The sequence below is a fragment of the Mesorhizobium sp. M0292 genome (genome assembly GCF_040321695.1).
In the GTDB taxonomy this organism is placed as follows: Bacteria; Pseudomonadota; Alphaproteobacteria; order Rhizobiales; family Rhizobiaceae; genus Mesorhizobium.
The window spans coordinates 1-111,588 of sequence record NZ_JAMYSB010000011.1 but is presented as its reverse complement, the minus strand read 5'-3'; the positions used below and the strand labels follow the sequence as shown (position 1 = coordinate 111,588).

112 protein-coding genes, 2 tRNA genes and 3 pseudogenes (1 of these 117 only partly in view) are annotated in these 111,588 nt (G+C 62.9%); 72 read left to right on the top strand and 45 right to left on the bottom strand.

Annotation, left to right across the window (positions count from 1 at the left end; translation table 11 throughout):
- Positions 1-431, bottom strand: partial view of an ATP-grasp domain-containing protein gene (locus tag NKI96_RS18640; protein ID WP_031205215.1) — the beginning only. Its footprint begins 727 nt before the window's first position; 431 of the gene's 1,158 nt are visible here — the first part of the coding sequence; its start codon is at positions 429-431; its stop codon lies beyond the left edge, outside the window.
- Between the two features lie 182 nt (positions 432-613).
- Between NKI96_RS18640 and NKI96_RS18635 the strand changes: the two genes are divergently transcribed.
- From NKI96_RS18635 to NKI96_RS18610, 6 genes are all read left to right on the top strand, one after another.
- A complete protein-coding gene (locus NKI96_RS18635; RefSeq protein ID WP_023673461.1) occupies positions 614-1,228 on the top strand; it encodes a hypothetical protein in 615 nt (204 codons plus the stop codon).
- 7 nt (positions 1,229-1,235) lie between these two features.
- A complete protein-coding gene (locus NKI96_RS18630) occupies positions 1,236-2,084 on the top strand; it encodes a 23S rRNA (adenine(2030)-N(6))-methyltransferase RlmJ (protein WP_352805552.1) in 849 nt (282 codons plus the stop codon).
- Between the two features lie 192 nt (positions 2,085-2,276).
- The gene (locus NKI96_RS18625) at positions 2,277-2,453 is read left to right on the top strand and encodes a hypothetical protein (protein WP_023727337.1); all 177 of its coding nucleotides are present in this window, start codon (positions 2,277-2,279) and stop codon (positions 2,451-2,453) included.
- Complete coding sequence (locus NKI96_RS18620) at positions 2,405-2,716, top strand: MarR family winged helix-turn-helix transcriptional regulator (RefSeq protein ID WP_352805629.1); 312 nt, start codon at positions 2,405-2,407, stop codon at positions 2,714-2,716. The genes NKI96_RS18625 and NKI96_RS18620 overlap by 49 nt, the downstream gene beginning before the upstream one ends.
- A gap of 109 nt (positions 2,717-2,825) precedes the next feature.
- Positions 2,826-3,248, top strand: a complete 423-nt coding sequence (locus tag NKI96_RS18615) for a VOC family protein (protein ID WP_023727335.1) — start codon at positions 2,826-2,828, stop codon at positions 3,246-3,248.
- Positions 3,249-3,450: 202 nt separating this feature from the next.
- The gene (locus tag NKI96_RS18610; RefSeq protein WP_023673457.1) at positions 3,451-3,897 is read left to right on the top strand and encodes a hypothetical protein; all 447 of its coding nucleotides are present in this window, start codon (positions 3,451-3,453) and stop codon (positions 3,895-3,897) included.
- 96 nt (positions 3,898-3,993) lie between these two features.
- Here the strand turns inward: NKI96_RS18610 and NKI96_RS18605 are convergent, their stop codons facing one another.
- Complete coding sequence (locus tag NKI96_RS18605; protein WP_031202871.1) at positions 3,994-4,617, bottom strand: TetR/AcrR family transcriptional regulator; 624 nt, start codon at positions 4,615-4,617, stop codon at positions 3,994-3,996.
- Positions 4,618-4,679: 62 nt separating this feature from the next.
- Here NKI96_RS18605 and NKI96_RS18600 point away from each other — a divergent pair, with 62 nt between their 5' ends.
- From NKI96_RS18600 to NKI96_RS18590, 3 genes are all read left to right on the top strand, one after another.
- Positions 4,680-5,207, top strand: coding sequence for a DinB family protein (locus NKI96_RS18600; RefSeq protein WP_023711920.1), 528 nt, complete (start codon positions 4,680-4,682; stop codon positions 5,205-5,207).
- A 581-nt stretch (positions 5,208-5,788) separates the two neighbouring features.
- Positions 5,789-6,178 carry a hypothetical protein gene (locus NKI96_RS18595; RefSeq protein WP_023711919.1) on the top strand — a complete coding sequence of 130 codons (390 nt, stop codon included), beginning with the start codon at positions 5,789-5,791 and terminating at the stop codon, positions 6,176-6,178.
- Between the two features lie 340 nt (positions 6,179-6,518).
- Positions 6,519-7,115: a glutathione S-transferase family protein gene (locus tag NKI96_RS18590; RefSeq protein WP_023689091.1), complete on the top strand. Its 597-nt coding sequence runs from the start codon at positions 6,519-6,521 to the stop codon at positions 7,113-7,115.
- Positions 7,116-7,178: 63 nt separating this feature from the next.
- On the opposite strand, the gene NKI96_RS18585 is transcribed toward NKI96_RS18590, so the two are convergent.
- A complete protein-coding gene (locus NKI96_RS18585) occupies positions 7,179-7,829 on the bottom strand; it encodes an outer membrane protein (protein WP_023673452.1) in 651 nt (216 codons plus the stop codon).
- 411 nt (positions 7,830-8,240) lie between these two features.
- Here NKI96_RS18585 and NKI96_RS18580 point away from each other — a divergent pair, with 411 nt between their 5' ends.
- From NKI96_RS18580 to NKI96_RS18555, 6 genes are all read left to right on the top strand, one after another.
- On the top strand, positions 8,241-9,005 hold the full coding sequence (locus NKI96_RS18580; RefSeq protein ID WP_023819165.1) for an SDR family oxidoreductase: 765 nt from the start codon (positions 8,241-8,243) through the stop codon (positions 9,003-9,005).
- A complete protein-coding gene (gene uvrC / locus NKI96_RS18575; protein WP_023819164.1) occupies positions 9,002-11,077 on the top strand; it encodes an excinuclease ABC subunit UvrC in 2,076 nt (691 codons plus the stop codon). Before NKI96_RS18580 ends, uvrC begins: the two co-directional genes overlap by 4 nt.
- 170 nt (positions 11,078-11,247) lie before the next feature.
- On the top strand, positions 11,248-11,844 hold the full coding sequence (gene pgsA / locus NKI96_RS18570; RefSeq protein WP_023673449.1) for a CDP-diacylglycerol--glycerol-3-phosphate 3-phosphatidyltransferase: 597 nt from the start codon (positions 11,248-11,250) through the stop codon (positions 11,842-11,844).
- A 1-nt stretch (position 11,845) separates the two neighbouring features.
- A complete protein-coding gene (moaD, locus tag NKI96_RS18565; protein WP_023673448.1) occupies positions 11,846-12,103 on the top strand; it encodes a molybdopterin converting factor subunit 1 in 258 nt (85 codons plus the stop codon).
- A 4-nt stretch (positions 12,104-12,107) separates the two neighbouring features.
- A complete protein-coding gene (locus tag NKI96_RS18560) occupies positions 12,108-12,581 on the top strand; it encodes a molybdenum cofactor biosynthesis protein MoaE (protein ID WP_023673447.1) in 474 nt (157 codons plus the stop codon).
- Between the two features lie 69 nt (positions 12,582-12,650).
- The gene (locus NKI96_RS18555) at positions 12,651-13,418 is read left to right on the top strand and encodes a YbaY family lipoprotein (RefSeq protein ID WP_023814922.1); all 768 of its coding nucleotides are present in this window, start codon (positions 12,651-12,653) and stop codon (positions 13,416-13,418) included.
- A 3-nt stretch (positions 13,419-13,421) separates the two neighbouring features.
- On the opposite strand, the gene NKI96_RS18550 is transcribed toward NKI96_RS18555, so the two are convergent.
- On the bottom strand, positions 13,422-13,898 hold the full coding sequence (locus NKI96_RS18550; RefSeq protein ID WP_023711914.1) for a cupin domain-containing protein: 477 nt from the start codon (positions 13,896-13,898) through the stop codon (positions 13,422-13,424).
- 64 nt (positions 13,899-13,962) lie between these two features.
- Here NKI96_RS18550 and NKI96_RS18545 point away from each other — a divergent pair, with 64 nt between their 5' ends.
- Entirely contained in the window at positions 13,963-14,418 is a 456-nt protein-coding gene (locus NKI96_RS18545; RefSeq protein ID WP_023711913.1) for a MarR family winged helix-turn-helix transcriptional regulator, read from the top strand.
- 76 nt (positions 14,419-14,494) lie between these two features.
- On the opposite strand, the gene ndk is transcribed toward NKI96_RS18545, so the two are convergent.
- Positions 14,495-14,917, bottom strand: coding sequence for a nucleoside-diphosphate kinase (gene ndk, locus NKI96_RS18540; protein WP_023673443.1), 423 nt, complete (start codon positions 14,915-14,917; stop codon positions 14,495-14,497).
- Between the two features lie 238 nt (positions 14,918-15,155).
- Here ndk and NKI96_RS18535 point away from each other — a divergent pair, with 238 nt between their 5' ends.
- Positions 15,156-15,380 (top strand): hypothetical protein, encoded by a 225-nt coding sequence (locus tag NKI96_RS18535; RefSeq protein ID WP_023821307.1) that lies wholly within the window; start codon positions 15,156-15,158, stop codon positions 15,378-15,380.
- A gap of 9 nt (positions 15,381-15,389) precedes the next feature.
- Here the strand turns inward: NKI96_RS18535 and bluB are convergent, their stop codons facing one another.
- The gene (gene bluB / locus NKI96_RS18530) at positions 15,390-16,025 is read right to left on the bottom strand and encodes a 5,6-dimethylbenzimidazole synthase (RefSeq protein ID WP_023693940.1); all 636 of its coding nucleotides are present in this window, start codon (positions 16,023-16,025) and stop codon (positions 15,390-15,392) included.
- A 276-nt stretch (positions 16,026-16,301) separates the two neighbouring features.
- On the opposite strand from bluB, the gene NKI96_RS18525 reads away from it, so the two are divergent.
- The 3 genes from NKI96_RS18525 (at position 16,302) to NKI96_RS18515 (ending at position 19,100) form a co-directional block, all read left to right on the top strand.
- On the top strand, positions 16,302-16,814 hold the full coding sequence (locus tag NKI96_RS18525; protein ID WP_023693939.1) for a DinB family protein: 513 nt from the start codon (positions 16,302-16,304) through the stop codon (positions 16,812-16,814).
- A 447-nt stretch (positions 16,815-17,261) separates the two neighbouring features.
- On the top strand, positions 17,262-17,921 hold the full coding sequence (locus tag NKI96_RS18520) for a hypothetical protein (RefSeq protein WP_023684735.1): 660 nt from the start codon (positions 17,262-17,264) through the stop codon (positions 17,919-17,921).
- A 393-nt stretch (positions 17,922-18,314) separates the two neighbouring features.
- Complete coding sequence (locus tag NKI96_RS18515) at positions 18,315-19,100, top strand: GGDEF domain-containing protein (RefSeq protein ID WP_023693938.1); 786 nt, start codon at positions 18,315-18,317, stop codon at positions 19,098-19,100.
- 1,196 nt (positions 19,101-20,296) lie between these two features.
- Here the strand turns inward: NKI96_RS18515 and NKI96_RS18510 are convergent.
- The 3 genes from NKI96_RS18510 to NKI96_RS18500 all read right to left on the bottom strand — a co-directional run bounded on the left by NKI96_RS18510 (position 20,297) and on the right by NKI96_RS18500 (position 23,057).
- The gene (locus tag NKI96_RS18510) at positions 20,297-20,599 is read right to left on the bottom strand and encodes a DUF982 domain-containing protein (protein WP_023670262.1); all 303 of its coding nucleotides are present in this window, start codon (positions 20,597-20,599) and stop codon (positions 20,297-20,299) included.
- A gap of 158 nt (positions 20,600-20,757) precedes the next feature.
- Positions 20,758-22,839, bottom strand: coding sequence for an ATP-dependent helicase (locus NKI96_RS18505; RefSeq protein WP_352805545.1), 2,082 nt, complete (start codon positions 22,837-22,839; stop codon positions 20,758-20,760).
- A gap of 50 nt (positions 22,840-22,889) precedes the next feature.
- On the bottom strand, positions 22,890-23,057 hold the full coding sequence (locus NKI96_RS18500; protein WP_023684745.1) for a hypothetical protein: 168 nt from the start codon (positions 23,055-23,057) through the stop codon (positions 22,890-22,892).
- Positions 23,058-23,193: 136 nt separating this feature from the next.
- Between NKI96_RS18500 and NKI96_RS18495 the strand changes: the two genes are divergently transcribed.
- A complete protein-coding gene (locus NKI96_RS18495) occupies positions 23,194-23,346 on the top strand; it encodes a hypothetical protein (RefSeq protein ID WP_023684746.1) in 153 nt (50 codons plus the stop codon).
- 240 nt (positions 23,347-23,586) lie between these two features.
- Here the strand turns inward: NKI96_RS18495 and NKI96_RS18490 are convergent, their stop codons facing one another.
- Positions 23,587-24,555, bottom strand: a complete 969-nt coding sequence (locus tag NKI96_RS18490) for a LysR substrate-binding domain-containing protein (protein ID WP_352805543.1) — start codon at positions 24,553-24,555, stop codon at positions 23,587-23,589.
- 111 nt (positions 24,556-24,666) lie between these two features.
- On the opposite strand from NKI96_RS18490, the gene NKI96_RS18485 reads away from it, so the two are divergent.
- From NKI96_RS18485 to NKI96_RS18460, 6 genes are all read left to right on the top strand, one after another.
- The gene (locus NKI96_RS18485) at positions 24,667-25,500 is read left to right on the top strand and encodes a hypothetical protein (protein WP_023715093.1); all 834 of its coding nucleotides are present in this window, start codon (positions 24,667-24,669) and stop codon (positions 25,498-25,500) included.
- 25 nt (positions 25,501-25,525) lie between these two features.
- Positions 25,526-26,482 carry a DMT family transporter gene (locus tag NKI96_RS18480; protein ID WP_352805541.1) on the top strand — a complete coding sequence of 319 codons (957 nt, stop codon included), beginning with the start codon at positions 25,526-25,528 and terminating at the stop codon, positions 26,480-26,482.
- A complete protein-coding gene (locus tag NKI96_RS18475) occupies positions 26,475-26,708 on the top strand; it encodes a hypothetical protein (RefSeq protein WP_023711903.1) in 234 nt (77 codons plus the stop codon). Before NKI96_RS18480 ends, NKI96_RS18475 begins: the two co-directional genes overlap by 8 nt.
- Positions 26,709-26,874: 166 nt before the next feature.
- A complete protein-coding gene (locus tag NKI96_RS18470; RefSeq protein ID WP_023670270.1) occupies positions 26,875-27,321 on the top strand; it encodes a Ros/MucR family transcriptional regulator in 447 nt (148 codons plus the stop codon).
- 135 nt (positions 27,322-27,456) lie between these two features.
- On the top strand, positions 27,457-29,334 hold the full coding sequence (locus NKI96_RS18465) for an ABC-F family ATP-binding cassette domain-containing protein (protein WP_352805538.1): 1,878 nt from the start codon (positions 27,457-27,459) through the stop codon (positions 29,332-29,334).
- A 156-nt stretch (positions 29,335-29,490) separates the two neighbouring features.
- A complete protein-coding gene (locus NKI96_RS18460) occupies positions 29,491-31,599 on the top strand; it encodes a molybdopterin-containing oxidoreductase family protein (RefSeq protein WP_352805537.1) in 2,109 nt (702 codons plus the stop codon).
- Between the two features lie 58 nt (positions 31,600-31,657).
- Here NKI96_RS18460 and NKI96_RS18455 read toward each other — a convergent pair whose 3' ends face one another.
- On the bottom strand, positions 31,658-32,134 hold the full coding sequence (locus NKI96_RS18455; protein WP_023670273.1) for an Lrp/AsnC family transcriptional regulator: 477 nt from the start codon (positions 32,132-32,134) through the stop codon (positions 31,658-31,660).
- Positions 32,135-32,237: 103 nt separating this feature from the next.
- Here NKI96_RS18455 and NKI96_RS18450 point away from each other — a divergent pair, with 103 nt between their 5' ends.
- From NKI96_RS18450 to NKI96_RS18425, 6 genes are all read left to right on the top strand, one after another.
- On the top strand, positions 32,238-33,440 hold the full coding sequence (locus tag NKI96_RS18450) for a diaminopropionate ammonia-lyase (RefSeq protein WP_023693931.1): 1,203 nt from the start codon (positions 32,238-32,240) through the stop codon (positions 33,438-33,440).
- Between the two features lie 2 nt (positions 33,441-33,442).
- A complete protein-coding gene (locus NKI96_RS18445) occupies positions 33,443-34,669 on the top strand; it encodes a Zn-dependent hydrolase (RefSeq protein WP_031208677.1) in 1,227 nt (408 codons plus the stop codon).
- 12 nt (positions 34,670-34,681) lie between these two features.
- Entirely contained in the window at positions 34,682-35,854 is a 1,173-nt protein-coding gene (locus NKI96_RS18440) for an amidohydrolase (protein WP_023693929.1), read from the top strand.
- A gap of 96 nt (positions 35,855-35,950) precedes the next feature.
- Positions 35,951-36,754, top strand: a complete 804-nt coding sequence (speB, locus tag NKI96_RS18435) for an agmatinase (protein WP_023693928.1) — start codon at positions 35,951-35,953, stop codon at positions 36,752-36,754.
- Between the two features lie 63 nt (positions 36,755-36,817).
- Positions 36,818-37,591: a 4-hydroxy-tetrahydrodipicolinate reductase gene (gene dapB / locus NKI96_RS18430; RefSeq protein WP_023693927.1), complete on the top strand. Its 774-nt coding sequence runs from the start codon at positions 36,818-36,820 to the stop codon at positions 37,589-37,591.
- Positions 37,592-37,826: 235 nt separating this feature from the next.
- Entirely contained in the window at positions 37,827-38,060 is a 234-nt protein-coding gene (locus NKI96_RS18425) for a DUF680 domain-containing protein (RefSeq protein ID WP_023693926.1), read from the top strand.
- 192 nt (positions 38,061-38,252) lie between these two features.
- On the opposite strand, the gene NKI96_RS18420 is transcribed toward NKI96_RS18425, so the two are convergent.
- Genes NKI96_RS18420 through purM form a run of 3 tightly spaced genes read right to left on the bottom strand, consistent with a single transcriptional unit; the run spans position 38,253 to position 40,568 of the window.
- Positions 38,253-38,777: a SixA phosphatase family protein gene (locus tag NKI96_RS18420; RefSeq protein WP_023693925.1), complete on the bottom strand. Its 525-nt coding sequence runs from the start codon at positions 38,775-38,777 to the stop codon at positions 38,253-38,255.
- Positions 38,778-38,784: 7 nt separating this feature from the next.
- A complete protein-coding gene (gene purN, locus NKI96_RS18415) occupies positions 38,785-39,492 on the bottom strand; it encodes a phosphoribosylglycinamide formyltransferase (RefSeq protein ID WP_023693924.1) in 708 nt (235 codons plus the stop codon).
- The gene (gene purM / locus NKI96_RS18410) at positions 39,489-40,568 is read right to left on the bottom strand and encodes a phosphoribosylformylglycinamidine cyclo-ligase (protein WP_023693923.1); all 1,080 of its coding nucleotides are present in this window, start codon (positions 40,566-40,568) and stop codon (positions 39,489-39,491) included. The genes purN and purM overlap by 4 nt, the downstream gene beginning before the upstream one ends.
- Positions 40,569-40,755: 187 nt before the next feature.
- Between purM and NKI96_RS18405 the strand changes: the two are divergent.
- From NKI96_RS18405 to NKI96_RS18385, 5 genes and pseudogenes are all read left to right on the top strand, one after another.
- Positions 40,756-41,312, top strand: a pseudogene (locus tag NKI96_RS18405) (CDP-alcohol phosphatidyltransferase family protein).
- Positions 41,284-42,477 (top strand): AI-2E family transporter, encoded by a 1,194-nt coding sequence (locus NKI96_RS18400; RefSeq protein WP_023695549.1) that lies wholly within the window; start codon positions 41,284-41,286, stop codon positions 42,475-42,477. The pseudogene NKI96_RS18405 and the gene NKI96_RS18400 overlap by 29 nt, the downstream one beginning before the upstream one ends.
- Before the next feature lie 14 nt (positions 42,478-42,491).
- Positions 42,492-43,184: a DnaA regulatory inactivator HdaA gene (gene hdaA / locus NKI96_RS18395; protein ID WP_502900275.1), complete on the top strand. Its 693-nt coding sequence runs from the start codon at positions 42,492-42,494 to the stop codon at positions 43,182-43,184.
- A 123-nt stretch (positions 43,185-43,307) separates the two neighbouring features.
- On the top strand, positions 43,308-43,562 hold the full coding sequence (locus tag NKI96_RS18390) for a FitA-like ribbon-helix-helix domain-containing protein (RefSeq protein ID WP_023670289.1): 255 nt from the start codon (positions 43,308-43,310) through the stop codon (positions 43,560-43,562).
- Positions 43,559-43,975, top strand: coding sequence for a type II toxin-antitoxin system VapC family toxin (locus NKI96_RS18385; protein WP_023684763.1), 417 nt, complete (start codon positions 43,559-43,561; stop codon positions 43,973-43,975). The genes NKI96_RS18390 and NKI96_RS18385 overlap by 4 nt, the downstream gene beginning before the upstream one ends.
- Before the next feature lie 307 nt (positions 43,976-44,282).
- Here the strand turns inward: NKI96_RS18385 and NKI96_RS18380 are convergent, their stop codons facing one another.
- The 4 genes from NKI96_RS18380 to NKI96_RS18365 all read right to left on the bottom strand — a co-directional run bounded on the left by NKI96_RS18380 (position 44,283) and on the right by NKI96_RS18365 (position 46,727).
- On the bottom strand, positions 44,283-44,543 hold the full coding sequence (locus tag NKI96_RS18380) for a hypothetical protein (RefSeq protein ID WP_023684764.1): 261 nt from the start codon (positions 44,541-44,543) through the stop codon (positions 44,283-44,285).
- A 382-nt stretch (positions 44,544-44,925) separates the two neighbouring features.
- Positions 44,926-45,237 (bottom strand): hypothetical protein, encoded by a 312-nt coding sequence (locus NKI96_RS18375; protein ID WP_023684765.1) that lies wholly within the window; start codon positions 45,235-45,237, stop codon positions 44,926-44,928.
- A 177-nt stretch (positions 45,238-45,414) separates the two neighbouring features.
- Positions 45,415-45,491, bottom strand: a tRNA-Pro gene (locus NKI96_RS18370).
- A 51-nt stretch (positions 45,492-45,542) separates the two neighbouring features.
- On the bottom strand, positions 45,543-46,727 hold the full coding sequence (locus NKI96_RS18365) for a flavin-containing monooxygenase (protein ID WP_352805525.1): 1,185 nt from the start codon (positions 46,725-46,727) through the stop codon (positions 45,543-45,545).
- Between the two features lie 173 nt (positions 46,728-46,900).
- On the opposite strand from NKI96_RS18365, the gene NKI96_RS18360 reads away from it, so the two are divergent.
- From NKI96_RS18360 to NKI96_RS18350, 3 genes and pseudogenes are all read left to right on the top strand, one after another.
- The gene (locus tag NKI96_RS18360) at positions 46,901-47,206 is read left to right on the top strand and encodes an ETC complex I subunit (RefSeq protein WP_023670294.1); all 306 of its coding nucleotides are present in this window, start codon (positions 46,901-46,903) and stop codon (positions 47,204-47,206) included.
- 60 nt (positions 47,207-47,266) lie between these two features.
- A tRNA-Arg gene (locus tag NKI96_RS18355) sits at positions 47,267-47,343 on the top strand.
- 50 nt (positions 47,344-47,393) lie between these two features.
- A pseudogene (locus tag NKI96_RS18350) lies at positions 47,394-47,715 on the top strand (HigA family addiction module antitoxin).
- Between the two features lie 160 nt (positions 47,716-47,875).
- Here the strand turns inward: NKI96_RS18350 and NKI96_RS18345 are convergent.
- The gene (locus NKI96_RS18345) at positions 47,876-48,256 is read right to left on the bottom strand and encodes a hypothetical protein (protein WP_023684767.1); all 381 of its coding nucleotides are present in this window, start codon (positions 48,254-48,256) and stop codon (positions 47,876-47,878) included.
- 166 nt (positions 48,257-48,422) lie between these two features.
- On the opposite strand from NKI96_RS18345, the gene NKI96_RS18340 reads away from it, so the two are divergent.
- Both NKI96_RS18340 and NKI96_RS18335 read left to right on the top strand, forming a co-directional pair.
- Positions 48,423-48,758 carry an antibiotic biosynthesis monooxygenase family protein gene (locus NKI96_RS18340; RefSeq protein ID WP_352805523.1) on the top strand — a complete coding sequence of 112 codons (336 nt, stop codon included), beginning with the start codon at positions 48,423-48,425 and terminating at the stop codon, positions 48,756-48,758.
- Positions 48,758-49,648 (top strand): alpha/beta fold hydrolase, encoded by an 891-nt coding sequence (locus tag NKI96_RS18335; protein WP_502900274.1) that lies wholly within the window; start codon positions 48,758-48,760, stop codon positions 49,646-49,648. Before NKI96_RS18340 ends, NKI96_RS18335 begins: the two co-directional genes overlap by 1 nt.
- Positions 49,649-49,693: 45 nt before the next feature.
- On the opposite strand, the gene NKI96_RS18330 is transcribed toward NKI96_RS18335, so the two are convergent.
- From NKI96_RS18330 to NKI96_RS18305, 6 genes are all read right to left on the bottom strand, one after another.
- Positions 49,694-50,278, bottom strand: coding sequence for a LysE family translocator (locus NKI96_RS18330; RefSeq protein ID WP_352793236.1), 585 nt, complete (start codon positions 50,276-50,278; stop codon positions 49,694-49,696).
- 137 nt (positions 50,279-50,415) lie between these two features.
- Positions 50,416-51,222 (bottom strand): ABC transporter permease, encoded by an 807-nt coding sequence (locus NKI96_RS18325; RefSeq protein ID WP_023742344.1) that lies wholly within the window; start codon positions 51,220-51,222, stop codon positions 50,416-50,418.
- Positions 51,222-52,055, bottom strand: a complete 834-nt coding sequence (locus tag NKI96_RS18320; RefSeq protein WP_352805517.1) for an ABC transporter permease — start codon at positions 52,053-52,055, stop codon at positions 51,222-51,224. Before NKI96_RS18320 ends, NKI96_RS18325 begins: the two co-directional genes overlap by 1 nt.
- A gap of 21 nt (positions 52,056-52,076) precedes the next feature.
- Positions 52,077-53,192: an ABC transporter substrate-binding protein gene (locus tag NKI96_RS18315; protein ID WP_352805514.1), complete on the bottom strand. Its 1,116-nt coding sequence runs from the start codon at positions 53,190-53,192 to the stop codon at positions 52,077-52,079.
- Between the two features lie 83 nt (positions 53,193-53,275).
- Positions 53,276-54,367, bottom strand: coding sequence for an ABC transporter ATP-binding protein (locus NKI96_RS18310; protein WP_352805511.1), 1,092 nt, complete (start codon positions 54,365-54,367; stop codon positions 53,276-53,278).
- A 103-nt stretch (positions 54,368-54,470) separates the two neighbouring features.
- Positions 54,471-55,367, bottom strand: coding sequence for a LysR substrate-binding domain-containing protein (locus NKI96_RS18305; protein WP_023684774.1), 897 nt, complete (start codon positions 55,365-55,367; stop codon positions 54,471-54,473).
- An 83-nt stretch (positions 55,368-55,450) separates the two neighbouring features.
- On the opposite strand from NKI96_RS18305, the gene NKI96_RS18300 reads away from it, so the two are divergent.
- Both NKI96_RS18300 and NKI96_RS18295 read left to right on the top strand, forming a co-directional pair.
- Positions 55,451-57,052: a zinc-binding metallopeptidase family protein gene (locus tag NKI96_RS18300; protein WP_352805509.1), complete on the top strand. Its 1,602-nt coding sequence runs from the start codon at positions 55,451-55,453 to the stop codon at positions 57,050-57,052.
- 14 nt (positions 57,053-57,066) lie between these two features.
- Positions 57,067-57,999, top strand: a complete 933-nt coding sequence (locus tag NKI96_RS18295; RefSeq protein ID WP_352805507.1) for a dimethylarginine dimethylaminohydrolase family protein — start codon at positions 57,067-57,069, stop codon at positions 57,997-57,999.
- 723 nt (positions 58,000-58,722) lie between these two features.
- Here the strand turns inward: NKI96_RS18295 and NKI96_RS18290 are convergent.
- Both NKI96_RS18290 and NKI96_RS18285 read right to left on the bottom strand, forming a co-directional pair.
- Entirely contained in the window at positions 58,723-59,145 is a 423-nt protein-coding gene (locus NKI96_RS18290; RefSeq protein WP_023670308.1) for a hypothetical protein, read from the bottom strand.
- A gap of 129 nt (positions 59,146-59,274) precedes the next feature.
- Positions 59,275-59,826: a cytochrome c gene (locus NKI96_RS18285; RefSeq protein ID WP_352805503.1), complete on the bottom strand. Its 552-nt coding sequence runs from the start codon at positions 59,824-59,826 to the stop codon at positions 59,275-59,277.
- Positions 59,827-60,307: 481 nt separating this feature from the next.
- On the opposite strand from NKI96_RS18285, the gene NKI96_RS18280 reads away from it, so the two are divergent.
- The 9 genes from NKI96_RS18280 (at position 60,308) to NKI96_RS18240 (ending at position 70,726) form a co-directional block, all read left to right on the top strand.
- Positions 60,308-61,870 (top strand): DUF2778 domain-containing protein, encoded by a 1,563-nt coding sequence (locus NKI96_RS18280; RefSeq protein WP_081731616.1) that lies wholly within the window; start codon positions 60,308-60,310, stop codon positions 61,868-61,870.
- A gap of 146 nt (positions 61,871-62,016) precedes the next feature.
- Positions 62,017-62,802: a ThuA domain-containing protein gene (locus NKI96_RS18275; protein WP_023701869.1), complete on the top strand. Its 786-nt coding sequence runs from the start codon at positions 62,017-62,019 to the stop codon at positions 62,800-62,802.
- A 103-nt stretch (positions 62,803-62,905) separates the two neighbouring features.
- Entirely contained in the window at positions 62,906-63,964 is a 1,059-nt protein-coding gene (locus NKI96_RS18270; protein WP_023701868.1) for a Gfo/Idh/MocA family protein, read from the top strand.
- 21 nt (positions 63,965-63,985) lie between these two features.
- A complete protein-coding gene (locus NKI96_RS18265; RefSeq protein ID WP_023670313.1) occupies positions 63,986-64,387 on the top strand; it encodes a GFA family protein in 402 nt (133 codons plus the stop codon).
- 196 nt (positions 64,388-64,583) lie between these two features.
- Complete coding sequence (locus NKI96_RS18260) at positions 64,584-65,249, top strand: hypothetical protein (protein WP_023670314.1); 666 nt, start codon at positions 64,584-64,586, stop codon at positions 65,247-65,249.
- A gap of 7 nt (positions 65,250-65,256) precedes the next feature.
- Positions 65,257-67,935, top strand: coding sequence for an OmpA family protein (locus NKI96_RS18255; protein WP_352805501.1), 2,679 nt, complete (start codon positions 65,257-65,259; stop codon positions 67,933-67,935).
- A gap of 11 nt (positions 67,936-67,946) precedes the next feature.
- Positions 67,947-68,441 carry a Rab family GTPase gene (locus NKI96_RS18250; protein WP_023670316.1) on the top strand — a complete coding sequence of 165 codons (495 nt, stop codon included), beginning with the start codon at positions 67,947-67,949 and terminating at the stop codon, positions 68,439-68,441.
- Positions 68,442-68,444: 3 nt separating this feature from the next.
- Positions 68,445-69,515 carry an adenylate/guanylate cyclase domain-containing protein gene (locus NKI96_RS18245; RefSeq protein ID WP_023821290.1) on the top strand — a complete coding sequence of 357 codons (1,071 nt, stop codon included), beginning with the start codon at positions 68,445-68,447 and terminating at the stop codon, positions 69,513-69,515.
- 143 nt (positions 69,516-69,658) lie between these two features.
- Entirely contained in the window at positions 69,659-70,726 is a 1,068-nt protein-coding gene (locus NKI96_RS18240; protein ID WP_352805498.1) for a cyclic nucleotide-gated potassium channel, read from the top strand.
- Positions 70,727-70,934: 208 nt separating this feature from the next.
- Here NKI96_RS18240 and NKI96_RS18235 read toward each other — a convergent pair whose 3' ends face one another.
- The 9 genes from NKI96_RS18235 to NKI96_RS18195 form a co-directional block, all read right to left on the bottom strand.
- Positions 70,935-71,663 carry an amino acid ABC transporter ATP-binding protein gene (locus NKI96_RS18235; RefSeq protein WP_023670319.1) on the bottom strand — a complete coding sequence of 243 codons (729 nt, stop codon included), beginning with the start codon at positions 71,661-71,663 and terminating at the stop codon, positions 70,935-70,937.
- A 70-nt stretch (positions 71,664-71,733) separates the two neighbouring features.
- Positions 71,734-72,408: an amino acid ABC transporter permease gene (locus NKI96_RS18230; protein ID WP_023684787.1), complete on the bottom strand. Its 675-nt coding sequence runs from the start codon at positions 72,406-72,408 to the stop codon at positions 71,734-71,736.
- Positions 72,405-73,082 carry an amino acid ABC transporter permease gene (locus NKI96_RS18225; protein WP_023693902.1) on the bottom strand — a complete coding sequence of 226 codons (678 nt, stop codon included), beginning with the start codon at positions 73,080-73,082 and terminating at the stop codon, positions 72,405-72,407. The genes NKI96_RS18230 and NKI96_RS18225 overlap by 4 nt, the downstream gene beginning before the upstream one ends.
- A gap of 135 nt (positions 73,083-73,217) precedes the next feature.
- Positions 73,218-74,006, bottom strand: coding sequence for an ABC transporter substrate-binding protein (locus NKI96_RS18220; protein ID WP_023684789.1), 789 nt, complete (start codon positions 74,004-74,006; stop codon positions 73,218-73,220).
- Positions 74,007-74,114: 108 nt separating this feature from the next.
- On the bottom strand, positions 74,115-75,278 hold the full coding sequence (locus NKI96_RS18215; protein WP_023711876.1) for a saccharopine dehydrogenase family protein: 1,164 nt from the start codon (positions 75,276-75,278) through the stop codon (positions 74,115-74,117).
- A complete protein-coding gene (locus NKI96_RS18210) occupies positions 75,275-75,784 on the bottom strand; it encodes an Lrp/AsnC family transcriptional regulator (protein ID WP_023670324.1) in 510 nt (169 codons plus the stop codon). The genes NKI96_RS18215 and NKI96_RS18210 overlap by 4 nt, the downstream gene beginning before the upstream one ends.
- Before the next feature lie 318 nt (positions 75,785-76,102).
- A complete protein-coding gene (locus NKI96_RS18205; protein WP_352805495.1) occupies positions 76,103-77,146 on the bottom strand; it encodes an acyltransferase family protein in 1,044 nt (347 codons plus the stop codon).
- A 172-nt stretch (positions 77,147-77,318) separates the two neighbouring features.
- Complete coding sequence (locus NKI96_RS18200; protein WP_352805493.1) at positions 77,319-78,044, bottom strand: 3-keto-5-aminohexanoate cleavage protein; 726 nt, start codon at positions 78,042-78,044, stop codon at positions 77,319-77,321.
- 352 nt (positions 78,045-78,396) lie between these two features.
- On the bottom strand, positions 78,397-78,870 hold the full coding sequence (locus NKI96_RS18195; RefSeq protein ID WP_352805490.1) for a MarR family winged helix-turn-helix transcriptional regulator: 474 nt from the start codon (positions 78,868-78,870) through the stop codon (positions 78,397-78,399).
- A 154-nt stretch (positions 78,871-79,024) separates the two neighbouring features.
- Here NKI96_RS18195 and NKI96_RS18190 point away from each other — a divergent pair, with 154 nt between their 5' ends.
- On the top strand, positions 79,025-79,840 hold the full coding sequence (locus NKI96_RS18190) for a p-hydroxycinnamoyl CoA hydratase/lyase (RefSeq protein ID WP_023701859.1): 816 nt from the start codon (positions 79,025-79,027) through the stop codon (positions 79,838-79,840).
- 33 nt (positions 79,841-79,873) lie between these two features.
- On the top strand, positions 79,874-81,361 hold the full coding sequence (locus NKI96_RS18185) for an AMP-binding protein (RefSeq protein ID WP_352805487.1): 1,488 nt from the start codon (positions 79,874-79,876) through the stop codon (positions 81,359-81,361).
- Between the two features lie 22 nt (positions 81,362-81,383).
- Here the strand turns inward: NKI96_RS18185 and NKI96_RS18180 are convergent.
- From NKI96_RS18180 to NKI96_RS18165, 3 genes and pseudogenes are all read right to left on the bottom strand, one after another.
- A pseudogene (locus NKI96_RS18180) lies at positions 81,384-82,689 on the bottom strand (c-type cytochrome).
- Between the two features lie 10 nt (positions 82,690-82,699).
- The gene (locus tag NKI96_RS18170; protein WP_352805478.1) at positions 82,700-85,003 is read right to left on the bottom strand and encodes a xanthine dehydrogenase family protein molybdopterin-binding subunit; all 2,304 of its coding nucleotides are present in this window, start codon (positions 85,001-85,003) and stop codon (positions 82,700-82,702) included.
- Between the two features lie 15 nt (positions 85,004-85,018).
- Positions 85,019-85,471 carry a (2Fe-2S)-binding protein gene (locus tag NKI96_RS18165; protein ID WP_352805475.1) on the bottom strand — a complete coding sequence of 151 codons (453 nt, stop codon included), beginning with the start codon at positions 85,469-85,471 and terminating at the stop codon, positions 85,019-85,021.
- Positions 85,472-85,645: 174 nt separating this feature from the next.
- Between NKI96_RS18165 and NKI96_RS18160 the strand changes: the two genes are divergently transcribed.
- The 3 genes from NKI96_RS18160 to NKI96_RS18150 all read left to right on the top strand — a co-directional run bounded on the left by NKI96_RS18160 (position 85,646) and on the right by NKI96_RS18150 (position 87,499).
- On the top strand, positions 85,646-86,068 hold the full coding sequence (locus NKI96_RS18160) for an OsmC family protein (RefSeq protein WP_023670326.1): 423 nt from the start codon (positions 85,646-85,648) through the stop codon (positions 86,066-86,068).
- A 44-nt stretch (positions 86,069-86,112) separates the two neighbouring features.
- On the top strand, positions 86,113-86,637 hold the full coding sequence (locus tag NKI96_RS18155; protein WP_352805472.1) for a carboxymuconolactone decarboxylase family protein: 525 nt from the start codon (positions 86,113-86,115) through the stop codon (positions 86,635-86,637).
- Positions 86,638-86,755: 118 nt separating this feature from the next.
- Positions 86,756-87,499: a 2OG-Fe(II) oxygenase gene (locus tag NKI96_RS18150; protein ID WP_352805470.1), complete on the top strand. Its 744-nt coding sequence runs from the start codon at positions 86,756-86,758 to the stop codon at positions 87,497-87,499.
- Positions 87,500-87,551: 52 nt separating this feature from the next.
- Here the strand turns inward: NKI96_RS18150 and NKI96_RS18145 are convergent, their stop codons facing one another.
- A complete protein-coding gene (locus NKI96_RS18145; RefSeq protein WP_245272119.1) occupies positions 87,552-87,872 on the bottom strand; it encodes an EthD family reductase in 321 nt (106 codons plus the stop codon).
- A gap of 224 nt (positions 87,873-88,096) precedes the next feature.
- On the opposite strand from NKI96_RS18145, the gene NKI96_RS18140 reads away from it, so the two are divergent.
- On the top strand, positions 88,097-89,719 hold the full coding sequence (locus tag NKI96_RS18140) for an ABC-F family ATP-binding cassette domain-containing protein (protein ID WP_352805467.1): 1,623 nt from the start codon (positions 88,097-88,099) through the stop codon (positions 89,717-89,719).
- Positions 89,720-89,765: 46 nt separating this feature from the next.
- On the opposite strand, the gene NKI96_RS18135 is transcribed toward NKI96_RS18140, so the two are convergent.
- The 3 genes from NKI96_RS18135 to NKI96_RS18125 all read right to left on the bottom strand — a co-directional run bounded on the left by NKI96_RS18135 (position 89,766) and on the right by NKI96_RS18125 (position 95,434).
- Positions 89,766-92,387 carry a bifunctional diguanylate cyclase/phosphodiesterase gene (locus tag NKI96_RS18135; RefSeq protein WP_352805465.1) on the bottom strand — a complete coding sequence of 874 codons (2,622 nt, stop codon included), beginning with the start codon at positions 92,385-92,387 and terminating at the stop codon, positions 89,766-89,768.
- 262 nt (positions 92,388-92,649) lie between these two features.
- Entirely contained in the window at positions 92,650-93,543 is an 894-nt protein-coding gene (locus NKI96_RS18130; RefSeq protein WP_023693888.1) for a hypothetical protein, read from the bottom strand.
- 244 nt (positions 93,544-93,787) lie between these two features.
- Entirely contained in the window at positions 93,788-95,434 is a 1,647-nt protein-coding gene (locus tag NKI96_RS18125; RefSeq protein ID WP_352805462.1) for an acyl-CoA synthetase, read from the bottom strand.
- Between the two features lie 201 nt (positions 95,435-95,635).
- Between NKI96_RS18125 and NKI96_RS18120 the strand changes: the two genes are divergently transcribed.
- The 6 genes from NKI96_RS18120 to NKI96_RS18095 all read left to right on the top strand — a co-directional run bounded on the left by NKI96_RS18120 (position 95,636) and on the right by NKI96_RS18095 (position 104,058).
- The gene (locus tag NKI96_RS18120; RefSeq protein ID WP_352805459.1) at positions 95,636-96,757 is read left to right on the top strand and encodes a KamA family radical SAM protein; all 1,122 of its coding nucleotides are present in this window, start codon (positions 95,636-95,638) and stop codon (positions 96,755-96,757) included.
- A 147-nt stretch (positions 96,758-96,904) separates the two neighbouring features.
- Positions 96,905-100,711: a methionine synthase gene (gene metH, locus NKI96_RS18115; RefSeq protein WP_352805457.1), complete on the top strand. Its 3,807-nt coding sequence runs from the start codon at positions 96,905-96,907 to the stop codon at positions 100,709-100,711.
- A gap of 188 nt (positions 100,712-100,899) precedes the next feature.
- Positions 100,900-101,490 carry a BA14K family protein gene (locus NKI96_RS18110; RefSeq protein ID WP_023695523.1) on the top strand — a complete coding sequence of 197 codons (591 nt, stop codon included), beginning with the start codon at positions 100,900-100,902 and terminating at the stop codon, positions 101,488-101,490.
- An 87-nt stretch (positions 101,491-101,577) separates the two neighbouring features.
- Positions 101,578-101,895 (top strand): DUF2934 domain-containing protein, encoded by a 318-nt coding sequence (locus NKI96_RS18105; RefSeq protein ID WP_023695522.1) that lies wholly within the window; start codon positions 101,578-101,580, stop codon positions 101,893-101,895.
- Between the two features lie 265 nt (positions 101,896-102,160).
- Positions 102,161-103,168 (top strand): hypothetical protein, encoded by a 1,008-nt coding sequence (locus tag NKI96_RS18100; RefSeq protein WP_023695521.1) that lies wholly within the window; start codon positions 102,161-102,163, stop codon positions 103,166-103,168.
- Positions 103,117-104,058, top strand: coding sequence for a class I SAM-dependent methyltransferase (locus NKI96_RS18095; protein ID WP_196814857.1), 942 nt, complete (start codon positions 103,117-103,119; stop codon positions 104,056-104,058). Before NKI96_RS18100 ends, NKI96_RS18095 begins: the two co-directional genes overlap by 52 nt.
- A gap of 8 nt (positions 104,059-104,066) precedes the next feature.
- On the opposite strand, the gene NKI96_RS18090 is transcribed toward NKI96_RS18095, so the two are convergent.
- Together NKI96_RS18090 and NKI96_RS18085 are read right to left on the bottom strand one after the other, a co-directional pair.
- On the bottom strand, positions 104,067-106,025 hold the full coding sequence (locus NKI96_RS18090; protein WP_352805454.1) for a tripartite tricarboxylate transporter permease: 1,959 nt from the start codon (positions 106,023-106,025) through the stop codon (positions 104,067-104,069).
- A complete protein-coding gene (locus tag NKI96_RS18085; protein ID WP_023754659.1) occupies positions 106,025-107,077 on the bottom strand; it encodes a Bug family tripartite tricarboxylate transporter substrate binding protein in 1,053 nt (350 codons plus the stop codon). Before NKI96_RS18085 ends, NKI96_RS18090 begins: the two co-directional genes overlap by 1 nt.
- A gap of 210 nt (positions 107,078-107,287) precedes the next feature.
- Here NKI96_RS18085 and minC point away from each other — a divergent pair, with 210 nt between their 5' ends.
- The 6 genes from minC (at position 107,288) to NKI96_RS18055 (ending at position 111,292) form a co-directional block, all read left to right on the top strand.
- Positions 107,288-108,118 (top strand): septum site-determining protein MinC, encoded by an 831-nt coding sequence (minC, locus tag NKI96_RS18080; protein ID WP_023693879.1) that lies wholly within the window; start codon positions 107,288-107,290, stop codon positions 108,116-108,118.
- 49 nt (positions 108,119-108,167) lie between these two features.
- The gene (minD, locus tag NKI96_RS18075) at positions 108,168-108,983 is read left to right on the top strand and encodes a septum site-determining protein MinD (protein ID WP_023670342.1); all 816 of its coding nucleotides are present in this window, start codon (positions 108,168-108,170) and stop codon (positions 108,981-108,983) included.
- A complete protein-coding gene (minE, locus tag NKI96_RS18070) occupies positions 108,980-109,252 on the top strand; it encodes a cell division topological specificity factor MinE (protein WP_023684809.1) in 273 nt (90 codons plus the stop codon). Before minD ends, minE begins: the two co-directional genes overlap by 4 nt.
- Before the next feature lie 337 nt (positions 109,253-109,589).
- On the top strand, positions 109,590-110,012 hold the full coding sequence (locus NKI96_RS18065; RefSeq protein ID WP_352805451.1) for an ArsR/SmtB family transcription factor: 423 nt from the start codon (positions 109,590-109,592) through the stop codon (positions 110,010-110,012).
- The gene (locus tag NKI96_RS18060; protein WP_023711862.1) at positions 110,009-110,545 is read left to right on the top strand and encodes an SRPBCC family protein; all 537 of its coding nucleotides are present in this window, start codon (positions 110,009-110,011) and stop codon (positions 110,543-110,545) included. The genes NKI96_RS18065 and NKI96_RS18060 overlap by 4 nt, the downstream gene beginning before the upstream one ends.
- Before the next feature lie 165 nt (positions 110,546-110,710).
- A complete protein-coding gene (locus NKI96_RS18055; RefSeq protein WP_352805447.1) occupies positions 110,711-111,292 on the top strand; it encodes a dihydrofolate reductase family protein in 582 nt (193 codons plus the stop codon).
- Positions 111,293-111,588 lie beyond the last annotated feature (296 nt).

Sequence of the window (111,588 nt, the reverse complement as noted above, 5' to 3'; positions counted from 1 at the left end):
CCGTCGAGATCGGCCTCGCTTTGCAGCAGTATCGTTTCCGGCACGTCGAGCCCAAGGCTCTGCGCCAGCCGGATGAAGGCATGCTTGTCGTGAACGCTGGCGAGCATCGCCATCTCGGGTGCGAAGAGGCGGGCCGGCATGGCGCGGTGCTGCCAGAGACGACCGAGATAAAAGACTTCCTCGCAGGTCGGGATAACGAGTTCGATGCCTTCCGCGCGGACAAGCGCTTCGACCGCCTTGGCATAGGCGTCGGCGGCAAAGCGCGGCGGCAGCAGGCGATGGTAGGCGGCGCAGGCCGTGCTCGCTGCGGCGATCGGCCGGGCCGGGCTGTCGGCCAGGATCACCCGGCGACCGGCGCCATGCAGCAGCCGCGCCAGGTGCAGCGCCACCGGCGCGCGGGCACCGGTGATCAGCACGGTGCTATTGGGCATGAGCCACCGGCATCGGTTGGAAAAGACGAGTCGATGCTTCTGCGGAAGGCTTCATTCGCCATAAGTGCCACATGGCTTGCGTGCCGCCAACGGACTCCACAAAGGTGGCTCCGCTGCGTCAGCCATCGCTTTTTGGCCTTCGGGGCGTTATTGGCAATCTGTTGAACACCCGGATCTCCTCAATGCGCTTTCTGTTTGTCCTGATACTGCTTGCCGGCGCCGCCATTGGCTTCGTGTATCCCTGGGCCATGAGCAATTTCTCCGGCCACGAGATCGGCGCCTGGCGCGTCTACGACCAGGGACGGTTTAGGCCTGTGACGGTGACGCTGAAAGCTGGCGACGCGCCGGTCAGAGTGCTGGTCGACCTGACGGCGAGGGCCGAGCGCATTGTCTCGCAGCAGCGCACTGTGCTGACGCTGACTGCCGCCACAGCCGGCCGCACGGTGCTTGCCTCGACGCTGCAATTCAACCACGCCGACAATCCGCGCCAGGTCAGCCCGCAACTGCCCGACAAGATCTTTCGCGACGAGGCCGGCGTGATCGAAACCGTCAGTCCCGGCGCCTATCTCTTCACCGCCGGCCCGGGCGACGCCGACGATATCCCGATACGCGCAGTGGATCTGATACTGCGCTCCGGCGCCGGTGAGATCGATCAACGCGCACGGCCGGTTGGCTATGGGCTGATGGCCGTCGGCCTGATCGGCTTCCTGCTTACTCTGGCTTTCGGCGGTCGCCGGCCGGAGAACCCGAACTCGAAGCCGCCACCGCCGCGTTGGGGCAGAGGCTCCTCGACATGAGCGCGGCATGAACTACCGTCACGCCTATCACGCCGGCAATTTCGCCGACGTCGTCAAGCATGTCGTGCTCAGCCTTCTGCTCGACTATCTGAAGCAGAAGGACAGGGCGTTCCGTGTCCTCGACACTCATGCCGGCATTGGCCGCTACGATTTTTCGTCGGCGGAAGCGCAAAAGACCGGCGAATGGCAAGGCGGCATCGGCCGCCTCATCGACGCCCCGATCGAAAAATCGGCGGCTGCGCTGCTTGCCCCCTATCTTGAAGCGGTGCGTTCGCTCAATCCCGATGGCGGGGTGAAGAAATATCCGGGCTCGCCATTGATCGCCAGGCACCTCATGCGAAAGCAGGACCGGTTGTCGGCGATCGAACTGCACGGCGCAGATGCCGCCAGGCTGAAGACGCTGTTTGCCGGCGATTTCCAGACAAGGGTGATCGAACTCGACGGCTGGCTGGCGCTTGGCGCGCATCTGCCGCCAAAGGAAAAGCGCGGCCTGGTGCTGATCGATCCGCCGTTCGAGGAAGCCGGCGAATTCGACCGCCTCGTCGACGGCATGCAGAAAGCGCACAGGCGCTGGCCGGGTGGCATCTACGCGCTGTGGTATCCGATCAAGGATCGCAAAGCGATCATCGCCTTCCGCAAGGCGCTCAAGCAATCCGGCGTCCCAAAATTGCTCGACATCGAGTTCGAGATCCGGCCGGCATCGCGTGAACCAAGCCTCGACGGCAGCGGCATGGTGGTGGTCAACCCGCCCTTCACGCTGGAGCGCGAACTGCGCATCGTGCTGCCGGTCCTGCACAGATTGCTGGCGGTCGAAAAGCCGGCGCACTGGTCGCTGGAATGGCTGGCCGGGGAGTAGCGACGCTTCGCAGCGGGCGACGCCCGCGGCAAAGACACAAAGTCGCTAGAGGTTTTGACGGTGGCGCCATCCGCGAATGCTCAGCTGTGTTCAACGAACCGAAACCATGGAGATGCACATCTAATCGGCTCGGCGTTGACGCTAATCCCAGAATCAGAGAGATAGATATCTAATTATTAGATTTCGAATCGAATGCCAAGATCGACAGAAGAGGAACTGGTCAACGCGATAGGCTTCGCGATGTCGCGCTGGCAGGATGCCGTCGAAACGTTCGATGGGACCGTCGCCGAAATCTATGTGCTGAGCGCTGCCGAGCGCCGCTGTGTCTCGGCGCGATCAGTCACGGCCCGCGGCCGGCAAACGTCGTAGCGAGGGAGACAAATCTCACGCCGGCGGCGGTTACGACGTTGATTGACCGGCTGGAAAAGCGCGGCTTCGTCAGCCGCCAGCCGGATCCCGATGACAGGCGCAAGGTCATGGCAGCGGCGGGCAAGAAGACCGAGGAACTCGTCCGGCGCTGCTACCATCCGATCTTCGAGGCAGGCGCCGCATTGCTGGAGAAATACACGGTGGCCGAGATGCAGTTTTTGCTCGGCTTCATCGAAGAGGTCGAAGCGATGCAGAAGGCGTAGACCGAGAGGCTGCGCGGCAAAGCAAAACCGGTGCGTTGAGAGAAGGCATCGGAGGATGGTCCGGCGCAACGCCGGTCCGGTTTCAACTGTGTACTGTCAAGGAGACCCTATGCCCCGTATGATCTTCGTCAACTTGCCCGTCGCCGACCTCGCTGCGTCGATGGCCTTCTACAAAGCTCTCGGTTTCGACAACAACCCGCACTTCACCGACGACACCGCAGCCTGCATGGTGCTGAGCGAAACGATCAACGTCATGCTGCTCACCCATGCCAAATGGCGTCAGTTCACCGATCGCCCCATCCCACCGGCCACCTCGAGCGAGGTCATGCTGGCCGTGTCCTGCGACAGCCGCGCGGCGGTCGATGCGATGAATGAGGCGGCGGCTAAAAATGGCGGCGCCGCCGACATCAACGCCCAGCAGGATTATGGCTTCATGTACAATCGTCGCCTGGCCGATCCTGACGGCCACGTCTGGGAAGCGATGTGGATGGACCCGGCCGCCATACCGCAGGGCGACGCCAAGCAAGGCTGAACCGGGTTTCGGCGGCCCGCCGGCCATGGGCAGGCCGCTTTTCCTAATGGGCAAGGCGAGCTTTTTCAAAGGTCAGGACGTGGTTTCGCAGCTTCGCACCGAAGAAACCGGTTGCGGAGCGGGAAACCATCGGCAGCGCGACCGCTTGACCGCGCGCCGCCGAATCCGCAAAGTGGGCGCAGTCGACCTTTGAGAGGCTGCCATGACTCGCTTTGCCAAATCCGCTCTTGCTGCTCTGATTTCGCTTTGCACGCCGCTGGCCGCACCCCTCGGCCAGCCAGCACAGGCCGCCGACCTTTCCGTCTATTCCGACGAGGACAGCGGCGTTTGCGGCGAGGCCTGGGTGCTAAGCAAGATCTCCAGCCGCTTCTCCTACCAGGTGCATCACGTGCCGCATCTGCCGGATGTTTCGATCACAGATTTCCAGCGCATCCACCAGCATCGCTATCTCCCGGCCAGCGAAGAATGGCCGATCGGCCGCCGCTATTGCGGCGCCACCGTCAGCCTTTCCGATGGCCGCGCCCGCACCATCTGGTACTTGATCGAGGAAGGCCAGGGTTTTGCCTCGATCGGCGACAATGTCGAATTCTGCGTCTCGGGCTTCGACCGCTGGATGGTCTACAACGGCCGCTGCCGCGTCCTGCGCTAAGGTCGGATAAGAACCGCCGTTGAACCTGCCATCTCCCGCAAGGGGGAGATCTGATGTCGCTCCGGTTTCGCCAATCTCCGAACTGCTGCCGCTGCCTCACACCGCCTTCCCACCAGACACGTAAGCGCAGATCAGCTCGACCAACTGCTTCTGCAGCTCCGGCGCGTCGAGCATGTCTCGCCGCGCGGCATTGTGGATGACGCCCTCGACCGCCGAGGACAGCACACGGGCCACGGCCTCATTGTCCTTTCTGCGCCTGCGATATTGCGCCACCGCCGTCGTGTAGTGATCGAGATAGCGCGATTGGAACGAGGCATGGGCGGCGCGTGAGCCGCGATCGCCCGGCGCCTCGTCGAGCAGCACCTGATGCAGCGTCGGATGGATGCTATGCGCATCGATCATGCCGCGCACCAGCTCCTGCGCGAATCGCTTGAGCGGCTTGTCGCCTTCTGCTGATTCGGCGATCACCGACAGCACCTGATCGAAATGTCGCCGGCGAATTGCTTCGACCAGCGACAGCTTGTCGGGAAAATATTGATAGAGCGAGCCGATGCTGACGCCGGCCGCATCGGCCACCTTGTTGGTGGTGAAGCCGGCCCAGCCGAGCGCGCTTAGAACATGAGCACCGGCTTCGATGATCGCCTCGACCGTCGCTCTCGAACGCGCCTGGCGCGGCTGCTTGCGCATGCGTGAGCGCGGCTTTGCAATGCGAGTAGACATGTCTGCTCCAGCAGCCAAGAATATAGATAACATACTCACATTTTTTGCAAAGGATATAGACCATGGACGCGCTGGATTTGCTCCGCAACCTCTTCGTTTATCAAGCCTGGGCGAATGGTGAATTGCTGGAGAAGCTTGCGGGCCTCGACCAGCAGGAGCATATCGATCAGCGCCACACGGCGACCCGTCTCATCAACCACAACCTTGTCGTATCGAAGATATTCGCCGCGCATCTTTCCGGCACGCGTCATGGCTATGCGTCCGACAACACCGAGGACACACCGGCACTCGATGAATTGAGCGCTGATGTCGCTGCGATGGATCGTTGGTATCTCGACTATATCGAAGCCGTCTCGCCAAAGCTCATGTCAGAGTCTGTGCCTTTCACCTTCACCGACGGCGACAGGGCGATGATGTCACGCCAGGAAATGCTGACACATGTCGTCACGCATGGCGGCTATCACCGCGGCGAGATCGGGCGGATCCTGATGCAGATCGGAATTGCGCCGCCGTGGGATACGTTTGCCGTCCACCTCCACCACGCCGAGCCTTCGCGCCGGCTGCAGGTGCGCGAGCGGGTTGGCGCTTAGGGGCCTGCACCCCTTGGCTTCCAAGGGATCGCGGCTTCCTGGGAGGAGGATTCCCCGATCTTCGTTTCCCATTTCCGTTAGGCATCTCTTGCGCCGAAGCTGGCGATCCCCCTTCTCGTCTGGGAGACGTCCGACACACAACAGGCTGTCCTTCAAGTGCTGTCTTTCCTGGCTTTCATCCAACCACTTTCGATATACGAGTAAAAAGCTCGCGTCTAGTTTAGTGCTGTTCCTGCAACCGTTGGGATGAAGCAAGATCAGCCTCTGCTGTGCGATGATTGTTGCCATCTGATAGGCCGCCGATGACCGCGTGAGATCGACGGCGTTGCAAGAGAATGTGAGCTTGACGAGAAGATCGTGTGAGTCGCGATATCAGAGATTTCTCTCGCAATAGTTCGCTGCGAAGCGGGAAGATTCTTTGCCGATTTCTGTGCCGATCATTGCGATCATGCTCTCAGCGTAACCGAAACTTAATCTGCGAAATTCTATGTAATGCTTCGCTGGCTAGATACGCACGAGTCAGATATGCATTAGCTCGCCGGGTCACTCACGGCCATCGGCACAAACGCAAGGGGCATCGCATGGCAAAGATCACGACGAAGGCGCCGGCGGCGAAAGCGCCGGCAAAGAAAGCGGCACCGAAAGCTGCCGCGAAACCTGCAGCAGTAAAGAAGGCAGCACCGAAGGCAGCGGCAAAGCCGGCTGCCAAGGCAGCGGCAAAGCCGGCAGCTAAGGCAGTAGCAAAACCCGCCGCCAAGGCAGCAGCGAAACCCGCCGCCAAGAAGCCGGCCGCCAAGGCTGTGGCGAAGCCTGCTGCGAAGGCAGCAGCCAAGCCCGCCGCCAAGAAGCCGGCAGCCAAGGCAGCGGCAAAACCCGCCGCCAAGGCTCCGATGAAGGCCGCCGCCGCCAAGTCGACGGCAGCTGTGAAGAAGGCTGCACCGGCCAAGAAGCCAGCCGCCAAGAAGAAGTAACAGCGGACCATCTCAAAGCTCCCGGGAACTTTGCCGACTGGCAGATTCCCGGGAGCTTTTTTGTTGTGATTTAGGTCTCGTTTTGATCCACGTCGTTCTCTCGCAATCGACGCCAATTCTATGCGACATGCATTGGCGACTTCATTGTCGGCGGATTGGCCGCCTGGTTTTGCCCTTCTGGCAGTTGCCCCTCAGGGAAGATCGGCCAACACTAAGGCGGTCGCATCCGATGGGGTTCAGGCGACGCGCTCTAGACCTTTGTTTTACGCGCGTCGTTCTCAAGACCGGAACCGCATTTTTGAGCGACATGCACTGGCCGTCCGAAAACAGGAAACCGATCATGCCGAAGCTGCTCTACGCGTCCTCATCCCCCTACAGTTCCAAGGTGCGCATGGCAGCACTCCATGCCGGCATTGCCGTCGAGCTGGTGCCGGTCAAGACCGAGGACAAGCCTGCTGAACTGATGTCAGCCAATCCTCTCGGCAAGATTCCGGTGCTGGTGCTCGACGACGGCCGCTCGATCCATGACAGCCGCGCGATCACTCAGCATCTCAACCGCGCTTCGAAGAGCCTGTTGTTGCCGCGCAATGCCGACAAGCGCCTCGAGGCCGAAGTGCTGGAGGCGCTGGCCGACGGCATATGCGACTGCGCGCTGTCGATGGTCTATGAGCGGCGCACGCGTCCGGAGGAGATGGTCTATCAACCCTGGCTCGATCGCCAGTGGACCAAGATCACCGCCGCACTCGATTTCCTCAACGCCAATCCGCCGAAGCTGCCGAAGAAGATCACGCTTGGCCAGCTGGCGTTGCGTGCCTGCCTCGGCTACCTCTCTCTGCGCTTCGCCGGCAAATGGGAAAAGGGCCGCGGCCGCCTGACCCGCTGGGCAGCGCGTTTCGATGAGAAGTTTCCGGGGCTGAAGGTGGCTGTGCCGGCCTGACGGGCGAAACAAAAAAAGCCGGGCGCGAGGCCCGGCTTTCTTGTGTCGTGGCTTGAACGACAGTTAGAACTTCATACCGACGCCGAAGGTGACGCGGTTGTCGCTCTCTTTGACCTTGGTGCCGACACTGTCGAAGCTCTTGGAACCGAAGTCGGTGTAGCGGTACTCGACACGGCCGAACACATTGTCGGTGATCTTGATGTCGGTGCCGACGCCGGCCGTCCAACCGAGCATGGTGTTGCTGTCGCTGTCGCCGGGGACCGAGACCTTCTGGTTCTTCAGGGCGCCGCCGCCGGTGCCGTAGAGCAGGATTTCCGGGGTCACGGCGTAACCCAGACGGGCGCGCAGCGAGCCTTCGAAGCCGCCCTTGGAATTGACGCCGCCGCTGTCACCCTTGACGCCGTTGTAGCCGAGATCGGCTTCAGCACCGTACACGAAGTTTTCCTGCTGCCACTGGTAGCCGCCGAAAACGCCGCCGACAAAGCCCTTGGTCTTGATGTCGGGGCCGCCGTCCTGGACTTTGGCATGACCGCTGAAGCCGTAGCCGGCGCTGAGACCGGCATACGGGCCGGCCCAGGAAGCGACGGGGAGCTCGGCGATCGGGGCTGGCGCCGGGGGCTCTTCCGAGACGACATCGGCAGCAAAAGCGGTACCGCTGAGGGCGAAGAGCCCGAGCGCAACCGCGAGCGGCGCGAATTTGAGATTGGTTTGCATTGTTGTTTACTCCTTAAGCCACAAGACACGTAGGCTTGTTTGTCCTGAGCGCCATCAACCCGTCCGGGGGGTGAAACGGATCTGGCACTCAACGGTTCCGAATGTCGTGTCAAAATGCGGCGGCAGCGAACCTGAAAATGGGTCATTCCCCGGCACGAATGAGGCCGAAGCTTGACGTTGCATCTTCGCAACAGCGAAATGTCAGTACGCAGGCGATGCTGCACTGCACTCGGCTTGGTGCAACGGGTTCAGCGTCCTATATTGCGGTCCTGCCGACCCGAATCCGGGGCGGTGCCGGCGGCGAAAAAGCCGTTTCGCCACATTCCTGCCCCAGGTGGAAACGGCATTTAACCCCTGGACGCGTCACAATGTGCCGCCAGCCGAATTGAGGCGCAGATTGAGGATTGACAGATGATCGAAGCCGCCGGAACGGCGCTGGTGACGGGCGGGGGGAAGCGGATCGGCAAGGCGATCGTCGAGGATCTGGCCGCGCACGGTTTTGCCGTCGCCATCCACGCCAACCGCTCGACCGCCGAGGCCGACGCGCTGGCTGCGAACATCAGGGACGGAGGCGGCCGCGCCGGCGCGGTAGCCGCCGATCTGACCGACATGGATGCGGTTGGCGATCTCGTCGGCCGCGCCGCGGCAGCGCTCGGCCCGGTCACGCTTCTTGTCAACAATGCGTCGCTGTTCGTCGACGATAGCGTCGAGGACTTCGACTGGGCGGCATGGGACCTTCACTTCGCCATCCATGTGAAGACGCCGGCGCTGTTGGCGCAAAACTTCGCCCGCGCCTTGCCGCCAGGGCAGGAGGGGCTGATCGTCAACATCATCGACCAGCGCGTCTGGCGGCCGACGCCGCGCTATTTCTCTTATGCGCTGTCGAAGTCGGCCTTGTGGACGCAGACCGAAATGCTGGCACAGGCGCTCGGTCCGCGCATCCGCGTCAACGCCATCGGTCCCGGTCCGACTCTGAAGAATACGCGCCAGGACGATGATGATTTCCAGAAGCAGGTCGATGGCCTGATTCTGAAGCGCGGCCCGCAATTGGCCGAATTCGGCGCCACCATTCGCTATCTCTGGGATGCGCGCTCGGTGACCGGCCAGATGATCGCGCTCGACGGCGGCCAGCATCTTGCATGGCAGACGCCGGATGTGACAGGCATGGTGGAATGAGTCCCGCAGACCAGAAACACAAGACGCGCGCCGGCGCCGCTGACGATATGCCGCCCGACATCGACCTTGAGGATGAGGCGGTCGAGGAGATCGTCGAGCCCGAGGCCACCGGGCCCGATGTCGCCTTCACCGCGATAGACTGGGCGCCGCATGCCGGCGACGCCGACGGCATGGTCGGCGCCGAGGTCATCCAGACACTGGTCAAGCGGCTGCCCAATGCGCCCGGCGTCTACCGCATGATGAACGCCGCCGGCGACGTGCTTTATGTCGGCAAGGCGCGCAGCCTGAAGAAGCGGGTGACCAACTACGCGCAAGGCCGGTTCCACACCGCCCGCATCGGCCGCATGGTGCGCGAGACATCGACGATGGAGTTCGTCGTCACCCGCACCGAAATCGAAGCGCTGCTGCTCGAGGCCAATCTCATCAAGCGCTTGCGGCCGCGTTTCAATGTGCTGATGCGGGACGACAAGTCGTTCCCTTACATCCTGTTGACCGGCGATCACATCTCGCCCGGCATCTACAAGCATCGCGGTGCGCGCTCGCGCAAGGGCGACTATTTCGGACCTTTTGCGTCGGCCGGCGCGGTCGGGCGCACCATCAATTCGCTGCAGCGCGCCTTCCTGCTCAGGAGCTGCACCAACTCCTTTTACGAAAACCGCACCCGGCCGTGCCTGCTCTACCAGATCAAGCGCTGTGCCGGTCCCTGCACCGGCGAAATTTCGCATAGCGACTATGCCGAGCTGGTCAGCGAGGCGAAGGATTTTCTGTCGGGCCGCAGCCAGAAGGTGAAGACCGAAATCTCTGCCGCCATGCAGCAGGCCTCGCAGGAGCTTGATTTCGAGCGCGCCGCCATTTATCGCGACCGGCTGGCAGCGCTATCGCATGTGCAGAGCCATCAGGGCATCAACCCGGCCACGGTCGATGAGGCCGATGTCTTTGCCATCCATCAGGAGGGCGGCCAGGTCTGTATCCAGGTGTTTTTCTTCCGCACCGGCCAGAACTGGGGCAACCGCGCCTATTTCCCCAAGGCCGATCCGGCACTGGAGGGGGCGGAAGTGCTGGGCTCGTTCCTGGCGCAGTTCTATGACGACAAGCCGACGCCACGGAACATTCTTCTGTCGCGAGGCGTCCAGGATCAGGAACTGCTGGCCGAAGCGCTGTCCACCCGCGCCGGCCGTAAAGTGTCGATCTCGGTGCCGCAGCGCGGCGAGAAGAAGGATTTGACCGACAACGCGCTGCAGAATGCCCGCGAGGCGCTCGGCCGCCGGCTGGCCGAAACCTCCACGCAAGGCCGGTTGCTCGCCGGCTTTGCCGAGACCTTCGGCCTGCCCAAGCCGCCGGTGCGCATCGAGGTCTACGACAATTCGCACATTATGGGCACCAATGCCGTTGGCGCCATGGTCGTCGCCGGGCCGGAAGGGTTTGTGAAGAACCAGTACCGCAAATTCAACATCCGCTCGACCGAGATCACGCCCGGTGACGATTTCGGCATGATGCGCGAGGTGATGGAACGGCGCTTTTCGCGGCTGCTGAAGGAACATGGCGATGTCGTTCCCGACGACGCGGCAGCCGGTGGAGCAGGCGACGACATCGAGGAAGACATCTCCGGCAGCTTCCCGGCCTGGCCCGACGTCATCCTGATCGATGGCGGCCAGGGCCAGATGAGCGCGGTGCGCAAGATCCTCGCCGACCTCGGCATCGAGGATCGCGTGGCGGCCATCGGCATCGCCAAGGGCCAGGACCGCGATGCCGGCCGCGAGCGTTTCTTCGTCAGAGGCAGGGACTCGTTTTCGCTGCCCGTCCGCGATCCCGTGCTCTATTTCGTCCAGCGGCTGCGCGACGAGGTGCATCGCTTCGCCATCGGTTCGCACCGCGCGCGGCGCAAGAAGGAATTGGTCAAGAGCCCGCTCGACGAGATCGCCGGCATCGGTCCCGGTCGCAAGCGCGCGCTGCTGCTGGCCTTCGGCACTGCCAAGGCGGTCAGCCGCGCGGCAGTCGAGGATCTGGTCAAGGTCGACGGTATTTCAGAGCAGGTCGCCAAGCTCGTCTACAATCATTTCCATGAGAGCTGAGCGCCGGTGACGCCGCTGTCCCGATCAAATGGCAGCAGCCGTTCTTTTCTCGCAGGCCACTCGAATCCCGGCAATCGCGCGCTATTTTCGTCTGGCCAATCGAATCTCGCCTGTTGACCCCCTACATCCGGTTCTGATTTGAGTACGCAGGCAGAAAGAGTCCCTGAGATATGGCCAAGCGCGCGTTCAACCTGCCCAACATGCTTACCTATGCCCGCATCGTCGCGGTGCCGCTGGTGGTGCTGTGCTTTTTTCTCGAGGGGCATCTGAAATCGAGCGACTTCGCCCGCTGGTCGGCGTTGATCATCTTCCTGCTGGCTTCGATCACCGACTATCTCGACGGCTATCTGGCGCGCGCCTGGCAGCAGACGTCCAACATCGGCAAGATGCTGGACCCGATCGCCGATAAACTGCTGGTCGCCACCTGCCTGCTGCTGCTCGCCGCCGATACCGACCGCCATGCCGGCATCGCAGGCTGGTCGCTGTGGGCGGCAATCATCATCCTGTGCCGCGAAATCCTGGTTTCGGGGCTGCGCGAATATTTGGCGGCATTGAAAGTCTCGGTGCCGGTGACGCAGCTCGCCAAATGGAAGACCGCCATCCAGATGGTCGCCATCGCCTTCCTGCTGGCTGGGCCTGCCGGCGACAAGATCTTCCCGCTGACCACGCAGACCGGACTGGTGCTGCTGTGGATCGCAGCCCTCGTCACGCTCTACACCGGCTACGACTATTTCCGCGCCGGCCTCAAGCACATCATGGACGAGTGAGATGATCACCCGGCTCATTTATTTCGCCTGGGTGCGCGAACGGATCGGCAAGCCGGAAGAGGATGTCGAACTGCCCGCCGGTATCGAGACGGTGGCCGACCTCCTGCGCTGGCTGAAATCGCGTGGCGAGGAATATGAGCACGCGCTGCAATATCCTGATGTGATCCGCGTCGCCATCAACCAGGAACATGTCGAGCATCGCGAGAAGATAGCCGGCGCGCGCGAGATCGCGCTGTTTCCGCCGATGACCGGGGGCTGACACCATGTCCGGCGCGCCGACGGTGCGCATCCAGCGCGACGATTTCGACGTTGCCGCCGAGATCGCGAAACTGACCGGGGGTCGCGCCGACATCGGCGCCGTGGTGTCCTTCTCAGGACTTTGCCGCGACGAGCAGGGCCAGCTGTCGGCGCTGGAACTCGAGCACTATCCAGGCATGGCCGAGGCCGAAATCAGCCGGATCGCCGGCGAGGCGCTTCAGCGCTGGCCGTTGCAAGGCCTGACCGTCATCCATCGCCACGGCAAGATCGCACCGGGCGAAAACATCGTGCTGGTGGTGGCGGCGTCCTCGCACCGGCAGGCGGCGTTCGAAGCGGCCAATTTCCTGATGGATTTCCTGAAATCGCGTGCACCCTTCTGGAAGAAGGAGCACCGCGTGGACGGCACCGATGGCGGCTGGGTCGAGGCCAAGGACGCCGACGACCAGGCTGCGGCGCGCTGGAAGGCGCGGCCCGAATAAATCTCGGCGCAGCCATGTATTGACCGCATTCCCTTGGCCAAATCGCATCGGCAAAAAGGGAGCAAGGGCATGCTGGACAGGATCGCCGAATTCTTCGTCTTCGGTTTTGTGCCGCTGGTTATCGGCGTTCTGGCCGTTCCCGAGCCTTCCGTCGCCGCCGAGAAAACCCTGAAGGGCGAGGTGATGTATCGCGAGCGCATCGCGCTGCCGCCCAACGCCGTGCTGTCGGTTCAACTTGCCGATGTATCGCTGGCCGATGCGCCGGCCGCCATTGTCGGCGAGCGCAAGGTAGCGCCGGCCGGCCAGGTGCCGATCAAGTTCGAGATCAGCTTCGATCCAACGGTGATCCGGCCCAACATGACCTATGCGCTGCAGGCGCGCATCACCGCCGACGACAAGCTGCTGTTCGTCACGGACTCGCGCTATCAGGTCGATCCGCTCAGCGAGGCGCCGCAGGCCATTGTGCTGAAAATGGTGGCGCCGAGCGACAAGCCGACCTCGGCCTCGCTGTTCGGCCAGAGCTGGCTAGTCGAATATATCGACGGTATCGGCGTGATTTCGGAGCCGCAGGCGACGTTCCGGGTCAGCGAAGCCGGCAAGGCGGGCGGCAGCGGCCCGTGCAACGCCTATTTCGCCACCGCCAAGGTCGATGGCGAGACCATCGTCATCAGCGACATCGGCTCGACCTACAAGGCCTGCGCGCCGGAGATCATGGCCGAGGAAAAGGCGCTGTTCGAGGCGCTCGCCAAGGCGGCGTCATACCGTGTCGATGGCGGCAAGCTGATCATCGCCGACAAGGACGGCCACGACATCTTGCGCTTCAACGCAGCGAGCTAAGAATCAAGACTGCGGCGGCGGGGGCGCCGGCGTCAGGCCGAACCGGCGCATCAGGTCCATCAGCCTGGTGCGGTCTGGCGGGCCGCCAGTGCTGAAGATGGCGAAGGCCTCGCGAAAATATTCCGGGCCGATCGCCGCCGGCGTCACCACGCACAGCACCTTGGCGGTCGCGGCGGTGTCGTTGTCGAAGCGGTGAACCGCGCCGCGCGGAATGCACAGCGCCTGGCCCGGCCCGATATCGTGCCGGTGTCCGTCGACGGTCAGCATCAGCACGCCTTCGATCCCGTACATCGTCTCTTCATAGTGATCGTGGCTGTGCGCCGGGGCGGGCAGGCGCTGCGAGCCGGCGACCGTCAGTTCGAAGGCGGCGATGCTGCCGTTCGACTGGTCGCCGGTAAGCAGGAAGCGCACGGCAAGGCCGCCATGGCTGATTGTCTCGTCGGCCGGATTGACGCTGATCTGGCTAGCTCTGTCTAGCATTTCACCCTCCTATGTGGTAAATCCGATTTACCGAAATGAGTAAACTCGATTTACCCGAGTGTCAATGCCATTATCCAGGGAAGAACCGCCAAAGAAGCCACCGCTGATCGGTGCACTGCTGCGCGTTCCGGCCATGGCCATTCACCGCAAGCTGATCAGGGATCTCAGGGCGTCGGGTTTCGAGGACCTCAGCCCGCCGCATATGGCGGTGATCCAATATCCCGGCCCGGATGGCCTTCGGCCGAGCGCGCTCGCCGAGCGCGCCGCGATGAGCAAGCAGGCCATGAATCAACTGCTGAAGACGCTGGAAGCGATGGGTTATATCACTCGCTCGGCGGCACCCGATGAGAGCGGCGGGACCGTCGTCCACTTCACCGACCGCGGGCGCGCCGCATACCAGAAGATGGCCGACATCCTGCTCGACGTGGAACGGGAATGGGCCGAGGAACTGGGCGAGAAGCGTTTCACGGAGCTGAAAACGCTGCTCGGCGACCTCTGGGACACGCCGCTCATCCGTTGAAAGCGGCAGCCGGGACCTGACCAAAGAAAAAGGCCGGCGAAGTGCCGGCCTCTTGCATACATTGGTTCGCGTCGGCTCAGCCGACGATCTCGGTGTCGGAGAACCAGTACTTGATCTCCTGCGCGGCGGTTTCCGGCGCGTCGGAGCCGTGCACGGAATTCTCGCCGATCGACAGCGCGTGCACCTTGCGGATGGTGCCTTCGGCGGCGTTGGCGGGGTTGGTCGCGCCCATAACTTCGCGGTTCCTGGCAATGGCGTTTTCGCCTTCCAGAACTTGCACGATGGTCGGCGCCGACGACATGAATTCCACCAGTTCGCCGAAGAACGGACGATCCTTGTGGACGGCGTAAAAGCCTTCGGCCTCGCGGCGGCTCATCCACACGCGACGTGAGGCGACGACGCGCAGGCCGGCCTCTTCCAGCATCCTGGTGATGGCGCCGGTAAGATTGCGCCGGGTCGCGTCCGGCTTGATCATGGAAAAGGTGCGTTCGAGCGCCATGGGGTCGTCCTTGTCTTGAGATGGAAAGTCTTGAGATCGGAATGTGGAGTGGCGGGCTCTATACAAGCCGCCCGGCCCATTGCCAAGGGGACGCGCCCCGGCAGCGTTATTCGACCGCGACCGCCCGCATGGCTGTTCGCAACGCTCTGGTCAAAGGCAAGGCTTTGCGGGAAAATGGCGATTGCGCAGGCACGCACGGCTTCGAAGGGAAATCAGCGGAACGGAAAGACATCGGACCATGTTTGACGGGACGCGCTGGCCCTACCTCCACCTCAGACCGGGCGACATAAAAGGGAGCCTTTGGATTATCGGCATCTTGGCTGCCGTGGGCCTTGTTCTGCTGCTCTTTTCGGGTCACCGCACAGATACGAATATCGGTTTCGGGCCTGAATGGCAGTGCACTCCGATGCCGAAGGGCGACCCGATCTGCGTCAAGCTCATCGCCAAGGAAGAGACGAAGTGATGGGCAGCTTTACCGCCTGATCACTACCGGCGGCCGCCGGCGCTCCCAGCCCTCGCGTTCCAGCGTCGGCAGATCATGCTCCTCGCTGGCATAGCCGAGGCAGAAATAGCCGATCAGCGTCCACTCAGGCGGGGTGTCCAGGATTGCGGCCATCTCGGCCGCGTCGAGGATCGACACCCAGCCCATGCCGATGCCTTCCGCCCGCGCCGCCAGCCACAGCGTGTGCACCGCCATGACGGCCGAATAGTCGATGGTTGCCGGCATCGTCATGCGGCCGAGCCCATGGCCCTGTTGCGTCGTGCGGTCGGCGAAAACCGCGAACTGGCAGGGCGCTTCATTGAGACCGGCGAGCTTCAGCCGGGCATAGAGAGCGGCGCGCTCGCCTGAAAAGCATTCAAGAGCTTCGGCATTGCACCGCTCGAAACAGTCTCTCACCGCGCCCCGCCGCTCGGCGCTCTCGACCACCACGAAGCGCCACGGCTGGCTGAGACCGACGGACGGCGCGATGCTGGCAAGCTCCAGCAGCCGCTCCAGCGTACCCTCGGGCAAAGCCGTCCGCTCGAAGCGCCGCACATCCCGGCGCCAGCGCAGCAGCGTGACCAGCCCGGCGCGAAAATCATCGGTGAAATCGGGGGGTGGTGGCATGGCGATCAGGAGACTTGTGTGGGGAATAGGCAGTAGGCAGTAGGCAGTAGGCAGTAGGCAGTAGGCAGTAGGCAGTAGGCAGTACAGCCCTCAGACCCTATTGCCTACTGCCTATTCCCTAAGCTGCGGCCGCCGCCTCCTTCCAGCAAGGCGGGCTGAACGGACGGGTCGCGTCGTGTCCGGCGAGTTCATAGAACAGAATGGTCATTGGCGGCTGCGTCCTCGCGGTCTAATTAGGCGCCTGCGGCTGAAGCGGAACTCGTCGGCGGGAAAAAGATGAAACAGCATTTCATGATGTTCGCGGCCTACAATCAATGGGCCAATGGCCGCATCTACGATGCCGTCGCCGCACTTGACGAAGAAGAGTTCAACCGCGATGTCGGCGCATTTTTCGGCTCGATGATGGGCACGCTCAACCATCTGCTGGCCACCGACCGCATCTGGATGAAACGCTTCACCGGCGAGGGCGACGCGCCGGCAAAGCTCGACGCCATCCTGCACCGCGCATTGCCTGGCCTAAAGCTGGCGCGTGAGGCCGAGGACAGGCGGATCGTCGACTGGGTCGACGGTTTGACCGAAAAGGCTTTGTCCGGCCGCTTCTCCTACATGACCGTTTCCGACATGCGCACCGTCTCGCAGCGGCTGGCGCCGGCGCTGGGACACGTCTTCAACCACCAGACCCATCACCGCGGCCAGGCGCATACCATCCTGACCATTCTCGGCCGGCCTTCGGTGCAGCTCGACCTGGCGTTTTTCCAACGCACCGACGAAGGCCGCGCCTACGCCTGATCTCCTGACCGCGCTTCCCGTTTAAACGCACGGGAGCGTTAACCGGTGCATTTGCGCGGCCGTCGATGCCCGGCACCAGCTCTGGATCCAAGCCGGGTTTTGAGGACCCTGTCGGCACAACGCTGCCCGGTGACTGGGCCAGATGGCTGGGCTGTCAGTGGCCCGCCTTTTGTGGGCCTTCGGCTCCAGGCCGCCGCAGCCACAACCCGCTCCAACTCCGGTGGAATTTCTGTCGAGAGAATTAAACAGAGTTTAAATATTGAAGCAAAAACATATTTTTTTTTAGCAGACCAGTGCACGCCTTGAGAACTACAATCCTTATTCTTGGAAAAAATAAAGAAACTATAAGGAAGACTCGTGCGTAGCTGTGAGTGCATGAGCATATGTCTGCTTTGGTTTGCTGGCATGTTGCAATGCACAAAGCAGAACGGCAACAAGGAGAGTGTCATGGTTAATATCACTCAAAAAATCGCTAGAACACTGGCGGCGGGTGCAATTATCGTCATTTTTGCCGCTCCCGCGAATGCAGGCGGCGGAATTGGCGTCGGTGTCGGCGCATCTATCGGCGGTGCTGGCGGCATCAATGCCGGTGTTGGCGCTTCGATCGGCGGCAGCGGCGGGGTCAAGGCCGGTGCCGGCGCCTCGGTTGGCGGCAGCGGCGGTATCAAGGCGGGTGCTGGCGCAACGGTCGGCGGCAATAGCGGCGTTACTGCGGGCCTCGGCGCCTCAGTCGGCGGTAGCAGCGGCATCAAGGCCGGCGCTGGCGCGACGGTCGGCGGAGCCGGTGGCATCAAGGCCGGTGTTGGGGCCACGGTCGGCGGCAGCGGAGGTATCAATGCCGGTGTCGGCGTCAACGTCGGCAGCGGCATCAACGTCGGTGTCGGCGTCGGCATTGGCGGAACGCCGGGCACGCCCGGTACGCCCGGTACCCCCGGCACTCCAGGAACTCCTGGAACACCAGGCACCCCTGGGACACCCGGTGTCGTCGCCAGCATGTCGAACAGCCAGCTGACACGTATGAAGAAGCGCTGCGTCGATGTGCTCGCCAGCGAGGGCACCTACGACAGCGATCTGCGGCAGCTATGCCTTATGATCTCGCGTCGCTGAGACAGGTTTCGCCGGGAGTGTCGAGCCAGCCGTGAGGCTTTACGGCACTCTCCTACCGCATGGCCCAGACTTCCCGAGGGACATGCGCTGACGAGAAGCCTCCGGCCAGTCGGAAAGCCCGCCGCGCAAGTGGCGGGCTTTTTGTCGCCACTCACAAGGCAACCGATCGCGCCTTTCGATTGCCGGAGCGTTTTATCGTTTAACGGAAACGATGAAACGCGCTATCCCTTTGTCTTGGTAATTCTCAGGGAAAGCGCCCACGCGCTTCTCCCGGGAAAGCTGCTCACACTTTCCTGGAATTGTTCTGGTTAACCACATTCGAATTGCAGGTAAGATTTTAGGGTTTCATTTGTGTTCCCGCTGCAAAATGGCGAACACAGTGGGAGAAATGGCATGCGGGTCGATCTGTCGCCCACCAGCTGGGGCAGGGTCATAGCAGTCACGGTTGTCGGCACGGCGATCTGTATCGCGGCGGCCTTCCTTGTCGATTCCTACAATTTTCCGTCGCTGTCGCCCGAAGCATTGCGCTGGGCGCAGCTCACCGACCTGCTACTGCCGCTTGTGCTGGGTGGATCGTTCTTCTCTTTCCTGATGTACAAGATGCGCCAGCTGGCGATCGCCCAGAAGAATCTGAGCATTGTCGCGGCAACTGACAGCCTGACCGCGGTGTTCAACCGCGGCGCGTTTTCGATGCTGGTCGAGGCCTATCTCGAACAGGCGCGCAGCCAGGCCGTCGTCGATGCCGGCGCCCTGCTGATCGTCGACGCCGATCATTTCAAGACCATCAACGATCGATTGGGCCACGATTGCGGCGATCAGGCGCTCAAGCTGATTGCGCAGACGATCAAGGCCCAGCTGCGCGGCGCCGACATCGTCGGTCGCATCGGCGGCGAGGAGTTCGCCATCTTCCTGCCTGGCGCCGATCCGTCGCAGTCCTGGCTGGTTGCCGAGGGGATCCGGCGGCGCATCCGCGAGGTCGAGTTTGCCCCGGATGGACGGCCCTGTCCGCTCTCGGTGAGCATCGGTGGCGTCGCCTTCAGCGGACCCACCACCTATGCCGACATGTTCCTGACGGCCGACCGGCACCTCTACAAGGCCAAGTCCAACGGCCGCGACCAGGTCAGTTTCGAAACGACCGGGCCGCGCGCCCTGCTGGCCGGTGATCCGACGTTGCATTGAAATGCGGGCGCCAGGCGAGGCTCCGGTCGGGCACAGGCGCTTTTCAAACGGATCGCGGCAATGCGACCTGGAACACGCAGCGGCGCCGTCAGCTTCCATGGTGTCGACTGCAGCAGGCCTCGTTCCTTAACGCAAGTGTCTCGGTCTGCTGGTTGGCGCTGCGATCCGTTGGCCTGCCGCATCGATATGATGCCTTCAGATGTACCTAGTCCTCGCTTGGTGCGTCTGCCGCTGCTTGCGGGTTGGCCGTCCATTTCTGCTTCGAGGTGTGGATCAACGCGATGGTGAAACGGTGGCTGCAGCGTCGCTCGCTATCGCGCGTGGTACCCGCCTCGGCGGCTTGTACCGTTATCCAATGCTCATAGATCGGATGAGTCAGTGGATCCAGAAGTCGGCCTAAACTTGTTGGACCGGCAATTACTTAGAGAAGAAATAATCCGTAGAGTGGCGTCGGATTTTCCATTGTTCCATCCATTCATCAAGATGACGATATATTCAACTTCCTGATTGACCATAATGGATTTCTGTCTGACGTCTCAAGGGGCAGTTATATTTCAGAGATGGGGCAAGCATCTGCAATAAAACTCAAAGGAATTTTAACACGGCATCTAGGCCGGGGCCTTTTTACTCCTCGAGTTCGCCTCAGGGTATGGATGCGTGACGTGGCACCATGTGGATGAAGACATCGATCTCGTCAGTTCCGATCATCCACAAGCGATTTCTTTCCTGGCGAACGAATTCAAGGTTAAAGCCATTCAGTCGCGATCGATACCGGAGGAGGCAGTTTTTGGCCGGCTCTATGATGCAGTCTTTGCGCTTTCATTCTTTTCCACATGCCGATAACAACTGGTCGCGATGGCTGGTTCGTCTGTTCAGCTTTGTGCGGCCTGTTGGCATTCCGATTTCACAACTCACGGCTCGCGAACCCTGCCTTTTCTTCAAATGGAGACGCCACCGAGTGAATTTGGCCTCGGTTTGCATTGAACAGTGAACAGGCCGACATCGCGGTTGAGGAATACGGCATGATGGCCATGGATCTTGGTTTCGTGATCAAACTATCTCAAGACGCTTCCAATGCCGAGTTACTCCAAGATGAAGTGGACGCTTGGTGGGATCACCAAGACGTGTTTGTCGTTCGACGTCTGCCGGCAAGTCCGAGTGATCTTTTTTGCTGGGCAGGCCTGATCCCGGCCGTCTCAGACGGCGTAGCCGCCATAACCGTGTGCGACCGGCTTGACCGAGACGGCCGGCTGGACCGCGGGCCAGAGGATGCCTGCCGTGACCGCAAAGGTGATCAGGGCATCGCGTGCGGCCTCGGTCGAGATTTCGCCGGCGCGTGCCGCCTCGCAGGCCCTAACCGCCGCGCCATAGCTCAGGCGCCGGCGTGACGGCGGAAATTCGGTCAGGAAATCATGCATCTCGAACAGCGAGGCGAGCATGCGTTTGTGGCCGGCGCCAACGCTAACGGCAACCGGGGTGAAGAACATCGCGTCGTGCATTCTGGCCTCTCTGGATGGGCGGAAGGGCGGCGGTCGCCGCTCTCCGATCGCGGGTTGGACGCCAGAAAACGCGGCTGGCGGCCCGAGGTTCCCTGAGAGATGGCATGACAGGACGATTTGCTCTTGAGGTCGCTCCCTGCCGGCATTCGCGGTTGCGGCTATTTCCACATGCCGCGCATGCGGGCGCCGAGGTCGACGCGAACTTCAGGTCTGTGGCGCGGATCGTCCTTTGCGTGAACGCTCGCCCAAGAGGTCTGCTCGAAGGCGCCGAGGATCGAGGCCGGGATGAAACGGGTTCGCGAGGCATAGACGTGACGGTCGCCGCGCGCTGCCTGGCCGTGGGTGAAGAAGCGCTGCGGCGTCACCAGATGCAGGCCGTCCTTGGCCCGCGTCATCGCGACGTAAAGCAGCCGGCGCTCCTCCTCGATGTCTTCCTTGGTGCCGACGCCGAGATCGGCCGGGATGCAGCCATCGACGGTGTTGAGCACGAAGACGTTCTTCCATTCCTGGCCCTTGGCCGAATGGATGGTCGACAGGATCAGATAGTCCTCGTCGCGGTGCGGCGGCCCGGCCTGGTCGCTGGTCGCATCCGGTGGATCCAGCGTCAGCTCGGTCAGGAAGCGCTCGCGCGAAGCATAGCCGGAACCGATCTGCTCGAGCTGCATGAGGTCGGCCCGCCGCGTCGTTGCATCATCGTGCATGCGCTCGAGATGCGGCTCGTACCACAGCCTGACCTGTTCGAGATCGGCCGGCCATTCCCCCGACCGGGCGCGCAGGCCGGAATAAAGCGCAACGAAGGCTGGCCAGTCCTCAGCCGCGCGTTGCGGCGGCCGGTAGCGGGCCAGCCCCATTTCCTCATCGAGCGATGTCGCCATGGTCTCGACGATGGTGCTCGCCGCCGAAGGGCCGATGCCGGGCAGGAGCTGCAGCACGCGGAAGCCGGCGACGCGGTCGCGCGGGTTCTCGGCAAAACGCAGCACCGAAAGCACGTCCTTGACATGGGCGGCGTCGAGGAATTTGAGCCCGCCGAACTTGACGAAGGGGATGTTGCGGCGCGTCAGTTCGATCTCCAGCGGGCCGCTGTGGTGCGAGGCGCGAAACAGCACCGCCTGCGATTTCAGCACCGTGCCGGCCTCGCGCTCGGCCAGGATGGCCTGGCAGACATAGTTCGCCTGCTCGGCCTCGTCGCGCACGCTGACCAGTTTCGGCCTTTGCGAGGATTTGCGCTCCGACCAGAGGTTCTTGGTGAAGCGCTCCGACGCCTCCGAGATGACCGCGTTGGCTGCCGCCAAAATAGTCACGGTCGAGCGGTAGTTGCGCTCCAGCATGATGACATCGGCGGCTCGCGCGAATTGTTGCGGGAAATCGAGGATGTTGCGCACTTCCGCGGCGCGAAACGAATAGATCGACTGCGCGTCGTCGCCCACCACCGTCAGTCCGGCGCCGTCCGGCTTCAGCGCCGAAAGGATCGAGGCCTGCAGCCGGTTGGTGTCCTGGTATTCGTCGACCAGCACATGGTCGAAGCGCGAGCCCAGATGCGCGGCGATCTCCGGCTCGGCGGCCATTTGCGCCCAGTAGAGCAGGAGGTCGTCGTAATCGAGCACGTTCTGCGCCTGCTTGGCCTCGACATATCGGGCGAACAGCGCCGTCAGCTGTTCGGCCCAGCCGGCACACCAGGGAAAGGCCGAACCCAGCACCTCGCCGAGCGGCGCCTGAGCGTTGACGGCGCGCGAATAGATCGCCAGGCAGGTGCCCTTGGTCGGAAACCGGCTTTCGGTCTTCGAGAATCCAAGCTCATGCCGGGCAAGATTCATCAGGTCGGCGGAATCCTCGCGGTCATGGATGGTAAAGGCGGGGTCAAGGCCGATCGTCAGCGCATAGTCGCGCAGCAGCCTGGCGCCGATGCCGTGAAACGTACCGGCCCAGGCCAGCGCGTCGGCGATGACGGACGCGTCTCGGCCCAGGACCTCGCCGGCGATGCGTTCGACCCGCCTGGCCATTTCGGTGGCGGCGCGGCGCGAGAATGTCATAAGCAGAATGCGTCTGGGATCAGCGCCCTTGACGATCAGATGCGCAACCCGGTGGGCGAGCGTGTTGGTCTTGCCGGAGCCGGCGCCGGCGATCACCAGCAGCGGCCCGGCGATCTGGCCGTCGCCATGTTCGACAGCGAGCCGCTGCTCGGCGTTGAGCTTCGCCAGATAGGCGGGCCGCAAGGACGAATCATTGATGGCGATGGTCATCGCCTATCAAGCATCGTTTCCGCTTTGTTCGCAACGGGCGGAAGTCGCCCTTACCGCCGTGGCGCGACACCCGTTGCCGCCGACTGGCGCCGCAAGGCGGCGCGTTCGTCGCCAGGCACCGGCAACGGATCGAAATTGTCAGGCACGTCCTTGATGATCTCCTTGGCGATGCGATAGGTCGCGTAAGCGAAAAGGCCGGTTATGAGCAGACGGATCATGGCGCGATCTCCTTTAGGCAACCAACCTCAGAGCCGCCGTTTGGTTCCAGCCGACGCGGTGTCGTTTGCGAGCGTGCAACCAAAGCTGAATCCTCTCGTTGCCTTCACGAGGGGAGGGCAAACGAAGGAGGTTGCCATGAAGAAGCTCCCTGTTCTGTTGGCCGTCGGCTTGGCGCTCGCCGCCTGCGACAACAATATCCAGCCGACCAAAGCACCCTTGCTCGACCATGCCCCGCAGTCGGATTCGGCGCCAAAGCCGGCGGCCGGCGGCGATCAGCCCGCGCAATGATCGTTTTAGCGGGACGACAAGGCTGAAGGTAGCCTTCGGGAGAAGAAGGCCGGCGCCGCTTGGGAGGTGAGCTGATAGCGCCGGCCAGGCGGATATCAGGTCCGCCGCAACAACCGAAGATAGCTGAGTCTCTCGCCTGCGTCATGAGGTGGGCCGCATCGACCTGCTTCATGACGGCGCTTCTGCACAAAACAACTTCGATGTCAGATGGCGTGCGGAACGAAACTCGACGGGAGGACCTCAGGCAATGGCCTTGCGCAGCACCGGGCCGCCGGCAATCCCGGCGTCCAGCTGGCACTGCGTCAGCGCCGCCTCGGCCATGATCCACTGCTTGAACAGTCCCACCTTGCGCGTGTAGGGCGCGGTGACCGGGCAGACGAAATACCAGCCGGCGGTGTTGGGGTGATGCACGGCAAACGGCGCCACCAGCCGCTCTGCGCGGATCTCGCTCGCCAAATAGGCGCGGTTGGCGACTGCAAAGCCCATGCCGGCATTGGCCGCCTCATAGGACATCATGCAGGAATCGAAATAGATGCTCTTGGTCTCGCCGAGCACGGAACTCGCGCCGGCAAAACCCAGCCACGACTGCCAGTTCTGCGTGCAGGTGTCGGAATGCAGCAGCGTGAAATGCCTGAGGTCGTCGGGCGTCACCTTTGACGGCGGCCTATCGCCGAGAACCTCGTGGAACAGCTTCCTGCTGCACACCGGCGTCAAATCCTCCTTGAACAGCAGGTCCGCCTTGAGGTCGGGAAAGCTGCCGTCGCCATAGCGGATCTCGAGGTCGAACTCGGAGGTGGCGAACTCATTGGTGGCGTAGGAGGTCGAGACCCGCATTTCGATTTCGGGATATTGCCGCTGGAACAGCGGCAGGCGGGCAAACAGCCAGCGCGCCGCGAACGTCGGCAGCACCGAAATCTTCAGCACATGCGCCTGCGACTGTCCGGTCGCCTCCATGCTGGCCGCCACGATGCGCTCCAGCGCCTCGCGAACGCGCGAGACATAGGTCTCGCCCTCGGGCGTCAGCGACACCGCATTGCCGCCGCGCTGGAAGATCTTGAAGCGCAGCTGTTCCTCGAGGCTTTTGACGCGCTGGCTGACGGCGGAAGCAGTAATAAACTGCTCTTCGCCGGCGCGCGTGAAGTTACGGTGCCGGGCGGCACTTTCGACAATCTTCAGCGAATTGAGGTTGACCTGACTGAGCAGACGCACGCGTTTCGACCTTAAGCTGGGCTTACACTAGCACCAGCATTCCTAATTTTACAGGGGTGGGGAAATTAATCGACAGTTTACCAAGTGATGCCCCCATCCTGGAGAAGTAGAATGAACGCCCATACCATACCTGAACTGCGCTACGCGATGAGCCGAGAAGCCATTATCGGTCATGAGACGGCCTGGAAAGTGTCGGGTTTCGGCGTTGCGCAGTATCTGCATGGCTACGACCCGGCGCTGCTGGCGGCGATCGAAGAGGCGGCGTTGAAGCTCAAGGCCAGCCACGCCGTGCACAAGCATCTCGATCTGACCTTCATCACCGGCGCCGATCGTTTCATCCCGGAGATCAAGGAACTGCTGCATGACAAGCTGCGCCTGGAACGTCTGTCCGACATGATGGGCACCAAGCTTGAGCCCTATCCGCTGTCGATCGTCGGCTCGACCGTCACTTTCATGAATCCCAAGGACGGCGCCGTCGATTGGCATTGCGACGGTGTCCCGGTCACCGAACTCATTCCGCTGTCGATCAGCAATCCGCTGGTCGGCGGCCATCTCGAAATCTACTGCGACGATTCCGAGACCGGCCGCGCCATCCTTGAATCCGGCCGCGAGATTCCGCGCAACCAGGTCATGCGCATCGACCACAAGATGAACTACGCCACGCTCGGCCAGTTTCTCGGTGTGCTGCACCGCACCGCGCCGATCCAGCTCGGCTCGCGCGTCACGCTGGTCCTCAACCAGCGCTCTGTGGCCAAGCCCTACGTCGACGACAATCGCATGTTCTATCTCGCAGCCGACAATGATCACGATCGCGAATGGGTCAACGAGCTCGCCGAAGACGTCTGGACGAACCAGCTGCCGGCCTATCGCCGCTTCGAGGAAGAACGTCCGGTTGCGGCGGCGGCCGATGCGCCGGTCCCGGACGGGTCAAGGGAATCCTGGTAGCCAGAGCATAGAAGTGGACGCCGGTTTGGCCGTCGGTAACATCATGGTCGGCGATAAGGACAAGGCACCGTCGCGCCGATTCCGGGATGGATCCGGCTCGCCGTCGGCCCTGGTCTTCGCCGCCGGCGCGGTCGCCCTGTGGTCGACCAACGCGCTGGTCGGCAAATCCCTGCTGGCCAGCCATCCGGTGTCGCTCGTGCAGTTGCTGCAGTTTTGTGGAGCGGCTCTGGTGTTCGCCGTCATCCATCTGGCGAGCCGGAAGGGGGACACGCAAGACGCAGCCTTTGCCAAGGGTGCTGACGGCACCCTGGCGCCGGTCGCGGTCGGCTTTATTGGCCTGGTCGGCACCATGGTGCTGCAATACATCGCCTTTGCGTCCATGCCGGTGATCGAGGCCAATCTCGTCGCCTACACCTGGCCGCTGATGGTCGCGGCGGCGGTCATCGTGCTGGGCAAGCGGCAACGCCCCGTGCTTCTGGGTTTGACTGCCGTGCTCGGCTTTGTCGGCGTGGCGCTGGTGATCTCGGGTGGCCGCGGCCAGCCTTTTCTCCAGGGCAGCATCGTCGGCTATCTCGCTGCCTTCGGCTCGGCGCTGTGCATGGCCTTCTATTCGATTGCGGTCGCCCGCCTGGTCACACCGTCGGAGCGTTTGCTTTTGCCTTCGGCATTGGTCGGCGTCGGCCTGACCTTGCTGTGGTGTATTCACGACGGCGCAGCCTGGCCATCCAGTGAGCACCTCCTGCTTGGCCTCTATCTCGGTGCCGGTCCGATGGGGCTGGGATATTATTTCTGGTCGCGCGCCTTGAAGCTTGAAGGCGGCGGCAAGGTTGCGGTCATCGCCTATCTGACCCCGATCGCATCGACGCTGCTGCTGACACTTTCGGGCGAAAGGCTGACGCTGACCGCGATAGCCGGTGCGGTCCTCGTCATCGGCAGCTGTATTGCGGTGGGCATAGAACGCTCGGAGGCTGAACATGCTTGACGACGATGAACGCCTCGCCAGACAGGAAGCATTCTGGCTGATCAAGGAGTTCGGCGCCGAGGCGCCGCTCTATGCCGCCATGAAGGCCGAAAAGGCGATAGAGCAAAAAGATTTCGGCCGGTGCGCCCGCTGGAAGCGCATTCTGGAGATACTGGCCGACTCCAAACCTGCCGGGTCCGTGCAGTTGAAATCTGCTGGCGCGAAGTCGGCCGTTTCCAAGTATTAGATTTTCTAATTTGCAACGTTGCAACCTGTTGTGGAAACATCCTCCTGTTCCGATTCTTGATCGTTTATTGAGACTTAGCGACCCGTTGGGGGGTGCAGCTAGGTCGATACATCAAGAGAAGTCTTAAAAAAAGCCGGCAACTTCATGACCGGCGGGAGAAACAGAATTGCACACCATCGACAGCAAGACCGCTATTGAACTGACTGCTGACATCGTCTCGGCCTATGTCGGCAACAATCCTCTCCCTGCGTCCGGCCTGCCGGATCTGATCGCCAGCGTCAGCGCATCGGTGCGCAAGCTGGGCAGCATTGCCGCCGTGGAAAGCCCCGCGCTGAACCCCGCTGTCAATCCGAAGCGGTCGGTGTTTCCCGACCACATCGTCTGTCTGGAAGATGGCAAGAAATTCAAGTCGCTGAAACGCCACCTGATGACCGACCATGGTCTCAGCCCGGAGGAATATCGTGGCAAATGGGGCTTGCCGTCGGACTATCCGATGGTGGCGCCGAACTACTCCGCGACCCGTTCGGCACTGGCCAAGTCCTCGGGCCTCGGCCGCAAGCCGGCCGTTCCGGCCGCCGCGGCCAAGGTGACGAAGCGCAAACCCAAAGCCTGAACCAGGCAGCCTCTGAAAAGTCAGTCTGCTGTTTGCAATGGACGGCGCGCTTAAGGCGCGCCGTTTTCATGCCTTATGCCCCCGCCGGCGCCCAGGCCCTTGCGAAGCGCCGCCCTCCCGTGCAAAAGCCCCGGCATGCTTATCATCAACGATCTTTCGCTCCGCATGGCCGGACGCTTGCTTCTCGATCATGCCTCGCTGACCTTGCCAGCCGGCACAAAGGCCGGCCTCGTCGGCCGCAACGGCACCGGCAAGACGACGCTGTTCAAGGCCGTCACCGGCGACTTTCCCTCCGAGACCGGCTCGATAAGCCTGCCCAAGAACACCCGCATCGGCCAGGTGGCGCAGGAAGCGCCCGGCACCGAGGAGCCGCTGATCGAAATCGTGCTCAAGGCCGATCTCGAGCGCACCGCATTGCTCGAGGAGGAAAAGACCGCCACCGACGCGCACCGCATTGCCGACATCCATATGCGGCTGGCGGATATCGATGCGCATTCGGCGGAATCTCGCGCGGCCACCATCCTCGCTGGCCTTGGCTTCGACGACGCCGCGCAGCGCCGCCCGGCCTCGTCCTTCTCCGGCGGCTGGCGCATGCGTGTGGCGCTCGCCGCGGTGCTGTTTGCCGAGCCCGACCTTCTGCTGCTCGACGAGCCGACCAACTATCTCGATCTCGAAGGCACGCTTTGGTTGGAAAACTACGTGTCGAAATATCCGCACACGGTGCTTCTGATCTCGCACGATCGCGACCTGCTCAACCGCGCCGTCAATTCCATCGTTCATCTCGACCAGAAGAAGCTGACCTTCTGGCGCGGCGGCTACGACCAGTTCGAGCGCCAGTACACCGAGCAGAAGGAGTTGCAGGAGAAGGGCCGTGTCAAGCAGGAAGCCGCGCGCAAACACATGGAGTCCTTCGTCGAACGCTTCCGCGCCAAGGCTTCGAAGGCGAGACAGGCGCAGTCGCGCATCAAGGCGCTGGAGAAGATGAAGCCGATCGCGGCGATCGTGAACGACACGGTGCGGCCGTTCTCTTTCCCCGAACCGGTGAAAACGGTGGCGTCGCCGATCATTGCCTTGAACAACGTCAATGTAGGCTACACCGAGGGCCAGCCGATCCTGAAGAAGATGACGCTGCGCATCGATGCCGACGACCGCATCGCGCTGCTCGGCGCCAACGGCAACGGCAAGTCGACCTTCGCCAAGCTCCTGTCCGGCCGGCTGAAGCAGGAAACCGGCACCATGACGGTGGCGCCGGGCCTGAAGGTGGCGATCTTTGCACAGCATCAGCTCGACGATCTCAGGCCGGAGGAAAACGCCTACGAGCATGTCCGCCGGCTGATGCCGGAAGCGCCGGAATCCAAGGTGCGCGGCCGCGTCGCCCAGTTCGGCCTCACCACCGAGAAGATGAACACCGCCGCCAAGGATCTGTCGGGCGGCGAGAAGGCGCGCCTGCTCATGGGCCTGTCGGCCTTCGAAGGCCCGAACCTCTTCATCCTCGACGAACCCACCAACCATCTCGACATCGACAGCCGCGAGTCCTTGATCCATGCGCTGAACGAGTTTCCCGGCGCCGTCATCCTGATCTCGCATGACCGCCATCTGCTGGAAGCGACCGCCGACCGGCTGTGGCTGGTCAAGGATGGTGCGGTCAACCCGTATGACGGCGACCTTGAGGACTACAAGACGCTCGTCACCGGCGTGTCCGGCGATCGACGCGGCAAGCGCGAGGCCGAGAAGGCATCCAAGGCCGATCGCCGCCGCGATGCCGCGGCGCGCCGCGCCGCCTTCGAGCCGCTGGCCAAGGAAATCCGCGCCACCGAGGCGCTGATGGACCGCATCCGCAAGCGCATCGACCTGATCGAGGATGAACTCGCCAATCCGGCGGTATACGAAAAGGATCCGTCGACGGCGACCCGGCTCGCCAAGGAGCGCTCGCAACTGGCCCAGCAGCTTGCCGGCCACGAGGAGAAGTGGCTGACCATGTCGGCCGAGTATGAGGAAGGCACGGCGGAGTGATTACCCTCCCCCGTTGTGGGGAGGGTCGATCCGCGAAGCGGAGCGGGGTGGAGTCCGCGCCGCACCCCATCCCGTCGCTGCGCGCCGACCCTCCCCTCAAGGGGAGGGTAAGATCTGGCCCTACACGCCGCCCGCGAAACCCGCTAAAAACGCCGCATGAACCAGCACGCCAAGCTCAGAATCGGCCACTCCGCCTGTCCGCATGATTGCCCTTCGACCTGCGCGCTCGAGGTCGAGCTGCTCGATGGCAACCGCATCGGCCGTGTCCATGGCGCCAAGTCCAATACGTATACGGCTGGCGTCGTCTGCGCCAAGGTCGCGCGCTATGCCGACCGTGTCCACCATCCCGACCGGCTGCTGAAGCCGCTGGTGCGTGCCGGCGCCAAGGGTGACGGCGTCTGGAAGGTATCCAGCTGGGAAGTGGCACTCGACCTCGTCGCCGAGAAATTTATCGCGGCCGAGGAAAAATACGGCTCCGAGACCGTCTGGCCTTATTACTATGCCGGCACGATGGGGCTGGTGCAGCGCGACGGCATCGACCGGCTGCGCCATGCAAAAAAATACTCCGGCTTCTTCGGCTCGATCTGCACCAATCTGGCCTGGACCGGCTGGATGATGGGAGCGGGCGCCTTGCGCGGTCCCGATCCGCGCGAGATGGCGAAGTCCGACTGCGTGGTGATCTGGGGCACCAATGCCGTGGTCACGCAGGTCAATGTCATGACCCACGCCATCAAGGCGCGGAAGGAGCGTGGCGCCAGGATCATCGTTATCGACGTCTACGAGAACGCGACGATGAAGCAGGCCGATATGGGCCTTGTGCTGAAGCCCGGCACCGATGGCGCGCTGGCCTGCGCGGTCATGCATGTGCTGTTCAGGGAAGGCATGGCCGACCGCGCCTATCTCGAAAAATACACCGACGATCCGAAGGGGCTGGAAGCGCATCTGGAGACGCGCACGCCGGGATGGGCTTCCGCCATCACCGGTCTTGCGGTCACCGAGATCGAGGCTTTCGCACGCCTCGTCGGCACGACGAGGAAAACCTATTTCCGCCTCGGCTATGGCTTTGCCCGCCAGCGCAACGGCGCGGTCAACATGCACGCGGCATCCTGCATCGCCGCCGTCACCGGCGCCTGGCAATATGAGGGTGGCGGTGCCTTCCATTCCAATTCCGGCATCTTCAAGCTCAACCAGGATGTGCTGGAAGGCGCCGCGATGCGCGATCCCAATATTCGCCATCTCGACCAGTCGCGCATCGGCCCGGTGCTGACCGGTGCAGCGGACTCGCTCTATGGCGGCCCGCCGGTGACGGCGATGCTGATCCAGAACACCAACCCGGTGAATGTCGCGCCCGAGCAGCGGCTGGTGAAGCAGGGTTTCCTGCGTGACGACTTGTTCACCTGCGTGCACGAGCAGTTCATGACCGACACGGCAAAGCTCGCCGATGTCGTTTTGCCGGCAACGATGTTTCTCGAGCATGACGACGTCTACAAGGGCGGTGGCAACCAGCACATCACGCTCGGTCCCAAGCTGATCGAACCGCCGGAAGGGCCGCGCACCAACCATTTCGTCATCGAGCAATTGGCGCAGCGTCTCGGCGTCGCCGACCGGCCGGGCTTTGGCCTGACCGAGCAGCAGCATATCGACATCATCCTCGGCAAGCGCGGGCTGGGCTCCTTCGCCAGCCTCAAGGAAGACAAATGGGTCGACCTGCAGCCGGGTTTCGAGGCGGCGCATTTCATCGATGGTTTCGGCCATGCCGACAAGAAATTTCACTTCCGCGCCAACTGGAGCGGGCAGGCGGCGCCCAACCGGCCGCCGAAAAGCATGGGCCTGTTCGGGCCGGTGGCGGAGCTCCCGGAATTCCCCGACCATGTCGACCTGATCGAGGTCGCGGATGCGGAGCATCCGTTCCGGCTGACGACATCACCGGCGCGCAACTTCCTCAATTCGACATTCGCCGAGACACCGGTGTCGAAGGCCAAGGAAGGCCGGCCGGAATTGTTGTTGCATCCGGACGACGCTGCCGCGCTTGGCTTGGACGACGGCGACCGTATCGAGGTCGGCAACCGGCGCGGCGAGGTGGTGCTGCACGCAAAGCTGTTCGATGGCATCAAGCGCGGCGTGGTGATCGCCGAGGGCATCTGGCCAAACAGCGCGCATGAGCGTGGCGAAGGCATCAATGTGCTCACCGGCGCCGACGCACCAGCGCCCTATGGCGGTGCGGCCTTCCACGACAACAAGGTCTGGCTGCGGCCGGCGGGCTAAAGCAATTCCAGGAAAAGTGTGAGCGGTTTTCCGTCCGGAATTGCGGAAAAGAGACTGGCTATCCCGGCAGAGGCACCGTCAGCCCCACCTTGACACGGTCCATGGCAACGAAGGTGCGGAATTTTCGGACATTCTTGCTGTCGAAGAACAGTCTGCGCGTCAGGGCCTCATAGGCCCCCATGTCGGCCGCGGTGATGACTAGGATGAAGTCGGCCTCGCCGGTGACGTAGTAGCATTGCTGCACTTCGGGCTCTGCCGAGAATTGCCGCTTGGCCGCGTCGATCAGGTCCGAGCGTTCGCTCTCCAGTTCGACCTCGACGAAAATGGTGATGGGCTGGCCGACCACAACGGGGTTGATGACAGCGACGTTGCCGGCAATGACGCCGGACTGCGCCATGCGCTTGATGCGCCGCTGCACCGCCGGCGCCGACAGGTTGACGGCTTCGCCGATCAGCCGCTGCGGCGTCGTGTTGTCCCGCTGCAGGATGGCAAGGATGGCGAGGTCGAAACTGTCGAGCGAAGGCGATCGAGGCAAAGCGCTATCCTGGCGAAACAAACTTGCATTTCGAAGCGCCAATAACAGCGCTATTTGCGCCTCGGCTGCAATATGATTTCGTCACACCCAAAGGAGGCCACCCGTGTTCCTGCTCAACAGCAATGCCTTGCACCGCCGGCCGCTCGATCCGGTCGATGCCGAAACGCTGGGGAATGCCGGTGCCGATACGGTCGAGCGCTTTCTTGCCCATCGCGACAATCACCTGGCAACTCCGTTGCATGCATTGCCGACGCTGGCCGGCGAACTCGGCCTCGGCGCCGTCCACATCAAGGATGAAGGCTTTCGCCTCGGTCTCGGCAGTTTCAAGGCGCTCGGCGGCGCCTATGCCGTTTTTCGACTGGTGCTGGAGGAGGCGAGCCGATCGCTTGGTCGGCCCGTTGACGTGGCCGATCTCAACCGGTTCGACGTCCGGGCGGTCGCTGCCGGCATGACGGTTGCCTGCGCCACCGACGGCAATCACGGCCGCTCGGTCGCGCAAGGTGCACAGTTGGTTGGCGCGAAAGCGGCAATCTTCGTTCACGCCGGCGTCAGCGAGGCGCGCATTGCAGCAATAGCCCGCTATGGCGCCGAGATGATCCGCGTCGACGGCAATTATGACGACTCGGTCAGCCAGGCCGCCGAGGTTTCAGCTGAGCAAGGCTGGACCGTGGTGTCCGACACCTCCTGGCCGGGCTATGAGCGCATCCCGGGCCTGGTCATGCAGGGCTATACGGCGATCGTGCGCGAAGCCTTGCGCCAGTTGCCGCAGCCGCCGACCCATGTCTTCGTGCAGGCCGGTGTCGGCGGCATTGCCGCCGCCCTGGCCGGCCATCTCGCCATCGTGCTCGGTGACGCCAGGCCGACCTTCATCGTCGTCGAGCCAGCCCGCGCCGCCTGCGTTGTCGCAGCCGCCCGGGCGGGCCACGTGGTCAAGGTCGCACACGATCAGCCGACGGTGATGGCGATGCTCGAATGCTACGAGGCCTCGCAAGTTGCCTGGCGCGTTCTGGCGCGGGTTGCCGATGCCTTCATGACGGTGGATGAGGAGGAGGCGGTCGCGGTGATGCGGCGGCTGGCACGGCCGGCTGGCAATGATCCAGTGATCGTCGCCGGCGAAAGCGGCGGCGTCGGTCTGGCCGGGCTGATCCGGGCGGTGGCCGACCACAAGGCCGCTCTCGGGTTCGACGACAAATCCCGCGTGCTTGTAATCAACACCGAAGGCGCCACAGACCCGCACCGCTATACCGAGCTGGTCGGGCAGAGCCCCGCCGATGTGCTGGCCGGCAAGCTGAAGGCCGAGGCATAGCCATGATCGGGATCGATGCACAGCGTCTGCTTGGCCGCATCCGGGAACTCGCCGCCGTTGGCCGCGACAGTGAGGATAGGCTGATCCGGCTCGCCGCCTCCGACACAGACAAACAGGGCCGTGACCTCTTTGTCGGCTGGCTCAGGCAGGCCAGGCTGGGAGTCGCCATCGACCGGGTCGGTAATATCTTCGGCATCTGGCAAAGCCCCGACAATGCCGGGCAGGCGCCGCTGCTCATCGGTTCGCATATCGACACCGTTATCGATGCCGGCATCTATGATGGCTGCTACGGCGTGCTGGCCGGGCTGGAGGTGATCGAGACGCTGCAGGCTTCGGGCTTTTCGCCGTCGCGCCCGGTCGCGGTCGCCGCTTTCACCAATGAGGAAGGCGTGCGCTACACGCCTGACATGATGGGCTCGCTATGCCATGCCGGTGGCGTCAGCGCCGAGGCCGTGCTGGCCGCCATCGGCACGGATGGCAGCGTGCTCGGCCAGGAGCTCGCCCGCATCGGCTATGCCGGCGACCGCGAACCCGGCTTCCTCAAGCCGCATGCCTATCTCGAACTTCATATCGAGCAGGGGCCGGTGCTGGAGCGTGAAGGCGTGCCGATCGGCGCGGTCGAGAATCTGCAAGGCATTTCCTGGCAGCGCATCACCATCGACGGCGCCGCCAACCATGCCGGCACCACGCCGATGTCGATGCGCAGCGACGCCGGCCACGCCGCCGCCCGCATCATCACCTTCCTGCACGATCGGGCCAGGGCTTCGAATGGGCCAACCGTGGCCACGGTCGGCACGATGCGCTTCGAACCCAACGCCATCAACGTCATTCCCGCGCGCGCCGTCTTCACCATCGACCTGCGCGATCCCGACGAACAGCGCTTGCAGGCGCATGAGGCGGCCCTTGCTGCCTATCTCGAGGAGCTTGAGGTTTTGGAGAACGTATCGATCTCGGTCGAGCGGCTCGCCCGCTTCGAACCGGTGCTATTCGACATCGGCATCGTCGAACTGATCGAGGCGGCCGCGAAGAACCGCGGTCTCGGCGTCAGGCGCATGACATCGGGCGCCGGCCATGACGCGCAGATGATGGCCCGCCTCGCGCCGGCGGCAATGATCTTCGTGCCGAGCGCCGGTGGCATCAGCCACAATCCGCGCGAACACACTGAAGATGCCGAGCTTGTCGCCGGCGCCAACATCCTGCTTGATGTCGCCAGTGAGCTTGCAAAATAGGTCGGGGAGAAAATGGCTGAGCTCGATCGTGATGTGCTGAAGCAGGAAATGACCGGCTGGCGGCGCGATTTGCACGCGCACCCCGAGTTCGGCTTTGAGGAAAAGCGCACCGCTGCCTTTGTCGCCGCGAAGCTGCGCGAATTCGGGCTGGACGATGTTGCAGAGGGGGTCGGCGGCACCGGCGTCGTTGGCACATTGAAGCGCGGCAGCGGCAACCGGGCGATTGCGCTCAGGGCCGACATGGATGCGCTGCGCATCACCGAGCAGTCCGCGACCGCCCATCGCTCGCAGAACCCCGGCATCATGCATGCCTGCGGCCATGACGGCCACACCACCATGCTGCTCGGCGCGGCAAAGCTGCTGGCCGCCGAGGGCGGTTTCGACGGCACCGTGCGCTTCATCTTCCAGCCCGCCGAGGAATGGGGCAGGGGCGCGCTGGCGATGCTGGACGACGGGCTGCTGCAGCGCTTTCCCTTCGACGAGATTTTTGGCCTGCACAACATGCCTGGCCTGCCCGTCGGGCATTTCGAGACCCGTGCCGGCCCGTTCATGTCGGCGGAGGACAATTTCGAGATCGTGCTCAAGGGCATCGGCGGCCATGCGGCGCGGCCACATTCCGGGAACGAGACCTTGGTCGCCGCCTGCGCGCTGGTCACCAATCTGCAGACCATCGTCTCGCGCCGGCTGAGTCCCGCCGACATTTCGGTGGTTTCGGTGACCGAGCTGATCACCGACGGCACCCGCAACGCATTGCCCGGCCTCGCCTGCATCCTCGGTGACGCCCGCAGTTTTCGTCCCGAGGTCAGCGCCGAGATCGAGCGCCAGATGCGGGTCATCGCGGCAGGCACCGCCGCTGCCTACAATGTCACCGCCGACGTGACCTATAGCAGGGAATTCGTGCCGCTGCAGAACGATGCCGACCTGGTGGACGCGGCCTTTGTCGCCGCAAGGCGCGTGCTGGCCTATGGCGCCGCCAGCATCGCGGCGGAGCCGATGACCGCCTCGGAGGATTTCGCCCGCTTCCTCGATCACGTACCGGGCTGCTTCGTCTTTCTCGGCAATGGCGAGACCTCGCCGCCGCTGCACAATTCCAGCTACGACTTCAACGATGACGGGCTGTTGCACGGCACGGATTTCCATATCGCGATCGTCAGGCAAAGACTGGGCGGCGCGATCGGGAAATGACGCCTGATCGCCTTCGCAACTGGCCCAAGCGGCACTGCTATCGCCAGCCAGCTGCCGGGTTTAGGGAGATTGCCTGTTGCCGGAGATCGCACGCCGATGACCAGGGTTTCGCTTCTGGGAATACCGCATGACGAGAACTCGTCCTATCTCAAGGGCGCGGCCGCAGCGCCGGCCCTGATCCGGCGGGAACTCAAAAGCGACGCGCACAGCTCGTGGAGCGAAACCGGCTTCGATGTGGCGGACAGTTTCGTCGACCACGGCGACATCGACTTTTCAGGCGCCGGCGGTCCATGGGAGCGGATCGAGGCCGAGGTCGGCCGCGCGCTGGATGCCGGCCACCCGTTGATCAGCCTCGGTGGCGATCATGCCATCGCCTGGCCGGTGCTGCGTGCCGTGCGCCGCCGCCATGCCAGGCTAACGATCGTCCAGATCGACGCCCATCCCGACATCTACGATGCCTATCAGGGCAACAGGCGGTCCCACACCTCGTCCTTCGCGCGCATCCTGGAGGAGGGGCTGGCCGACCGGCTGATCCAGATCGGCTCGCGCACCCTCAATGATGAGCTTCGTGACCAGCTCAAGCGCTTCGGCGTCGAAATGATCGAGGCGCGGCATTTCAGCGAGGATCTGCAGCTCGATCTCAAGACGCCGGTCTATCTCTCGGTCGATCTCGACGGCCTCGACCCGGCTTGTGCGCCCGGCGTGTCGCACCGCGAGCCCGGTGGTCTTACAACCCGGCAAGTGATCAACCTGATCCAGCGGATCGACCAGCCCATCGTCGGCGCCGATGTCGTCGAATACAATGCAAGCCAGGACGTCTCCAATCTCACCGCGCTGGTTGCCGCCAAGCTGGTCAAGGAGATCGCCGGCATGATGCTCAAGACGCATGGCGCCGGCTGAATCAATCTGGCAGGGCGGCATGGTAGATCATTGTTGCGACTCGCATTTCCAGTGAAAGCCGCCATGCAGCATCCATTGAAAATAGCCATAGCCGGTGCGCTCGGCCGCATGGGCAGGGAGATGGCGCTGGCCGTCGAGACCGATCCCAGGCTGGCGCTCGTCGCCCGCTTTCACAGGCCGGGCAGCGCCGGCGAGGGGCTGGTCGAGCGCGACGAAGCACTGGCGCTTGCGGACGTCGTCATCGATTTCACCACGCCTGCGGCCTCCATCGAATTGGCGAAGACTTGCGCGGCCCGCGGCGGCCCGGCGCTGGTCATCGGCTCGACCGGCTTCGGACCTGCCGATCTCGCCGCCATCGCTGCTGCTTCGAAGTCCGTCGCCATCGTTCGCTCAGGCAGCTACTCGCTGGGGCTCAACATGCTGGCTGGGCTGGTCGAACAGGCGGCGCGAGCACTTGGTCCCGCCACCGACATCGAGATCCTGGAAGCGCATCACCGCATGAAGGTCGACGCACCGTCGGGCACGGCGCTGATGCTGGGCGAGGCGGCCGCTCGCGGACATGGCGTCAGGCTGGACGATGTGGCGAAACGCATCCGCGACGGCGTTACAGGTCCACGCCCTGCCGGCGAGATCGGCTTTGCCGTGCTGCGCGGCGGCAGCATCGTCGGCGAGCACAGCGTGAGCTTCCTCGGTGAGGGCGAAACGCTTACGCTCTCGCATTCAGCCGGCGACCGCTCGATGTTCGCGCGCGGCGCCATTGCGGCAGCACGCTGGGTCTCTGGCCGGCCGCCCGGCGAATACGACATGCGCGACGTACTGGGGTTCACGGCCTTTTGAGATGCAATGGTAACGCAACGAGGGCGTTGCGAGGTCGGAACCGCCTAGAGAATAGAATATAGCACAACTACGCCATTTCGCGCCTTCCCAAACCGAACCGAACGGTTCGGTTCGCACATTTTTGTGATTGGCAATGGCAGCAACGCACACCCATTTCGGGGTGGTCCGAGCGACGCGAATTCCTCCCAAGGCACGCCACTTGACGGACAGAACTGAAAAATCTGGATTACCTGAAATGACCAAGATCGCACTTACCGCTGCTGCCATCCTCCTTGCCACCGGCACCGCTTTCGCAGGCAGCGACCACTACGGCTCCGACGGCGTCAACCAGCCTGCTGTGACAGCGCCCGCCGGCAACATCGATCACCGTTATACCGCCTCGATCCGCAAGCCGGCCAGCCTCGGCGATTTCACGATCAAGGGCGACTCGAACCAGCCGGAATCCGGCCAGGGCATATGGGGTCGTTGATTTTCTGAGAAATCGACGACCACAAAGAGCGGTGGGCCTGGCCCACCGCTCTTGGTTTTATGCAATCGACTCGGGCCGCAAAGATCTTGAATCAATCCGCCAGCAGCGGGTCCTATCTCCTTGTTTGACCGTGGTCTTTTCAAAACTCGGTTTGCGGCTGTCACCTGCGGCTAGCCCGTTAGGCAGCTTGGTCTAGCTTATATCCTTCGGCTTGATGCAATGCGTCAACCGGGCCGCGCCGAAGCCGAGATCCGCCCAATCGCCGTCGATGACAAAGCGGGCAAGGGCGCCGGTCGGGAGTTTCTCTTCAAGTTTCCTTAGAGCAGCCACACCCGATCGCGGACCGGCGAGCCGGCGGGCAAAGTCCTCCAGGCCGGGATTATGGCCGAGCACCAGGAGACAGCTAGCCGATGCGACTGCCTGCTGCACCTCGGCCAGAATGTCGCCAGCCGTGGCTTCGAAAAGCGCCTCGGCGAACTCCACCGTTACGCTCGCCGAAAGTTCCGCCGAGACCAGCCGCCATGTCTCGCGCGTGCGCAGCGCCGGCGACACCAGCGCCAGGTCAGGCAGCCAACTGCGCCGGGCCAGTTCGCGCCCCATCAGCGGCGCCGTCTTCAGCCCGCGCGGCCCGAGCGGCCGGTCGAAATCAGCAAGCGCCGGGTCGTCCCAGCTCGACTTGGCGTGGCGCAGCAGGAGCAATTGTCTCGGTGTCGCCAATGTCGGCCTACGGCGTGATCCGCGCCAGATGTTCGAGATCGCGTTCTTCGCGCAGCGGGTCGGGCGCCATCACCACGGAAGTTCCGTTTTCGGCATCGTCGGCGAAATGTGCCAGCACGGTGCGACCGCTTTCCATGTGCGCCTTGCCGTCAGCGACCAGCCCGAGCGCCAGCGCATAAAGCCGGTGCTCGGCCTTCAGCACTCTGGCGGCCAGCGTGTCTTCGTTGTCGCCGACCATCACCGGCACCGCTGCCTGCGCGATGATCGGGCCGTCATCCATCTCTGATGTGACGAAATGCACCGTGCAGCCATGAATGCGAATGCCGGCGCGCAGGGCGCGCGCATGCGTATCGAGCCCTTTGAAGGCCGGCAGCAGGGCAGGGTGGATGTTGAGCATGCGCCCTTGCCACTTCTCGACCAGGCCGCGGGAGAGAATGCGCAGATAGCCGGCCAGCGCCACGATCTCGGCGTTGAACGCAATCAGCGCGGCGTCGATCGCCGCATCATGGGCTTCCTTGCTGGCATGGTCGGCGCGCACGATGACCTTGGTCGGGATACCGCGCGCGGCCGCGATGCCGAGGCCGGCGGCGTTGGCCCGGTCGGAAATGACGCCAACGATCTCGGCGGGATAGGCCGGGTCGCTCGCCGCCGCGATCAGCGCCGTCATGTTCGAGCCGCGTCCCGAGATCAGAACAACCGTGCGTTTCCTGCTCATAGGCCGATCGAGCCCCGATAGATGACGCCGGCGTCGCGGCGCGGAACGATGCGGCCGATCGGCGTCACAGTCTCGCCGGCCTCCTGCAGCACGGCTGCGACCTGTGCCGCCTGGCCGGAGGCGACGACGAGGATCATGCCGATGCCGCAGTTGAAGGTGCGCATCATCTCCTCCGGCGCCACGCCGCCAGTCTTCGCCAGCCAGGAAAACACCGGCGGCACATCGATGGCATTGAGATCGAGTTCTGCGGAAAAGTCCTTGGGCAGGACGCGCGGAATGTTTTCGGGAAAGCCGCCGCCGGTGATATGGGCCAGTGCCTTGATGCCATGCGTGTTGCGGATGGCCTTGAGGACCGACTTCACATAGATGCGGGTCGGCTCGAGCAGCGCCTCGGCCAGCGTCGCTTCGTCGTTGAACGGCGCCGGATCGCTCCAGGCAAGCCCGCTGACGGCAACGATACGGCGCACCAGTGAAAAGCCATTCGAATGCAGGCCCGAGGAAGCCAGCCCAAGCAGCACGTCGCCTTCGACAATATCGTCGGTCGGCAGCAACTGGCCGCGTTCGGCCGCACCGACGGCGAAGCCGGCAAGGTCGTAATCCTTGTCGTTATACATGCCGGGCATTTCGGCGGTCTCGCCGCCGATCAGCGCGCAGCCGGCCTGTCGGCAGCCGATTGCTATGCCGCCGACGATTGCCGTCCCCTGGTCGGGGTCGAGCTTGCCGGTGGCGAAATAGTCGAGGAAGAACAGTGGCTCGGCGCCCTGCACGACGATGTCGTTGACGCACATGGCGACGAGGTCGATGCCGATCGTGTCGTGCTTGCCGGCATCGATGGCGATCTTCAGCTTGGTGCCGACGCCGTCATTGGCGGCAACCAGCACCGGATCCGTGAAACCCGCCGCCTTGAGGTCGAACAGGCCGCCAAAACCGCCGATCTCGCCATCGGCGCCCGGCCGGCGCGTCGCGCGCACCAGCGGCTTGATCTTCTCGACCATGAGGTTGCCGGCATCGATGTCGACGCCCGCCTCGGCATAGGTGAGCCCGTTCTTGCGCTTGGCCCGGTCGCCCTTGCTCATCGTCGGCGCATCCCTGTTTCCCTCGGCGGCTCTTCGCATGAATGGTTTCGGGGGGCAAGGATGACGACAGGATACCGGGCTTTTGCCCAAGATAAATACGTGGACAGTCGCCCCTTCACCGCTGGTCCTTGCAGCCACAATCCATCTCCATCATCTATCTGCAGAACAAGCATGGCGGGACATGCCTTTGACCATTCCCAACCTCATCACCATCCTGCGCTTCGTGCTGGTTCCGGCCGTCGTACTGGCGATGCTGAATATGCGCTGGGACTGGGCCTTTGCCGGCTTTCTCGTCGCCGGCATTTCCGGCGGCGTTGACGGCTTCATCGCCCGCCGTTTCAACCAGCATTCGAAACTCGGCGCCTATCTCGATCCAATGGCCGACAAGGTGCTTCTGGTCTCGGTGTTCGTGGTCATGGGCTTCATCGGGCAATTGCCGCTGTGGCTGGTGGTGACCATGGTGTCACGCGATGCGCTGATCATCTGCGCCGTGCTTTTGTCCACGGTCATAGCGCATCCGGTCGAGATGAAGCCGCTCTATGTGTCGAAGGCCAACACCGCCGCCCAGATCGTGCTGGCGCCGTGGTGCTGGGCGAACTTGCCCTTGGCCTCCACCTCGACCCGCTCAGGCCTGCGCTCATATTGCTGTCCGGGGTCTTGACCGTGGCTTCGGCCGCGGCCTATCTCGTGGCTTGGCTGAGGCATATGAGCGGCTATGGCGAAGGCTCCACCCAGGGTAGTTGACAAGAATGCCGCGACTGCCGCGTTAGCAGACGCGGCTGCGTCCCTGGCGTTTCGCCGCCAGATTTTCTTCTGGCTGGGCACGGCAATCTTCCTGGCGCTGTTCCTCTACATTTTTTCCAGCATCCTGTTGCCGTTCGTTGCCGGCATGGTGCTGGCCTATTTTCTCGACCCGGTCGCCGACCGGCTGCAACGCCTCGGCCTCTCCCGGCTGATGGCGACGGTGGTCATCCTGATTGCCTTCATCGTCCTTTTGGTGCTGGCCTTCGTCATCCTGGTTCCGGTACTGGCCACGCAGATGGCCGATTTCGCCAGCAAGCTGCCGGAATATCTGACCCGGCTGCAGTCGCTGATCACCAGCTTCGATCCGAAATGGCTGGAGCAGAAATTCGGCGTCAATGCCAATGGCCTGCGCGACGGGCTGAATTCGCTGCTCACTTCCGGTTTCGGCCTGCTGAGCACCGTCTTCACCTCGATCTGGAGTTCCGGCGTTGCTCTGGTGTCGGTGGTCAGCCTGTTCGTGGTCACTCCGGTTGTCGCTTTCTACATGCTGCTCGACTGGGATCGCATGGTGGCGGTCGTCGACAGCTGGGTGCCGCGTGATTATGTCGGGACGGTCAGGGCGATCTCCAGGGACATCAACACCGCGACCGCCGGCTTCGTGCGCGGCCAGGGCACGCTGTGCCTGGTGCTCGGCGGCATGTATGCCACCGGCCTGACGCTGACCGGGCTGAATTTCGCCATCCTCATCGGCCTCTTCGCCGGGCTGATCTCGTTCATCCCTTATGTCGGCTCGCTGACCGGACTGGTCCTGGCCGTCGGCGTCGCCTTCGTCCAGTTCTGGCCGGACTGGACCATGATCGTTGCTGTCGCCGTGGTGTTCTTCATCGGCCAGTTCATCGAAGGCAACATCCTGCAGCCCAGATTGGTCGGAAAAAGCGTCGGCCTGCACCCGGTCTGGCTGATGTTTGCGCTGTTCGCTTTCGGCGCCCTGTTCGGCTTCGTCGGCCTTTTGATCGCCGTTCCTGCTTCGGCGGCAGTTGCCGTGCTGGTGCGCTTTGCCATTGCCCGCTATCTCGAATCGCCGCTCTACAAGGGACACTCCACCGAGCCAGTCCCGCCGCTGCCTGCCGATCGCGGCGGGGGCCACCGGTCGCCGCGCGGCTGAACGTGACGGATCATATGACCGAACCGCCGCGCCAGCTGCCGCTCGACCTTGGCCACGGCACCGGCTACTCGCGCGACGAACTGGTGGTGTCGGCCACCAACCGCGAGGCGGCAGCCCTTGTCGACCGCTGGCCGGACTGGCCGTCGCCGGTAATCGTGCTCGCCGGCCCGGCCGGTTCCGGCAAGACACATCTGGGTTCGATCTGGCAGGCGCGGGCCAATGCTGTGGCGGTCGATACCCAGCGCATCGGCAATGCCATCACCGGGCTTGGCGGCAGGCCGGCGCTGATCGACGATGTCGACAAGACAGCCATCGACGAGGCGGGCCTGTTCCATCTCATCAATGAAGTGCGCGGCGCCGGGGCCACCTTGCTGTTGACGGCGCGGCGCTTCCCCGCCGCCTGGAGGGTGACGTTGCCCGATCTCGCCTCGCGGCTGAAGGCGGCGGCAACGGTCGAGATCCATGAGCCGGACGATTTGCTTCTGGCTGGTGTCATCACCAAACTCTTCGCCGACCGCCAGGTCGAGGTCGAGCCGCATGTCGTGCAATATCTGGTGCGCCGCATCGAGCGCTCACTGGCCACCGCCATGCGCGTGGTCGAACGCCTCGACCGCACCGCGCTCGAGCGCAAGACGCCGATCACCAGGGCGCTCGCCGCCGAAACCGTCAGCGCAATGGACGAAGGGCAGGGCGAGTTCGAGGTTTAGATCCTGCTGCAATTCCCTGGACGGCGATTGTCGATCCCGCCCGTGCGACGTTTTCAAAACATGCATGGTGACATCACCTGAAACAATATGATACTTTCAATCAATGACATCGGAGCGATATCAATGCCTGCAGTGACCGTCCGAAATCTTCCGGAAGCGACCCACCGAGCTCTGCGTGTACGGGCGGCCTTGCACGGTCGCAGCACCGAGGCCGAGATACGCGACATTCTGGAAAACGCGGTGCGGCCGGACGGCCGTGTGAAACTCGGCTCCGTTCTGGCAGACATTGCCCGACGCGCCGGGCTGACCAATGAAGACGTGGAGGTCCTGGAGCAGGCTCGCGACAAGGCGCCGGCCGAACCGCTGGGGTTCGAATGATCCTCCTCGATACCAATGTCGTTTCGGAGGCCATGAAGCCCGAACCGCATCAAGCTGTGTTGGCCTGGCTTGATGACCAGGCCGAGGAAACGCTTTACCTCTCCAGTGTGACGCTCGCCGAAGTGCTGTTCGGCATCGAGGCCATGCCGGCGGGTCGTCGCAAGGCTGCGCTCGCTGAAACCTTCGCCGGTGTGTGCGCCGTGTTTGAGCGCCGCATCCTGCCTTTCGATACCGAGGCGGCCCGGCACTATGCCCGACTTGCAGTGAAGGCGAGGGCAGCCGGCAAGGGGTTTCCTGTGCCCGACGGCTACATCGCGGCAATCGCCTCCGCAAACGGCTTTCATGTCGCCTCGCGTGACACGGCGCCATTCCATGCGGCCGGCGTGCCTGTCATCGATCCTTGGCAGCCGTAATCAGGTACGGCAGCCCGACCAGAGCGCGAGCTGCGAACATGCGTTTCCGCAGGATTTCCTCTACAGCGACGACAGCGTGTTCGAATGAATACACTCGATCTCTCCGTGCCCACCGCCACATGAGGGCCGCTGTCCCATTTCGGGAAACATTATCTGGCATCCGTCTTGCACCTGGGAACTTGCCGGCTGACCCCGGTCCTGGTCGCGTTCCTGATCGGGTTGTAGGCTCGCCGGGAGTGATGATTGGGGTTCTCGCCCGGCGAGCTTACCTTCGTAGAGCAGTCACCGGAGTGTCCGGGAGGGTGCCCTATAGCCACAACGCCGCCAGATACCGGACCAGCAGATAGACCACCGTATGCGCTGCGACGTAGCACGCGGCGACGACGACAAAGAACAGCACGCTGGCGGGCCACGAGCGGGGACGGCCTTGCCTCTTGCTCGGCCGGTTGTTCCAGATCCACAGGGCTGCACAGATAATGGCCCAGACGACGACGAACGGAACCGTGATGCCGATGTAAGCGAAGTAGGCAGGGCCAATCAGCGAAAGCCATGCCTCGAGACCAAGCATCCAGAATCTCCCCTTTGCCCGGAGTTTAATGCATGTCGCTCAAAAGTGGTCCCGGTTTGAGAGAACGACATGCATCAAAACAAAAATCAAAGCGCGTCGCCTGAATCCGTTTCAGCGCGACGCGCTTTTAGACCGGCGATAGAGGTGGAAGCGGGAGGATTATCCTGCGTCGGATTTTCAGCCAAACCCGCAGAAGGGATGCTGTCGATGATACCGGCGCCTAATGCATGTCGCAAAAAAAGTGGCCCCGGTTTTTGAGAGAACGAAATGCATCAAACAAGCACCTTAAGCGCGTCGCGTGAGTCCGTTCAAAGCGACGCGCTTTAGGTCAGATTGGTGCTCCGGCCGCCAACTCGGCCGTAGCAGGTCTAAAGCGATCGGATCAGCCGCAGACCCTGACCTCTTCGACGACCCTGTGGTGATGGCGCCAGTGCCTGACCAGTTCGATATGGCAGCGGTGATGGCGGTGGTGGCGCCTCCATTGGCCATCCTGGTTGTCGCTGTAGTCGTCGCCATAGTCGTCGCTATAGTCTTTGTGGCGCTGGTGATGGCGAAGAACCTGTATATCGCCATCGTCGGACGAATATTGATCGTCGTCATCGGACTGGATAGTCAGACTGGCGGCTTGCGCCGGTGCGATCAAAGCCGCCGTTCCGGCGAACGCGATCATCGAGGCGATGAGAAGGGTTTTCATTGTTTGCTCCTTGGGTTGAACATACACAACTCTCGGAGCGAACTGGTGTTCCAATGTAGGGTCCGATCGGCGAGCGGCTGCTGCTTGGGCAATGCGTGCCGCCATGCGCTACCGGCGAGGCAGCCAATGGCGACCTTGGGAGTGACCTTGGGCAAGGACTGGCTTTGTGGGAAAAAATGGTCGGAGTGGAGAGATTCGAACTCCCGACCCTCTGGTCCCAAACCAGATGCGCTACCAGGCTGCGCTACACTCCGAGGCCCTGCGGCGTATACGGTTCCGGACCCTGTCGCGCAACCCCTAAAACATCAAACGGGGCTTGGCGGTCTGCGCTCCCGAGCAATCCTGGCTGCGATCGCCTTGGCCTGGATGCGAGCATTGGCGAAGCAGCCACGGATGCTTGGCCGCATGCCGGTGAACCACAGGCCCGGCAGTTTCGGGTCGCTGTCGGCGCCGTTGAACAGCGGCACGCCCTTTTCGTCGAGCACGCCGAGCTTGCCCAACATGGCCTCGAGCCCGGCGCGGTAGCCGGTCGCGGCGATGACGATATCCGGCTGGATCATCGCGCCATCGTCGAAAACGACCGTGTCGCGGGTAAATTCCCGCACGGTTGGCAAGACGATGATCCTGCCGTCCTTGATGGCATCGACGGCGCCGTCATCGGTGGCGATGGCGGTATAATCCGACGCCAGCCGGCTTGCGCCGCCCGAAGGCGTCGGCGGCAGGCCGTAGGCCGTGAGGTCGCCGAAGGCCCATCGCTGCGTCGCCGCCATCACCGCATCGGCGAGCTTGAACGGCAGCCGCGCCAGGATCGGCGAAAACCGGTGGACGGCGATCTGGCTGAGGCGCTTGGGCAGCAGTGCCGGACCGTTGCGCGCCGACAGCCAGATCTGTCCCGTGCCGGCTGCCGCCAGGTGATTGAGCACGTCGAAGCCGGAATTGCCGGCGCCGACGACCAGCACTTTCTTGCCCGCATAGGCCTTGGCGTCGCCGAATGCGGCCGAATGGATGATGCGTCCGGCAAAGGCCTTCATGCCTTTCCAGGCCGGGATGAAGGGCTGCCGGTCGCGCCCGGTGGCGATGACGACATGGCGCGCCAGCCGCGGCCCGGCACTGGTCCGCACAAGCCAGTGGTCGCCCTCGAAGCCTATCTCCTCGACCGCAATGCCGAACTCGACCGGCAGCCGGTGCATGGCGTGGAATTCGTTCAAATGGCCGATGATGGTGTTTCGGTGCGGAAAGGCAGGGGTGCCGGCAGGAAAGGAAACGCCCGGCAGCGCCGAAAGGTCGCGATGCGTGTTGAGATGCAGTCGCTCGTGCCGCCCGTGCCATGGCTCGGCCAGCCGGGCTTCCTTTTCCAACACCATCACAGGCACGCCGGTCTTGAGCAGCGCATGGGCTGCGGTCAAGCCGGCTGCCCCGGCGCCGATCACGATCGCGCCGTCGAAAATCGCTTGGCTGTCGGCCTCGGCGTGCAAAATCCCTGCGTCCATGCCTCTTTGTGTCGCCATCATGACCATGACTTTTGATGCTACGCCAGTGTATCGGGCCGATGCCGCTGCCGAAGCGGCCTGGTTGCAGGCCGCTTCGGCCTTGCCGTCGGCAGTGTTGCACAGTATTGACTGAAATAAGGCGGCGCTACCGCCAACGCAGCTACGAGGTGCCCATGTCCGCGCGAATTTTCAGCCCAGCCAAAACCGCGATGCAGTCCGGCAAGGCCAAGACCGGCCATTGGGTGCTGGAATTCGATCCCGCCCAACGCAAGAAGATCGACCCGCTGATGGGCTACACCACATCGGGCGACATGCTGAGCCAGATCAGGCTGACCTTCGACACCAGGGAAGAGGCGGTGGCCTATGCCGAAAAGCAGGGCCTGGCCTTCCGTGTCGAGGAGCCGAAAGAGACCAAGCGCCGGCAGATTTCCTATGCGGAAAATTTCCGCTATGACCGCAGGATACCCTGGACGCATTGACCGGCGGTCAGCGCCTGGCACATAGACACCAGCCGGCCAAGATATCAAATGCCGGCCAGCGGTCCCGTAGCTCAGCTGGATAGAGCACCGGCCTTCTAAGCCGATGGTCACAGGTTCGAATCCTGTCGGGATCGCCAATTTTGCCGGGTCCATTCCGGACACATAGGTTACGGTTTGTACCTGGCATATGGGTAGCACTCTGAAGGTGTACGAACGAAACAGAACGACCGAGCGCTGCCCTTCCCATCCTGGCGCGTTGCTCGACGACATCGTTCCCGCCACCGGCAAGACCAAGGTGGAAATCGCCAATCTGCTCGGAATCTCGCGCCCAGCAGCTCTACGATATCATCCGTGAGAAGAAGCCGGTGTCGCCTGCCGTGGCCGCCCGCCTTGGCAAGATGTTCGGCGATGGTGCCGCGATCTGGCTCAGGATGCAGGCCGCGTATGATGCCTGGCATGCGGAGCGCGAAGTTGACGTTAGCGCCATCCCGACCCTGCATGCTGCCTGAAGGTAGAGCGCGTTCGCTGACGGCAGCGGTCCCGTAGCTCCGCCGGATAGAGCACCGGCCTTCTAAGCCGATGGTCACAGCTTCGAATCCTGCCAATAATTTCAATACCTTAGGTGAGGCGTCGCGGCGCCGGAGACTGAAGGTCGTCCTTGTTAGCCATCTACCGGTAAAGTTTCGGGTATTTGGCCCTCTCGCTTTGGCAACTTGCCGATCTCTGGGCCGCCATTGCGAAAGCCCTCTCATAGGTATGGATGGCCATGTTGAACTTTCGGGGGTCTGGGGTCAGGTGTTTGTCCCGCCCATCATACAAAAGGACCGGGACGGCGAAAATTGCTTTTCCGTCTTCCGTTGGCCTCAACGCCGGACATCTTTGCCTTACGCCAACGAGGTCACCGGCCATTCTGGCGGCCGAATTTAACCTTGCATCGGACATCCGAGCCAGGAAGTTGATGTTTTGCTGTTCCCCTTGTCCGGCCGAGGCAGCCGACAATGCGAAGAAAATTCCTGCGGTGAATACAGCGAAAGCTAGACGTAGTTTCATTGTGCCCTCCCAAGTTGAGCACAAGAGAGCACGTTTGGACTTGACAGGATAGCCGCGTGTCCAGTGCAAGTTACTGTACGGAACCTTTGCCATACGTCGACTATCAGCCAGTTGTGCGGCCAGTCAGGATAGTCGGAACGCGGCGCGCCTTCGGGTGTTATAGGAGATGGTACCGAAAACCCTGACCATTGCGCGCATCTGGCGCGGCAGGACCTCGCCCGGCAGGGCCGACGCCTATGAGCGCTACAATTACGAGGCTGGTATCAAGCCGCTGATCGAGAAAGCGCTTGGCGTGCAGACTTTTCGCGAGGACACGCCGACGCATTCGGAATTCATCACCATCTCCTATTGGGAGAGCGTCGAGGCGATGGCCGCCTTTACCGGCGGCGATCCGCAAAGCATCCACCATCTCGACCGCGACAAGGAGTTCCTGATCGAATTGCCGAAGGGTGTCCAGGTGCTGCGAATCCGTTCCAGCCACGGACTGGTTGGCGGCAGCTGATGTTTGCGGGCTTTGACGCCAGGACCGTTCAAATGGAGGAGATATCGATCTTCGTCAGGGCCGGTGGCTCAGGGCCGCCGCTGCTGCTCCTGCATGGCTTTCCCGAAACGCATGTGATGTGGCGCGACATAGCGCTGGCCCTGGCCTCGCACTTCAGCGTGGTTGCCGCCGATCTCAGGGGTTACGGCCAAAGCGGCTGTCCAGTGTCCACTGCCGATCATGCCTCCTATTCCAAACGGGCGATGGCGCGCGACATGGTGCAGGTTATGGACGTTCTCGGTTTCGACCGTTTCATGGTTGCCGGCCACGACCGTGGCGGTCGCGTCGCCTACCGGCTGGCGCTCGACCATCCCGAAACCGTGTCGAAAGTCGCCGTTCTCGACATCGTCCCCACGGCCTCCGCCTGGGATCGGGCCGATGCCAGGTTGGCGCTGGCCTTCTGGCCGTGGAGCCTGCTCGCCCAGCCGGAACCGCTGCCTGAGCGCCTGTTGTCCGCAGCACCCGACGCAGTTGTCGACAATGCGATCGCCGGCTGGGGCTCGGCTCCAGATGCTTTTCCCGCTGAGGTCAGGGCCGCCTATATCGAGGCGCTGCGTGATCCCGCCCATGTCCACGCCATCTGCGAGGAATATCGCGCCGCCGCAGGCATCGACCGCGAGCACGACGCGCAGGACCAGGCTGATGGCTGTCGCATCAGATGCCCGCTGCTTGCGCTCTGGAGCGGCGAGGGCGGGTTGGAGAACTGGTATGCGGAGGAGGGCGGCCCGTTGGCGATCTGGCGGCAATGGGCTGATAACGTCGGAGGCGGCTCGGTCAAGGGTGGGCATTTCTTCCCGGAAGAGCACCCCGAAGACACGGCTGCAAGGCTGTCGAGATTCTTCGCAAGCTGACGGCGGACCGATTGCTAAATCCGGCCCTGTGTAGTCCTGTGTGGACTATCTCAGATGCCCGAGGGACTGCAGGATCAAAGTGCTCGAAAGACCAAGCAGGGCGATACCGTAAAACCGGTCGATCCACACGGCGTTTGGCCCAGCCAGAAGCCTTGCAGCCCGCGCGCCAAGGGCTGCGTAAAACGTCAGCACAAACACATCGGCAAGCGCGGCGATAATGGCCAGGATGCCATACTGGATCGCGATCGGCTCATCCACGCGGACAAAATGCGGCAGGATCGCGGGGAAAAGCAGCCAGGCCGCCGGATTTGTGACCGCCACCAAGAAGCAGCGCCCAATGAGTGCCTTGGCTGAATGGCGTGTTTCGGGAAGGTTAGGGTTGAACGAAGGTCGGGATGCGGTGCGCAGGGTACCGATGGCGACGAAAAGCAGATAGCCCGCGCCGAACATCCTGAGAGCCGAGAGATAGAATTCCGAAGCCAGCAGAAGAGCGCCGAAGCCCAGCGCGACGATGCTGATAAGAACGAAATCAGACAGTACGACGCCGGCCATGCCGAGAAACGCGCGTCGAAAACCGTAGCGGGAGCCGTTGGTGATGGCGAGCACGACGTCCGGTCCCGGAACGGCCATTCCGAGAACCGACACAAAGGCAAATGTCACCAGCGGCAGGTTTCCCATGACGCCGCGTAATGTACCCGGCGCTCACCGTCCGTAACGCCCTTCACACAGCGGCTTGGCTATCGCCGATTGTTGTTGGCCACCTTGGCTCAGTGCCCGCCGCGCATCTTCACCACCACAGTCCGCACCGCCAGCACCAGCACGGTGATGATGATCAGGATCACCGAGAGCGCGGCGATCGCCGGGTCGATGTTGTCGCGCAGGCCCATCCACATCAGCCGCGGCAGCGTGATGGCGTTGACCGAGGTGATGAACAGGGTGACGCCTATCTCTTCCCAGGACAGCACGAAGGACAGCAGCGCGGCGGTGACGATGCCGAACTTGATGTTGGGCATGATGATGCGCGTGGCGCGTTCCCACACGCCGGCGCCAAGGCCGCGCGCGGCAAGGTCGATGCGGCGGTCGAGCTGGCTGAGCGAGACCAGGATCAGCACCGTGGCGAAAGGCACCGTCATCACCGAATGCGCCATGGCGACGCCGAGCCATGTGTCATAGCCGAAGAACGAACTCATGCCCGAGATCGACGTCAGCAGGAAGTAGAGCGTGATCGCCGAGACCACCGGCGGCACCACCATCGGCAACAGCACGAAGCCGACAAGGGCGGCGGTAAATCGCGGCTGGAACATCCAGGCGCCAAGGCTGAAGCACAGCGCCAGCACGGTGGAGATGACGCTGCTGACGATGCCGATGCGGATCGACAGCAGGATGGCGTCGAGCCAGCGCGGATCCTCGATCAGCGCGCGGTAGTGGCGCAGCGACAGTTCGCCCGTCGGCATAGCCAGCATGCGGCTTGGCGTCAGCGACACCGGGATGACCGCCAGCAGCGGCAGCAGCAGGAACAGTGCCACCAGCACGGCGAGGATCAGCGAGACGGGACCGGGGCGATAGGTCGGCATCAGATCAGTTGCTTCGGTCTGACATAGCGGAACAGCAGCGCCATGAGCGCGCCGACGAACAGCACCAGCACGACGCTGATCGCCGCACCCAGTCCCCAGTCGGGACTCTGGAAGATGCGGAGATAGATCAGCTCGGCGATCATCACGCTGCGGCCGCCGCCGAGGATCGCCGGCGTGACGAAGAAGCCGAGCGAGAAGACGAACACGATCATCGCCGAACCGATGATGCCGGAGCGCGTCATCGGCACGAACACGGTCCAGAAGGTGCGCATGCGGCTGGAGCCGAGCCCGCGCGCCGCGAGCAGCACGCGCTCGTCGAGGCTGCGCATGGCGGAGGCCAGCGGGAACACCGCGAAGGGAATGAGGAAATGCGTCATGCCGACGATGACGCCGAACTCGTTGCGCACCAGCGCCAGCGGCTCGGAGATGAAGCCGATCGATTGCAGCCAGGTGTTGATCAGGCCGCGGTTGGACAAAAGCGCCACCCAGCCGAAGGCGCGGGTAAGCACCGAGATCCAGAAGGGGACGAGAATGCAGAATTCAGCGATTATGCGCTGTGCCGGGCTGCCGCGCACCCACACCATGGTGATGGCGTATGCCGCCGCCACGGAAACCACGGTGACGATCAGCGCGATGCGCAGCGTGCGGATGAACACAAACTGCACCAGGGCATCGGTGGCGAGCGCGCCATACTGGCCGAGCCCCGGTGTCGGCAAGGTGACGCTCCACTTGACGACGCCGAGGAACGGCCAGGCGTAGGCCAGCACAAGGAACAGGAGCAGCGGCGCCATCAGCACCGCCGCGCCCATCCTGTCGGAGAGGGTGCCTCTCATCGAAGCTCGTGCCCGGCCTGGTCAGGCCGAGATGATCTTGGTGTATTCGTCGAGTGCTGCCCCGTAATTCTTGGCGTACCAGTCCATGTCGAGCGCGATCTGCTTCTTCATGTTTTCGGGATCGACCGGGTTGATGCGCTTCTTGTCGGCGGGGATCAGCGCATCGGCGGCCGGATTGGCCGGACCCTGTCCGAGCTTGTCGAACATCACCAGTTGCTTTTGCGGATCCTGGGCGCTGGCGATGAACTTCATCGCTGCGTCCTTGCCGCCGGGGTTGCCCTTGAGCACGGCCAGCGCGCCGGGCGAAATCAGGCCCTGATCCCAGATGAACTTGATCTTGCCGCCCGAGTCCTGCTCGATCAGCGAGGCGCGGGTCGACCACACGATCGCCATCGAGGCTTCGCCGTTGAGCAGCACGCTCTGGCTCTCGGCGCCGCCGCCCCAGTAAGCCACGACGTTTTCCTTGAAGGCGGCGATCTTGTCATGCGCGCGCTTCAGGTCGAGCGGGTAGAGCGAGGCCGGCGCGATGCCGTCTGCGAGAAGTGCGGCTTCCCAACTCGACACGCCCCATTTGTAGAGCGAGCGCTTGCCCGGAAACTTCTTCACGTCGAAGAAGTCGGCCATGCCGGTCGGCGCGTCCTTGCCGTATTTCTCGGAATCATAGGCGATGACATAGGAGAAGAAATAGGTCGAGGCCGCGTATTCCCAGCCGAACCCCTCGCGCATCTTCTTCTTGTCGACGACGGCGTAGTCGATCGGCTCGAGCGCACCCTGGGCGCCGAGCGTGATGGCCGAGAACGGGTCGACATCGACGAGATCCCAGGTCGGCGCGCCGCTCTTGAACTGTGCGGCAATCGCGCCTTCGGTCGGGCCCGAACCGTCCATCTTGACGGCGATGCCGGTCTCCTTAGTGAAGGCCTGGCCATAGGCGGCGTCATAAGCGGCGAGGGCATCGCCACCCCAGTTGACCAGCACCAGTTCCTTGGCCTGCGCAAACGCGCCGGTCGAGCGCAGCAGCATCGGTGTGCCGGCCAGCACGAGGGCTGCAAGCTGGGTGAATTGCCGGCGCGAAATCTCGCCGCGCACAGCCCGGGCGGATAGCCCGTCCATGGCTTGTTTTTTGCTTTGGTTTGTCATTTTAGTTCCCCTTTTTCGTTGTTGGTTCCGGTGGTTATGGCGCGTTCCAGATTCTTTGCTGGAAGACTTCGCCGTTCTCGTCGTCATCCTCCGTCCGGAAGGAGGAAACCCTTTTCCGCCGGCCATGTCAGCCAGACGGAATTGCCTTTGCTCAGCGCCGCCGCCGCGACCTCATTCGGCACCGAGACGGTCACCTTGGCGCCCTGGCGTGTCGTCAGATCGAGTTTGGTCGCCGCACCCAGATAGGTCGAGCCGATTGCGGTGGCGGCAATGCCGTTCTCGCCGGCGGCGGCTTCGCGCGCGATCGACATATGTTCGGGCCGGATCGCCAATATGGCGTTGCCGTTCACCGCCTCGGCATTGCCGCGCAGCGTGATCGCGCGGTCTTCGCAGAGCGCGGTGGCGCCATTGTCGGCGCGCTTCACGCCCTTGAGCGGCAGCATGTTGATCTCGCCCAGGAACTCAGCGACGAAACGATTGGCCGGCCGGTCATACACCTCGTCCGGTGCACCGACCTGCAGCAATTTGCCATGGTTGAAGATGGCGACGCGCGACGACAGCGCCAGCGCCTCGCTCTGGTCGTGGGTAACGAAGACGAAGGTGGTGCCGGTCTCCTGATGCAGCCGCTTCATTTCGGCCTGCATCTGGCCGCGCAGGCCCTTGTCCAGTGCCGAGAAGGGTTCGTCGAGGAGCAGCACGCCGGGTTCGAACACCAGCGCGCGCGCCAGTGCCACGCGCTGCTGCTGGCCGCCGGAAAGCTGCGCCGGCAGTTTCGTCTCATGGCCCTTCAGCCCGACGCGCTCGATCATCTCGGCGACGCGGCGTTTGATCTCGGAGGCCGATTTCTTGCGCACCTTGAGCGGGAAGGCGATGTTGGCCTCGACCGACATATGCGGAAACAGCGCATAGCCTTGGAACACCATGCCGGCGGCGCGCTGTTCGGCCGGCCGCTCGGTGATGTCGATGCCGTCGCTGAAAAGCTTGCCGGCGGTCGGTTGCACGAAGCCGGCGAGGATCATCAGGAATGTGGTCTTGCCCGAGCCGGAGGGGCCGAGCAGCGTCAAAAACTCGCCACGGCCGATGTTGAGCGTCAGGTCGTCCAGCGCCCGGAACGAGCCGAAGCTCTTGCCGATCCCGATTGCCTTGATCTCTGCGGCCCGGCCGGGTTGCTGCATCCTGCCTCTTCCTTGGTCGTGGCTTGAGCGTAGGGCAGGGCCCCGGCTCACCGCAACCGAATAGTTTTCGCCTGATCGGCAAATTTGATTCACGGATGCGAGGCTAGTACGGGCTGATCCGGTTCTCCGACAGCTTCGACCTCAACCACCCATTGAATGCTTCCAGCACCGGGTGGCTGGCCTTGGCATGTTCCGACACTAGGAAATACGAGCGCGGCGAGGGGATCGCGATATCGAAGGGGCGCACCAGACGGCCTTCGCTCAGCGCCCGGCGGCTGGTCAGCTCGTCGCCCATGGCGATGCCCTGGCCGGCGATCGCCGCGGAAAAAACGAGGTTCATGTCCGAGAAGAAGATGCCGCCTTCGGTGTCGGGGTTTTCCACCTTGGACAGCGCCAGCCAGCGCGCCCAGTCCTCGGTGTCGCCGAGATGCAGGAGATTGGCGCGCAGAACGTCGGCCGGTTTTGAAAAGCCGCCGACCTTGTTGAGCAGTGTCGGGCTGCAAAGTGGCGTGAACGAGATTTCGCACAGCAACTCCACCGAGCGGTTCGGCCAGTTGCCGACGCCGAAGGCAATGAAGGCATCGGCGTCCGGATTGCTGACATCGTCCAGCCGCCGCGGCGTCAGGATCGACAGCGCCACGTCCGGATACATCTGCCGGAACTCGCCGATGTGGGTGCATAAAAACAGAGAGGCGAAGCCCGGCGTGCAGGAAACGGCGAACGAACCGCCGACGCCGGTGCCGGCCTGGCGCGTTACCGCATCGCCAAGCACGGTCAGCGCCTTCCTCACATCGGCGGCATAGCGCTGGCCGCGCGGTGTCAGCGCCACGCCCTTGCCGATGCGCTCCAGCAGGTCGAAGCCGAGGTCGCGTTCGAGGAGCCGCAACTGATGGCTGACGGCGCTGCGGGTGAGGTGCAGTTCGTCGGCGGCGCGCCAGACGCTGCCGTGACGGGCAAAACTGTCGAGGGCGCGCAGCGCCTGTGTGGAAGGTATTCGCAAGAGGCCTCAGGTGAACAGAATTTGCATGAACCGGAAAAACATATCACTTTTTGCAATGCCGCTTCACTGCTTTCTTGGGCCGCATGGAGAAACCGGTGACGACCTCGGCGCAAGCCACCGCGCTTGCCTGTCTCGATGGCATCCAGCCGTCGCTGTCGGCGTGGACGCGCACCATTTTCGATTTCGGCGAAACAGCCTGGCGCGAATACCAGTCGGCGGCCTGGTATGTCGCGCGGCTGAAGCATGAGGGCTTTTCGGTCGAGGAAGGGTCGGCCGGCATGCCGACCGCCTTTTGCGCCCACTGGACGAATGGCCCGGGGCCGACCATCGGCATGTACGGCGAATACGACGCCGTGCCCGGCAACTGCCAGGACGCGGCAACGGTGAACCGATCGCGGCCGGGCCTCGGCAGCGAGGCCGGCGGCCACACCGATCCGCATTCCGGGCTTGGCATTGCCGGCCTCGGCGGACTACTCGCCACCAAGGCGGCAATGCAACGCCACGGCATCAAGGGGACGCTGCGCTTCACCGGCGAGCCGGCCGAGAAGGTCAGGGGCTCGAAGCCGATCCATGCAGCCAAAGGCTATTATGACGGCCTTGCCGGCATGATCTCGTTCCATCCCTTCTATATGCTGCCGCTCTGCAACACGGCGCGTTGGGACACGCATTGCGGCGCGGCCTACGCGATGATCTACCGTTTTGTCTGCGACGAACCCGAAAACTGGGTTCGCGCAAGCGATGGCGCGCCGATCCCGCAGGCGCATTCGGCGGTGCGGGCGCCCGGTGCCAATGACGCGCTGATGACGATGTACATGACCTCCAAGGCGCTGCGCGATTCCATGCTGCCTCACCAGGGCGGCTGGTCGATCAGCGAGGCGATCCTCACCGCCGGGCAGGCGACCGCCGACAATCTGCCGGCGGGGCTGGCCGAGATCCAGTACATGATCCGCGTGCCGACCATTGCCATGGCAGAGCAGGTCACCGCGGTGCTCGACCGTAATGCGGCCGCGGCCGCGGCGATCAGCGGTTGTCGCTATGAGCGCCATTGGGTGTCGAAGTCGCGGCCGGGCCTCGCCAACCACGCCATGGCGGGGATTGCCTATGAGGCGCTGTCCACCGTCGGCGCGCCGAGCTGGGACGAGGCGGCGAAAGCGATCGGTCGCGAGGTCCAGGTCAATGCCGGCGGCACCGCGACCGACAACCCTTTCATCGACGAGATGGAGCGGCTGGTTGCGCCGCAAGAGGCCGAGGCAATCCTGCGCCGCGATTTGCCTCCGTCGCAGATCAACTCGACCTCCGACGACTACACCGACATGTCGTGGCACACGCCGACCGCACGCTTCTATGTCGCCCGCCCGGCGCTGCGCTCGGCGAATGGCCATGCCTATCCATCCTGGGCGATGAACGCGCTGGGCGGTATCTCGGCCACCATCGACCCGATGGTCATTTGCGCCGCCAAGACGGTTGCGCTTGCAGCCCTCCGCCTGCTCGAGGACAAGGCCGCGCGCGATGCGGCCATGGACGAATTCGTCACCCGCACCGGCGGCGGCATTGGTGGCTCCAACTGGATCGCGCCGCTTTGCGACTATGACCCGCCGATCAATTTCCGCTGGCCGGAATATGTCACCACCGCGCGGGGGCGCGATTGGTGGATTCCGAGCAGCCAACCCAATCAAGCTGCATAATCGAGGAGAACCTTATGACCGTCCATGACCGCATCGTCGCCGAACCGTTCTCGCTGCAGCGCCGCAATCCCGCCGGCGGCACCAAGCCGCTGACATCATGGGGCTTTGCCAACGAGACCGACGTGCTGACAGACGTGTTGCTCGGCTCGCCAAACTTCCTGCGCCACCTCTCGACCAGCTCGCTCTCGCGCAAGCATTTGCGCGAAGCGCCCTGCAACGTTCAGATCGCCCAAGCGCAGCACAAGGACCTCGTCGCCGCCTATGAGCATTTCGGCGTCAAAATCCACTGGCACGAGCCGACGCCGGAACTGCCGATGCAGGTCTATTCCAGAGACTCCAGCGTCATGACGCCCTACGGCGCCTTCATCACCGCCATGGCCAATTGGTGGCGGCGCGGCGAGAACTATGCCGCCATCCGCACCTATGAAAAGCTCGGCATCCCGATCTACGACATGGTCACGGCTGGCACCTTCGAAGGCGGCGACTTCAACGTCATCGAGGAGGGCGTGGTGCTGATCGGCTGCGGCGGCGCCCGCACGCAGGAAGAGGGCGCCCGCCAGGTGCAGGACTGGTTCGAAAAGGAAGGCTGGGAAACGCGCCTCGCCTTCATCGACGAATATTACGTCCATATCGACCTGATGGTAGTGCCGATCGCCGAGAAGCTCACCGCGGTGTGCCTCGCCTGCACCGAGCCCGGCATCGTCGACTGGCTGAAGGGCAAGGGCCACGAGATCATCGACGTGCCCTTCCAGGACACGATGGCGCTCGGCTGCAACTTCATGTCGCTGGGCAAGGACAGGGTGATCGCGCCGACGTCGAGCCAGTCGCTGATCGGCCAACTCAAAGCGCGCGGCTTCGAGGTTGCTGCCGTCGACATGAGCGAGATTTCCAAGACCGGGGGCGGCATTCACTGCATGGCGCAGGCGCTCAAGCGCGAGCCGGCGTAAGGGCACGAATTGCCGCCGGGACCTGTGACGGACTGCTGCCAGATTTGACAAAACGGGCCCGGCAGACGAAATTGATGCTATTAAGGAGGGATTCTGTGAAAAAAACCTACGAAAGGCCGAGTCTGGCCAAAGCCGGCAAACTGGGATCGCTGGTCGCTTCGAACCCGTCGAAGCCCGCCCCCTGAGCGCAACCAGCCGCTGAAGGCCGAAATTCGGTCGTCCTGGTTATCGGCGACCGGATCGCCCTGTATGATTGAAAGGGAGCCCGCCGGCTTTGAACGGCGGGCTTTTTGCTTTGCGCCAGAGCGCTGCCGCGTCTGCCGGCTAGTCCAATCTGCCCGAACCTGAATTGAACTTGCGCCGGTCGTTTTCCAGATGCGCCCGCATCGCTTGGCCGGCCTTCCGGGTCGCGGCGCTCGATCGCCTCGAACACCGCCTGGTGGCCGGCAAAACTCGTGCGGTTTTCGATCTCCTTATTGGCCACGTGGATGCGCTGATTGAACAGCCATTCGACCTAATAGCCGTTGATTTTGAACCAAGCCAGCTTCCCCAAAAGATCATGCCCAAACAAAGCCATAGCGCGAAGACCACATGCGCGCCGTTCCCGCCCGCCCGGCGATCAGGGCGTGGCTGGCGTGAGATGGCCGCGCTGACGACGGAACGAGATCGCCTCGTCTGGCCGGCCGGACTCGCGACGGCGTGGTCCGGCCGGAATTCCATCTGCTATGCGGGTATCAATACGGCGATGCGATGCACGCCGACCTCCTTGCTTGTATTCGTCGCTTCATCGGTCTTGCCCTTGGAGCAGGTGTACATATCACCCGTCTTGAGCTTGAATTCCTTGTCCGCTTTCTTGATCGTGAATGCACCTGAGGTAATGGTGCACACCATGTCGTTGTCCATCACGGTTTGAGGAGCATGTGCTCCGGGCTGAAACACAACGTCGATAATTGCGATGCTCTTGTAGGCGGGAATGTCTGCATTGCCGGTGCCGACCTCCACCACCCTGACACCGGGCGCAATCTCCTTGCCCTCTTTCGGGCCGTATTTCTTGATTTTTGCCGATGCCGCCAAGGGGAACAAAGGCGCTACCGCGGCGGTCGTCAGACCGAGGGCAATTGCAGACCTGCGATTCATGGTTTTCATTGCATCCTCCCGATGCTCGTCATGCATGGATATGCACGACCGGCGATATATTAGCACAAACGAATTTACTTGTATGCAAAGTGACTGTGGCGCAGGCCAGCAAGAAATGCTCCGCCGGATAATGTCGCTTCACTGTACCTTTTGCCGGAATTTCGAATGACAGGTCGAGCAATCCTGCAGGATGAGATGCAGGATATGCTCCGCCGGCAGTTTGGTCGGATCGGCTTCCTCTGGATTCGAGCGCTTGCCGAGCAGGCTGCCGCCGCCCATCGCCAGGCCGGTGCCCATGCGCATGTCATCGGTGATGACGGCCGGCGCGCTTTCGGCCTTGGCGGCCAGAGCGTCGGCCAGCGTTCCGATATGATTTGCCAGGGCCTCGAATTCCGCCCGTGACTGATCGATCTCCAGCCTGGCCTGCGAAGGCGGTCCAAGCGAGCCGCTCGGAAATTCGGCAATCAGGGCAGGGCCGGTGCGCGCGCGCAGCGTGTCCGCTGCCGCCTTGAAGGCTGCCGCGTCATAGGCTTGCCTGCGGTCGAACATGCCGGCAATGGTTTTCGCAGCCGCCGCCATCTCCTTCATCGACGCCTGGCGGGCCGCGACGATCGGTCCGCTGCCGACGGAGGCGCCCATCGTAAGGGCACAGACCAGCCACAGCAGCGCCGCTTTCACAGTCCATCTCACGGCGCCATGTCCTTGCCCCATCCATCCGTGCTCAGCCAGCGCAGCAGGGGTTCGACCTGCAGTCGGATTCTTCGGTCGTGATGCCGGTTCTCATCGGTAAATTTCCGTCGCCGGAGGTCTCCGTCTCTGAGCAGATAGACCTTCCAGCCACCGGAAGGTCAACTGATTGAGAAGGCCGATCAGCGGGCAATCAGCACAGGCTTGCAGCAAGCTGACGCAGCGTTTCCTTGACTTGGATCGCAAAAACGGGCAGCAAGGCGAGGGTGAGGGAGAGCATTCTACCGTGGCGCAGACCATGGAGTGCTCTTTTTTTCGTATCAGGCGCCGCATAATCGGTGGCTGATGGAGGGATTGGTTAACCAACTTTGTCCATCTTTTGATTCAATCGGCAACAGACGCGAAAGGTGCAGGGGGCACCAGCGAACTGTGGATGTCACGGATGCGAGGGTCGCAAGCCTGCATGCCGATTGAGAGTGGTTGTATGGCGTTTTTGCGTTTGAAAGACCGGGGCGACACTCCTGAACGGGGTTTGACTTCGAAGAGATCCGGCCAGCGCTGGGTGGTGGTGCCGGTTGTCGGCGCGGCCTTGGCGCTGTGGTCGGTGGCAACCATGGCCGGCCTCTATTCGCTCGGTACCTCGCTCACCGCAGCCTCCAACAGCCTTCCGCACAGTCTGCTTCTGCCGAACGCAGCACTTGCCGATTCGCGCCGCAGCCTCGCCAATTCGTGGGCGCCGCGGCTTTCGGCGCAAAAATCACAGGCCTCGCTGCTCAGCCAATGCGACGCCGGCTGCGCGCATGCCGCCGCGAACTTCGCGCATGACGGCAAGATGGCGCGGCTGAAGCCGGCCGCGCACGCTGTGGCCCCGAGCAGTGTCGCCTCAAACATTGCGCCAAACACCAGCGTCGCTCTCGCCACTTCGCGCGGCATGCGCTTCGACGGCGTGGTGGCCAAGGCAGAGCTGTCGCCGCAAAAGCTGGCTGCCGCCTTCGCCAAGGCCTCGAATGCGCCCTTCATGCTTGCCAGCCTTCCGGTCGCTGCCCGTTTCGCCGAAGTCCGGCTGCCCGATCAGCATGGCCCAGCCTCGGAACGCTTTGGGCCGGAAGTGGCTGAGATCGAACGCTCGTCGCGCCTGGCGCTGGCGCTGGCCAACAGCTTGCCGGAAGACGCTGACATGCTGGCCCCGCCGCCGGCCGTTGAAGCAATCGCCGGAGGGCAGGATCCTGAGCAGGCCGAAGTTCAGGTCGCTTCGCTGCCGCCGCAGGACGATCTGCCCGACAACATTGCGTTGCCGGGTTGGCGTCCACGCGCCGAAACCGCTCAGCCTGCAGAGCCTCGGCAAGCCAGCAAGCCCAGGGCAGCCAAGCCACAGACCGACGGGACGGCCGAGAGCCCCGCACCCCAGTCGCCGGGCAATTCGTCGCCGCGCTCGCCACGCAGTACTTCGGAGGTCGCCGCACTGCCTGGCGTGCCAGACAGCCAGAGCATCCAATCAAGCCGGATCAAGCCTGGCAAACGGTCGAAGACACAGGCCGGCGAGATGCTGGCCTATGCCAAGCCGGACGTCCCGGCGGGCGGTGTCGGTCGCGCCTTCAAGGATCTGTTCGCCACGCCCGGAATGGGCGGCGGCGTCGCCGTGTACGATATCTCGGCCAAGACCGTCTATATGCCGGACGGCTCGCGGCTGGAGGCCCATTCGGGGCTGGGTTCGATGGTCGACCAGCCGCGCTTCGTGCACAAGAAGAATGTCGGCCCGACGCCGCCCAACACCTATGATCTGCGACTGCGCGAATCCCGCTTCCATGGCGTCGAGGCGCTCCGTCTCACTCCCGTCAGCGGCGGCAATAAATACGGCCGCGACGGCCTGCTCGCCCACACCTACATGCTGCGCGGCGGCCGTGCGGAATCCAATGGCTGCGTCGTCTTCAAGGACTACGCCCGCTTCCTTGCCGCCTACAAGAAGGGCAAGATCAAGCGCCTCGTCGTCGTGCCGCGCCTGACCAAGCCGCTGACGCGGGTCGCTCAGGAAGGCCGGGGAGCGTAAGGCAGTAGGCAGTAGGGCCCAGGAGCGTCCATCGCCTGTTCCTTGTTTTTCTGCCCCTATTGCCTATTCCCCACTGCCTATTCCCTTTTCACCCCCAGGCAGACTATGAGTGACCCCTGCGGGTCGGCTTCACCACGAGGACATCCATGACAATACGCGCTGTCGTTTGGGGCGAGAACATCCATGAGCGGACCAATGAGGTGGTCGCAGCCCTCTATCCCGAGGGCATGCACACGACCATCGCCAAGGCGCTGAATGCCGACAAGGCGATCTCCGCCTCGACCGCCACGCTCGAGCAGCCGGAGCACGGCCTGCCGGCCGACCGTCTGGCCGAGACCGACGTGCTGGTCTGGTGGGGCCACAAGGATCATGGCGCGGTGGCCGACGAGATCGTCGAGCGCGTCGCCCGCCGCGTTTGGGAGGGGATGGGGCTGATCGTTCTCCATTCCGGCCATTTCTCGAAAATCTTCAAGCGGCTGATGGGCACGCCCTGCACGCTGAAATGGCGCGAGGCGGGCGAGCGCGAGCGGCTTTGGGTGACCAGTCCCAGCCATCCGATCGCCGAGGGCGTCGGCGAATATTTCGAGCTCGAGAATGAAGAAATGTATGGCGAGCAGTTCGCCGTGCCCGAACCTCTGGAGACCGTCTTCATCTCCTGGTTCCAGGGCGGCGAGGTGTTCCGTTCTGGGCTGACCTATCGCCGCGGCGCCGGCAATGTCTTCTACTTCCGCCCGGGCCACGAGACCTATCCGACCTATCACGACGCCAATGTGCACAAGGTGCTGCGCAATGCGGTGAAGTGGGCGCACAATCCGCAGGGCACCAAGTCGGCGATCCTCGAGGCGCCGAACGTGCCGGTCGAGAAGGCGCTGGAGCCGATCGTCGAGCGCGGCGGCAAGCTGCACGCTTCGGGCGAGGCCGGCTTCCGCTAAAGCAAAATCCAGGAAAAAAGGCGTAGCGGTTTTCCGCATGGGTTTCCTAGACCGTATCTGCGCCATATGATTGAATCGAACCAATTCGCTCGGAGTGCAGAGAATGCGGCTTTTGATACTGGGTACCGGCTGGATGGCGCAGGAGCATGCCCGCCGCTTCGGCGGTATCGACGGCGTCGAGATCGTCGGTGCTGTCGACGTCGATGAAAAGCGCGTTGGCGAATTTGCCGACGGGTTCAAGATACCGAAGCGATTCACATCGCTGGAAGACGCGCTGGCGTGGGGCGAGTTCGATGCGGTCGCCAACGTCACGCCCGACCGCATTCACCACCCGACCACCATGGCGCTGATCGCGGCCGGCAAGCCGGTGCTGTGCGAAAAGCCGCTGGCCGAAGACTTCGGCAAGGCAAGCGAGATGGCCAAAGCGGCTGAGGCCGCCGGCATCGTCAACATGGTCAATCTCACCTATCGCAATGTCGCTGCCTTGCAGAAGGCGCGGCAGATGGTGCTGGCCGGCGAGATCGGCACCGTCCGCCACGTCGAGTCCTCCTATCTACAGAGCTGGCTGGTCTCGAAATTCTGGGGCGACTGGCGCACCGACCCGAAATGGCTGTGGCGGCTGTCGCGCGACCACGGCTCCAACGGCGTGCTCGGCGATGTCGGCATCCACATCCTCGATTTCGCCAGCTATGGCGCCGCACTCGATGTCGACCACGTGTTTTGCCGGCTGCGCACCTTCGACAAGGCGCCAGGCAACCGTATCGGCGAATACGACCTCGACGCCAATGACAGCTTCGCCATGACGCTGGATTTCTCCAACGGCGCCTTTGGCGTCGTTCACGCCAGCCGCTGGGCGACCGGCCACATCAACGAATTGCGCCTGCGCATCTATGGCGACAAGGGCGGCATCGAAGTCGTGCACAATCTCGAGGGTTCGGAACTGAAGGCGTGTGTCGGCGGGGGTATCGAGAACGCCAAATGGCAGGTGCTCGACGCCGGCACGGTGCCGACCAATTACCAGCGCTTCGTCGATGCGGTTCGCAGCGGCGTGCAGGCCGAGCCTTCATTCCACCATGCCGCCGAACTGCAGAAGGTGCTGGATCTGGCCATGGTTTCGGAACAGAAGCGGACGGAACTGAGGGCCAGCGCCGATACGCAGTGATGTGAAGGGGAGGAAGAAACAATGGTCACGCGCCGCGCGCAATGTCTCTGCGGCCAGCTTTCAGCCGTCTGTTCGGGCGAGCCGGTGCGCATCTCGGTCTGCCATTGCCTCGACTGCAAGCGCCGCACCGGCAGCGCCTTCAGCTACAATGTCCGGTTTGCGCAAGCTGATGTATCGATCGAGGGACGGGCGAAGCAGTTCACGCGCACCGGCGACGAGGGCGGCCGCGTCATCTACAATTTCTGCCCGGAGTGCGGCGCCGCCGTCCACTATCGCATCGACACGCAGCCCGGTGTGATCGCCATTCCCGTCGGCGCCTTCGCCGACCCGTCGTTCCCGCCGCCCTTCCAGTCTTTTTACCACGAAAGCCGTCGCTGTGAGTGGGTCGAGATCAATGCCGAGCCGCTGGCGACGTTCGACTGAAGGCCGCTTTTTGGATACCCGGAACCGTCCGCACGCTCCGCGCCTTCAAGAGGGCATCGCCCCTGATTGCCATTGCCGGGCCGTTAGCCACCGCGCTCGGCTGCCCCATGAATAGGCATAAGTCAAGACGAATCCGGCTTGCGGCCCGATTGCTGACATGCTTACCTGACGGCATGTGTTCAATGGGGGTATATGGATGGCTAAGGAATCTTCGAATTCCGCTTCTTCAGAAAAGAAGGCGGACGTAAATCTGATAGGTAACACAGAAGGAAACGGGCTGAACTTCATGGGAGTTCAGGCCCGCGAAAACGGAACCGCCGGCGACGCCGTCGGTGTCGACAAGATCCGTGACCTGCTCTTCGGCAACCAGATGCAGGACTATGACCGCCGTTTTTCCAAGCTTGAAGAACGGGTGTTGCAGCGCTTCAAGGATGTCGAGTCCGAGGCCAAGCGCAATCTCGAAATGTACGAGTCGAATGCAAAGAAGCAGATCGATTCGCTTGCAGGGCAATTGCGGAGCGAAAAAGATTCACGAGCCGATGCCGACAAGGAGATCGACCGGAATCTTCGCGAGCAAAACCAGGCTCTTGAAAAGCAGGTGCGCACGTTGTCGGATCAGTTGAGCGCGCTCGAGCGCGACGTTTCGGACCGGATAAATCGAAACGATCATTTGCTGCGTGAGGAAATCAAGCAGAAGAATGAAGGCGTTCAGATGCTGATCGAGAAGATGTTTGCCGACCTCAGCAACGTCAAGACCGACCGAAATCTTTTGGCTGGCCTGTTTGTCGAGGTTGCAAAATGTCTCAATCAGGATCCCGTCGGGAGCAAGAGCAACTCGGACCGCAGCTGGAAAGTGAGTTGATGGGACCTTGACGTCCACCGTCGACCCATTCAACCTTCCGCAAAGAACAGCCTCGAACGATACAGAGATTGATCGCGAGGCTCTGGCTCGTCTTTTGATCGAAATTGCCCGGAACGTTGATCCGGACTACCGTGCGCAGTTCGAGGCGGTTCCCACCGCCGATCCGCGCATGGAAACGCTGCGGCAGTTGCTGGTCAGCCGCGAAATCTCGGAGCTTTCACGCGTTACGCATCTGCTCGACGAACCCGAGCAGCTTGCGGCGGCCGTGGGCGACGTTCTTCCCAGTGCTGCCGGACGAGCGCCTTACGCGCAACTCGGCGAGGCGCTTGCGCCAGCTGTCGAACGGGCTGTGCAACGGTCGATCCAGAAGAGCCCGCGCACGCTGACGGACATATTGTACCCGGTGTTTCTGCCGGCAATTCGCAAGTCGATCGGGGAAAAGATCGACCAGACCTTTCAGTCGCTGAATGAAACTCTAAGGCACATATTCACCTGGCACGGGCTCAAGTGGAGACTTGAAGCCTGGAGAACAGGGGCAAGCTTCTCGGCAGTTGTTCTGAAGCATTCCCTTGTCTACCGTGTGGAACATGCCTTTCTCATTCATCGGAATTCCGGCCTTTTGATAGCGCATGTAACTGCCGACAATGCGACGAGCGAAGATCCTCAGCTCATTTCTTCGATGCTCAGTGCGATTCAGGATTTTGTAAAAGACTCATTTAACGAGAAAGAGCAGAGCGGCCTGGACACAATCCGTTTCGGCGAGCTTCGTCTCTGGTCGGAAGTTGGACCGTTTGCGACACTGGTTTCGGTGATCCGGGGAAATCCGCCGGAGGAATTGCATGAAATCGTTCGCGATGTGTTGCTTCGCATCCATGAGCAATCCTCAGAGGCTTTAGAGCAGTTCGACGGCGACGGTTCGCAGCTGGCCTCCGTAGAGGCGCAGTTGCAGACCTGCGTCGAGCTCAAGCAAGAGGAATCAAACGACGGATTTCCGTGGCTGGTGGCGGCCGTTGCCCTGTTGCTCTTGAGTCTGGCAGGCGGTTGGTACTTTCTTTCCTGGCAATCAGCGCAGCGCTGGCAGGCTTATGTGTCGCGCTGGCAGGCTTACGTGTCGCGAGTGGAGGCCCAGCCGGGCATCATCGTTGCCGAACAGCAGGTACGCGATGGCCAGTTCTATATTGCCGGCCTGAGGGACCCGCTTGCCGTCGACCCGCAGTCGCTGTTGTCAGGCACGGGAGTCGATCCGGCCGGGGTTCATCCGCAATGGCAATTTTATCAGAGCCTTGAGCCGGAGTTCGTGCTGAAGCGGCTGACGGCGTCGCTGGCTCCGCCGGATTCAGTGCGACTTTCGATTGTCGATGGCCGCATCGTCGCCGAGGGTGAGGCTCCCGACACCTGGATCAGCCGGGCGCGCGCGGCGGCCCAGCAGCTTTCGGCAGGCGGGCCGGTCTTCGATATCTCGGGGGTTCGTGACGTAAGCCCCCAAGTGCGCGAGGCGGAGCGCTGGCACGCCTATGTGTCGCGACTGGAGACCCAGCCGGGCATCATCGTTGCAGACCAAAAGATAAGCGACGGCCAATTCTATATTGCCGGCCTGCGAGACCCGCTTGGCGCCGATCCGCAGTCGCTGTTGTCGGGAACAGAGGTCGATCCCGCCCGGGTTCATGCGCAGTGGCAGTTCTATCAGAGCCTTGAGCCGGAGTTCGTGCTGAAGCGGCTGACGGCGTCACTGTATCCGCCGGAAACAGTACGACTTTCGATCGTCGATGATCGCATCGTTGCCGAGGGTGAGGCTCCCGACACCTGGATCGATCGCGCGCGCGCGGCGGCCCGGCAGCTTTCGGCAGGCGGACCCGAATTCGACATCTCCAAGGTTCGTGACGTGAGCCCCGAAGCACGCGCGGCGGAGCACTGGCAGTATTATGTGTCGCGACTTGAGGCCCAACCGGGAATCATCGTCGCCCAACAAACGGCGAGGGGCGGACATTTCTATATTTCCGGCTTGAGAGACCCGCTTGCCGCCGACCCGCAAGCCCTGCTGTCCGGAACGGACGTTGATCCTGCCCGCGTTCATGCACAGTGGCAATTCTATCAGAGCCTTGATCCGAAGTTTGTGGTGAAGCGGCTGACGGCGGCGCTGTCCCCGCCGAAAACCGTTCAGCTCTCGATCATCCAGGGTCGCATTGTGGCCGTGGGTGAGGCTCCTGCCGGCTGGATCAACCGCGCGCGGGCCGCCGCTGAACAACTTTCGGCGGACGGAGTGGTTCTGGATGTCTCGCAGCTGCGTGAGCTGAACCTCGCAGAACTTAATCATTTGAGGCAGGCGATCCAGACGACCGATATTTTCTTCTCTTCCGGCAAGGTTGTGCCGGGACCGGAGCAGACGCCGGTTCTCGACAGGTTGGCGGATCAAATAAAGGAATTCGCCCAGAGTGCCCGCAATTCCGGCGTAACGGCGCGGTTCATGTTGACCGGGCATTCGGACACCACGGGCCGTGAGACGGCCAACGCGTCGATCAGCGCCGCCCGCGCCGAGACAGTTCGTGCGCTTCTCAACAAGCGCGGCGTTGCTCCCGAACTGCTGCTGGTTCGGGGCGCGGGCACTTTTGAGCCGGCTGTACCTGAAAACAGTCTAACCGGTAGCTCCACCAATCGCCGGGTTTCGATTACGGTAAACCTGGACTAGCGGAGCCCAACATGTTGCAAAAAAAGATCTGCATGCTGGGCGGCTTCGCCGTCGGAAAGACGAGTCTGGTCCGCAGGTTTGTGCAGAGCATCTTCTCAGAAACCTACTTGACCACCGTCGGAGTGAAAATCGACAAGAAAAGCGTCGCGCTCCCGGACAAAACCGTGGATCTGATTTTGTGGGATTTGGCCGGCGAGGACGATATCGGCTCATTCCGCGTCAGCTATGTTCGAGGTGCAACCGGGCTCGTGCTAGTCGTCGATGGAACCCGCGCTGCTACTCTTGCCGTGGCACTCACGCTGCGCGAACGGGTCGAGGCCGAATTCGGCGCCATGCCGTTCGTATTGCTGTTCAACAAGTCCGATCTGGCCGATCGGTGGGCGATATCGGATGGTGAGATCAACGAGTTGAGGCAACGTGGATGGCAAATCTATCTAACAAGTGCGCTTTCGGGCGAGCAGGTCGATGACGCCTTTCGTCAACTTGCCTTGATGGTCACCAAATAGACCATGCATGAATTGCCAAAAGAAGTCAGAAATTGGTTTTTCAATTTCTTCTTCGACGGGCACGCTGTCGCTTATCTGAAAATCGACGCTGAGCTTTGCATAGCTGCCAAGGGCGGTAATGTTGAACATTACGGGCTGTCATCGCTTCGCATCGGCAAGCCTGTTGCGGAGCAGCTTGAATTCATGGAAGGTTTGCTGCCTTGCCCGGAGCTTCCGTTTCGCATGGATATGGTTGAACTGCCCGGCGGGCGTGTCGCCGACCTCCATTTTTTTGCTGACAATGCGTTCGTGTGGCTGCTTTTTCTGGACGCCACTGCCGAACGAGACAACAGGCAGCGGCTTCAACAGAAGGCCTATGAAATGACGCTCCTGCAAGAGAGGGAGCGTCAACTCAACGAAAAATTGCAATCGACGAACGAGGCGTTGAGGAAGAGCCAGGAGGGATTGGCGCGTGAATATCAGCGCGCCGAAAACCTGCTCCTCAACATTCTCCCGGCCTCGATCGCGGAGCGATTGAAAGCGCAAAAGAAAATTGCCGACAACCACGCAGAGGTGAGTGTGCTTTTTGCCGACATCGTCGGTTTTACGGAACGAGCGCGCAGCGTCGGAGCGGTGACGACGCTCGCTATTTTAAACTACTTCTTCAAGGCGGCGGATCGGCTCTCTGAGCGATACGGCTGCGAAAAGATCAAAACAATTGGCGATTGTGTGATGGTGGTCGCCGGCCTGCCCACGGCGCGATCCGATCATGCAAAGGCCCTCACGCGCTATGCGATTGAGCTGCGCAAAGCGGTCAAGCGGGAACGCTTCGCAGGAGAACCGATAAGGCTGAGAATTGGAATTCACTCAGGACCGATCGTCGCCGGCGTCATAGGCAAGAGGCGGTTCGCCTATGACCTGTGGGGTGAGACCGTTAATCTCGCCTCACGTATTCAAACGTCCGCGGAGCCCGATGAAATCCGTATTTCCGATGCAACTTGCCAACTGCTTGGACCGAAATTTGCTTGCGACCCACTCGAGGAAACGGAATTGCGCGGTGCGGGTCGCGTGCGAATGTGGCGGCTCCCGAGCTGATCCGTCGCCTGCGGTGCGACCGTGGAGCGCCGGTAGCGACGCCCGAAAGCCATTGGGTGACCTGATCTTGCGATCGCAAAGCACCCTTTGCGCTTGCCCGGAAGGCCTCTATTCTGGAGCACAGTGGCCGCTGGTGGGATAGAATGTCGGTACTGCCTTTTCTGAGAATCTACGCACCGCTAAATGCGGTGCTGGCTGCGCCTGGGCTTCTGGCGGTGGCTGCGCTCACGATGCCCGACATGTCCGGACGAAGCAGACTGCTTCTGGCTGCCGTGCTCGCTGTAATTTGGGCCGCCTATCTTCTGCAGATGGCCGAGACCCTGCTCAAGCGCTGGGCGGGAGACCTCAGGGACAGGACGCCGGCAATCGCGATCGATGTGCTCGCGGTTTTGGTTCCAGTCGCCGCATTTCTGCTCGACGGCACGCCCGACCGGAGCCTCTACTGTGCTGTCTGGCTGCTGAAGCCGCTGCGCGACTCGACCTTCTTCCCGCTGCTTGGCAGGGTTCTGGCCAACGAAGCGCGCAACCTGGTCGGCGTCACCACGGTCTTCGGCCTGGTTCTGTTCGGTGTCGCACTCGCGGCCTATGTCATCGAGCGCGACGTCCAACCGGAAAAGTTCGGCAGCATCCCCGAGACAATGTGGTGGGCGGTGGTCACGCTGTCCACTACCGGCTATGGCGACGACATTCCGCAAAGCTTCGCCGGCCGCGTCCTTGCCGGGGCTGTCATGATGTGTGGCATCGGCATCTTCGGGCTCTGGGCCGGCATTCTTGCCTCCGGCTTTTATCAAGAAGTCCGTCGCGAGGATTTCGTCCGCAATTGGCAATTGATTGCCGGCGTTCCGTTGTTTCAGAAGCTTGGCCCGGCCACGCTGGTCGAGATCGTGCGCGCGTTAAGACCCCGCACGGTGCCGGCGGGCGCCGTGATCTGCCGCAGCGGCGAGACCGGCGATCGGATGTTCTTCGTCGTGGAGGGCCGCGTCAGCGTCGCGACGCCGAACCCGGTGGAGCTTGGCCCTGGCGCCTTCTTCGGCGAGATGGCGCTGATCAGCGGCGAACCGCGTATGGCGACCGTCACTGCCGCAACTTCTGTCTCACTCCTGTCGCTGCACGCGGCGGATTTCCAGATGCTGTGCAGCAGCAGCCCGGAAATTGCGGAAATCATCCGCAGGACAGCGCTCGAGCGGCGCGGCGCGGCGCCGGTGGCTTGACCGTACAGCCGACGGTGGCCCGGCTGGAACTGGATGGTACGGCTCTATCGACCACGCGCGAAGGTTCTGGACGGCACGTGGAAGGTCCCAGAGGCGTAGCCGGAGACCTAAACGTAGCCGATCCACTCTACCGGCGGCTCGTTGTTTGGCGCTGTGCGTCGACAGTTCCTGCCCCGCGGCCTTTCGGACGACCGGCTTTGGCTAAACTCTAATGCCTTAGAATCTTGCTTAGAAAAGCCCGGCTGCGGTCGGTCTTCGGGTCGGAGAAAAACGCTTCCGGCGTGCCGCTTTCGACGATGGCGCCGGCGTCCATGAACACCACGCGCTGCGCCACCTTGCGGGCAAAGCCCATTTCGTGCGTTACCACCATCATGGTCATGCCTTCCTCGGCCACCGCGACCATGACGTCGAGCACTTCGGAAATCATCTCGGGATCGAGCGCCGAGGTCGGTTCGTCAAACAGCATGATCTTGGGGCGCATGCCGAGGCAGCGCGCGATGGCCACACGCTGCTGCTGGCCGCCGGACAGCTGTGACGGGTAGGCGTTGACCTTGTCGGCGAGGCCGACCTTGGCCAGCAAGTCGCGCCCGGCCTGCTCGGCCTCGGCGCGGGGGATCTTGCGCACATGGATCGGCGCCAGCGTGACGTTTTCCAGCGCCGTCTTGTGCGGGTAGAGGTTGAACGACTGGAAGACGAAGCCGATCTCGGTGCGCAGCTGCGTCATGTTGGTGGCGGGGTCGCCGAGGCGCTGGCCGTCGACGACGAGGTCGCCATCCTTGATCGCTTCCAGGCCGTTGATGCAGCGGATCAGCGTCGACTTGCCCGAACCACTTGGGCCGCAGACGACGACCACTTCGCGCGGCTCGACGCTGAGCGTGATGTCCTTCAGCACATTGAGCGAGCCGAACCATTTGTTGACGCCGCGAAAGTCGATCATGCCCGTTTTGGTCAGGTTTGTCTTGGTCGGGCTTGGATTGGTCATGGCGGTCAGCCCTTTGGGTTCGATGTCACAGCTGCACCTCGCCATGCGCCGCGCCCATGCGGCGCTCCAGCCGGCGGGCGAGCATGATCAGCGGATAGCAGACGACGAAATAGCCGACGCCGACCAGGAAGAAGACCAGCAGGCCGTTGGGCACACGCTGCACCACAAGCCAGCCGACGCGGGTGAGGTCGGTCAGCCCGATCGCCGAGACGACGGAGGAATCCTTGATCAACAGTACATATTGCCCGACCAGCGGCGGCAGCACGATGCGCATCGCCTGCGGCAGCACCACCTGGCGCATGCGTTGCCAGCGCGACAGGCCAGACGCCAGAGCTGCCTCAACCTGGCCGGTCGGCACCGAGCGGATGCCGGCGGCGACGATCTCGCAGATGAAGCACGCGGCGAGGTTGGTGAGCGCGATGATGCCGGCCGTGAAGGCATCGAGCTCGATGCCGAATTCCGGCAGGATGAAGAAGATCAGAAAGATCTGCACCAGAAACGGCGTGCCGCGGATCAGGTCGACCCAGGCGCCGATCACGCTCGAGATCAGCCGGTTGCCGCCGGTGCGCAATATGCCGAGGCCGAAACCAAGCAGCGTGCCCAGCACCAGGCTGATCGCCGACAGCATCACGGTCATCCCGAGGCCGCGCAAGGCGAGGGGGTAGCTGCCGGCCAGGCTTTGCAGCTGTTGCCAGATCATGTGCTGCTCCTTGCCGGCTGCAGACCGAGCCAGCGACTGGACAGCCCCGCCAGTCCTTTGAGGCCGTAATAGAGCAGCAGATAGAAAGCGGCGATGGTGATGAAACCTTCGGCCGGCATGAAGCGGTCGGACGCCAGCAACTGGCCGGCGCGCGTCAGTTCGGAAACCGAGATCAGCGACAACAGCGCGGAATCCTTGACCAGCACGATCGCCTGGCCGAGCAGCGGCGGGATCGTCACCTTGAACGCCTGCGGCAGGATGACCAGGCGCATGCGCTGGACATAGGTCATTCCCGAGGCAACCCCGGCCTCGACCTGGCCGCGCGGGATCGACAGGATGCCGGCGCGGATGATTTCCGCGACATAGGCGCCGCTGTTCAGCGACAGAGCGATGATGCCTACGACCAGCTCGGGCAGGACGAAGCCGAGACGCGGCAGGCCGAAATAGAGGAAGTAGAGCTGCGCCAGCAACGGCGTGGCGCGCACGGCATCGATATAGCCCTTGGCCAGCACGCGAAACAGCTGGCCGCGCTGCAGGTTCATGGCGGCGAGCACGATGCCGACGGCCAGCGCGCCCGCAAAAGACAGCGCCGACAGCCATACGGTCGTGATCAGACCCTGCCCGAACAGCGGCAGATATTCGATGATGGTGCGGAAGCTGAAATTTTCGAGCATGGCGGTGAATTGTGAATGGTAATGGGCAGTAGTGAGTAGTGAGTGGTGAGCAGTGAAGGGCGTCCGGAATGGCCATTCACCATTCACCATTCACCATTCACTACTTCCTACTCACTACTCCCTGCTTACCTCTGTTTAGTGATCCTTCTTCCAGGCGTCAGAATTGACCCAGTAGTCGAGGTTCTTCTGCAGGCGGCCGTCGATGCTGACCTGGTTGAGGAACAGGTTCATCCAGATCAACAGATCCGGCTCGTCGTAGCGGGTGGCGAAGGCAAGCGGCTCCTTCGACAACAGGTCCGGCATGATGGTGAATGTGCCGGCGGGATAGGCTGTCGACTGACCCTTGACCGCAGAGACGTCGTTGACGCCGCAATCGGCTTGGCCGTTGTTGACCGCGTCGAGCAGCAGCGGGCCGCCGCCCTTGTAGCTCTTGATGTCGGCATCCGGGAAGGCGTTCTTGGCTTCCTTTTCGCCGGTGGCGCCCAACAGCACGGCGATCTTGGTGCCCTTGGCCTTGCAGTCCTCGGTTGTCTTGAACTTGCTGTCGGCCTTGGTGAAGACGGTGCTGCCGGTATACATGTAAGGTGTGGTGAAGGCGACCTTCATGCCGCGCGCCAGCGTCGGCGTCATGTCGGCGACGAGCAGGTCGGCCTTGCCCGAAAGCAGCGCCGGGATCAGCCCGTCCCAATCATAGTCGAGGAAGGTGATCTTGACACCCATTTCCTTGGCCATCAGTTCGGCGAGTTCGACCGAACTGCCGGTGCGCTCGCCGGCCGCGCCGACCAGCGAGAAGGGAGGTCCTTGCGTCTGTACCGCGACGCGCAGTTCGCCGCGCTTGGTGATCTCGTCGAGCGTTCCGGCACTGGCAGCAGCGGTCAGGCCCGCAAGCGCAAGTCCGGCGATGAAAAGCTTGGCAATCTTCATTTGGCATTCCTCCTGTTATCGTTGTTGTTCCACTTTGTTATTCCACCCTTTTGGGTGTTTTTTGAGCGGCGGCACCGTTTGCCGGCGGCAGCCACCGTTCGAAAATCCTCAGTCCCAGGCCACCGTCTCGGCAACCTTGATGCCACGCCTGGCCAGCTCGTCGAAGAACGGCCCGTCCGGCACATGCAGCAGCGGGTTCAAAAGCCCTGGTGTGGCGATCTCGCGCCGCGCCAGCATCTGCGCCACGATGCTGGCGGGATAGCCGACGCCAAGGCTCATGCCGAACAGGCCTGATGCCAGGTCGCGTTCGATGATCAGGTCCGACGTAACCGTTTTGGCGCGACCGCCCTCGAGACCGGAAAAGACATTGCGCATCACGCAAAGGTCCTTCTCGTCAGCGCCATACTGCAATTGCGGGCCGAGCAGCCGGCCGAGAAATTCGCGGGGGCTGGCGCCGGTGCCGGGCACCTTGTCTTCGGAGAGGAAGCCGAGTTCCTTCAGCGGCGCCCAGAACGCCGACCATCCCGGCCAGCGCAGTGTATAGCGGCCCGAGCGTTGCAATCCCTTGGCGGCCGCCAGCATCTCGACATAGTGCAGCGCGTCGCCATTGGGGAAAGCTTCCAGCCGGCCGAGGCCCGCGACCTCGATCTCGTGGATGAAGGCATTGTCGTGCTGCCGCCCGGCCGGCACTTCGACGCGCTTGCCATGCTCGATCATCACGCTGTCGCGGTTCTGGCTGACCAGAACCATGTCGAAATTCCAGCTCACCTTGTAGCAGAGCGGCTTCGCCATCGCCTTCGGTTCGGGGATGCCGCCGCAATAGGAATCGATCGAGGAGATCCTAGAGAACTGCTTTGCGGCGCGCGCGTAGAGCACGAGGTCGATGCCGGGATCGAGCCCGCATTCGGTCATGATCGAAACGCCGGCCTGTTCAGCCTCCGCCGCCAGATCGGCAATCGCCTTGCCGTAATTGGTGGTGACCAGCGGCGTGCGCGTTGCGATCGCGGCCTGCACCGCCTCGCGCATCAATGGCTGTGGCAACAGATCGATGGCGGCGTCGACATCCGCCAGCACGGTGGCAAGTGCCGGGCCGATGGGGCCTTCGGGCACGACGAAACGCACGCGGGAAAGGTCGGTCAGCCCGGCAAGCCGGGCAGGGCCGTCGGCCGACGTATCGACGCAGACGACTTCCTCGACACCGGCGCTGGCGACGAGATCGGCGATGGCCGCCCGTCCCTGCAGGCCGAGGCCGCCGAGAACAGCTATTCTCATGCCGGCTCCTTGCGCGACGGTGTTTCTTCCGACCAGCAGCCTTCGGGAAGGCTGACCCATTTGTTGCATGAAGCCATGACGACGAAGGTTTCGCTGCGCACGACTTCGCCGGGAATGCCGGCGCCCGGAATCAATTCGCTGGTGATGCGGTAGAGGTCGGCGACATCGCCGGCGACGGTCACGTCGACGATGATGTCGAAGCGCCCGGTAACCACCGAGGCCGAGTTGACGAAAGGCAGTTCGGCAATGCGTTGCGCCAGCTCCCGGGCGCGGCCACGTCCCTGAGCGTTGATGCCGACAATGGCCGAGATCAGCTCGGGGCGTTCGGTCAGATTGAGCAGCCCGACGATCTTCAAGAGGTTGCGGTCGAGCAGATTGCGCAACCTTGAGCGCACTGTCGGCACCGAGATCGCCATCGTCTCGGCGAGCCGGTTGATGCCGGGCTGGGCATCCTGCGACAACAGCTTTACCAGCCGTCGATCGGTTTGATCGAGATGCTCACGCAAAAGGCAAGGCTTTCATAAAGGGAAAGAAACGATCGGATTTTCTTTCGGATATGAAAAATACCTTATGGGGAATTTTTAACAGCAGCAAGAGCTATGTCATCCCTCTGTGTCCCTTCCGTGTGCGTTCGGGCAAGACAGGATGCATGTCGTCCCAAAACCGCTGCGCATTTTGGGGCAGTCGAGGATGTGCGCGACAGCACTAGGCGACGGAGTGCGAAGACGATCTTGCCGCCGCCGTGGTCGCTTGAACGCGACGCGAGGTCGTAGTGAGCAACGCACCCGCATAACAGGCCGACCAAGTTGCGGCGTAGCCGCAACTCACGCCTTCACCTGATAAGCGGAGAGGCTCATTCGCGACATGGCCAAAAGCGGCCTTTCAATAAAACTATAACTCGCCAGGGACACGGCGATGCAGGCGGTGACAATAGCTATGCCTGCAAGCCATGGTGACACATTGGCGGTTGCAACGACAGGAGCGATCGCGAGCAGCACGATAGGATGGGTCAGATAGAGAGAGTAGGAAGCATCTCCCAGCCTTGCCAGCACGCGAGGAGCAAAAAGTCGGAAGTAGCTCTCCAGGCTGATGCAACCCGCGACAAGGATCAGCGCCGGGATACCTTGAGCAAGGGTTCGCGGCAAGTTGAAGCCAAGTACCATCACCAGTGTGGACACAATAGCGAACCCGACAGCCGAGACACCCAGGAAAGCGGGCAAACGCAGCAGTCTGCCGACCAGATGGCCGACAGCCATGCCGGCAAGGAACTCAAACAGGATTGGCGTGGTATAGAAAAACAGCACAGTGTCGGCGGCGGGTTTGAAGATAATGCGTGCGGCTACGGCGATTGCAAAGACAACGCCAATCGTGGCCATTTGCGTCAGCGCACCAAAACCCATAGTCGCCGCGAACAGAATATAAAACAGGATTTCCAGATTGAGCGTCCAACCCACGCCAAGCACTGGCTGGACATAGCCTGTGGCCGTATCGAGATAGGGCACGAAAAGCAGGCTATTGGTAATCTGCTCAAAGGACACTCCACGACCGGCAAACAGCCAAAGTGCGGCGACCATGAGGAAGGTCATGACCCAATAGAACGGAACGACGCGCGTGAACCGCTGCATCAAAAAAGCACGGTGGTCGCGATGTCTGTTCTCCGTCGAGAGAACCATGACAAAACCGCTGATGACGAAAAACAGGTCGACGCCGCTGTTTAGAATGGGAATAGGCAAATCGAGCACGCCTAGTGCGGCCGGAAGATGATAGATAACAACCATTAGGGCTGCTAGCCCCCGCAGGGTCTGTATCGATGTATATTGTTGAATCCGACGCGGCGCAGCGTGATCATTATCCGGAATGACGTTCATTAAAAAATGTCCCCGATGCCGGAGAATATTAACACAGATGAGATCGTTGATGCGACGATTAACTGCCGGTTTAATTAATACATAAAATTTGAATAGCTTTCACCGACTTTCGCGGCCCGGGCCTTGCGATCGCCATCGTCTCGGCGATGCCTTGGCGCGCTGCTTGTATGCGCTATCGCCCGGCCTGGAAGATCGCCACCGCTGCCGCCGTCAGCGCGGCATTGCCGGCCGCAACCGTGCCATCCGGCAGATGCTTCCCATCCTCCAGCCCGACGCGCGTCGACCAGTCGCGATCCGCGGCACGGCGCACGAACGGCCACACCGTCGCGTTCTCGCCATGCAGCAGGATGGCACGGCAAATGCCGGCGCGCTCCAGGACCTGTTCGATGCCGTCGGCGACCGCAAAAGCCTCGTCTAGCGTCTGCTCGGAAATCTCGATCAGCACGCGCAGCACGCGCCCGCCATGGTCGAGGCCGACCAGCCGCTCGGCGTCGGCGACCGAGGCCAGACCCGCCTCGATGCCGATGCCGCGCTGGCGCAGGCTCTCCATGACGATGGGTGCCTCCGCCTCGCTGAGATTGACAGAGGCATAGTCCGGCAATTCGCGCCAGCCGGCGATGGCGACCAGCGTGCTTGTATCGTCATTCTCGATCCAGGCGCCGGTAGAAACGCCGATCAGCGTGCCGGGGCAGGCGCGGCGCAGCGCCGCGATCGTCGGGTCCATCGCTTCCGGCGCAAGGCTCTCGCGGCGGTCCGCGCCGCGGGCATGGACGTGCAGCTCAGCTGCGCCGGTGGCAACAGAGGCCGCGCCATCGCGCGCCATGGCTTCGGCGTCGAGCGGCAGCGTGGGGTGAAAATCGGCGGCGCGCGCGCCGTTGATGCAGGTCTGGACGATCATGGCTCTCGCGATCCTGTTGCCGATGGGCGAGCCTAGCAAAGGGCAGGGTGGAGAGGAAACGGGCGCGGTAAAGACTGCTGACAGTGTGTCGCGCCAAACCTGGGCAATGCCGAGTTCCTTCGCACCCCCTCTGGCCTGCCGGCCATCTCCCCCTCAAGGGGAGAGATCAGCTGCGCCTACGGCGTCGCAACGTTGGAGACTGGCGAAGGCAGAGGTGAGGTCCAATCTCCCCCCTTGACGGGGAGATGCCCGGTAGGGCAGAGGGGGGTGTCTCGCGGAAACCTCAGGTGGTGTTCGGCGTCGCCGCGCCCATCATCGCTACGATCAGCACCGAAGCACCCCGGCCTCCCTTTCAATCGCCGTCCTCGCTCCAGATCAGCCGTAACAGCCGCAGCAGTGTTGCCCGATCTTTTTTCGTCAGCCGTTGCAGGAACCGGTCCTCGTGGTTGCGCACTTTGAGCCGCCATGCCGGCATGGCGGCTTTGGCTGCCTTGGTCAGAGCGAGCACCTGCACGCGCCTGTCCTGCGCATGGTCATTACGCTCGACCAGCCCGCGCTCCTCGAGTTCGGCCAGCAGCGGCGCCATGTTGGCGCTTTTCATGCCGAGCCGGCGGCAAAGCTCGGCGGCGCTGATGCCGGGCCGTTCGTCGATCAGCGCCAGCATGCCGTAGGTGACCGGGCGCAGTGAGGCATCGGCCATCTCGGCGGTGAAATCATTGAGCGCCAGGGTCGAAGCTCGCCGCAGATTGTAGCCGATCTGTGCGTCGAGCCTGTCTTCAGGCGCCACCCTAGCCACCTTGCCGCTGCGGTCCGATGTCTCGTCCATGCTGCAACCGATCGCTGCGACCAAGGTTCTTGTCAAGCAAAAAAGACTATGCAACATAGCAATTCTAAAAGCTATGTCACATAGCGATTGATGCAGGGGAAGAGCACAACTCTTCTCCCCGCCACACAGGAACGCAAGCCGGAGGAGAGTTGCCATGACCGAAGAGACCGTTGCCTTCGACATCGAGGATGGCATCGCCTGGGTGCGCTTCAACCGGCCTGAAAAACGAAATTGCATGAACCCGGCGCTCAACCGGCGCATGATGGAGGTGCTCGACCAGCTGGAATACCGCGATGATGTCGGCGTGCTGGTGCTGTCGGGCGAGGGCAGTGCGTGGTCGGCGGGCATGGACCTCAAGGAGTATTTTCGCGAGACCGAGGCCAAGGGGCTGGGCGCCGTCCGCAAGGCGCAAGGCGAGGCCTATGGCTGGTGGCGGCGGCTGCGCTGGTATCGCAAGCCGACCATTGCCATGGTCAATGGCTGGTGCTTTGGCGGCGGCTACGGCCCGCTGTTTGCCTGCGACCTCGCTTTCGCCGCCGACGAGGCGCAGTTCGCTCTGTCGGAGATCAACTGGGGTATCCTGCCCGGCGGCGGCGCCACCAAGGTGGTGGTCGATCTCCTGTCGATGCGCGACGCCATGTACCACGCGCTGACCGGCGAGTTGATCGACGGCAGGAAGGCGGCGGCCTGGAAGCTGGTCAATGAAAGCCTGCCGCTGGCGGAGTTGAAGCCACGAGTTACCGAGGTGGCGAACATCCTGCTGAAGAAAAACCCGGTGGCGCTGAAGGCGACAAAGGACGCCATCCGCCGCGTCGGCGAGATGACCTATGACAATGCCGAGGACTATCTGGTGCGCGCGCAGGAAGCGGCCAATTCCTACGACAATGACGGCCGCAAGGAAGGCATCCGCCAGTTCATCGACGAAAAGAGCTACAAGCCCGGGCTCGGCGCCTATGACAAGGCGAGGTGATCAGCCAATATCCAATCGGGGAGGAGAAGCGAGATGCCGGCCTGGACGACTTCAGACCCCGTGGCGCTGCACGCGGGCGCGCAGCCGCAGCGCGTCGCCTGCGTCGATCTCGCATCCGGGCGGCGCTGGACTTACCGTACGCTCGACGAGGCCATCCAGCGCGCCATGGCTGTGCTGGAAGACTACGGCATCGAGCCGGGACAACGCATCGCGACGCTCGCCCGCAACAGCGCCGATCTACTCATCGCGCAGCAGGCCGCCATGCGGCTCGGCGCCATCTTCGTGCCGGTCAACTGGCGCCTTTCCGCCGTCGAGCAGCAGACGGTCCTGGCCGATTGCGAGCCGGTGCTGCTGCTGCACGACGCGGCGCTGATTACGGCGCTGCCAAAAGGCTGTGTACCTGTGGAGGTCAGGGCCTTTGCCGCGGCGGCCGAAGCGCAAGCGCCCGCGCTACGACGCGCTCTGCCGGCGGGCGATGTACCGTCGATCATCCTCTACACCTCCGGCACATCGGGCCGGCCCAAGGGTGTCATCCTGACCGAGGCCAATGCGTTCGCCACCGCGGTCAACTTCGGCGTGCTCGGCCGCGTCGGCAATTCCAGCATCTTCCTCTGCGACGCGCCGATGTTCCATGTCATCGGCCTTATCACCAGCCTGCGTCCGCCCTTGCTGCAGGGCGGCACCGTGCTGATCTCGCCCGGCTTCGAGGCCGGTCTCACCAACCGCCGTCTGGCAGACCCGGACCTCGGCGTCACCCACTATTTCTGCGTCCCGCAAATGGCACGGATGCTGCGCGACGGCACCGCGTTCGCGCCGGCGAACTGGACCACGCTGACGGCCATCTTTACCGGTGGCGCGCCCAATCCCGCCGCCGACATCCTTTGGTGGCTGGAGCAGGGCGTGCGCATGGTCGACGGCTTCGGCATGACCGAAGCCGGCACCGTGCTCGGCATGCCGGTCGAGGCACACCAGATCGCCCGCAAGGCCGGCTCCGCCGGCCTGCCGGCGCCGTCTTTGTCGCTGCGCATCGTGGACGAAGATGGCCACGACGCCGCAGCCGGCGAGCCGGGTGAGATATGGCTGTCAGGCCCCAATGTCACGCCGGGCTACTGGAACCGGCCCGATGAGACGGCGCAGGCCTTTACATCGGATGGCTGGTTCCGCACCGGCGACATTGCGCGCCGCGACGAAGATGGTTTCGTCACCCTCGTCGACCGCCGCAAGGACATGTTCATTTCGGGCGGGGAGAACGTCTATCCAACCGAGGTCGAGATGGCGCTGCTCGATCATCCCGACATTTCGGACGTCGCCGTCATCGGCATCGCCGACGGGCGCTGGGGCGAGGTCGGCCGCGCCTTCGTCGTGCTGAAGGCTGGCTGCGTCCTCGATCCGACGGCGCTCGCGGCGCACTGTGCGGCTCGCATCGCCCGCTACAAGGTGCCGAAGGAATTCCTGCTCACCGACGCGTTGCCCCGCACCGCCTCCGGCAAGATTCAGAAACACATCTTGCGCGGGCGGTGAGATCGGGCTTCACCGCCGTTCTTCACTGCGCCCGCGCCTTGGCGACGTCGGCCGGCGTGATGGCGGATTGCTTGCCGCCGAAATGCGCCAGCACATAGTTGCCGAGCGCCGCGATCTCGACATTCGAATAGGCATTGGCGAAAGCCGGCATCGCCTGCTTGCCGAGCGGCGTCGTCATATGCGCGCCCTTCAGGATGCCCTGGATGAGGTTCGTGCCATCGGGGTCATTGACCGTGCGGCTGCCGCGCAGCGCCGCATAAGGTGTCTGCAGCCCTTCGCCGTTCCATCCGTGACAGCCGGCACAGGCGCCCTGGAACAGCTTCAGGCCGAGCCCGCCTTGCGCCACTGAATCGGCAGACGGAGCGTAGGCGATGGACGTCGTCAGTGTTGCCGGCGGCTCCGCTTCGACGATCGCCTTGTCGCTGCTGACTTGCGGCGGCACGGTTTTTACGTAAGTGACGATCGCCTTGATGTCTTCCGGCGTCAAATGGCGTAGGCTGTAGTCGACGGCTTCGCCCATGCTGCCGGTGGCCGCACCACGCCCTTCCGCATGACCCTTGGACAGATAGTTGGACAACTGCTCATCGCTCCAGCTGCCGATGCCGGTCGTCTTGTCCGAACTGATGTTGTAGGCCTCCCAGCCCTGCAATTCGGCGCCAGCGAATTTCTTGCTGTTGTCGAGCCCATAGAGCAGGTTGCGGGGCGTGTGGCATTCGCCGCAATGCGCCATCGCTTCGGTGAGATAGGCGCCGCGGTTCCATTCCGCCGTCTGCTTTTCGTCCTGCTGCAATGGACCGTCGGGGACGAACAACAGGTTCCAGAACCGCAGGACATAACGTTGGTTGAACGGGAAGCTCAGATCGTTCTTGGGCGCCTCGGCGTGCACCGGCGGCAGGCTGAACAGATAGGCCTTGATCGCAAGCGCATCTTCCGTGGTCATCCTGGCATAGGCGGCATAAGAAAAGGCCGGGTAGAGATTACGGCCTTGCTTGTCGATGCCTTGATGCAAGGCACGCACGAACCGCGTCGCTCCAGTCGCCGATGCCGGTTTCCTTGTCGGCGGTGATGTTTGGGGAATAGACGGTGCCGAACGGCAGCTTGAAGGCAACGCCGCCGGCATAGGGCTGGCCGCCTCCGGTTGTGTGGCAGGCGACGCAATCGGCGGCACGCGTCAGATATTCGCCGCGATCGATCAGCGCCTGACTGGTCGGCAGTTTCGCCGCCGCCACGGAGACGTCCGGCAGCGACGCCGGTTTGAACAGGAAGATCGCAACGCCAGCGGCGATGACGACCACGATAGCGAGGAGGATGCGGACCAAGCTTCTCATGGCCTGGCCCTCACAGCGCTTCGGCTTCGGTTTCGATGCCGGTCTCCGGGCGCTCCCTGCTGTTCGCCAGCACCGCCAGCAAGGGTGCTGAGGGGGGCGGCACCATCGACACGCTGGTCTTATCGGCGCCGTCGCTCTTCAGCTGGTTGCGGTCGATGGGCAGGCTGCGCAGGCGTTTTCCCGTCGCGGCAAAGATCGCGTTGGCAAGGGCAGGCCCGGCCGAAACCGTTGCCGTCTCGCCGATGCCGCCGGGCGATTCCAGGCTCTTGACGTGATAGACCTCGATCTTCGGCGCCTCATTGTTGCGGAGGATGCGGTAGTCGTGAAAATTACTCTGGTCGACGCGGCCATTGCTGAAAGTGATGCCGCTGTAGAGCGCCGCCGACAGGCCGAAGATCAACCCGCCTTCGATCTGGGCTTCGACCGTGTTTGGGTTGATGGCGATGCCGCAATCGACGGCCACCACCGCGCGCTGCAGCGTAATCTCGCCGGCCGCTGAAACCGAGATCTCCAGCACCGCGGCCATGAAGCTGCCGAAGGCATCGTGCAGGGAAATGCCGCGGCCGCTGCCGGCCGGAAGCGGCGAGCCCCATCCCGACTTTTCGGCCGCAAGCTCGAGCACGCCTGCGGCCCGCGGCTGGTTCTTTGTCAGCGCCCGGCGATACTCTACCGGATCCCTGCCCACCGAATGGGCGAGTTCGTCCATGAAACTTTCGACCACGAAGACATTGTGCGTCGGTCCGACGCCGCGCCACCAGGTGATAGGCACCGGCGGATCCTCGCGCACCCAGTCCACCTGGATGACCGGCAGATCATAGGGCGGTTTGGCGGCGCCCTCGACGGCATCGTCGTCAAGCTTGTCCTGAGGCCAGCCGCCGGGGATGTAATTACCCAACACCGAACCGCCGGCGACATGGTCGATCCACACCGTTGGCAGGCCGTCGGCGCCGAGACCGGCTGATATCCGGTCGTAGTAGGTCGGCCGGTAGAGATCGTGCTGGATGTCTTCTTCACGCGTCCAGATAACTTTGACCGGGTAGCTCACGTGTTTGGCGATCGCCACCGCCTGGCCGACATATTCGGCGACCAGCCGGCGGCCGAAGCCGCCGCCGATCAGGTGATTGTGCACGATGATCTTGTCGAGCGGAAAGCCCGTGACCTGTGCCGCCCAGCCTTGCGCCTGGGTGGGCACCTGGGTGCCGAGCCAGATCTCGCATTCATCGGCGCGCACATGCACGACGCAGTTGACCGGCTCCATCGGCGCATGGGCCAGGAACGGCAGCTCATAGCTCGCCTCGACCGTCTTGACGGCGGCTTTCAGCGCGCCGGCGACGTCGCCTTCCTGGCGCGCCATGATCGGTGTCTTGTTTTTGGACGCAGCCTTCAAGGTGTTCATCATATCGTCGCTTGAAAGCCTGGCGTTGGCGCCTTCGTCCCAGGTGATGGTGAGGGCCTCGAGGCCTTTCTTGGCCGCCCAGAAATGATCGCCGATCACGGCGACCGCATTGTCCAGCCTGACGATATCGCGCACGCCTGGAACGGCGCGTGCCGCCGTCTCGTCCACATCGCCGAGCTTGCCGCCGATCACCGGACAGGCGGCGACCGTCGCCACCTTCATGCCGGGCACGCGCACATCGATGCCGTAGACCACCGCGCCATTGACCTTGCCCGCCGTGTCGACCCGGCGCAGCGACTTGCCGATTAGCTGGAAATCCTTGGGGTCCTTGAGCTTGACGTCGCTCGGCACCGGTTGCTTGCCGGCCGCGTCGGCGAGCGCGCCATAGGCCAGCTGCCGGCCTGTCGGCAGATGCGTGACCACGCCAAGCTTGGCGCTGCATTCCGAAACCGGAACCGACCATTGTGCGGCTGCTGCGGAAATCAGCATCGTGCGGGCGACTGCCCCAGCCTTGCGCAGCGATTCCCAGGTTGCCCGCATCGAGGTCGAGCCGCCCGTTGCCTGGCCGCCAAGCGCAGCGGTGGCATACAGCTTGTCGTTGGGCGGCGCGTCGACGACCTTCACCTGGTCCAGGCCGACTTCCAGTTCCTCGGCAATCAACGTCGCTTCGCCGGTGTGCGTGCCTTGGCCCATTTCGATGTTGGGCAGGATGAAAGTGATCTTGCCGTCGCTGTCGACGCGGATAAAAGCATCGGGTGAAAAGGCGGCGGTGACGTCGCCCTCGACGGGTTCGGCGGCGGCAAAACCGGGCCTGGTGCCGGCGCCCAGCATGGTGAAGCCGAGCAGAAGGCCGCTGCCCTGCAGGAAGGCACGGCGCGAGGTGAATTTTTGGGTGGGGGAGGAGGACGGCTTGCTCATGGCTGGCTATCTCCCTCAGGCCTTCGCGGCCTGTTTTATGGCCGCTCTTATTCGCGTGTAGGTGCCGCACCTGCAGATATTGCCGGACATGGCGGCGTCGATATCGCTGTCGCTCGGGTCGGGGTTGCGCTCCAGCAGCGCCGAGGCCGACATGATCTGGCCGGACTGGCAATAGCCGCACTGGATGACTTCAAGGTCGAGCCATGCCTGTTGCACTTTCTTGCCCGATGGCGTCGCACCGATCGCCTCGACGGTGGTGACATGGCGCGACCCAACCGACGCGACCGGCATCACGCAGGATCGCACCGGTTGCCCGTCAAGCTGCACCGTGCAGGCGCCGCACTGGGCGATGCCGCAACCGAACTTCGTGCCGGTCAGGCCGATGACATCGCGCAGCACCCACAGCAATGGCATATCGTCCGGCACGTCGACACTGCGATCCTCGCCGTTTACATTGAGCGCAATCATGGGCCTCTCCTCGGTTATCCGCATCCCCGTGGACAATGCAGTAGGCACCTGTTTGCCGGTCGTGTCTAATCACATGCATGTTGTTCGGCACCGCAACGCGTGTGCAAATCGCACTCGTGTGCGCGCCACAGTGCCCCTGATCTTTGCCGGGCTGCCGGCTGAAAGGTTTTTGCGATGGCTGAGTTGAAGGTCAGGACCCGCGTCACCGGCGCGACGGCGACGCTGCAGCCCGGCGGCTTGCCTTCCATCACCACTCCGACCGGCGGTGCAGTCGATGTCGTCACCGGCGTCAGCGCGCCGGGCTTCAATCCGCTCGACCTGCTCTACGCCTCGCTCGCCGCCTGCATGGTGCTGAGCGCGCGCATCGCCGCCTCACGCCTCGGCGTCGCCGCCGCGCTTGGCGAGGTGCGCGCCGAGGTCAGCGGCGAGAAGGCCAAGGACGAGCCGTCGCGCGTCGAAAGGCTCAACATCAGGCTCGACATCTCAGGCGATCTCGACGCTGCGACCAAGCAGCGGATCGTCGAGGACGCCGAAGCGATCTGCACGGTGTCCAACACGCTGCGCGCCGCGCCGCAATTGCATACGACGCTTGGGTGAGGGTGTCGCAGAATGCCTCGCTACCACCAACCAAGGACCGTCCCATGGCCATGATCCCGCCGATCGACTACGCCTCGGCATCGCATGACATCCGCGCCGAGCACGACAGGGAGCTTGGCCTGCGCGGACGCATGACCAACATGAAGCGCATCCTGCTGCATTCACCGGCGGCCCACCGCATCTATGCCGAATGGTTCACCCTGCGCGATCTGCTCAAGCCCGCACTCGACGACCGCGCTGTCTGGCTGTTGTCGCTGGCGATCTCCGAGAGATGCCGCGCCGAGATACCGCTTACCTTCTTCCGCCGCGCGCTGATCGACAGCGGTCTTGATCCCGAGGCGATCGAGCCCAGCGCTGAAGAAGCTTTGCTGATCGAATTCGGCAAGGCAGTCGCTGCCGATACCAACGCCGTTCCCGACGATGTCTGGGCGGCACTCAAGGCTAGCTACGACGACACACTGCTGGTCAACCTCGTCGCCTTCGCCGGCATCATGGTGGCGACCTGCTTGTTCACGAATGCGGTGCGCGTTGATCTCGACCCGGAGCTGGAGGTGTATCGCAAGCGGTGAAGCGCGTTTTCCCTTCTCCCACAGGGGGCGAAGGGGAAGATCGCGCTTCACCTCCGCAGGAATCGGGTGGTTCACGCCCGCCGTTCGCCCCACTTTGATCACATCAAAGGAGGCATCGATGACCATCCATTCGATAAGCACCAAACGCGCAGCCCATTCGGCCGAAGCGCGCGTCGCAGCGCAGGACTGGAGTGCTCTGATCGGCGAACTGAACAGCCACGGCAGCACCGTCATGCCGGCGCTGCTTTCACCCGAGGAGTGCACCGAGATCGCCGGTCTCTATCCGCATGAGGACCATTTCCGCAGCCATGTGGTGATGGCCCGCCATGGCTTCGGCAAGGGCGAGTACCGCTATTTCCGCTATCCGCTGCCGGATCTGGTCGGTGGCCTGCGCACCGCGCTCTATCCGAGGCTGGCCGGCGTCGCGAACGACTGGAACGATCGCATGGGCGCGGCGCAGCGCTATCCCGATGACCACGCCGCCTTCCTCCAGCTTTGCCACGAAGGCGGCCAAACGCGGCCGACGCCGCTTCTCCTCCAATATGGCCCCGGCGACTTCAACTGCCTCCATCAGGATCTCTATGGCGACCTCGCTTTTCCCCTGCAGGTGGCGATCCTGTTGTCGCAGCCGGGCGAGGATTTCACCGGCGGCGAATTCGTGCTGACCGAGCAGCGCCCGCGCATGCAAAGCCGTGCCGAAGTGGTGCCGCTGACCCGGGGCGATGCAGTGATCTTTGCTGTCCACAATCGCCCGGTGCAAGGTACGAAAGGGCACTACCGCGTCAATCTCCGGCACGGCGTCAGCCGCCTGCGCTCGGGACGGCGGCATACGGTGGGGATCATCTTCCACGACGCGAAGTAACGTCGTCCGCTTCGGCGCGGCTCCTTCGTTCCACTCCGAGATCGGCTAAGATTCACACTTCGTCGACGTCGAACAGCAGCATCGTCAAGTCATCGTCTCCTGGGGCGAGTATACGCCGGTCAGCGGCGCAGGCAATGCCGATTTCGGTGGCAAATGCGCTCTGCATATCGGCGAGGCTGTCGAAATAGAGTGTCCCGACCAGATACGGAATCTCGCCCGCCGAGCGCTTGATGATGGGCCGCCTGCTGATGTCGTAGCGCCGCAGGCCGGGAAGCTTCTTGGCCAGCGGCACATGAACCTCGAAATAGTGCCGGTCGAAGGCCTCCGGATCAGCCGGGGTTTTGTAGATCACGAGCATCTTGGCCATCGTCATATTCCTGCCTGTTGGTGTCGCTGTTTGGGGGCCATGCAGGCCGCCGTGCCAATGTCGTTCCGCGAGGGCGGTTTTCGACAATCGCTGGATTTTTGTTTTCGGGCGCGATGACGGGGTCCTCGCCACCATCTGTGGCGCTTCTGCCTCTTTCCTCCTTGCGCTCATTCGCGTATGGCCCCGGGCAAATCCCTCAACTTTGCACCAACTCCCCCCCGGACCGCCTCATGATCCGTCTTGAAAGCATCAGCAAGCAGAACGGCCGCCAGCTTGTCTTCATCGAGGCCTCGGCCTCGCTACAGAAGGGCGAGAAGACCGGCCTTGTCGGGCCGAACGGCGCCGGCAAGACGACGCTGTTTCGCATGATCACCGGCCAGGAACAGCCCGACGAAGGCCAGGTGCAGGTCGATCGCGGCGTCACCATCGGCTATTTCAGCCAGGATGTCGGCGACATGGCCGGCCATAGTGCTGTGGCCGAAGTGATGAACGGCGCCGGGCCGGTCAGCGACGTGGCGGCCGAAATGGCCGAACTCGAGGCGGCCATGGCCGATCCCGAGCAGGCCGACCGGATGGACGAGATCATCGAGAAGTACGGCGAGGCGCAGCATCGTTTCGAGGAGCTCGACGGCTATGCGCTCGATGGCCGCGCCCGCGAAGTGCTCGACGGCCTGGGCTTCAGCCAGGAAATGATGGACGGCGATGTCGGCAAATTGTCCGGCGGCTGGAAGATGCGCGTGGCGCTCGCCCGCATCCTGTTGATGCGGCCCGACGTCATGCTGCTCGACGAACCGTCGAACCATCTCGATCTCGAAAGCCTGATCTGGCTGGAGCAGTTCCTGAAGGGTTATGAGGGCGCGCTGCTGATGACCTCGCACGACCGCGAGTTCATGAACCGCATCGTCAACAAGGTGGTCGAGATCGACGCCGGTTCGCTCACCGCCTATTCCGGCAATTACGAATTCTACCAGCAGCAGCGGGCGATCGCCGACAAGCAGCAGCAGGCGCAGTTCGAGCGCCAGCAGGCCATGCTGGCCAAGGAGATCGCTTTTATCGAGCGCTTCAAGGCGCGGGCGTCACACGCCGCCCAGGTGCAGAGCCGGGTGAAGAAGCTCGACAAGATCGATCGCGTCGAGCCGCCCAAGCGCCGTCAGATCGTGAATTTCGATTTTCAGCCGGCGCCGCGCTGCGGCGAGGATGTCGTGACGCTGAAGAACGTCCATAAGGGCTATGGCAGCCGCTCGATCTATGAGGGGCTGGACTTCCAGGTCCGCCGCCGCGAGCGCTGGTGCATCATGGGCGTCAACGGCGCCGGCAAGTCGACGCTGCTGAAGCTGGTGGCCGGCGCGTCTGACCCGGATGCCGGCACAGTTGCTCGGGGGCCGAGTGTGAAAATGGGCTATTTCGCCCAGCACGCCATGGAGGTGCTGGAGGGCGAGCGCACCGTGTTCCAGACGCTGGAGGACGCGTTTCCGCAAGCCGGCCAGGCGCCGCTCAGGGCACTCGCCGGCTGCTTCGGCTTTTCCGGCGACGAGATCGAGAAGAAATGCCGGGTGCTGTCGGGCGGCGAAAAGGCGCGCCTGGTAATGGCGCTGATGCTGTTCGACCCGCCCAATCTGCTGGTGCTGGACGAGCCGACCAACCATTTGGACATCGCCACCAAGGAGATGCTGATCACAGCGCTGTCGCAATACGAAGGCACGATGCTGTTCGTCTCGCACGACCGCCATTTCCTGGCCGCACTCTCCAACCGCGTGCTGGAATTGACACCCGAAGGCATCCACACCTATGGCGGTGGCTACACCGAATATGTCGAGCGCACCGGGCAGGAAGCGCCGGGCCTGCGCAGCTGACGCAGTTCCTGCGTCCGCTTCTGCATCAAACAAAGCCCCGGGTCCGTCAGCTCGCCGCCAGCCATTTGCGGGACTGAGCGAACGTCTTGAAGGCTTTTGCGTCCATCGGGTAGCCGAAAAGGAAGCCTTGCAGGATATCGCAGCCAAGCTCTTTCAGAATGCGCGCGTGCTCCATCGTCTCGACACCCTCGGCGATCACTTCGATCCCGAGCGACTTGCCGATGTCGATAATGGACGACACCAGCTGCCGCTGTGCGATTGAGCTGGAGATGGGGGTGACCAGTTGGCGGTCGATCTTGAGGCGACGCGGCCGCAACTTCAACAGCGAGACGATCGAGGCATGCCCGGTGCCGAAATCGTCGATCTCGATGTCGATGCCGAGCCCCTTGATGTGTTCGATGTTCCAGCTGACCAGCTCGTCGTTTTCGTCGAGGAAAATCGACTCCACCAGTTCGAACGACACGGTCCCTTCCTTGATGGGAAGCTTGCGCAAACCCTTGATCAGATCCCTGTCTTCCAGGCGCCTGGCGGAAACGTTGACCGAGACGCGCGGGATGTTGAGGTGGCTGCGCGACCAACGCTCGAAATTATCGAGCGCCTGCTCCAGGACGGTGCGGTCGATAAGCGACACGACATTGAGTTCTTCAGCCACCTTGATGTAGGCGTCGGGAGTCAGCATGCCGCGTTGCGGATGATCCCAACGCGACAGCGCCTCGACGCCAACGATCTCCAGCGTCTTGGCGTCGAACTGCGGCTGATAGTAGACGATGAATTCGTTCCGCTCGAGCCCGCCCAGAATCTCGTCGGCGGTCTGCTTGGTCCGCACGATCTCGCTCTGCAGCTCTTCGTTGAAAAACTCGTAGCGGTTGCGGCCGCGGCCTTTCGCCCGGTACAGCGCCAGATCGGCATTGACAAGCAACTGCCTTGCATCGACGCCGCTATTGGCCGCAATGCCGATGCTGACGCCGAACCGGCACTGGTGACCCAGATAGTCGACCGGCTGGCGCATCGCATCGATAATGTGGTCGGCCAGCGCGGCGAGTTTCTTGTCGTCGCGTCCATGGCTCAGCACGACAAACTCGTCGCCGCCGATGCGCGCAACGAAATCGGCACTGCCGACGCTGGCCTTGATGACTTTCGAAGCATGCACCAGCAATGCATCGCCCGCTGCATGGCCGAGCGTGTCGTTGATCTGCTTGAACCGGTCAAGGTCGAGATGCAGCAACGCCGCGCGGCCGTCGGCTTCGCGGTTTTCGGCAAGCATCTCGTCCAGATACCGACGGTTGGGCAGACCGGTCAGCGAATCATGCATCGCGACATGCTCGATGCGGGCTTTGGCCAGGTTCAGTTCGGCATTTTTCGATTCTGAAAGGCGACGTTCACGCACGAGATTCTCGTTGAGCAGCACGTCGCCTGTCACATCCCATTCGGCGCCGATCATTTTTGGCGTGCCGTCGATGTCCCGGAAGAAACTGGCGCGGGTGCGCACATGGCGAATGGTGCCGTCCGGCCGCAGGAGCCGATACTGCGAAGAGTAGGGGCCTTGTGTTGCAACAGCCGAATCGAAATCTGCTTTAGCCCGTTCGAAGTCTTCGGGATGGATCGCCAGCGCCCAGTCGTCATAGCTACGGGTCTTGCCGCCGCCGGGTTTGCCATAGATTTCGTTGATGCGGTCGTCCCATACGAGTTCGTTGCTGACGGTATCGTGCTCCCACACGCCTATAGCAGAGGCTTCCAACGCCAGCTCCAGCCGCCGGGACAGGCGCCTCAACTCGGCGTCACTTTTCTGCCGCTCACCGAAAAGACGTCCTGCCACGAGGATCGGCAGCACCACCAGCGCGCCGGCAAGCGCCATGAGCAGACGCAACAGCCACTCATTTTTCGGAGCGGTCGGCCAGCCGCCCTTCGGTATGGCTGAAATTTGCCAGGAGCCTGAAGGCAATTGCACCTCTGCCATCACCGGATTGCCGGACACGACATTATCGCCGCCGAAGAACAGTTCCCCGCCGCCGCCGAGCGCATCCTTGCCGATAAGCGCCACATCGATATCCAGATCAGGGTCGGTCAGTCCGCTGGCAGCGTAGAGCCGATCGACATCGATCACGGCCGAGACGATACCCCAGAAACGGTCGCCGCCACCCGCCGTCGGCACGAAGACCGGGATACGGCCGATGAAGCCACGTCCGCCTTGCGCCAGTTTGACCGGCCCGGCGAGCACCAGCGCGCGCTGGTCACGGGCGCGAAGCGCGGCCATGCGTTGCGTATCGCTCTTGCGGTAGTCCAGCCCGATGGCTTTTTCATTGCCTTCCAGCGGATACATCAGCGCGATGACGAGGTCGGGGGCGCCGGCAATATCGCGCAACTGCGATTTTTGCTCGAACAGATTACGGGCGAGTGCCGCAAATCTTTGCTGGCCCATATAGGGCTCGGTAACGATTGTCGAAACGAGACCCTGAACCAGCTGGAGATTGCCGCCTATGTTGCCTTCGAGCTTGGCGCGTATGATGTTGACCTTGGCCAGGACGTCGGCGCGCGCCAGCTGATCGGAGACCTCTCTGTTCCTCTGGTCGGCAACCAGGGCGCAGACGAGAAGCACGACAAAGGCAATCGCCGCCGGCAAGTTGGCGGAAGAAAAAACGGCCCGTTTCAACCGGCCGGAATTGAGCATTGCACCTGCCAACTCGATCCGAAGACCTTTCCAGGACAGTAGTCCTTCGGTCGACCATAGTAGCTAAAGCTTAAGTTTGAGCTTCGAGACGAATCCGAGAACAAACGGTAAGCTTTTGGCTGCCAGGGTCCAGCCGAAATCTGAATGAGTGTCCGAAAGTAGGACGCCAGGTTGCAGCGTTCTGCAACCCAGCGGCGAAGTCATATTCGCCTCAGATTGCAACAAGCCGCCTGATCTTGCCGCGCGGGCCCTTGCGGGAGGCTTACTTCCCAGCCATTTGATCGGCCAGCGCCTGCGCCTGGGCGAGCAGCGCCGGGAAAGCCGGGTCAGCCGGCAGGCGCTGCGCCATGCAGGCCCGGTAGTCGCTGTCGCCCTTGTCCCAGGCGGCGTTGGAGGACTCGAACGCTTTTTCGTCCTTCAGGTCCGATGCCTGGTAGGCCTCCTGGAATTTCTGCGCGGCGGCGTCCGCAGCAGCCCACACGGCGTCGCAGGCGGCGATCTTCGGAACGGCAGGGGCTGCCGGCGCTGCGATAATTCTCACGCTGTTGCCTTTGACGAGCGTAACGATGACTTCCTGCTCATAGATCGGCCCGACGTCCTGCGTCCAGCCGCCGAGCCGTGCGAAGGCGATGTCGGCGCCTTCGGGTTTCTTCAATGGAAAGTCGAGCGTTCCCTCGAAGGCGGCGTCGCTGTTGATCGCCTGGGTATAGAAGGCATCCAGCTTAAGCGCCTCATCGATGCCGGCGGGCAGTTTGAAACTTTCGTCGGTCTCGGCGGTTCTGGACTGGAGCCAGCGCTCCAGCAGCCCTCGCGTCGTTGCCACTAGGCTGGGGCCGTCGTCGCCCTTGGTGTATCGCAGCCCATCGAGCATGCCATAGCCGATATCGGAGTCGCTGAGGCTTTCGATATTGATTGTGCCGGTTGGCGGAAAGTCCTTGACCGCCAGCGGACCGATGATGCCGGCAAGACGCTGCTGGAGGTCGGCCAGCGCCTTCTCGTTCTCAGCGTCGATGGTCTCGATTGCCGCGTTCGCACTGTTCAGCGCTGCGATATCAGCAATCGCCTTGTCACGCGCGGCCACATAGTCGTCCTCCGGCGAGGCCGCGAAAGCCACGCTGCTCACCAGTGCAAACAGAAACGTCCAGACCCACCGCATGATATAAACCCTGCTCTACGTTCGATTCCAAGGATACATGACAACATTGGGCTGAAAAAAGACGCCGTTGGAGCTGCAGATCTCCCCACATGAGGGGGAGATGGCCGGCAGGCCAGAGGGGGTCGCCGCGCGTGAAGCGCTGACTCCTTTTGCAGCGCGAGACGACGTTAGCGCTTCACGCGCAACGACCCCCTCTGTCGCCTTCGGCGACATCTCCCCCTCGAGGGGGGAGATTGGCGCCTAATCACGCCTTGCGCTTCTCCACCTCCGCCTTCCTCAGCAGGAAGCGCTGGATCTTGCCGCTTGGGGTCTTCGGCAGTTCCGTGATGAACTCGACCTCGCGCGGGTAGGCGTGCGCCGACAGCCGTTTCTTGACGTGCTGGGCCAGCTCTTCGGCGAGCTCCGAATTGCCCTTGTAAGCCGGCGCCAGAACGACGAAGGCCTTGACGATCTCGGTGCGCTGCGGATCGGGCACGCCGACGACAGCCGCCTCGTTGACCGCCGGATGCTCGATCAGCGCGCTTTCGACGTCGAACGGGCCGATGCGATAGCCGGCCGAAGTGATGACATCGTCGGCGCGGCCGATGAAGGAGACCGAACCGTCCGGCTCGTACTCCACCGTGTCGCCGGTGCGGTAGTAGCCGCCCGTGATCGCCGGCGTCTCGGCTTGGTGATAGCCGTCGAACCAGCGCAGCGGCGACTTCGCGATGTCGACGGCGAGGATGCCGGGCTGGTTGGGGCCGAGCTCGTTGCCGGCCTTGTCCAATACCACCATGCGATATCCGGGCATTGCCAAGCCGGCCGAGCCCACGCGCACGACGTGCGAGAGCCCATGATGGTTGTTGACCATCATGCCGTTCTCGGTCTGGCCGTAATGGTCGTGAATGGGCGCGGCGAGATTTGCGTCGAACCAGCGGATGACTTCCGGGTTGAGCGGCTCGCCGGCGCTGCTCACCACGCGCAGTCTGCCTTTGACACGGGCCGCAGCTTCCGCGCCTTCCGCCATCAGCAGGCGATAGGCGGTCGGCGAGCCGGCAAGGCTGGTGACGCCGAGCCGCTCGATGATGTCGTAAGTGCTCTTGGCGTTGAAGGCGCCTTCATAGAAGGTCGTGGCGATGCCGAGCTGCAACGGGCCGGTGATGGCGTAATAGAGGCCGTAGGCCCAGCCGGGGTCCGCGATGTTCCAGAAGATGTCGTCGGGCAGCAAGCCGATCGCGTCGCGCATATAGGCGCCGAAGGCGAGCAGGGCGCGAAGCGGCACCGGCACGCCCTTGGGCAGGCCGGTCGTTCCCGACGTCGACATCATCATGAACAAATCGTCGCCCTTGCGCATCACCGGCTGGCACTCGGGCGAGGCGGCGGCAAGCGCGGCGCGGAAATCGATGTCGCCTGCAGGTAGCTCACCGCCATTGCCAAGGATGGTGGCGATTTGCGCTGATGTCTCGACCTCGTCGAGCTTGCCGCGATTGGCCGGGTTGGTCACCACGATCCTGGCGCCGCTATAGCCGAGGCGGTGCTCGATGGCTTTCGGACCGAAGGCGGTGAACAGCGGCTGGTAGACCGCGCCGATGCGCCATGTCCCGAGGATCAGCGCCACCAGTTCGGGGACGCGCGGCAGCATGCCGGCGACGACATCGCCGGCACCGACGCCGGCGGCCTTGAGCACATTGGCGGCGCGCCCCGACATGTCGGCGAGATCGTCGAAGCTGAATTCGCGAAGCTCACCGCCGGCCGAGATCGCGCGCAGCGCCAGCCGGTTTTGTCCGGTGTAGCGGCCGCAGCATTCGACATAGGCATTGATGCCGGTTCCAGGGTTGCCATACAACCGCGCGATCTCATCTTCGATGCGAAAGCGCTGAGCGGCATCCTCATAGCGCGGCATTTTGCTCATGGCGGTCCTCCCCTAGGCGGCGCCCATCTCCCTTGGAGCGCCTTATCGGTCAGATTGCCTGAAATTGCTGCGCTGGTCGATTACGGCGATAGTCGGGGGATGCGAAGGATCGCAGCGCAGCGACAATCCGCGCGCAGCCACTGGAGTTGACCGAACCGTCCATCCGGCCGATAGCACCGCCAGAATTGCCCCGAGGCCCCAATGACCCCAGACTCAACTTTCGATGACGCGGCCACAGCCGACGAAGAACGCGATGCCGACACCGCCTGGCAAAACGACATCCGCGCGGGCGTGCGCCGCGTCCGCGATCTCGCCTCCCTGCCGCTGTCACCCGCCGAGCGCGCGGCGGCGCAGGAGGCGGTCGTACGCCACAAGGTGCGTGCCCCCAAAACCTATCTCGACCTGATCGACTGGAACGATCCCGCCGATCCGATCCGCGCCCAGGTCATTCCATCGCCGGATGAGCTGACGGAAACGGAAGGCGAGCTCGACGATCCGATCGCCGACCATGCCTTCAGTCCGGTGCCGCGACTGACGCACCGCCACGCCGACCGGGTGCTGTTGTTTGCGACCTACCAATGCGCGGTCTATTGCCGTTTCTGCTTCCGCAAGGAATCCCTGACCTCGATCGGCCGCGGCTACACGCGCGAGGCGCTCGAAGACGCCTTTGCCTATATCGAAGGCCATACCGGAATCCGCGAGGTGATCCTCACTGGTGGCGATCCGCTTTCGCTTCCGGACAAGGCGCTGGCTGAAATCCGCGCCCGCATCGAGGCGATCGCGCATGTCAGGCTGCTGCGTATCCACACACGCGTGCCTGTCGTGCTGCCCGCGCGCATCACGCCGGGGCTGGTTGGCGCCTTGCAGGGCCGGCTGATGGTCACCGTCGTCACCCATTTCAACCATGCGCGGGAGATCACGCCGGCCACCGAATTGGCCTGTCGCGTCATGCGCCAGGCAGGCTTCGTGCTGCTCAACCAGAGCGTCCTGCTCAAGGGCGTCAACGATACGGTCGAGGTGCTGGAGGAACTCTGCCGCGAACTGATGTACCGGCTCGGCGTCAAACCCTATTACCTGCACCATGGCGACCTCGCGCGCGGCATGGCGCACAGGCGCACCACGATTGCGCAGGGACAGGCGCTGGCCGGCGCGCTGCGCGCCCGCCTGTCGGGCATCTGCAATCCGATCTATGTGCTGGACCTGCCGGAAGGCGGCGGCAAGGTGCCGCTCGGGCCATGCCATGTCGAGGGACGGGAAGGGCAGGACTGGCGCATCCGCGGCCAGGATGGCGAGGTGAGGGTATATCGGGAGGTGGTGGTGTAGGCACGGCGCAGCGGCGCCAATGACCGCCCCACATTGTCGATCAGAACGACCGATCGCACCAAACTATCGCCACGACGCGTTCGCCTGCATTCCGTATGTTGACATAAAGATATCCTTATGTGATGGTTGTCGCCTCAAGGATAAAAAATGTCGCAGAATTCTGGATCGCTGGACGCATTGTTCGGCCCCGTCGCGGCCAGACCCGATGGGTCCGAAGTGCTTGCGGCGCTGACGGCAGCGGCACGCGAGCGCATCCTCATCCTCGACGGCGCCATGGGCACGCAGATCCAGGGTCTCGGTTTCGACGAGGAGCATTTCCGTGGCGAGGCTTTTGCCGGCTGCGCCTGCCACCAGCAGGGCAACAACGACCTCTTGATCCTGACGCAGCCGAAGGCGATCGAGGAGATACATTATCAATACGCCATCGCCGGCGCTGATATCCTCGAGACCAACACCTTCTCCTCGACCTCGATCGCCCAGGCCGATTACGGCATGGAGGATGCCGTCTACGCGCTGAACCGCGACGGCGCGCGGCTGGTGCGGCGCGCCGCCATTCGCGCCGAGCAGGAAGACGGCAAGCGGCGCTTCGTCGCCGGCGCGCTCGGGCCAACCAACCGCACCGCCTCGATGTCGCCCGACGTCAACAATCCCGGCTATCGCGCCGTGACCTTCGATGAATTGCGCCTGGCCTATAGCGAGCAGCTGCGCGGCCTGATCGCCGGCGGCGCTGATATCATTCTCATTGAAACCATCTTCGACACGCTGAACGCCAAGGCGGCAATCTTCGCCTGCAACGAGATCTTCGAGAAAGAGGTGCACCTGCCGGTGATGATTTCCGGCACCATCACCGATCTCTCCGGCCGCACCCTGTCGGGCCAGACGCCGACCGCCTTCTGGCATTCGGTGCGCCATGCGAGCCCCTTCACCATCGGCCTCAACTGCGCGCTCGGCGCCAATGCGATGCGCGCGCATCTGGCCGAAATTTCAGGCGCCGCCGACACCTTCGTCTGCGCCTATCCGAATGCCGGCCTGCCCAATGAATTCGGCCGCTATGACGAGAGCCCGGACTTCATGGCCGCGCAGATCGAGGATTTTGCGCGGGAAGGGCTCGTCAACGTCGTCGGCGGCTGCTGTGGCTCGACGCCGGACCACATCCGCGCCATCGCCGAGGCTGTCAAGAAATATCCGCCACGCGCCATCCCCGAGATCGAGCGCAAGATGCGCCTGTCCGGGCTGGAGCCGTTCACGCTGACTGATGAGATTCCCTTCGTCAATGTCGGCGAACGCACCAACGTCACCGGCTCGGCCAGGTTCCGAAAGCTGATCACGGCGGGCGACTATGTTCCGGCGCTCGACGTGGCGCGCGACCAGGTCGCCAATGGCGCACAGATCATCGACATCAACATGGATGAAGGCCTGATCGATTCGAAAAAGGCGATGGTCGAGTTCCTCAATTTGATCGCCGCCGAACCCGACATCGCCCGTGTTCCGGTGATGGTGGACTCCTCGAAATGGGAGATCATCGAGGCCGGGCTGAAATGCGTGCAGGGCAAGCCACTGGTCAACTCCATCTCGATGAAGGAAGGCGAGGAAGCCTTTCTGCATCATGCGAAGCTGGTGCGCGCCTACGGCGCGGCGGTGGTCGTCATGGCCTTCGACGAGGCCGGCCAGGCCGACACCAAGGCGCGCAAGGTCGAGATCTGCACCCGCGCCTACAAGCTGCTCACCGAACAGGCCGGTTTCCCGCCCGAAGACATCGTCTTCGACCCCAACGTCTTCGCGGTCGCCACCGGCATAGAGGAGCACGACAATTACGGCGTCGACTTCATCGAGGCCGCCGGCGAGATCACCGCCACGCTGCCGCATGTGCATATCTCGGGCGGCGTCTCGAACCTGTCCTTCTCCTTCCGCGGCAACGAGCCGGTGCGCGAGGCGATGCACGCGGTGTTCCTCTACCATGCCATCCAGCGCGGCATGGATATGGGCATCGTCAATGCCGGCCAGCTTGCCGTCTACGACACGATCGAACCGGGACTGCGCGAGGCTTGCGAGGATGTCGTGCTCAACCGGGTGCCCAGGGCCGGCGGCACCGCCACCGAACGCATGCTGGAGATCGCCGAGCGCTTCAAGGGCACCGCCGGCAAGGAAGCCAGGGAGCGCGATCTCGCCTGGCGCGACTGGAGGGTCGAGCGGCGGATTTCGCATGCGCTGGTCAACGGCATCACCGAATTCATCGACGCCGACACCGAAGAGGCGCGGCTTGCGGCCGAGCGGCCTCTGCATGTCATCGAAGGCCCGCTGATGGCCGGCATGAATGTCGTCGGCGATCTGTTCGGCGCTGGAAAGATGTTTCTGCCGCAAGTGGTGAAGTCGGCGCGCGTGATGAAGCAGGCGGTGGCCGGATTGCTGCCGCACATGGAGGCGGAAAAACTGGCGAATGCCGCCAATGGGATCGACAATGGCGAGCGCCAGACGGCCGGCAAAATCCTGATGGCGACGGTGAAGGGCGATGTCCACGACATCGGCAAGAACATCGTCGGCGTCGTTCTGGCCTGCAACAATTACGAGATCATCGATCTCGGCGTCATGGTGCCGGCGGCGAAGATCCTGCAGACGGCTCGCGAGCAAAATGTCGACATCATCGGCCTGTCCGGCCTGATCACCCCGTCGCTGGACGAGATGGTGCACATGGCCGCCGAGATGGAGCGCGAAGGGTTTGACATTCCGCTGCTGATCGGCGGCGCGACCACCAGCCGTGTGCACACGGCGGTGAAGATCCACCCGCGCTATTCCAAGGGACAGACGGTCTATGTCAATGACGCCAGCCGGGCGGTCGGCGTCGTCTCGTCCTTGCTGTCGAACGAGACCAAGGGCGGCTACGTCGACACAGTGCGGGCCGAGTACAAGAAGGTCGCCGACGCGCATGCCCGCTCCGAGGCCGACAAGCAGCGGCTGCCGCTGGCCAAAGCCAGGGCCAATGCGCACAAGGTCGACTGGTCCGCCTACCAGCCGCCGAAGCCCTCGTTCACGGGCGTGAAAGTGTTCGAAAACTGGGACCTGACCGAGCTCTCGCGTTACATCGACTGGACGCCGTTCTTCCAGACCTGGGAACTGAAGGGGCGTTACCCCAAGATCCTCGACGACGAGAAGCAGGGACCGGCGGCACGCCAGCTTTTCGAGGATGCGCAGGCGATGCTGAAAAAGATCATCGCGGAAAAATGGTTCGCGCCGCGCGGCGTCATCGGCTTCTGGCCGGCGAACACCGTCGGCGACGACATCAGGCTGTTCACGGATGAGGCGCGTTCGCGGGATCTGGCCACCTTCTTCACGCTGCGCCAGCAACTGACCAGGCGCGACGGCAAGGCCAATGTCGCGCTGTCGGATTTCGTCGCGCCGGCCGACAGCGGCAAGCCGGACTATATCGGCGGCTTCATCGTCACCGCGGGGATCGAGGAGGTGGCGATATCAGAGCGCTTCGAGCGCGCCAATGACGATTATTCCTCGATCATGGTCAAGGCGCTGGCCGACCGTTTCGCCGAAGCTTTCGCCGAGCGCATGCACGAGAAGGTGCGCAAGGAATTCTGGGGTTACGCCGCCGACGAGACGCTGGCGCCGGATGAACTGATCGGCGAGCCCTATCGCGGCATCCGCCCCGCGCCCGGCTATCCCGCGCAGCCCGACCATACCGAGAAGGCGACCTTGTTCCAACTGCTGGATGGTGAGCGCAGTGCCGGCGTGAGCCTCACCGAAAGCTATGCGATGTGGCCGGGTTCATCGGTCTCCGGCATCTATCTCGCCCATCCCGAAAGCTATTATTTCGGTGTCGCCAAGGTCGAACGCGACCAGGTCGAGGACTATGCGCGGCGTAAAGCCATGCCGCTGGCCGATGCCGAGCGCTGGCTTGGGCCGATCCTCAACTATGTGCCCGTGGATTATGCCGAGGCGGCGGAATAGCCGGGACGTGATCTTGCCCAATGGCTCGACCGCTCCCTTGATTTTCACCGTCGAAAAAAATCGCGCCGCACCCGGTTCTCGGCGAGCTGCCGGTTGTGGGTCGGTCAGACTTAGGTCCCTCGCGCCTGCTTTTCTGGAACAAGCCGTGATGTCCCGCATTTTATTGGCAGGGACACAAGGAGTGTCGAGTGAAAGCGATTTTGGGACTGGTCGGCGGCTTCGTGCTGACCCTTGCGGTGTTCGGCAGCGGGCTGGTTTTCGCAGCCTGGCTGCTTGCCGCCAAGCCTGTGCGGGAAGCAAGGCCCACCGTCAGCGTGGCGGAACTGTGGACCCGGAAAGCGCGGCCGGTGGACAACACGGCGCAGGACTTCGAACGTGTGCCGCCCGAGCAGTCCGCGCCTGCCGACATCGCCGCCAGGGAGCCAGCCCAGGACCCGGCCAGGCAGCAGCCCGATCCCACAGTCACCGGCGCCATCGCGCCGGCCGAACTGCCGCCGCCGCATCTCGCCTGGTGCGCCAGCCGATACCGCTCCTACGATCCCGACGACAACAGCTACATGTCCTATAGCGGACAGCAGCGCACCTGCGTATCGCCCTATCTCGCCGCCGACCGCGTCGCGCCGCGAGAGGCAAGCTATGTCGAGGGCGCGGGCGCCTACGCGGCTGCCGGCGGCGAACCGGACCATGTCGCCTCCTGCTTCAGCCGCTATCGCTCCTACCGTCCGGAAGACAACAGCTACCAGCCATATTCCGGCGGGCCGAGACGGCAATGCGAGTAGCCAGCGCGAAGGGCGCCGCGAACGATTGCGACCGCGCGATTTCTGGGATCGTTCGGATCGTCCTCAAAGCCCAGGGGAGGAACCACTATGAACGACGACAGGCATCATAAGATACAGCAGCGCGCCTACCAGATCTGGGAGCGCGAAGGCACTGGCGACCCCGAGCACCACTGGCACCGGGCCGAGGCCGAAATCGACCGCGAAGCAGCCCTGCCGCTGACGGCCGACGACGCCCTGCCGCGCGAGATCGCCAGCACCGACGTCCTGACCGTCGAGGAACTCGCCGTGCGCACCGGCATATCGGGCGACGAGGCGCAGGAGCTGATCGACAGGCTGGGCACGGACCGGGCGGTGGTTGAGCAGGCTGCGCGGGGGATTGAGGGGAAGAGGCGGGCGACGTCCTGATCAGAGGCCCAGGACGATCTTTCAGAGTGGTCTTGTTGACACTTATCACTTTGGCAGTCGCGACAGAGGCCGTCATTCTCTGACAGCTTTGCGCCTAAATTGATCCGTGCTGGCCATAGCAACATCCGTAAGCGGACGGTGCCGATGCCGGCGAAGCAGCCCAGATGCTGCGATACGAAGTGCCAACCACTTCGCGGCACCAGCGTGCCTGTAGACACTCTCGCCACTTTCTCTATACGACGTCGAGACGGGGTGGCGAGCAACGATGATCACAGTGTTGGTGCACGAGTTGAATCAGACGCCGATGCGGCGGCTGATTTCGTCGGCAGGGCACTTGTTGCCGCTTTTGCGCATGGAAACCTATCAGTCAGTCTTCCGCCGACTGAACTTTCCCGCGGGTACCTTGGTTTTTACTGATTTTGAGTATCTGAATGGCATGGAAATGATGGCGGCGGCGGATATTGCCGAAGCCGCAAAGCGCGCCGACCCTGATGCTCGAATTCTAAACCATCCCGCGACTGTCCTGGAGCGGTTCGCCCTGCTCCGCCGGCTTCGTATTAGAGGAATCAACCCGGTCGAAGTATCGCGTCTGGAGCAGGATGAGCGACCAACCCGTTACCCTGTTTTTATCCGGATGGAAGATGGCTTCTGGGGGCCGGAAACCAAGCTTCTGGAAAACCCACGCCAACTTGAAGAGGCGATCGCCGTTCTCCAGGGCAACGCCAAGCCGATGAAGCGGCGCATCGCCGTCTCCTTTGAAGCCGATCGCGATTCGAACGGCTACTATCGAAAGTATGGCGCATTCCGCATTGGGGACGCGATTGTGTCCCAGCACATACTTAGGTCCGTCGACTGGAACGTTAAGTCATCGGCAAGCAGCACCGACCCGGATTTCGTGCGCGAGGAACTCGCCTTCGTAAAGGACAATCCGCACGCTGAGGACCTGCTTCGCGCCTGCAATACGGGCCATATCCAGTTCGGCCGCGTGGACTACACGTTGCGAGACGGCGCATTGGTGATATTCGAGGTCAACCCCAATCCGACTTTTCCGAAGTTCAAAGGTGGCGCAGCCGCCCGTGAGGAACGACGTGGCCACATTATCGCGGCGTTGAAAGTTGCATTCGAGGCAATCGACAGTTCCGGCACCGGGAGAATCGACTTCCTGCCTTCAGCCGGATCTTACCAATTCATTCAGTCGGGCCGCTGGATATGGCCGGTGAGATGGCTTTGGAGAACAAGAATGGCCCGGCGAAGGAAGATGCAATCGCAATGAACGGCCCGCGAGAAAGCCCACCGGCAGGACAACGGCTCTCGATTTACACCGACGAACCACTCACGCAACTTGCCCGTTTTTCGTTTGATTGGGCTGAGGTGCTGTGTGACCCGAGCCATGGGTGTATGCCCTACCATCGCACGTGGAGCATGATCCGCCTGCTGGAATCGAAAGGTGCCAAGCCGGCCGGCGGGGGGTTCTTTGGACGTGAATTGGCTGCCGTGGCCCAGGAGGGCCGCTGTCGCATTCTCCTGTCGGGCGCGGCCGACACCGGCCTGGCGGCAATGGTTCTGGGCCAAACGAGGCCGGTCGGCATCGAGCCCGAATTTGTGCTGATCGATCGCTGTGAAACGACGGTCGAACAGAACAGGCTGTTTGCCCGCTCCGCCGGTTTTGCGCTCGAGACCCACCGCGCCGACATTCGCGGTTGCGACTGTGCGCCGGTGCAGGCAGTTGTCGCGCATAGCGTTCTTAATTTCTTCGACCGCAGCGCACGCCAGCAGGTGGTCGACAGTTGGGCGCGTAGTCTCAAGCCTGGCGGACGCCTGCTTCTCTCCCAGAGGTTGCTATCGGAAAAAGACCAGCCGAGGGGGCCTCGCGGCATCGCTGAAATCGGCCGAAGGCTTTCGACCATCGAGAAGGCCGCCGTCGCGGCGCATTTTCCTGCCGCTGCCGTGGCGGAGCTGAAGACGGCCGTCGAAGCGCTCTGGGGTGAACCGCTGCATGAAGATCGCACTACATATTCAGACCTTGCGGATATGCTGAAGCAATCCAACCTGACGATTGTCGGCTCGGAGCAGCATCATACCGGGAAAAGCGTTTCCCCGCTTGCCGCTGCCGACAGCGTCCAGACAATTCCAAGATACGAAATCGTCGCCGTCAGGATGTAGCCCGACCACTAGAACAAGTGCGACATCGCAGAAGCGGGAAGGTCGATAGCCGCTATCCGATCTAGATAAAACCAGGTCGCCACTGCGACCGCAACCGAGGTGCAAGATGCCAGTGCCGCCGACTTCAAGGTCAGCTTCTGACCGGCTGCAATCCATATCAGGGTAAACAGGGACAGCGCCGCCGGGAGGCCCGCCAGCCAGACAGCGGCCGGCAACAGGAACATCATCATCAACGGCACACGATGGCTTTCCGGGATCGTATGGGTCCGTCCGCCTCCCTGTTTCTCGTGGCCAACAAGCGAGATCGTTTGCACAAGGGCGACCGCGAGCATCGCAAACAGACAACACCAGGCCACGGCCTGCGCGAAGATCGAATAGCCTGGCTGCCCTTGGAGCGATATCGCTGCCATCACAGCGCATCCACCGGTCAACAGCCATGCGACTGCGGCATCGGCACGCTTTGGCTTGACACGTCGCGGCGGCAAAACACCACCGCGCACGATCCATGCGAGGGAAAGCGCGATTATGACCATGATCGTCAACGACGCCGGCCGTTGTAGAGGGTTCAGCCTGCCGACACGGGCCAACTCCACACTGAGCGCCAGGTTTCGCTCGATGAAGCCGCCCAGGACGAATGATATGACAAAAGGAATTTGCGGCCAGGCGAGGCGCTTCAGCATGTAGCCGGCCAGCCCGAAAGCGACGGCTACGTACAGATCGATCAGCAGCCCGTTTAGCTGCACGATCGTCACGAAGCTGACGACAATGATCGGGAGCGCGATGCGGTCGATCCTGAGAGCAGTCAGGCGCGCAAAATATGGTGTCAACGCCAATCCCACTGCGGACGTCAGCAGGTTCGACAGCAGCAGCGCGGTAATCAACGTGAACGTCAGGGGCAAGCCGGTCGTCAGCATCGGTATGCCCGGAACGATGCCGTGTACCGTCAGGACTGTCAGCAGGATCAAGCCGCCCTCGCTGCCGGGAAGGCCGAAGGCAACGGTCGGCAGAAGCGAGCCTCCGTCCTTCGAATCGACGGCCGCTTCCGGCGCAATGATGCCCCTGATGTCACCAGATCCGAACCTTGAGCGCTGGTCCCTGGGGGTTGTCTGGATCGCCTGCCCGTAGGCAACGAAGCTGGCGACCGTTCCTCCAACACCTGGAATGATGCCGACCAACACGCCGATGGCCGACGATCGCATTGTTAGTCCCCAATGACGAAAGACAGCAAGCATACCGGTCCAGATCGAGTCGTTCGGGTTTTCCAGGCCAGCCGCTTTTTCAAGCTGCAATCTTTTTCGCCACGAGATGATTTCAGAAACGGTGAAAAAGCCAAGCAGCAGCGCGACCATGTCGACGCCGTCGAAGAGAGCGATGCTCCCAAACGTCCAGCGTGGTTGGCCATAGGTCGGATCAGTTCCGACAAGACCGACCAAAAGCCCCAGCAGCGCCATCGCCAGCGCTTTCAGACGGGACGCGCTTGGAACCGCAATGATCGTCGACAGGCCCCACACGCCGAGCAGCACGTATTCAAACGGTCCGAATTGCAGGATGAACGGCCGAATGATCGGCATGAGCGCTATGAGGACGAGGACGCCAAAAACCGATCCGACGGCCGAGGCCGTTGCCGCGGCGGCTATCGCGGTGCGAGGCAGGCCGGCCCTGGACATCGGATGGCCGTCGAGCAGGGTTGCCGCGCTTGGCGCGTTGCCCGGTATGTTGAAGAGGATAGCCGTTATAGATCCCATGAAGGTCGCGCCGCCGGTCAGGGCGCCAAACAGCAACAACACCGATACCGGATCCCAATGCACGGTTGCGACCAGCAGAAGGGTTGCAAGGCTGGCGCCGCCAATCCCTGGAAGAAAGGACGTAGCCATGGCAACCAAGGTGCCAAGCACCGGGATCAGTATGTTCGGCCAGGAGAATACATTGCCCAGTCCAGTGCCGAGGGCAGCCCAATATCCGGTCATCAGCGCGTTGCTCGCGCATCCCGCTCGAGTTCCGGGTGTTTTTTCAGATACGCTTCCGCCTCATGGAAGGCACTGAGCATATCGTTGATCACGATGACGGTCTGGTCAGCGTCGCGCGGCTCGATTGGACGTTTCTGAGCTTCAAGCGCCACCTTGAACCCATCGCTCTTGACCGCGGCGGAGACGGCGTCACGAAGACAACCTAGCGATTTCTGCTCCATGTCGGCAGGGGCAAAAAATCCCCGCGCTGTCGCCGAAGCTTTCGCGACGGCGATGGCCAACCGCAATCGTTCTTCCTGCTTCTCCTTGGAAAGGCCTTGGCTGCGCTGCCACACCAACCCTCCTTCACCCGCCAGGAAAGCCACGCCTGGCGCGTTCGGGTCAGGTCCCTCCGTGAGAACCAGACCGACTTTGGCTTCGCCTGCGGCGGTCGAGCGCAAGCCTGTCGTCAATGAATTGGATGTCATATCGCCTTCGCCACGCAGGAGCGCGGACATGAGTGCGCCGCTGCCTTCATAGCCCGAGACCACGTCGACCTTGATATCGAGGAGGTGCGCGGTGAGCACTATCGGCAGGATGCCGGCTTCAAGCGATGAAACCGACGCGACCAGATGTTTGGCGCTTTGCAAATCGACATCGTTCCGAACAATCCACGCTTCGGGATCGATGTGAATCAGTCCTATCGGATTTAGCCGATTCATCCAGTTGTCGACGCCAGCCGGAATGTCACCTTGCGAAATTATGTCGGAGACGCTTTCAATCATAAGGACCAGTTCGTCGGATGGCGCATTGGTTACACGCTTTAGCGCCGCAAATCCGCCTGCCGCGGGCATATTCACGACCCTGACATCGAGCTCGGTCGTGCTGGCAAGGGCCGGCGCAAATGCACGGGCATAGGTATCATAGCCGCCGCCGGCAGCGTTGGGGACAACGAGGGTGATTCGCCGGCCGGCGTAGGTGGTTGCGCAAGCGATCTCGCCGCCGCTTGCCGCGGACGGCAGGTAGATTGCCGCGGCGGTGATTGCCGCCAACGCCACACGAAAGAACTTCATCTCGCCAAGCCCCAGATTTCACCCAGTGGTGATACTTTAGATAGCCCTTGCAACGCCAGCGTTGTTCCTTAGCAATCGCGCTTAGTTTCGTGAATGTCGCGGTCTGTGTCGCCAATTGGCGTCCGATCTGCCATGCGGTTATTCAGTTCATTAACCTTTCATTAACCATACCACGGCTAGCGTTTACCTCTCAGTAAGGAATCGCCCGCCGTGACCTTTGCCGCTCCCCTCGAGGCCAAATCCATTCGCTTTCGCGCCCGCTCCTTCGTCGCATTCACGCTGACGCCGGAGGCGCCTTTGGACGTTTGGCTGGAGAGCCTCGATCGCTGGGTCGGCAATTCGCCGGGCTATTTTGCCGGGCGCCCGGTGGTGCTCGACCTGAACGTGCTGAAGCCCGATGTCGTGGCCATCGAAGCGCTGGTCGATCTGCTCGGCCAGCGCGGAATCCGCATCTATGCCATGGAACTCGATGGTGGCGCCGAGCTTGGCACGCATCTGCCGCCGGTGCTGGTCGGCGCCAAGGAGGCGACCACCGACGGGCTGCTGCAGCCGAGCCGCAAGGCGGGCAGGGCGGAGGAGGACACTGCGGTAAGCGACATGAAGGCGGCCGGTGACATCAAGGCAGAGGCCGGCGATTTGAAGGCGGGCGATTTGAAATCGGCGAGCGATGCCAAGGCACAGCCGAAAGACGCCAAAATTGCCGCACCCGACGCTGGCACGCTGATGATCCGCTCGCCGATCCGTTCAGGGCAGCTGATCTTCCACCCGCATGGCGATGTCATCGTGCTGGGCTCCGTCGCGTCCGGCTCCGAGATCGTCGCCACCGGCTCGATCCACGTCTATGGCACGCTGCGCGGCCGCGCGTCGGCAGGGGCGCAGGGCAATACCGCCGCGCGTGTCTTCTGCCGCAGGAACGAGGCCGAGCTTCTCTCGGTCGATGGCTGGTATTGCACGGCCGAGGAGATGGACCCGTCAGTCCGGGGCAAGCCTGTGCAGGCATTTCTCGACAACGGCATGCTGCGCATCGCCCCTTTCAGCTAATGCGTCTCGCCCGACAACGACATAACGAACAACAACGGAGGCTTTATTGATGGGCAAGGTAGTGGTGGTCACCTCGGGCAAGGGGGGCGTCGGCAAGACGACCTCTACCGCGGCTCTGGGGGCGGCGGTCGCCAAGACCGGCAAGAAGGTGGCGCTGGTCGATTTCGATGTCGGCCTGCGCAACCTCGATTTGATCATGGGCGCCGAACGGCGCGTGGTGTTCGACCTCGTCAACGTCATCCAGGGCTCGGCAAAGCTGTCGCAGGCGCTGATCCGCGACAAGCGGGTCGAGACTTTGTTCCTGCTGCCGGCCTCGCAGACGCGCGACAAGGATGCGCTGACCGAGGAGGGCGTGGCCGAGGTCATCGGCAAGCTGCGCTCGGTGTTCGACTATGTCTTCTGCGACAGCCCGGCCGGCATCGAGCGCGGCGCGCAGCTCGCCATGCGCTTTGCCGACGAGGCGGTCATCGTCACCAATCCGGAAGTGTCGTCGGTGCGCGATTCCGACCGCATCATCGGCCTGCTCGATTCCCGCACCTTGCGGGCCGAGGAGGGCGAGCAGATCGCCAAGCATGTGCTGGTCACGCGCTACGACGCGGGACGCGCCGCGCGGGGCGAAATGCTGTCGATCGACGACGTGCTGGAGATCCTGTCGGTGCCGCTGCTCGGCATCATTCCCGAGAGCCAGGATGTGCTGCGCGCCTCCAACCTCGGTTCGCCGGTGACGCTGTCGGAGCCGCTGAATGCCGCTGCCAAGGCTTACATCGACGCGGCCAAGCGGCTCGAGGGCGAACAGCTGCCGGTCATCGTGCCCTTCGAGCGCAAGGGCTTCCTGGATCGTCTTTTGGGAAGGAGGGCGGCATGAACCTGCTCGACATCTTCAAGCGGCGCACCAGCGCGCCGGTGGCGCGCGAACGGCTGCAAGTGCTGCTTGCCTATGAGCGCCGCAACCGCAGCCAGCCCGATCTCGTCTCCATCCTGCGCGAAGAGATCATGGCGGTGATCGCCAAGCATGTGCAGATCGACCAGGATTATCTGCAAGTTTCGATGGACCGCGGCGAGACCATGTCGACGCTGGAGATCGACATCCAGATCCCCAACAAGAGCGCAGTGCCGCTGGCCATGGCCGGGTGAGATTGAAGCTGCTGATCTCCCCCCTTGTGGGGGAGATGGCCGGCAGGCCAGAGGGGGGCGCTGTCCCGCTGGCCTGTCAATTACATGTAGCAACGGCTTTGCCGAAGATCTGGATTCGCTGAGACGTAGCGATCCTTCGCGCCCCCCTCTGTCCTGCCGGACATCTCCCCCACGAGGGGGGAGATTGCGCTCCTCGCGCTCGCCTGCGCCAAGCACCCCCACCCGGACCTACGGTCCGACCTCCCCACAAGGGGGAGGTAGGGGGCCAGCGCCTCTCCCCAAAAAACATTCAACCAACTAGTTGACTATCTAAAATCTCGCCTCTATATTCAACTACATGGTTGAATTAGAGACGCCCCAGATGGACCAGGTTTTTCACGCCCTTGGCGACGCCACGCGCCGGAACATGCTTAACCACCTCGCCGGCGGCGAGCGTACGGTGAGCGAGTTGGCGCAGCCCTTTGCCATGTCGCTGGCCGCCGCCTCCAAGCACATCAAGGCGCTGGAGCATGCCGGGCTGATCCGGCGCGAAGTGCGCGGGCGCACCCATGTCTGCCGCCTCGAGGCCCGCCCGCTGGCCACCGCCTATCAGTGGCTCGGCCAATACGCGCGTTTCTGGAACAGCCGCCTCGATGTCCTCGAACAGCTTTTGCGCGAGGAGGCGGGGCGCAAAACGTCGACGACGCCGGCACCGGCAAATCCAGAACCATCGAAGCCGGAATCACCCAGGCCAACACCTTCCAAGGGAGACGACCGATGAACCAGATGAACAGCTTCGACGGCTACGCCCAGCTGATCCAGCCGGCCACTTTGAGGATCGAACGGCTTTTGCCCGGAACCAGGGAGCGCGTCTGGGAATATCTGACGCAGAGCGACCTGCGCCGCCAATGGCTGGCGGCCGGCGACATGGAGATGGAGGAAGGCTCTTCCTTCGAGCTGGTCTGGCGCAATGACGAACTGACCGACCCGCCCGGCGACAGGCCGGCCAGCTTCAGTGGCGGCGAGCAGCGGATGCACAACCAGATCGTCGAGTGCGATCCGCCGCGCAAGCTCACCATCACCTGGAACGGCAGCGGCAATGTCACCTTCGAATTGGCGCAGCGCGGCGACGACGTTCTGCTCACCCTGGTCCACCGCCGCCTGCCGGACCGCTCGAGCCTGATGATGCATGCCGCAGGCTGGCACGTGCATCTCGACCTCCTGGTTGCCCGCGTGGCGGCCGAGAAACCCGAACCGTTCTGGGACAGCTTTAGCCGTCTCGTGGCGGACTACGACCGGCGCCTGCCGGCCTGACCTGACCTGACGCATCGCCCGGTCCAACCGGGCACCATCGATCCCTTGCGCCGGATGCCGGCGCAAGGGCCGGCGAAACACGCGCCTTCGCCAGACACCGCGGCGCGTCATCGGAAGTGAAACCAGGCAACGTGCTTGCATCCCGCAAGCCCGAAGGAGGAAGTCATGCGTAAATTGATCACCGGAATGAAGATCTCCATCGACGGCAAGATCGAAGGCCCCGAAGGCTTCGCCGACTGGGTCGACAACTGGTCGGAGGAATACGGCCTGATGCCTGAGATCGACGCCTGCCTGCTCGGCGGCGTCATGTATGCCGGTTATGAGCGCTACTGGAGCGCGATCCAACAGAACGAGCCGGACCAGCCATTGCCGATGACCGGCAGACTGGTCGACCCGGCCGAACTCGAATGGGCGCGCTTTGCCGCGAAAACCCCGCACTATGTGCTGTCGAACACCATGACGACGTCAGCCTGGGCCTCGACGCGCTTCCTGCGCCGCCTCGACGACGTCGCAGCGCTGAAGCGCGAGCCCGGCAAGAACATCTACCTCATGGGCGGCGCCCGCATCACCGCCAGCCTGATCGAAGCCGGCCTGGTCGATGAAATGCGGCTGATCGTCTATCCGCTGCTCGCCGGCGACGGCAAGGCGCTGTTCGGCATGGTGCACGCCCGGCACGGACTGGAACTGCGCAAGGCCGAGGCGCTTTCGGATGGACGTGTGAGCCTGGTGTATGGGCTGGCGAGCTAGCTTCTTTTCCTCTCCCCCGAGGAAGGGCGCAAGCTTATGCGAGCTGGCATTTTCCTCTCCCTCCGGAAGGGGGAGAGGTGGCGCCGCGAAGCGGCGACGGAATGGGGGAAGGCGCTCATGAACCCACGGTCGCCGCAAAACAGGAGCGACGGAAGCGAGCGCGAAACGCCGGCAAGCAGGCAATCAGGCGGATGTGATGGACGGTCGACCCCCCCCACCGCCCCCCCAAAAACGACCCCAAAACCCCCCACCCGCCGGCGGGGCCTCGCCCGCCCGCCGTAGACGGAGAACAAAAA

Bases quoted from the DNA above. Each gene is read 5' to 3' on its own strand.
- NKI96_RS18635 (WP_023673461.1), top strand. From the start codon at position 614: ATGCGCTTTCTGTTTGTCCTGATACTGCTTGCCGGCGCCGCCATTGGC.
- NKI96_RS18630 (WP_352805552.1), top strand. From the start codon at position 1,236: ATGAACTACCGTCACGCCTATCACGCCGGCAATTTCGCCGACGTCGTC.
- NKI96_RS18625 (WP_023727337.1), top strand. From the start codon at position 2,277: ATGCCAAGATCGACAGAAGAGGAACTGGTCAACGCGATAGGCTTCGCG.
- NKI96_RS18615 (WP_023727335.1), top strand. From the start codon at position 2,826: ATGCCCCGTATGATCTTCGTCAACTTGCCCGTCGCCGACCTCGCTGCG.
- NKI96_RS18610 (WP_023673457.1), top strand. From the start codon at position 3,451: ATGACTCGCTTTGCCAAATCCGCTCTTGCTGCTCTGATTTCGCTTTGC.
- NKI96_RS18605 (WP_031202871.1), bottom strand. From the start codon at position 4,617: ATGTCTACTCGCATTGCAAAGCCGCGCTCACGCATGCGCAAGCAGCCG.
- NKI96_RS18600 (WP_023711920.1), top strand. From the start codon at position 4,680: ATGGACGCGCTGGATTTGCTCCGCAACCTCTTCGTTTATCAAGCCTGG.
- NKI96_RS18595 (WP_023711919.1), top strand. From the start codon at position 5,789: ATGGCAAAGATCACGACGAAGGCGCCGGCGGCGAAAGCGCCGGCAAAG.
- NKI96_RS18590 (WP_023689091.1), top strand. From the start codon at position 6,519: ATGCCGAAGCTGCTCTACGCGTCCTCATCCCCCTACAGTTCCAAGGTG.
- NKI96_RS18585 (WP_023673452.1), bottom strand. From the start codon at position 7,829: ATGCAAACCAATCTCAAATTCGCGCCGCTCGCGGTTGCGCTCGGGCTC.
- NKI96_RS18580 (WP_023819165.1), top strand. From the start codon at position 8,241: ATGATCGAAGCCGCCGGAACGGCGCTGGTGACGGGCGGGGGGAAGCGG.
- uvrC (WP_023819164.1), top strand. From the start codon at position 9,002: ATGAGTCCCGCAGACCAGAAACACAAGACGCGCGCCGGCGCCGCTGAC.
- pgsA (WP_023673449.1), top strand. From the start codon at position 11,248: ATGGCCAAGCGCGCGTTCAACCTGCCCAACATGCTTACCTATGCCCGC.
- moaD (WP_023673448.1), top strand. From the start codon at position 11,846: ATGATCACCCGGCTCATTTATTTCGCCTGGGTGCGCGAACGGATCGGC.
- NKI96_RS18560 (WP_023673447.1), top strand. From the start codon at position 12,108: ATGTCCGGCGCGCCGACGGTGCGCATCCAGCGCGACGATTTCGACGTT.
- NKI96_RS18555 (WP_023814922.1), top strand. From the start codon at position 12,651: ATGCTGGACAGGATCGCCGAATTCTTCGTCTTCGGTTTTGTGCCGCTG.
- NKI96_RS18550 (WP_023711914.1), bottom strand. From the start codon at position 13,898: ATGCTAGACAGAGCTAGCCAGATCAGCGTCAATCCGGCCGACGAGACA.
- NKI96_RS18545 (WP_023711913.1), top strand. From the start codon at position 13,963: ATGCCATTATCCAGGGAAGAACCGCCAAAGAAGCCACCGCTGATCGGT.
- ndk (WP_023673443.1), bottom strand. From the start codon at position 14,917: ATGGCGCTCGAACGCACCTTTTCCATGATCAAGCCGGACGCGACCCGG.
- NKI96_RS18535 (WP_023821307.1), top strand. From the start codon at position 15,156: ATGTTTGACGGGACGCGCTGGCCCTACCTCCACCTCAGACCGGGCGAC.
- bluB (WP_023693940.1), bottom strand. From the start codon at position 16,025: ATGCCACCACCCCCCGATTTCACCGATGATTTTCGCGCCGGGCTGGTC.
- NKI96_RS18525 (WP_023693939.1), top strand. From the start codon at position 16,302: ATGAAACAGCATTTCATGATGTTCGCGGCCTACAATCAATGGGCCAAT.
- NKI96_RS18520 (WP_023684735.1), top strand. From the start codon at position 17,262: ATGGTTAATATCACTCAAAAAATCGCTAGAACACTGGCGGCGGGTGCA.
- NKI96_RS18515 (WP_023693938.1), top strand. From the start codon at position 18,315: ATGCGGGTCGATCTGTCGCCCACCAGCTGGGGCAGGGTCATAGCAGTC.
- NKI96_RS18510 (WP_023670262.1), bottom strand. From the start codon at position 20,599: ATGCACGACGCGATGTTCTTCACCCCGGTTGCCGTTAGCGTTGGCGCC.
- NKI96_RS18505 (WP_352805545.1), bottom strand. From the start codon at position 22,839: ATGACCATCGCCATCAATGATTCGTCCTTGCGGCCCGCCTATCTGGCG.
- NKI96_RS18500 (WP_023684745.1), bottom strand. From the start codon at position 23,057: ATGATCCGTCTGCTCATAACCGGCCTTTTCGCTTACGCGACCTATCGC.
- NKI96_RS18495 (WP_023684746.1), top strand. From the start codon at position 23,194: ATGAAGAAGCTCCCTGTTCTGTTGGCCGTCGGCTTGGCGCTCGCCGCC.
- NKI96_RS18485 (WP_023715093.1), top strand. From the start codon at position 24,667: ATGAACGCCCATACCATACCTGAACTGCGCTACGCGATGAGCCGAGAA.
- NKI96_RS18475 (WP_023711903.1), top strand. From the start codon at position 26,475: ATGCTTGACGACGATGAACGCCTCGCCAGACAGGAAGCATTCTGGCTG.
- NKI96_RS18465 (WP_352805538.1), top strand. From the start codon at position 27,457: ATGCTTATCATCAACGATCTTTCGCTCCGCATGGCCGGACGCTTGCTT.
- NKI96_RS18460 (WP_352805537.1), top strand. From the start codon at position 29,491: ATGAACCAGCACGCCAAGCTCAGAATCGGCCACTCCGCCTGTCCGCAT.
- NKI96_RS18445 (WP_031208677.1), top strand. From the start codon at position 33,443: ATGATCGGGATCGATGCACAGCGTCTGCTTGGCCGCATCCGGGAACTC.
- NKI96_RS18440 (WP_023693929.1), top strand. From the start codon at position 34,682: ATGGCTGAGCTCGATCGTGATGTGCTGAAGCAGGAAATGACCGGCTGG.
- speB (WP_023693928.1), top strand. From the start codon at position 35,951: ATGACCAGGGTTTCGCTTCTGGGAATACCGCATGACGAGAACTCGTCC.
- dapB (WP_023693927.1), top strand. From the start codon at position 36,818: ATGCAGCATCCATTGAAAATAGCCATAGCCGGTGCGCTCGGCCGCATG.
- NKI96_RS18425 (WP_023693926.1), top strand. From the start codon at position 37,827: ATGACCAAGATCGCACTTACCGCTGCTGCCATCCTCCTTGCCACCGGC.
- purN (WP_023693924.1), bottom strand. From the start codon at position 39,492: ATGAGCAGGAAACGCACGGTTGTTCTGATCTCGGGACGCGGCTCGAAC.
- purM (WP_023693923.1), bottom strand. From the start codon at position 40,568: ATGAGCAAGGGCGACCGGGCCAAGCGCAAGAACGGGCTCACCTATGCC.
- NKI96_RS18400 (WP_023695549.1), top strand. From the start codon at position 41,284: ATGGCGAAGGCTCCACCCAGGGTAGTTGACAAGAATGCCGCGACTGCC.
- hdaA (WP_502900275.1), top strand. From the start codon at position 42,492: ATGACCGAACCGCCGCGCCAGCTGCCGCTCGACCTTGGCCACGGCACC.
- NKI96_RS18390 (WP_023670289.1), top strand. From the start codon at position 43,308: ATGCCTGCAGTGACCGTCCGAAATCTTCCGGAAGCGACCCACCGAGCT.
- NKI96_RS18385 (WP_023684763.1), top strand. From the start codon at position 43,559: ATGATCCTCCTCGATACCAATGTCGTTTCGGAGGCCATGAAGCCCGAA.
- NKI96_RS18380 (WP_023684764.1), bottom strand. From the start codon at position 44,543: ATGCTTGGTCTCGAGGCATGGCTTTCGCTGATTGGCCCTGCCTACTTC.
- NKI96_RS18375 (WP_023684765.1), bottom strand. From the start codon at position 45,237: ATGAAAACCCTTCTCATCGCCTCGATGATCGCGTTCGCCGGAACGGCG.
- NKI96_RS18365 (WP_352805525.1), bottom strand. From the start codon at position 46,727: ATGGACGCAGGGATTTTGCACGCCGAGGCCGACAGCCAAGCGATTTTC.
- NKI96_RS18360 (WP_023670294.1), top strand. From the start codon at position 46,901: ATGTCCGCGCGAATTTTCAGCCCAGCCAAAACCGCGATGCAGTCCGGC.
- NKI96_RS18345 (WP_023684767.1), bottom strand. From the start codon at position 48,256: ATGAAACTACGTCTAGCTTTCGCTGTATTCACCGCAGGAATTTTCTTC.
- NKI96_RS18340 (WP_352805523.1), top strand. From the start codon at position 48,423: ATGGTACCGAAAACCCTGACCATTGCGCGCATCTGGCGCGGCAGGACC.
- NKI96_RS18335 (WP_502900274.1), top strand. From the start codon at position 48,758: ATGTTTGCGGGCTTTGACGCCAGGACCGTTCAAATGGAGGAGATATCG.
- NKI96_RS18330 (WP_352793236.1), bottom strand. From the start codon at position 50,278: ATGGCCGTTCCGGGACCGGACGTCGTGCTCGCCATCACCAACGGCTCC.
- NKI96_RS18325 (WP_023742344.1), bottom strand. From the start codon at position 51,222: ATGCCGACCTATCGCCCCGGTCCCGTCTCGCTGATCCTCGCCGTGCTG.
- NKI96_RS18320 (WP_352805517.1), bottom strand. From the start codon at position 52,055: ATGAGAGGCACCCTCTCCGACAGGATGGGCGCGGCGGTGCTGATGGCG.
- NKI96_RS18315 (WP_352805514.1), bottom strand. From the start codon at position 53,192: ATGACAAACCAAAGCAAAAAACAAGCCATGGACGGGCTATCCGCCCGG.
- NKI96_RS18310 (WP_352805511.1), bottom strand. From the start codon at position 54,367: ATGCAGCAACCCGGCCGGGCCGCAGAGATCAAGGCAATCGGGATCGGC.
- NKI96_RS18300 (WP_352805509.1), top strand. From the start codon at position 55,451: ATGGAGAAACCGGTGACGACCTCGGCGCAAGCCACCGCGCTTGCCTGT.
- NKI96_RS18295 (WP_352805507.1), top strand. From the start codon at position 57,067: ATGACCGTCCATGACCGCATCGTCGCCGAACCGTTCTCGCTGCAGCGC.
- NKI96_RS18290 (WP_023670308.1), bottom strand. From the start codon at position 59,145: ATGAAAACCATGAATCGCAGGTCTGCAATTGCCCTCGGTCTGACGACC.
- NKI96_RS18280 (WP_081731616.1), top strand. From the start codon at position 60,308: ATGGCGTTTTTGCGTTTGAAAGACCGGGGCGACACTCCTGAACGGGGT.
- NKI96_RS18275 (WP_023701869.1), top strand. From the start codon at position 62,017: ATGACAATACGCGCTGTCGTTTGGGGCGAGAACATCCATGAGCGGACC.
- NKI96_RS18270 (WP_023701868.1), top strand. From the start codon at position 62,906: ATGCGGCTTTTGATACTGGGTACCGGCTGGATGGCGCAGGAGCATGCC.
- NKI96_RS18265 (WP_023670313.1), top strand. From the start codon at position 63,986: ATGGTCACGCGCCGCGCGCAATGTCTCTGCGGCCAGCTTTCAGCCGTC.
- NKI96_RS18260 (WP_023670314.1), top strand. From the start codon at position 64,584: ATGGCTAAGGAATCTTCGAATTCCGCTTCTTCAGAAAAGAAGGCGGAC.
- NKI96_RS18250 (WP_023670316.1), top strand. From the start codon at position 67,947: ATGTTGCAAAAAAAGATCTGCATGCTGGGCGGCTTCGCCGTCGGAAAG.
- NKI96_RS18245 (WP_023821290.1), top strand. From the start codon at position 68,445: ATGCATGAATTGCCAAAAGAAGTCAGAAATTGGTTTTTCAATTTCTTC.
- NKI96_RS18240 (WP_352805498.1), top strand. From the start codon at position 69,659: ATGTCGGTACTGCCTTTTCTGAGAATCTACGCACCGCTAAATGCGGTG.
- NKI96_RS18235 (WP_023670319.1), bottom strand. From the start codon at position 71,663: ATGATCGACTTTCGCGGCGTCAACAAATGGTTCGGCTCGCTCAATGTG.
- NKI96_RS18230 (WP_023684787.1), bottom strand. From the start codon at position 72,408: ATGATCTGGCAACAGCTGCAAAGCCTGGCCGGCAGCTACCCCCTCGCC.
- NKI96_RS18225 (WP_023693902.1), bottom strand. From the start codon at position 73,082: ATGCTCGAAAATTTCAGCTTCCGCACCATCATCGAATATCTGCCGCTG.
- NKI96_RS18220 (WP_023684789.1), bottom strand. From the start codon at position 74,006: ATGAAGATTGCCAAGCTTTTCATCGCCGGACTTGCGCTTGCGGGCCTG.
- NKI96_RS18215 (WP_023711876.1), bottom strand. From the start codon at position 75,278: ATGAGAATAGCTGTTCTCGGCGGCCTCGGCCTGCAGGGACGGGCGGCC.
- NKI96_RS18205 (WP_352805495.1), bottom strand. From the start codon at position 77,146: ATGAACGTCATTCCGGATAATGATCACGCTGCGCCGCGTCGGATTCAA.
- NKI96_RS18200 (WP_352805493.1), bottom strand. From the start codon at position 78,044: ATGATCGTCCAGACCTGCATCAACGGCGCGCGCGCCGCCGATTTTCAC.
- NKI96_RS18195 (WP_352805490.1), bottom strand. From the start codon at position 78,870: ATGGACGAGACATCGGACCGCAGCGGCAAGGTGGCTAGGGTGGCGCCT.
- NKI96_RS18190 (WP_023701859.1), top strand. From the start codon at position 79,025: ATGACCGAAGAGACCGTTGCCTTCGACATCGAGGATGGCATCGCCTGG.
- NKI96_RS18185 (WP_352805487.1), top strand. From the start codon at position 79,874: ATGCCGGCCTGGACGACTTCAGACCCCGTGGCGCTGCACGCGGGCGCG.
- NKI96_RS18170 (WP_352805478.1), bottom strand. From the start codon at position 85,003: ATGAGCAAGCCGTCCTCCTCCCCCACCCAAAAATTCACCTCGCGCCGT.
- NKI96_RS18165 (WP_352805475.1), bottom strand. From the start codon at position 85,471: ATGATTGCGCTCAATGTAAACGGCGAGGATCGCAGTGTCGACGTGCCG.
- NKI96_RS18160 (WP_023670326.1), top strand. From the start codon at position 85,646: ATGGCTGAGTTGAAGGTCAGGACCCGCGTCACCGGCGCGACGGCGACG.
- NKI96_RS18155 (WP_352805472.1), top strand. From the start codon at position 86,113: ATGGCCATGATCCCGCCGATCGACTACGCCTCGGCATCGCATGACATC.
- NKI96_RS18150 (WP_352805470.1), top strand. From the start codon at position 86,756: ATGACCATCCATTCGATAAGCACCAAACGCGCAGCCCATTCGGCCGAA.
- NKI96_RS18145 (WP_245272119.1), bottom strand. From the start codon at position 87,872: ATGACGATGGCCAAGATGCTCGTGATCTACAAAACCCCGGCTGATCCG.
- NKI96_RS18140 (WP_352805467.1), top strand. From the start codon at position 88,097: ATGATCCGTCTTGAAAGCATCAGCAAGCAGAACGGCCGCCAGCTTGTC.
- NKI96_RS18135 (WP_352805465.1), bottom strand. From the start codon at position 92,387: ATGCTCAATTCCGGCCGGTTGAAACGGGCCGTTTTTTCTTCCGCCAAC.
- NKI96_RS18130 (WP_023693888.1), bottom strand. From the start codon at position 93,543: ATGCGGTGGGTCTGGACGTTTCTGTTTGCACTGGTGAGCAGCGTGGCT.
- NKI96_RS18125 (WP_352805462.1), bottom strand. From the start codon at position 95,434: ATGAGCAAAATGCCGCGCTATGAGGATGCCGCTCAGCGCTTTCGCATC.
- NKI96_RS18120 (WP_352805459.1), top strand. From the start codon at position 95,636: ATGACCCCAGACTCAACTTTCGATGACGCGGCCACAGCCGACGAAGAA.
- metH (WP_352805457.1), top strand. From the start codon at position 96,905: ATGTCGCAGAATTCTGGATCGCTGGACGCATTGTTCGGCCCCGTCGCG.
- NKI96_RS18105 (WP_023695522.1), top strand. From the start codon at position 101,578: ATGAACGACGACAGGCATCATAAGATACAGCAGCGCGCCTACCAGATC.
- NKI96_RS18100 (WP_023695521.1), top strand. From the start codon at position 102,161: ATGATCACAGTGTTGGTGCACGAGTTGAATCAGACGCCGATGCGGCGG.
- NKI96_RS18095 (WP_196814857.1), top strand. From the start codon at position 103,117: ATGGCTTTGGAGAACAAGAATGGCCCGGCGAAGGAAGATGCAATCGCA.
- NKI96_RS18090 (WP_352805454.1), bottom strand. From the start codon at position 106,025: ATGACCGGATATTGGGCTGCCCTCGGCACTGGACTGGGCAATGTATTC.
- NKI96_RS18085 (WP_023754659.1), bottom strand. From the start codon at position 107,077: ATGAAGTTCTTTCGTGTGGCGTTGGCGGCAATCACCGCCGCGGCAATC.
- minD (WP_023670342.1), top strand. From the start codon at position 108,168: ATGGGCAAGGTAGTGGTGGTCACCTCGGGCAAGGGGGGCGTCGGCAAG.
- minE (WP_023684809.1), top strand. From the start codon at position 108,980: ATGAACCTGCTCGACATCTTCAAGCGGCGCACCAGCGCGCCGGTGGCG.
- NKI96_RS18065 (WP_352805451.1), top strand. From the start codon at position 109,590: ATGGTTGAATTAGAGACGCCCCAGATGGACCAGGTTTTTCACGCCCTT.
- NKI96_RS18060 (WP_023711862.1), top strand. From the start codon at position 110,009: ATGAACCAGATGAACAGCTTCGACGGCTACGCCCAGCTGATCCAGCCG.
- NKI96_RS18055 (WP_352805447.1), top strand. From the start codon at position 110,711: ATGCGTAAATTGATCACCGGAATGAAGATCTCCATCGACGGCAAGATC.